This is a genomic window from Luteibacter sp. 22Crub2.1, assembly GCF_900167995.1.
In the GTDB taxonomy this organism is placed as follows: domain Bacteria; phylum Pseudomonadota; class Gammaproteobacteria; order Xanthomonadales; family Rhodanobacteraceae; genus Luteibacter; species Luteibacter mycovicinus.
The window spans coordinates 1-113,103 of sequence record NZ_FUYT01000016.1; the positions used below are offsets into that span (position 1 = coordinate 1).

The following is a 113,103-nucleotide window of genomic DNA, read 5'->3' on the forward strand; positions in this document are numbered from 1 at the left end:
AGGCGTGGCCGCGAGGGTCACCCCCGCCGGCTCTCCAACGCGACACAACACGCCGCGACAAAGCCAAACGCGATGGCGCAAGCCGAGCCCTCACACCATTTGCAAAGGCAAAAAAAAACCCGGCGACCGAAGCCCCCGGGTTTCCGAAGCGGAACGAAGCAGCCTTACGGGCGGCGCGCCAGTTCCGGGTCTTCCTTGCTGACGGGCATCAGGTCCTGCTTCGACACGCCGAGCCAGAGAAGGATCGGGCTGGCGACGAAGATCGAGGACAGCGTGCCGACCACGATACCGATCAGCATGGTGATCGCGAAGGCGTGCACCACGGGACCGCCGATGAAGAACAGCGCCGCCATGGTGATGCCGGTGAACAGCGAGGTGATGATCGTTCGCGACAGCGTGCTGTTGATCGAACGGTTGAGCACTTCTTCCGGCGTGGCGTTACGGCTGGAGCGGAACAGCTCGCGGACACGGTCGAAGACGACGACCTTATCGTTGATCGAGTAACCGACCACCGCCAGCACCGAGGCGAGCACCGTCAGGTCGAACTCTCGCTGGGTCAGCGCGAAGATGCCCAGGGTCACGAGAACGTCGTGGACCTCGGTGGCGAGCGCGGCGATGGCGAAGCGCTTCTCGAAGCGGATCCACAGGTAACCCATGATGCCGATGATGACGAAGGCCACGGCGACGATACCGTCGCTGCGGAGCTCCTCACCCACCTGCGGGCCGACGAAGGACTTGCTCTTCATCGTCACATCGGGGCGGGTGGTCTTCAGGGCGGCGATGATGTCTGAGGAGACCTTGGTCGCCGCCTCTTCACCGACCAGCGTGACCGAGCCCTTGTCGTCTTTGGGCAACATGCGCACGTTGAACTCGCGCGTGCCGCCGACCGACTGCACCAGCGGGTTTTCGATGCCGGCCTTTTCGAGCGTGGCGCGGACCTCGTTGACCTCGATCGGCTGCGCGTAGTCGACGATGACCGAGACGCCGCCCAGGAAGTCCTGGCCGTAGTTGAAACCCTTGGTCAGGATCAGGCCGATCGAGCCCAGCATCAGCAGGACGGCGAGGCCGATGCTGTACTTGCGCAGACCGAGGAAGTTGAAGTTCGAGTTGTGATTGAAGATTTCCATGGCGTCCTCCCGTCAGACCGACAGGGTCTTGAGCTTGCGGCCGCCGTGGATCAGCGCCGTGATGGCATGGGTCACCGTCACCGACGTGAACATCGAGGTCAGGATACCGATGAAGAGCGTGACACCGAAGCCCTTGATCGGACCCGAACCCATGGTCATCAGACCGAGCGCGGCGAGCAGGTGGGTCACGTTGGCGTCGAGAATCGTCGCCCACGCCTTGTCGTAACCGGTGCGGATAGCCGCGAGCGGCGACGAGCCGTTGCGGAGTTCCTCGCGGATACGTTCGCAGATCAGCACGTTGGCATCGATTGCCATACCCAGCGTCAGCACGATACCGGCGATGCCGGGCATCGTCAGCGTCACGTGGATCAGCGACATCACCGCGACGAGCAGGACGAGGTTGAAGAACAGGGCGATGTCCGCGACGATGCCGAACAGCTTGTAGTAGATGGCCGCGGCGATCAGCACGAGGCCGAGGCCGAGCATCACCGCCTTGAAACCGCGGTCGATGTTGTCCGCGCCGAGGCTGGGACCGATGACGCTTTCGCCGACGATGTCGACCGGTGCCGCGAGCGAACCGCCGCGCAGCAGCAGGGCGAGATCGGAGGCTTCGGCGTCGCTGGGCAGGCCGTTGGTCGAGAACTGCTTGCCGAACGGCGAGCTGATGTTCGCGTAGTTGATGACTTCCTCGGTCGTCTTCGGCGTCTTCACTTCCTTGCCGTCGACCATCTTGATGTCGTTGGTACGCGTGATGTACAGCACGGCCATCGGCTTGCCGACGTTACCGTTGGTGAAGTCCTGCATCTTGCGGGCGGCGGCGCTGTTCAGCGTGACGCTGACGTTCGGCGTGCCGTTCTGCTGGTCGCGACCCGAGACGGCCGAGGTCAGCTGATCGCCCGTGGCGATGACGGTCTTGCTGAGCAGGTACGGGCGACGATCGCGGCCGTAATACAGCTTGGCGTCGGGCGGCACGCTGCCACTGCGGGCGGCATCCATGGCCTGCTGCGGGGTGTACAGGCCGGCGCGGTATTCCAGGGTGGCGGTCGCGCCGATCAGACGCTTGGCCTCGGCCGTGTCCTGCACGCCGGCCAGCTCGACGATGATCTGGCTCTGGCCCTGCTGCTGGATCAGCGGCTCGGACACGCCCAGTTCGTTCACACGCTGGCGCAGCGTGGTGACGTTCTGGGTGATGGCGCTCTGAGCGAGCTCGCGCAGCTTGGCCGGCTTGACCACGGCATTGAGCGTGAAGCGGTTGCCCGTGGACGGACCATCGGAAACGGTCAGATCGGTGAACTCGGTAGCGATGAGCGACGCGGCGGCCTGGCGATCGGCGTCGCTGCGCAGGATGATGCCGATGCCCTGACCGCGTGGATTGCGCGCCACCGAGTCGTACGAGATCTTCCTGTCACGCAGCAGCGAGCGGACGTCGTCCGCGTAGCGGGTTTCCTGACCGTCGATCACGGCATTCTGGTCGACTTCCATCAGGAAGTGCACACCGCCCTGCAGATCGAGACCCAGCGGCATCGAGTACGCGTTGATCGAGCGCAGCCACGACGGCACGGTCGAGGCGAGGTTGAGCGCGACCGTGTAGTCGTCACCGAGCGCGCCGCGAAGTGCGTCGGACGCCTTCGCCTGCGCGTCGGCACTGGCGAAGCGCGCCAGCAGGCGGCTGCCTTTCTCGGACGACGTCACGTCGACGCTCGCTGCCGGAACGTGGGCCGTGGCAAGAATGCTCTCGACCTTGGTCTTCAGCGTGGCGTCGACGGCGCTGCCGTGGTTACCCGAGATCTGCACGGCGGGCTGCGGCGTATAGACGTTCGGCAGCGCGTAGACGATGCCGAACAGCAATACGATCACAACCAGCGCGTATTTCCAGCGTGGAAAATCACTCATGCCTTACATTCCGTGGAGGCGGCCGGGTGCCGGCCGCAGCTGACGCGATGAGATGAAGCTCAGGACTTCTTGAGGCTGCCCTTCGGCAGCACCTGGGTGATCGAGCTCTTCTGGACCTGGACGACGGTGCCCGGAGCGATCTCGACACGGACGAAGGCCTCACCCACGTCTTCGATACGGCCGGCCATGCCGCCGCTCATCACGACCTCGTCGCCCTTGCTCAGCGCCGAGAGCAGGTTGCGGTGCTCCTTCTGACGCTTCATCTGCGGGCGGATCATCATGAAATAGAAGATGCCGAACAGCACCGCCATCATGATCAGCGGCGAGAAGCTCAGAGCGCCCTGGGGTGCGGCAGCGGGGGCAGTGGCCTGGGCAATGGCGGCGAACGTCGGAAGGCTCATCGGATATCTCGCAAGTCATGGAACAGCCAAGGAAAAGCGGCTGCTCACGTAAAAAGATCGTGGATTATGCCACGCGCCCCGGTGCTTATGTACCGGACTCGTCAAGGCTTCTGGGGGCGCCGGACAGCGCCCTCAAGCCCGGTCAGCCGTCGACGACGGCCTTTTGGCGGGCCGCATAGAAGGCGGTGACGAAGTCGTCGAGGGTACCCGTCTCGATCGCGCCGCGCAGCCCGGCCATCAAGCGCTGGTAGTGCCGCAGGTTGTGCATCGTCGCCAGCTGGCTGGCCAGGATCTCGTTGCAGCGATCGAGATGTCGCAGGTAGGCGCGCGAGAAGCCGTTGGCGCAGGCGTAGCAGTCGCAACCTTCTTCGATCACGCGGGTATCGGTAGCGAACTTCGCGTTCCGGATGCGCAACGTGCCTTCATACGTGAAGAGGAACCCGTTGCGCGCGTTGCGCGTAGGCATCACGCAATCGAACATGTCGATGCCGCGACGGACGGCCTCGACGATGTCTTCGGGGCGTCCCACCCCCATCAGATAACGGGGGCGATCCTTTGGCAGCATCGGCAGGGTCAGGTCGAGCGTGTGATTGCGCTCCGCCTCCGGCTCGCCGACGGCCAGACCACCCACGGCGTAACCGTCGAAGCCGATCTCCACCAGCCGCTCCGCCGAACGGTGGCGCAGCTTTTCGTACGTACTGCCCTGGACGATGCCGAACAGCGCGTTGGGGTTTTTCAGGTCGTCGAAAGCCTGGCGGGAACGCTCGGCCCAGCGCAGGCTGAGCTCCATCGAGTCAGAGGCGACCTTTTCGGTCGCCGGATACGGCGTGCACTCGTCGAAAATCATCGCGACGTCGGAGTCCAGCACCTTCTGGATCCGCATCGACTCTTCGGGCGAGAGGAACACCTTCGACCCATCCACCGGGGAGGCGAAGGTCACCCCCTCTTCGGTGATCTTGCGCTTGTGCGCCAGCGAGAAGACCTGAAAACCGCCGGAGTCCGTAAGGATCGGCTTGTTCCAGCCGATGAACTTATGCAGCCCGCCGAATTCGCCGACGATCTCGAGGCCAGGCCGCAGAAACAGGTGGAAGGTATTGCCGAGGATGATCTCCGCGCCGGTGTCGAGGACATCGCGCGGGGTCATGGCTTTCACGGAGCCGTAGGTGCCCACCGGCATGAAGGCCGGGGTTTCGACGGTGCCGCGGCCGAATCGGAGACGGCCACGCCGGGCCGCGCCATCGGTGGCGAGGAGTTCGAAGGGAAGCTGGGTCATCCGCGTAGTGTACCGGGAGTCGGCCCTTCGGACCTGCAGGTCGGGCGCCGCGCGGACGGAGAGCATTACCTTGCCGGGGCGGCGGCCCACCGCGCTCGCCGTTTACGCGTACAGGTGTCGGCAAGCGCCAACCTAAAGTTCCGCCCGTTTCCGCCGATTCCTATGCCACAGGAGCGAGCCCAGACCGGGGTCCGCCCAGGCCCTCGGAGGACCTGCCCTTTGATCATCCAGCCGACCAGTATCGCCGCCCAGCTATGGGCCGGCGCGGCAGCGGGCACCACCGCGGCCGTTGATGCCTGGCGGGTGGGTACGCTGCTGACGGCACGCGTCATGGGGCAGAACGACATCGGCAAGCTGCTGCTGGACATCGGCGGTATCACGGTGGAGGCCGACACCACGGGCACCCAGCTTCCCCAGCAGTTTCAGGTGCGCGTCCTGACCCAAGGCGCTCAGCCCCAGCTCGAAGTCCTCATCGCCCACCCCGAGGAAGGCGTCACGATGCAGGGACTGCGCGAACGGCTGCCGCTGCAGAATGGTTACGCGCCGCTGCTCGGCGCACTGGCCTCACTGGCGCGCAGCCCGGTGGCCCGCTCGCTGCCGGCACCCCTGCGAGCCGCACTCGCCACGCTCGAGGCTTCGATCAGCGGACCCGATGATGTCAGCACGCCGATGGGCATGAAGGAAGCCATCGCCAAGAGCGGCAGCTTCCTCGAATCCCATCTCGCCGAGCCGACGAAAGAGACCCCGGCGGCCGACGATTTCAAGGCGGCATTGATGGCGCTCCGCCGCACGCTGGCCGATCTTCCGCCGACGCGAAGCGCATCGGGCGTCAGCACCGGCCCCGGACTTCCGCGCCAGCTTGGTGACACACCCCCGCCGCTCGCCCAGCGCGCACTGATTGCCCAGCCTCGCGTGGCGGAATTCGCCATCACCGAAGACGACGTCGACGCGCTGGTCGGCCAGTTACGGACCGACACACGTGCCGCACTGTCCCGTGTCGAGATCGGTCAGCTGGAATCCCAGCCGCAGGCCGGACTATGGATGATCGAAGTGCCGCTGGCGAACGCGCGCGGTTACGACGTGCTCCAGTTGCGGATCGAGGAAGGCAAGCCAGGCCCTGGCGAGCCGGATGGCCTGTGGACGGTCGGATTCGCCATCGACCCGCTCGCGCTGGGCGCCGTACAGGGTGAGATCCAGCTGCGCATACCGCGCGTGTCGGTGCGCCTGTGGGTACAACAGGCCGACACCGTGTCGCGCCTGGAAACCGAATTCGTCTCGCTGCGGCGCGTGCTCGAGAAAAGCGGCCTGCAGCTCGATCATTTCTCCTGCATGCACGGCCTGCCCGTGCCGACCAGCGCGTATAGCGCGGTCCTCCTCGAAGCCCGCGCATGAATCCGTCCCTGCCCTCCCCGCGCCGCAGTGTCACGCTGCGGCTCGCGACGCCGACCAGCAATGGGAAAACCCAGCGTGTCGACGCCGACAGCGTGAAAAACATGCTGGAGCGCGCGCAGGCGCTGGGGCTCGCACCGCAACTGGATCCGCAGATCGCTACCTTGCTGGCGGCCGTGCGGCTGCGCGACGACGTGCCGCCGGAGCTGTATGCGGCACTGGCGGCGGTGGTGGGGACCTTACTCGGGGCTGTCGAGGCCTGATGCGCCGCGGCTCACGTCAGCCTGTCGGCGACGGCGTCAGCTGACGCCCAGGCCCTGGATACTGGCCGCGCCGGCTTCAAACCCCGCCAGCTCGGCAAAGCGTTTGCCACGCTCCGCATAATCCCTGAACTGGTCGAAGCTCGGCGCACCCGGCGACAGCACGACGACGCCCTCGCCGCTCAGGGCGTTACGCGCGGCACCGACGGCGGCGGCGAGATCCGCTGCCCGATAAACATTCGCGACACCCGCCGCCTCCAGCGCATCCGCAATACGCGAACCGCTGGCACCCTGGCACACGATCGCCTCAGGCGCATCCAGGCGCATCGCTTCCACAAACGGCGTCCAGTCGAGACCGCGATCGTGCCCGCCGACGAGCAGCGCGACACGTTCCACCCCCACGCTTTCGAGCGCGGCAAGACTCGCCAGCGGCGTCGTGCTGATCGAATCGTTGATCCAGCGCAGGCCATGGATCTCGCCCAGCGGCTGCAACCGATGCGGCAGAGGCACAAAGGTGGACAACGCAGGCGCTGCGGCACGCGCATCGAGGCCGGCGATCTCCAGTGCGGCAAGAGCGGCACACGCGTTGACTGCGTTGTGAAGACCCGGCGCGGACACCGCGGATGCCGCGATCACGTTTTCGCTTCCACGCCGAATCCAGCCGTCGGCGACATGCCAGTGCGCCTCGTCGCCAAACGTATGCAGACCGGGATGGTCCGCCGCTCGCGCCATCAGCGCAGGCTGCATCGCATTGACCAGCACCTGCGCGGATGACGCCAGCAACTTCAGTTTGTCGCTGACGTAACGCTCGCGCGAGCCGTGCCAGTCGAGGTGTTCTTCGTAGAGACTGGTGACGACGCCAAGCCCGACACCAAACGCTTCGCCGGTCTGGAAACTCGACAGTTCGATCACCCACAGATCGGCGCTCTCGCCATCGAGCTCGAGCATTGGCAAGCCAATGTTGCCGGCCAGTGCCGTGCGCACACCCAACGAACGCGCAAGATGCGCGATCAAAGCGGATGTGGTGCTTTTGCCCTTGGTACCCGTCACCGCTATGGTCTTCGCCGTCACATGGGCGGCGAACCAGAGCGCGGTGCCCGATGTAAAACGCGTGCCGCGCGCCTGCGCATCGAGCAGTTCGGGCTTGTACGCGGAGATACCGGGGGACTTGATGACGATGTCGTACGACGCGAGCGCATCGGCATCGGGGGCCACGTCATGTACGTGCGCCCATGGAAACGAAGCACGTGCCGCGGCCGCCTCGTCGGACGAACAGTAGACATCGACCAGCTGCCCCGGCAGATGCCGGGCCAGCGCGTCGAGGGCCGCACGCCCTTCGCGACCGAAACCCCAGACGGCGACGCGGCGCCCCTCGAGATCAGCCCAGCGCATCCAGCGCTCCGAGCAGACGCGATGGCACGAGGTGCGACGCACCCGGCTTCAGCCAGGGCTCGAGTGCGAGCTCGGACGAGTCGAGTTGCGGAAGAATCTCGCGACGGAAACGCGACACCAGCGCGTCTTCGCGCCACTCCGGACGCTCCGCCAGCGACGCGAGCGCGGCGCGCGCTTCGGCGCCCTCGCCCACGCACTCGAACGGCTTGTGGTTCTTGTATTCGAGCAACGCGTCGAACGCGTCGGCCAGCGAGTCGTCGTCGAGCAGGTTGCGCCCGAAGATCGATACCAGCCGCGGTTTGGCCATGAACGGCGCGAGCGCGAGAAACACGAAATGGCATTTCGGGCACTGACCGCACCAGCGATCCGCCGGCTTGGGGCCGAGGATACGGAAGTTCCGGTTGCAGCTGGAGAACGCATCGAAATACGCCGCGCCAAGGCGCGCGAATGCGCTGGTCACCGCGAGCTCCGACCACGGTCGCAGGAGCGAGCAGTAGTCGAGATCGGCGGCGACATGCGAATGCAGGTAGTCGTGGAAGGTCTTCTCGAAACCGAAGCCCTTGCTCCACTGGTGATTCACTTCCTGGCCTTCGTATTCCAGCGTGGCGACCGATGCCGAACGTTCATTGGCGAATACGATGGAGTCGTAGCCGTACAACAGAGCCGCCAGCGTCAGAATGGCCGAGTTGATCGCCGTCACGGGGATATGCCCGTTCCACGCGCCCAGGCGGTTCAGTTCGAACAGACCCGGCGCCAGCTCGCGCGAAATGTTCAGCGTCGACAGACCGGTTCGCGCCGCACATTCGGCGATGAGCGGCGAATTGCCGACCCACGCCGCCGTCGCGTCACCACCGGTCGACTTCACGGCCTCGACGGCGACCACGGAATCCTTGCCGCCACCGATCGGCAGCAACGAGCGTGCCGGCAAACCGATCGCGGGGGCCGCGACGCGATCGCGACTTTCGAACGGAAACGCGATACGCCCACGCAGATCCAGCCGGTTGCGATAGGCGAACTCGGCCAGACCATGCAGATACAGCGCATCGGCAAGCGTCGCCGTCTCTTCGTCGAGCGGCTCGCCTTCGATCACGATCGACGGCGGGATGCCCGCCTTGTAGTAGCTGACACCGGCGACGATATGCAGCAGCCGGAGCGCCGACGCGAACGCCGCCTCGCGCTCCGGCGGGACCGTCGGCGCCCCCGGAAACGTAACGCGCTCGATCAGCTCGAGGCCGTCGTCGAAGGCGTAGACCAGCTCGGCGACACCATCGACGAAGGTGTGACGGACGAAGCGGAAGCGCTCGCTTCCGCGTGGATCGGTGAGGTTGGCGGTCACGGCAGCAGCACCTCGTCGGCTTCGTCACGAAGGTTGTAGCGCGACGACATGACGGCACCGTATGCGCCGCCCTGCGCCACGAGGATCACATCGTCCTCTTTCGATTCCGGCAGGCGCCGGTCCGAACCGAGGATGTCACCGGACTCGCAGATAGGGCCGACTACCTGGTACATCGTGGTCGCCGCTTCACCGTGGCGCGTGAGGTTCACGATCTCGTGCCAGGCATCGTAGAGCGCGGGACGGATCAGGCTGTTCATGCCCGTGTCGAGACCGAGGTAACGCACGTTGGCGCCCTTCTCCTTTTCCTGCGTGACACGCGCCAGCAGCACGCCGGCATCGGCCACCAGATAGCGGCCGGGCTCCATCCACAACTGGAACTGCGGATAGGCCTGACGTACCGAGGTCAGCACGCGATCGAGCGCGGGCATGTCGAGCGCGGTCTCGCCCGGATGCGACGGCACGCCCAGGCCTCCGCCGATGTTCAGCACGGTGATGGTCCCGATACGCTCCGCCAGCGCCGCCAGCTGCGAGTAGACCTCGCCCCAGTGTGCGGCATCGAGAATGCCCGAGCCCAGATGCGCGTGCAGGCCGATAACCCGCGCCCCGGCCGCATCGGCCAGACGCAGGAAACGGTCGATCTGCTCGATCGGCACACCGAACTTGCTGCCGGTACCGCCCGTTTTCACCTTGTCGTGGTGCCCCAGCCCGCGACCGAGGTCCACGCGCAGAATGATCTCGCGACCGGCGAACAGATCGCTCCAGTGCTCGATCGGATACAGCGCGTCGATGGTGATGGTCGCGCGCGTCCGCAACGCGGCTTCGAAATCGCGACGCGCGGCGAAGTTCGGAGTGAACAGCAGCGGCGTGCTCTCGGGCACCGCCGCCGACACGGCGGCGAGCTCGCCCGGCGAGACGCACTCGAAGGCAAAGCCTTCTTCCGCCAGCACCTTGAGGATGCCCGGATGCGTATTGGCCTTGACCGCGTAATGCGCGCGGTCCACCGCCTGCAGCGATTTCACCCGGCGTGCCTGCGCACGCACGGTCGGCAGATGATAGACGTAGCGCGGCGTGCGCTCTTTCGCGAGGTCGACGAGCTTCAGGCGCTCGCCCTGCCACCATGCGGCGGCCGGCAGCACCTGTTCGCCCGCACCGTACAAGGCCTGCCACGACGGCCCGAACACCACGCTGTCGTCCGTGCGCAGAGCGCCCGCACCGATCAGTAGTTCGTGCAGACGCGGCAGCATGTCGTCCACCACGTCCTCGTCGACGACGAAGGTCAGGTTGAGGTTGTTGGACGACTGCGAGATCAGGTGGACGCGAAGCTGGCCGAACTCGGCCAGCACACCCGACAGCTTGTGCAGCATCGAGCGCATGCCGCGGCCGACCAGCGTGATCGCCGCGCACGGCGCGATCACCTTCACCCTGCAGACGCGCGCCAGGTCCGCGGCAAGCGCGGCGATGGCGTCGGAATCCAGCAGGTTTTCGGTCGGGTCGAGCGACACCGTGACATTGGTTTCCGCCGAGCCGATCAGATCGACGGAGAGACCATGCCGGCGGAAGGCATCGAACACGTCGGCCAGGAAGCCGACCTGCTGCCACATGCCCACCGACTCCATCGAGACCAGCGTGATGCCCTTGCGCGCACTGATCGCCTTGATGCTGGGTGCGTGTTCGCGGATCTCGGGACCGATGAAGGTGCCTTCCAGCTCGGGCCGGTTGGTGTCCTTGATCAGCAGGGGGACGCGGGGCTCGCGCAGCGGAGACAGGCAGCGCGGGTGCAGCACCTTGGCGCCGGTGGAGGCGATCTCCTGGGCTTCTTCGTAGTCCAGGCGCTGGAGCAGGCGCGCGCCGGCGACCTGGCGCGGGTTGGCACTGAACATGCCCGCCACGTCGGTCCAGATCTCCACGCGGGATGCCGCCAGCAGCGCGCCGAAATAAGCCGCCGACGTATCCGAACCGCCGCGACCGAGCAGCACCGTGCGGCCTTCCTCGTCGCAGGCGATGAAGCCCTGGGTGATGAAGACCTCACCGCGCTCGGCCAGCGAGGCCGTCAGGGCGGCATCGTGATGAGGCTCGACCATCGCCGAGAGCAGGCGGGTCCGCTCGTTCTGGTTTGGCAGGGCCACCGAATGCAGGCACTCGCGCGCGTCGACCCACGTGGTGGGCAGACCGTTCGCGCTGAGGAATGCCGCACCGAGCGCGCTGGACATCAGCTCGCCATGCGCCTGAACACGGGCCTGCCAGGCCAGTTCACCCAGCTCGCCGGCACCGCTGTCGGCAAGACCGGCCAGATCGGCCAGGCGCGCGCCGAGCGTCTCCGGCATGGCGAGCGACATCTCGGCGAGCAGGGCGTGGTGGCGATCGGCCAGGGCGGCGGCCGCGTCCGAGCGGCGTTTCGATTCCGTGTGCGTGCAAAGCTGTTTCAGGCCGTCCGTAATGCCGGACAGGGCCGAGACCACGATCAGCACGCGCGCGCCTTCGGCGCGGCGGCTGGCGGCCAGCTCGAGGATATTGCGCCAGCGTGCGGCGGTGGCCACCGAAGTGCCGCCGAACTTCATGACGATCCAGGGCGCGTTGAGAGGCAACGGCGCGTTTGCGTTTTCGCTCACGGGACTCTTTTGTTGGCTGGGGAAAGAAGCGGTCAGCCAGGGCTGACTATCCCCCGAAGTGTTGCGCCGCAACGGAGAAAACGCAATCTGGGCTATTCTCCGTCCTTTATCCCGATCACGACCCACGTCTCATGGAAAATCCCGGCTACGCACGCCGTCTCACCCTCATGGATGCCGCACTCATCGTCGTCGGCGGCATCATCGGGGGCGGCATCTTTCTCAACCCGGGCATCGTCGCGCAACGCACGTCCTCGGGCTGGGTACTGCTGGCGTTGTGGGTGGGCGGGGGCCTGCTGACCCTGATCGGCTGCCTCTGCTACGCCGAACTCGGCGCCCGGCGCCCGGAAGCGGGCGGCAGCTACGTCTACCTGCGTGAGGCGTTCGGCCGTCTGGCCGGCTTCCTGTTCGGCTGGACGATGCTGCTGGTGATCTACAGCGGAAGCAGCGCCGCGGTGGCGACGATCTTCGGCAGCTACGCCACGTCGGTGTTCGGTCTGTCGCCCGACCTGGTCAAGCCGCTGGCCGTGGGCGCGCTGATTTTCGTGACCGGGCTGAATCTTTTCGGGATCCGCTTCGGCGCCCAGGTACAGAATCTCTTCGCCATCCTGAAACTGCTCGCCATCGCCGCCCTGGTGGTGACCGGCCTGGCCTTCGCCGGCGTCGGCACCACTCATGCACTGGCACCGGGCGTCGCGCCGACGAGCGGCAGCCTCGCCGGCGCCCTGCTGCCGGTGCTGTTCGCCTTTTCCGGCTTCAGCTACCTCAACAATCTCGCGGGCGAAGTACGTGACCCGCAGCGGACGCTGCCACGCGCGCTGGTACTGGGCATGCTGGTGGTCATCGCCGCCTACGTGCTCACCAACTACGCTTATATGGCCGTGCTGGGTCACGATGGCCTCGCCGCCAGCCAGGCACCCGCCGCCGACGTCATGAGCCGTGTGTTCGGTGCGGCCGGCGCCAAGGTCATCGCGATCGGCATCGCCGTTTCCACACTTGGTTTCTGCAACATCACCCTCGTGGCGGGCGCCCGTGTGCTCCAGGTGATGGGCGAGGATGGCCTGTTCTTCTCCAGCGTAGCGCGGCTGCATCCGCGTTACCGCACGCCCAACATCGCCCTGATGGCGCTCGCGGCGTGGGCCATCGTGCTGGTCCTGTCGGCCAATTACGGGCAGTTGCTGGATTTCGCGGCGTTCGGCGACTGGGTCGCGTACGCCGTGACCATCGCCACGCTGTTCTGGTATCGCCGCCACGGCGGCAGCCGGCCGGCGTTCGCCACGCCGGCGTACCCGTTGCTGCCGATGATTTTCCTCGGCACCGTGATCGCGGTGGTCGTCGCCTACGCCTGGGACAAGCCGCTGAGCGCCGGCGTGGTGTGCCTCGTGGTGCTCGCCGGACTGCCTGTGTATGCGGTCTGGCGACATCTGTTCAGTAAAGTGGCTCGCTGATCATGGGCACGGATGCCACAATGAACCGGTTCAGCTGAGGAAAGCAGATGGCACAGCAAGGCCCGACGTCTCCCGTACCCGTTCCGACCCGACAGGACGCCTCGCAACCGGCGCCCAAGCCCGTACGTGAAGGCATCGACCTCATCATCAACGACAAGCGGTACCGGCACTCGGGCGACAAGACCATGCCCCTGCTCTGGTACCTGCGCGACGTCCTGCGCCTGACCGGCGCCAAATACGGCTGCGATCAGGGTGATTGCGGCTTCTGCACGGTCATCGTCGACGGCAAGGCCGTGGCCTCGTGCCAGACGCCGATGGAAAAGCTCACCGGCAAGCGCGTCACCACGGTCGAGGGTCTGGCCGGCGCCGACGGCAAGCTGCATCCCGTACAGCAGGCGTGGATCGACGAGGACGCGATCATGTGCGGCTTCTGCCAGCCCGGCCAGATCATGGCGGCGGTGGAGCTGCTCTCGCGGCAGAAAAATCCGTCGGACGCCGACATCGACAAGATAGGCAACCTCTGCCGCTGCGGAAGCTATGGCCGCATCCGCAAGGCGATCAAACGCGCCGCGGGCAACATGAAGGACGGCAAGGCATGAGTGGCGAAGTCCGACTCTCTCGCCGCCGCTTTCTCAAGTACGCCGCGGGCACCGCGGGGGCGCTGGTCATCGGTATCGGCAGCGCCGAAGCCCTCGACCGACCGCCACCGGTCGGCCTGCTGGGCGACGCCTGGGCCCAGGTCGGCTCGTACCTGCGCGTGGCAGCCGATGGTCGCATCTACATCGGCGTGCGCGATCCGGACAACGGCGAAGGCACCGCGACGTCGCTGGCGCGCATCATCGCCGAAGAACTCGATGCCGACTGGTCGCGCGTCATCGTCGAGCCGCTCGGGCTTGGCATCCAGGCAGGCAACGGCGAACCCAGATTCACCTATGGCCGGCAGCGCAGCGGCGACGCGACGAGCATTCCCGCCGCCTGGGCCGACCTGCGCCAGGCAGGCGCCCTCGGTCGCTGGCTGATCCTGCAGGCGGCCGCGCGTCGCCTCGGCCTGCCTGCCGACCAGCTGCACACGGAGAACGGCGTCGTCATCGCGAGCGATGGGCGTCGTCTTTCTTATGCCGATCTCGCATCGGCCGCTGCCTCGATCGATGCACCGTCGACGGCGCCGCCGCTGAAGGCCACCGACGCCTACCGCCTGATCGGTCAGCCTGCCGGTGACGTGGACGCCCGTGCGGCGGTGACCGGACAGCTTCGTTATGCCGGTGACGACAGTATCGGCGACGCCGTGGTCGCCGTGCTTGCGCGCTGCCCCTACCCGGGCGGCTCACTGGATACCGCCGATCGCGAAGCGGCCGGGAAGATTGCCGGCGTCTACGACGTCATCGACATCACACCCGAACAGGGCCAGCTTGCCGGCACCGCCGTGCAGGTGCCCTCGATAGCCGTGCTCGCCACGGATACCTGGAGCGCCCTCGCCGGTCGTGCCGCATTGAAGGCCACCTGGAAGCAGGGCCCCAGCGTCGAACCTTCCGCCTACACGCTCGAGCAGAAGGCGCTGGAGCTGTTTGGCGACGATGCCGGGGCGGCGGAGCCTTCCACCGTTCGCAACGACGGCGACGTCGCCGCCGCGCGCAAGAAGGCCGCGCGCGCGCTCGAAGCCACCTATTTCCAGCCCTGGATCGCCCATGCCACGGCGGAGACACCGAACTGTGTGGTTCGCCTGGATGCCGATACCAGCATCACGGTGATCGCGGCTACCCAGTCTCCGCGCGCGGCCTACGCCGTCGTGCAGCGCATGACCGGATTCAAGCCGGAACAGATCGATATCCAGGTGCCCCGCGGTGGCGGCGGCTTTGGCCGTCGCCTCGAGCAGGACTATATCGCCGAGGCTGTCGCCGTCGCTCTGGCGAAGAAGGCCGACACCGTTCGCAACCGGCCGATCAAGCTGCTGTGGACCCGTGACGACGATCTCGCACACGACTATTACCGCCCCCTGGCGGTGCATCGACTGAACGCGTCCATCGACCGCAAGAAAGCGATCGTGGGCTGGCACCAGCGCATGGCCAGCCCGTCGATGCTGGTCGGCCGCGCCACGCCGGACAACCGCCTGTGGCAGTCCGAGCTGGTCCCCGACGCGCTTCCCGCCGGACTGGTACCGAACTTCCGCAGCGACTGGTACCCCCTGGAATCGCAGCTGGCACGCGGTGAATGGCGAGGCTCGCCGCATGTCACACCCGCGTTCGCCACGGAAAGCTTCATCGACGAGATCGCCCATTCCCTGAAGCTGAACCCGCTCGATTTCCGGCTCGCCATGCTCGGCGAGGGACGCCAGCTGCCTTACAACGGCCGTGGCGGCCCCCTCGACACGGCCCGCCTCGCCAACGTGCTGAAACTGGCTGCCGAGAAGATCGACTGGAGCCGCTGGCTGCGCAGCGAAAACGGCCTCGGCATCGCCTGCTCGTACGTATTCGGCGCCTACGTGGCGCACGCCATCGAAGTGGCGCCCACGGCGGACGGCATCGATATCCGCCGCGCGGTCTGCGTCGCGGATGTGGGCCGGGCGATCAACCCGCTGGGCCTGGAAGCGCAGTTGCAGGGCGCCACCATGGACGCCCTGTCGACCGCCCTCAACCTCGCCATCACGGTGAAGGACGGCAAGGTGCAGCAGACGGGATTCCGTGACTACCCGGTCTCGGCGACGCAGCCGCTGCCCTATGAGGTCGAAACGGTGATCGTGCCCTCCACGGCCGAACCCACCGGCGCCAGCGTCATCGGTGTACCCTCGGCGGCACCCGCGCTCGCCAACGCCGTGTTCCGCGCCACCGCGGTTCGCGTCCGCCGCCTGCCCCTGTTGCGTGAGCTTTCCCGCCTGCGCTGATGTTCCGTCCCGCCCGAGGTAACGTATGTCCACTGCATCAGTCACCTCGGGCTCGACGGCCTCGCGGACCGACGCCGACCTGATCGGCAGCAATAAGCGTTTCTACGACGCGCTGTGGTCCGAAGCGAAGCTGTTTTCACCGAAGCGCTTCAATACGTGGCCGCTGGTTTCCGAACTGGCGGCCCAGACGTCGCGCCGCCTCGAAGTCGCGCCGGGCCTGCGTCCGCGCCTGCCGCTCGAAGGCACCCAGTTCGTCGATCTCAGCGTTCCCGCGCTGGCGGAGCTCGGCCGCAACGGTGCCAGGGTCGCCAACGCCATGATCGGCGCCCTGCCGTTTCGCGACGCCAGCTTCGATTTCGTCTGCGCTTTCGACATCCTCGAGCACGTGGTGGACGATGAAGGCGCGCTCGGTGAACTCGCGCGTGTCGCCGAGCCGGGTGCCCGCCTGCTGATTTCCGTGCCGCTGCATCCCGACGCATGGACCGCCTTCGACGATTTCGTCGGGCATTACCGCCGCTACGAGCCGGACGCCATCCGCGACCTGCTCGCCCGCCACGGATTCACCATCGAGCGCAGCGCCGTCTACGGCATGCAGCCCAAATCCTCGAAGCTGCTCGACCTCGGCCAGTGGTACCTGACCCACCAGCGCGCCCGCGCCATGTGGTGGTACAACCGCGTGTTCATGCCGCTCGGGGTGCGTTTCCAGAAGGCCCTGGACTTCAGGCCGGGCTTCGAGCCGGGCCCGGGCGTGGACGAGGTCCTGCTGGTCTGCCGCAAGGCCGCCGTTTAAATCGAGCAAAAACAGGGGCTTTACATATGGCGCGGCGCAACTGGTTATGATGCGCCACCCTCCCCGCCCCTTCCGGAACCTGCATGCTCTATCTCATGCACGAATGGCAACGCTCGATGCTCAGCCCTCTGACCTACTGGGCCGAGGCGAGCGCGAAGATGTTTGGCGACGTTGCCAGCCCGTTTGCCCGCATGCCCGGCGCCGATCGCGCCGCGGCGGGGTACGAGCTCATGTTCCGCCTGGGCAAGGCTTACGAAAAGCCTGAATTCGATATCCACAGTGTGCACGCGCACGGGCACGACGTCGCCATCGTCGAGCAGGTGGCGCTGGCCAAGCCGTTCTGCACACTGAAGCGCTTCAAACGCTTTTCCGACGATCAGTCGACCGTCGACAAGATGAAGAACGATCCGGCGGTGCTGGTCGTGGCTCCGTTGTCGGGCCATCACTCGACCCTGCTGCGCGACACCGTGCGCACCCTGCTACGCGACCACAAGGTGTACATCACCGACTGGGTCGACGCACGCATGATCCCGCTGGACGAAGGCTCGTTCTCGCTGGCGGACTACGTCGCATACGTCGAGGAATTCATCCGTCACGTCGGCGTGCACCGCGCGCACGTCGTCTCGGTCTGCCAGCCGACCGTGCCGGTGCTCGCCGCCGTCTCGCTGATGGCTGCGCGGGGTGAGGCGACGCCCGCCACGCTCACCCTCATGGGCGGCCCGATCGACACGCGCAAGAGTCCCACCAGTGTCGACAACCTGGCCACCACGCGACCGCTGTCGTGGTTTCGCAACCAGCTGATCCACAAGGTGCCGTACCAGTATCCCGGCGCCGGCCGCGAGGTCTACCCGGGTTTTCTGCAGCACGCGGGCTTCCTGGCCATGAACCCGAGCCGCCACGTCATGTCGCACTGGGACTTCTACGAGAACCTGCGCAAGGGCGACCTCGACGACGCCGAGCAGCATCGCAAGTTCTACGACGAATACAACGCCGTGCTCGACATGCCGGCCGAGTACTACCTCGACACGATCGAGACGGTGTTCCAGGAGCACCGCCTGCCCAAGGGTACGTGGGAGATCCACGGCGAACTGGTGCAGCCGGCCAAAATCAAGGACACCGCCCTGCTCACCATCGAAGGTGAACTCGACGACATCTCCGGCCCCGGTCAGACCGAGGTCGCGCACAGCCTTTGCAAGGGCATCGCGAAGAAGCGCAAGAAGCACATCACGGTGGAAGGCGCCGGTCATTACGGCATCTTCAGCGGTCGTCGCTGGCGCGACATCGTTTACCCGGACGTGCGCGATTTCATCAAGGCGCATGACAGAGGCAACAGCAACACGGGCGCCAAGGGCAACCGTAAGGTCTGAGGGCGCTCCGCGCGCGACTCCTACAACAACGCCCAGCCGATCAGGCCGACCACCACGAAGAACGGCACCGACCATACGTGGAACGTGCCCCATGCCTTGCGCTCCCCCAGCAGCCGCAACGCGATCAGGTTGGCCAGCGACCCCAGCACGAAACCGAAGCCGCCCACGTTCACCCCGAACGCGATGGTGCGCCAGTCATGCGAATACTCCGCCAGCAGGATCGCCGCCGGCACGTTGCTGACCACCTGCGACGCCAGCGCGCCCGTCGCATAGAGATGCAGCGGCGTGTCCAGCCCCAACCCGCCGATAAACGACCTGATCGCTTCGAGCCCCGCGAGCATGCGCAGGTCGATGAACATGAGTACGAAGGTAAGCAGCAGGCCCCAGTCGATCGCGGCGACGATGCGGCGTCGGTACGCGAGAAACACGACGAGCACGCCCGCCAGGGCCCAGATTTCGTGGTGCAGATCGGCCAGTACCAGAAAGGGAACGTAGAGCGCCGCGGCAACGATGAGCATGCCGCGATCGACACGATCGTCCGTGTCTTCGTGAACTTCCAGCGCCGTGGAGGGGAATGCGACCGCGGTCAGGCCGAGCAGCAGGACCAGTACGATTGCGACCAGAGGCAGCATCGCCCACACGAAGCCACCGAATCCGTTGTTCCACTGCTGCCACAGGAACAGGTTCTGCGGATTGCCGATCGGCGTGAGCATCGAGCCCGCGTTGACCGCAAGCGCCTCGAAGATGACCAGACGCGTCGCGGGCATGCGTGCGATGCGACACATGCTCAGCGTCAGCGGAACCATGACGAACAGCGACACGTCGTTGGTCAGCAGCATCGACAACAGCGCGGTGAGCGCGATCAGCCCCAGCGCGGCAATGCGGCGTGTGGAAGTACGATCGATCAGCCAGCGCCCCGCGACGTTGAGCGCACCGCTGTTCTCGACGGCCTTGGTCAGAACCAGCAACCCGGAGAGGGTCGCGATCGTCGGCCAGTCGACCAGGCAAGGCCACGCCTTCAGATGCGCCGGTTTCGCCACCGCGAAGACCACGGCCACGGCCAGCAGTACGAGAAAAAGTACATCGCGGCGAAGGTTGCGCAACGATTCGGGTAGCCACGCCATCTGAAAAAATCCCGCCGGTGAGGGCGGGATCATATCGTCAGACGATGTCGCCGGAACGTGTGGACTCAGCGGTCCGAATTCGGGACGTCGACCTTGCCGCTCACGCCGTGCTGTTCGATGTCTCCGCTGCCCTTGGTCCGGACGGTGAGGTTGCCTTTCACGCCGTCGACCTCGAGGTCGCCCGAACCGATGGTGCCGACTTCAACGTTGCCGTCGACATCGACCAGTTTGGCGTCGCCCGACCCGACGGTGCCGATGCGAACGTCGCCATGGACATGGCGAGCCTTGAAGTCACCCGAGCCGACGGAGTCGACCTCGATCGGACCGGTGCCGTCGCTGGTGAAGTCACCCGAACCGATGCGTGCCTTGACGGCACCCTTCACGTCGTAGACCTCGATATCGCCGGAACCCGCCGTACTCTCCACCGAAGCGACGCCGCGCACCTTCGCATCGCCCGAGCCACCCTCGACCGTCACCGGCAGCGTCGCGGGGATGCTCGCATTGACCTTGAGATAGCTGTAATTGCTGCCCCAGCCGCCTGACCAGCCCTTGCGCTTGGTGGTGAGTTCGACCACGAGCGTATCGCCGCGCTTTTCCTGGGTCACGACGAGGTTATCGGCCAGTTCCTGGCTCGAACCGCACGCCTTGCCACGGATGGTTCCCTTGCCAGCGGCCGCGCCACCTTCGACCGAGAGGTCGTAAGCGTTCACGATGAAACGTACGGAACGCACGCCCGACAGATCGAGATCGAGGTTGCGGTCCGCGTGAAATTGGCAGGAAGGCACGTCATCGGCAAGAGCGATGGCGGGAAGAAGCAGGAGTGACGCGAAGATCAGGTGCCGCATGGGGAAAACCCTCCGGAGTGATTCGGTGTACCGGTGATGGATGCCGGCCGGACGGAAAAGGTTGCAAGCTGCCTGCACGGAATGCTGACTGGATCACAACGGGTTGGTCAACCGGTCGCGCGGCAGCACGTTTTTCACCGTGCAAGTCCAACCGGGAGATAACCTATGCAACGCAAGACCCTTCTCGCCAGTGCCGCTTCCCTCCTCCTCGCCGGCTCGGCTGCCTTCGCGTATGCGCAGGATGCCGCTCCCAGGACCCCCGCCGCTCCGGCAACCTCGTCCGCCCAGACCGGCGGCCCGCAGCGTGGCCCGGGCCCGCAGGGTCCCGACGGTCCGAAATGGGGCCACGGTGGCGATCATGGGCACGGCCGCGGCGAGCGTGGCGGCTGGGGCCAGCATGGCCATGGCGGTCCGGAAGACGGTGGTGTAATCGGCGACCTTCGTTCGCTCGAGCGCCTTTATGTGACCACCGGTCGCCAGAAGGAACTGCCGGCGCTGTACAACGAGGTACTCGCCAAGTCGCAGAATCCGCGCGTGCGTGACTATGCGTACCGTCACCTGGCACGTGCGCAGATGCAGCCGCAGAACGTCGATGCCGCGATCGCGACACTGCGCAAGAGCCTTGACGAGAACCTCGCGCAGGACCAGAAGCGTCATCAGGACATGGAAGCCTTCAGGCAGCGCATGCAGGCACGGGCCGCTTCGAAGTCGGCTGACGGCAAATAAGACACGACGGGGTCGCAAGGCCCCGTTTCTTGCCTGTAGGAGCGCGCCTTGCGCGCGATGTTCTGGGTTCGCGCGCGAGGCGCGCTCCTACATGGCGGTGTCGCGCTTGACGCGAACCCAGAGCGCTTCCTGCTCCTCCAGCGAATACGACGACAACTTACGCCCTTCGGCCGCGGCCATCGCTTCCATCCCGCGAAAACGTCGCTCGAATTTCGCATTCGCCCCGCGCAACGCGCGCGATACGTCGACCTTCGCATGCCGTGCCAGATTCGCCGCGACAAACAGCACGTCGCCGATCTCATCGGCCAGCCGGTCCTCGTCCGCACCGTTATCGAACTCGTGGCGGACCTCCTCGATCTCTTCCGCCATCTTGTCCAGCACCGGCGTGTGATCCGGCCAGTCGAAGCCGACGTTAGCCGCGCGCTTCTGAAGTTTCACCGCACGCTGCCACTCCGGCAGTCCGGGAGAGATACCGGCCAGCGCACTGGTGTCTTCCACGCCACGCGCCTTACGCTCTTCAGCCTTCAGACGATCCCAGTCACGCGAACGTGCCGTGTCATTCGCGTGCGTCACATCCTCGAACACGTGCGGATGGCGGCGCACCATCTTGTCGCAGATCGCGTCGACCACATCGCCGAATGCGAAGTGCCCGGCCTCTTCCGCCATGCGCGAATGAAAGACCACCTGAAGGAGAAGGTCGCCCAGTTCATCACGAAGATCGCGCATGTCGTTGCGATCGATCGCGTCGACGACTTCGTACGCTTCCTCGATCGTGTACGGCGCGATCGTGGCGAAGTTCTGTTTCACATCCCAGGGGCAACCGTTCTCCGGATCGCGCAAGCGCGCCATGATCGCGATGAGGTCGTCGACCGGTCGTGTCACGCGGGATTCTCCGGGTCGATCAGCCGCGCGGTCCAGTCGACGCCGGTGTCGCCGCAGGCAATGAATTCGGGGTTGATCAACGAGTCGCGCGTGTTGTACCGGAACGGACGACCCGCCAGATCGAGCACCGCGCCGCCCGCTTCTTCGAGCACGCATTGAGCCGCCGCGGTGTCCCACTCGGACGTGGCACCCAGGCGCAGATAGATGTCCGCTTCACCGCGCGCGATCACACAAAACTTGAGCGACGAGCCCAGCGCAAAGGTCTCGTGCTTACCGAGGCGTTCGAGCAAGGTCATCGTGCGACCGCCCGTGCCGTAAGAGCGACTACCTGTGACCATCAGCAGACTGTCGGCGGATCGCGTGCGAATGGCTTCGCGTGGTGCATCGACCGTGCGCTGGCGCCACGCGCCGCCGCCAGCCACCGCGGCGTAGAGATCGCCCGTGACGGGCGCCAGCACGACACCCAGTACCGAGCGATGGTCCTCGATCAGTGCGATGTTCACGGTGAACTCGCCGTTGCGCTTCACGAACTCACGCGTACCGTCGAGTGGGTCGACCAGCCAATAACGGCGCCAGGTGCGACGCTCCGCCCAGGGCGCGGCGAGCGCCTCTTCGGAAATCACCGGCACGCCCGGCGCGAGCTTCCGCAGGCCTTCCGCGATGACACGCTGCGCGGCGAGGTCGGCGGCGGTCACCGGTGAATTGTCATCCTTGCAGACGACTTCGAAATCCTGCGCGTAGATGGCGAGGATGGCCTCGGCCGCGTCGCGCGCGATCGCGCAGACCGGGTCGAGCCATGCGGCGTGCGCGCCGCTCATGCCGGCGTATAGCGCCCGGCGAGGAACTCGCGGGCCATGAAGAGTGCGGCGATGGAACGCCCGTCGGTAACGTCGTCGCGCGCGATGAGCTCGTGGAGGTTATCCATGCGCCATGGCAGGACTTCCAGTTCCTCGGGCTCGTCACCCGCGAGGCGTTCCGGGTACAGATCCTCGGCCAGCACGATGTGGATCTGGTGGGTCATATACGCCGGCGACAGCGACAGCGTGCCGAGGAAGGTGAGCTTGCGCGCACCGAAGCCGACTTCCTCCTTCAGCTCCCGGTTCGCGCCCTCTTCCGCGGTTTCGCCGGCATCCATGCGGCCTTTCGGTGCGCCGAGCTCGTAGCGCTCGACGCCGACGCTGTATTCGCGCACCAGCAGCACGGTGTCCGCATCCCGCATCGGAACGATGAGCACGGCGCCGTGACCGCCGCTCTTCAGCCGTTGGAACGTGCGGCGTTCTCCGTTGGAGAATTCGAGGTCGACTTCTTCCGCATGGCGGAAGTAGCTGCTGGACGCGTCGCGCGTCGCGAGGATCGTCGGGCGTTTGTTCATCGGTCGATTGTAGCCCCGGTAAGCCGGGCGAGCGCCTCGGCGTGGATCGCGGGGGTGCCGGCCAGTACGCTGCGCGTCTCCAGGCCAGGCGCGGCGCCGGACAGGTCGGTGAAGACGCCACCGGCTTCGTTGACGATCACGGCCAGCGCGGCGATATCCAGAATGTTGACGTCGGACTCGACCACCAGATCGAGGCCACCGCGTGCCAGCAGGTGGTAATGGCAGAAATCGCCGTAGCCGCGGATGCGGTTGCTGTCGCGGATCATCGCGCCCAGCGCATCCCAGCGGGCATCGCTCGTCAACGTTTTTACGTTACCGGTGGAGATCGAGGCCTGGGACATGGCCTCGGTGGCGGCCACGCGCACCGGCTCACCGTCGAGGAAGGCCCCGCGTCCGCGTACGGCCCACATCCGCTCGTCATACACGGGGGCGGAGGAGACGCCGAGCACCAGCTCGCCCCGGTGCATCAGCGCGATCTGCGTGGAGAAGAACGGTGTGCGGCGGACGAAGCTCTTCGTGCCGTCCAGCGGATCGACCAGCCACAGGTAGTCGCGCGTCGTGTCGTCGGCGCCGTACTCCTCGCCGTAGATACCGGCCTCCGGCAATGCCTTCGAGAGGATCGCACGGATGGCCAGCTCGGCCTCGCGGTCGGCGACGGTCACGGGCGTGTCGTCGCCCTTGACGATCACGTCGACGCCCGAGCGCCAGTAGTGAAGGATGATCTCCGCGGCGGCGCCGGCGGCGTCACGGGCGGCGGCAAGCGCCTTGTCGAGGGTGTCGGTCATGGCGTGTTCGCGGGCGCTAACCCGGCCTTGCGTTGCAGATTGACGGAGCCGTTGCGCCCGATGGGGCCGAAACGTGCGATGAGGTGCGACAGAGCACTGTCCGCGACCCGCGGGACCAGCTTGCCGTCCAGACGCCAGCCCAGCGGCGACGCGGCGAGCGCGGCGTCGACCGCCAGCGAGCCCTTGCCGTCGTCCGCGAGCGTGGCGCGAAGCACGCCGCCGACGCTGGCCGCCTTCAGGGCGAGACCTCCCAGGGCGACGTCGCCCTCCGGCGTGCGTATGGCCGCGGCGCGCCAGTGGATATCGGCGTCGAGCGCGACAGGCCAGTTACCCTGCAGGTCGGCGCGCGGGATCTGGCCGTCGACGACGCCCATCGGGATCAGTTCGGGTGGCAGAGCCGGGCCGGCCAGCGCTGCGGCGTCAAGCCGGAAGTCGATGCCGGTCCAGTGCATGGCATCGGGATCGGTCCGTTCGAGATGGCCGTCGAAGCGGCCGGCGCGCCCCTCGAGATGAAGATCGAGATGAATGCGGCCGAGGATGGCGTCCCGACCGAGGCGCCACGTGGCGCTGCCCAGTTCGCGGCCGTCACGGCCCGTGACACGCCCTGCCCGCCCATCCCACAAGGTGCCCGAGAGATCGTCCAGCACCAGCCCTTTCGCGCGGGACGCGGCGAACGGCACGGCCAGACTGGCGGGCAGGAACCAGTACAGCAGGCCCGAGACCAGCAGCAGTACGACAACGATCAGGGCGACCCGGCGAAGCCATTTCAAACCATCACCTCAACATCCTCACTTGAGCCACGAAGGACCGGGGGCGATCATGGGCGGATGACCGACACCCTTATCGCACGCGATCTCTCCGTCCTCTGGCACCCGTGCACCCAGATGCACGACCACGAAACCCTGCCCATGGTACCCGTCGTACGCGGCGAAGGGGCATGGCTGGTGGGCGCGGACGGGAAACGCTACCTCGATGCCGTCAGTTCCTGGTGGACCAATCTGTTCGGCCACGCCGAGCCGCGCATCGCCGGGGCACTGAAGGACCAGCTCGACCGGCTGGAGCACGTGATCTTCGCCGGCTTCACCCACGAGCCCGCCGTGGAACTGGCCGAGGAACTGGTCCGGATCACGCCAAAGGGCCTCGACCGGGTGTTCCTCGCCGACAACGGCTCCGCCGCCATCGAAGTCGCCCTGAAGATGAGCTTCCATTACTGGCTGAACCAGGGCCACGGCGAGAAGACCCGCTTCATCGCCCTTACCGGCAGCTACCACGGTGAGACGCTGGGTGCCCTGTCGGTGAGCGACGTGGCGCTTTACCGCAAGACGTATGCGCCCCTGCTGCTCACGCCGGAACTGGCACCCTCCGCGGATACGTTTGAAGGTGAGCCAGGCGAGACTCCCCGGGAGATAGCCACCCGGCGTCTCGGCGAGATGCGCACGATCCTCGAACGCCACGCGCACGAAACCTGTGCCGTGATCGTCGAGCCGCTGGTCCAGTGCGCCGGCGGCATGCGCATGTATGACCCCTCGTATCTCACCGGGTTACGCGCCCTGTGCGACGAGTTCAACGTGCACTTCATCGCAGACGAAATCGCCGTGGGTTTTGGCCGTACCGGCACGTTGTTTGCCTGCGAGCAAGCTGGGGTGTCACCGGATTTCATGTGCCTGTCGAAGGGATTGACCGGCGGGTTCCTGCCGCTGTCCGCCGTGGTCACGACGAACGACGTGTATCAGGCGTTCTATGCGGAATATGCGGCGGGCAAGGCCTTCCTGCATTCGCACAGCTACACCGGCAATCCTTTGGCCTGCCGCGCCGCAACCGCGACGCTCAAGATCTTCCGTGACGATCCGGTGCTGGAGCGCAATCGCGTGCTTGCAGCTCACATGGCTATGCGCATCGCTCCGCTGGTAGATCATCCTCATGTGGCGCAGGTGCGTCAGACCGGCATGATCGCGGCGATCGAACTGGTCGCCGATAAGGCATCGCGGACGCCGTTCCCGGCCGCCGATCGACGCGGTCTGCGCGTGTATCGCCACGGACTGGAGAACGGAGCATTGCTGCGCCCCCTCGGCAACATCGTTTATTTCATGCCGCCGTATTGCATCACGGAAGACGAGATCGACTTCATGGTGGATACGGCGATCGCGGGAATCGAAAAAGCGGTTGCCTAACTGCGCGAAAGCCCGACAGGCAAGTTGCCCAGCCTCGCCATCTCACTGTCATCGAACAGCTCGGGATGGGCGAGGTAATCCATCGCAAACGCATGCGCATCCGCGCCCCAGAACAGCTCGTTGCCGATCGCCAGCGTCGGCACACCGTAGACCTGGTCGCGCATCGCCTGTTCGAAATTCGCCTGCAGGGCGGCTTTGACGTCGGGCGCGGAGAGCGCGGCGCTGACGTCGCCGACGCCCAGCGACGTCGCCAGTGGCTGGATCGTCTCGGGCGTATCCGCCGCACGGCCATGCACCCATATCCACTCGAAGATGGCACCGACGGCCTCGGGCGTCGACCCGGCGGCAACACACAGGCGCAGCGCCGGCAGCGGATTGAACGGATGGGTCGGGGGAAACTTCAGCGGCACGTTCGCCCGCCGTGCCCGCCACAGCGCGTACCGATAGGTGAACTCGCGCTTGCGCGGGATCTCCGCCGGGCCGCGCTGCCCCATCTGCTTCAGCAGGCCGCCGAACAGGATCGGCCGCAGCACGACCTCCCGCTCCTGAGCCAGTTCGCGCACCGCCGGCCATTGCAGCCAGCTGAACATGGAGACGAAATCGAAGTACCAGGCGATCGGCATTACGCGGCTCCTTCGTCGATGGGACGACGATAGCCGTCCGCATCGCTGGCTACAATGCACGTTCCGTGACAGAAGGCCCCACCATGCGCACCATCCGCATCCATGTCGACATGCCGCTGACCAGCGGAGTTGACATCACCCTGCCCGCCCAGGCGGGCGAGCACGTTGCCCGCGTCCTGCGCATGGAGGCCGGCGCGCCGGTCGTGCTGTTTTCGGGCCACGACGACACGGAGTTCGATGCCACGCTGACCAGCGTGGGCAAACGCGAAGTGGTGGCGAGCGTGGGCGAAGGGCGGCAACTCCAGAACGAATCGCCGCTGTCGCTCACCCTGGTACAGGGCGTGGCGCGCGGCGAGAAAATGGATCTGATCGTGCAGAAAGCCACCGAACTGGGCATCGCCCGCATCGTGCCGATCCTGACCGAGCGTTCCGAAGTGAAGCTGGACGCGGCGCGCTCCGAGAAACGCCTGCTCCACTGGCGCGCGGTCGCCGCCAGCGCATGCGAGCAGTCGGGACGCGCCCGGGTGCCGCAGGTGGAAGCCGCCGTACCGATGGCGACCTGGCTCGCCTCGCTGGGCGAAGGCGGCCCGATGCGGCTCGCGCTACTGCCCGAGGGAACGAAGCGCGCCGGCGAACTCGGACTGACGGGTGCGGCGATGTTGGCTATTGGCCCCGAAGGCGGGTTCGGAGACAGGGATCGTGTCGCGCTGGCGGCGCATGGATTTGCGGGACTGAAGCTGGGACCACGGATTCTGCGGACGGAAACAGCGGGTCTGGCGGCGATTGCAGCCTTGCAGGCGCTTTACGGCGACATTTGAGCATTATCGCCGTGACGGGCGCAGCCGCACGTTTGCACAGCACGCGCTGACGAAGGGGTACTGTTGGGTGCCCTTCTCGTCGCTAAGTCCTCCTTCGGCCTCCGCCTACGTGCGGAAGCGCTCCGAGAACGGCACCCAACAGCACCCTCCGGCTCCTGAGGTTGCAGGCAGGAGAGCGAAGAGTGCTCTGCTCGCACCCCACTGCAACGTAACGCTGGAAGGGAGTCGCCGGCTGGCGTTCTTGGAGCGCTTCCGCACGAAGGCGAAGGCCGTAGGAGGACCTAGCGACAAGAATGTCAGCCGGCGACTCCCTCGCCTCAGCGCGAGAGCGCCGCTTCGATGCGCCCCATAACCGCATCGTCGAGCAGCCTTGCCGCATCGAGAGCCTTCAGGTTTTCTTCGAGCTGCGAGGTTCGGCTGGCACCGAGGATGACCGTCGAAACGTTCGGGTTTTTCAGACACCAGGCGAGCGACAACCGCGCCAGCGGAATGCCGAGATCAGCCGCAATCGGGGCGAGCGAACGCACCGTTTCAAGTCGCGCGCCGTCGTTACCGAGCAGCGACTCACGCAGCCATGCGTAGTCGGCGTGGCCCATGCGTGAGTTGTCAGGGATACCGTCGTTGTACTTGCCCGTGAGCAGCCCCGACGCCAGTGGCGACCAGATCGTGGTGCCCATGCCGTAGCGCTCGTATAGCGCTGCGTACTCCTGCTCGAAGCGCTCGCGATGCAACAGGTTGTACTGCGGCTGCTCCATCGACGGCGCGATGAGATGATGTTCGCGCGCAAGCCGGTGCGCTTCCTCGATCTCGCTGGCGGCCCATTCGCTGGTACCCCAGTACATGACCTTGCCCTGGCGGACCAGCGTGTCCATCGCCAGCACCGTCTCGAGGATCGGCGTATCCGGATCGGCGCGGTGGCAGAAATACAGGTCGAGGTAATCGACGCGCAGACGATCGAGCGCCTGATGACAGGCGTCGAACACGTGCTTGCGCGAGAGGCCGCGCTGCGTCGGCTTCGGATCTTTCACCGCACCGAAGAACACCTTGCTCGACACCGTGTACGCGTCGCGCGGCAGACGCAGGTCGGCGATCACGTCGCCCATCAGGCGCTCGGCATCGCCCGCGTTGTACGTCTCGGCGTTATCGAAGAAATTCACGCCATGGTCGTAGGCCAGCGCGATCAGCTCACGCGCTTCCGACCGGCCGACCTGGCGACCGAACGTGACCCACGCGCCGTACGACAGCGCCGAAACCTTGAGACCGGTCGAACCGAGGCGACGGTATTCCATGGCGAGTTCCTAACGAACGAAGTGAAGGATCGACAACAGCACGATACCGGCGAAGATACCGGCGATAACGTCATCGAGCATGACACCGAAGCCGCCTTTCACGCGGCGGTCGAACCAGGCGATCGGCCATGGCTTCCACACGTCGAACAGACGGAACAGGAGGAATCCGGCAGCCACGGCCCACCACGGTGCAAGCAGCGCAGGCAGCAAGGCGATCCATTGCCCGACGAATTCATCCCAGACGAGGCTGCGATGATCGGCCACGCCAAGGAGGCGCCCGGCGACTTCGCAGGCCCATACGCCCAGCGCGAACGACAGGGCGATGATGACGAGCCAGGCCGGCACGGACAGCTCCCGCAGCAACAGCCACGGAACGATCGCCGCCAGCGAACCGAACGTCCCCTGCGCCTTCGGTGCCAGCCCTGAGCCGAAACCGCAGGCGATCCAGCCCCACGGCGAGGCCAGCAGGCGACGACGATCGGCAGGATCGAGGACGTACTTCGTGCTCATGCCGCGAAGTGATTCCAGCCGCTGCGAGCGGGCATGAGGGTTTCACCTGCCGCATCGACCACGCGCACGCCGGCACCTTCGACGATGCGGCCGATGCGTGTCGCGCCACAACCCAGCCGCGACAGCACGGCGCCGACTTCGGCCGCCTTGTCGGCTGGTACGGTGAAACACAGCTCGTAGTCGTCGCCACCGCTCAGAGCGAAATCCTGTGCGTCGGCCTCGGCGAAGTGCGTCAGCAACGCCGACGATCGGGGCAGCAGCGCGGCATCGATGGACGCGCCCACGTTGCTCGCCGTGCAGATGTGGCCAAGGTCGGCGACCAGGCCGTCCGAGACGTCGATGCACGCCGTTGCCACGCCACGCAGCGCCTGCCCTGCCGCAACACGCGGCACAGGGCGATTCAGTCGCTCGATCATGGCGGCGTAAGGCGTCGTGTCGGCTTCATCGAGGCAACGCAGACCCGCGGCCGCGTCACCGAGCGTCCCGGTAACCATCACCACGTCGCCGACGCGCGCACCCGACCGGAGCAGCGCCTCGCCCGGTGCGGTAAAGCCATGCGCGGCAACGGTGACGGTAAGCGGGCCGCGCGTGGTGTCGCCACCGATCAGGGCGAGCCGATAAGGCGTCGCCAGTTCGGCGAAGCCCTGCGCGAGGCCGTCGAAAAAGGCTTCATCGCCATCGGGCGTCGTCAGCGCGAGCAACGCCCACGCGGGCGTGGCGCCCATGGCCGCCAGATCCGACAGATTGACGGCCAGCGCTTTCCAGCCGATATCGGAAGCGGACGTGCCGACGGGAAAGTGGACACCCTCGACGAGGGTGTCCACGGCGATCGCGAGCTCACGTCCGGCTGGTACCGCCACCACGGCGGCATCGTCACCGATGCCGGTCACCACATCGTCGCGATGGACGCTCGTGTGACGACGGATACGATCGATCAGGTCGAATTCCATGCAGGTTCCTTGTCCCGCGAGGATTCGCGGTCCGCTCAGGATCGCTTCTCGGCCGTACGCCAGTGCGTCGCGAGTTTGTCGAGAACACCGTTCACATAGCTGTGGCCGTGATCGGCGCCGAACCGCTTGGTGGCTTCAACCGCTTCGTTGATCACCACGCGATACGGCACGTCCGGACGGTATTTCAGCTCGTAGGCGCCCATGCGCAGGGCCGACAGTTCGATGGGATCGATCTGCGACACCTCACGGTCGACGAACGGCTTGATGCCGTCGTCCAGTTCCTTCACGTGCTTCTCGACGCCGCGCAGGATGTCCTCGAAGTACTCGAGATCGGCGACGACCATGTCCTGCTCGTGGCGGAACTGCTCGATCACGCTGCCCATTTTCGAGCCACCCACCTGCCAGGCATACAGCGCCTGCAGCGCGCGGCGACGTGCGCGCGAACGCGCGGCGAGGTCGATACCGTGAGGAGGAGTGTTCATTTACCCAGCTTCGTGTAGAGGTTGGCCATTTCGATCGCAACCATGGCCGCGTCGCTGCCCTTGTTTCCGGCCTTGGTGCCGGCGCGTTCGATGGCCTGCTCGATGCTGTCGGTGGTCAGCACGCCGAACGACACCGGTACGCCGGACGCATAGGCGGCCTGACCGAGACCCTTGGCGGCTTCGCCGGCCACGTAGTCGAAGTGCGGCGTGGAACCGCGGATGACCGCGCCCAGGCCGATCACCGCGGCGTAGTTGCCGGCGCCGGCCACCTTATAGGCAGCCTGAGCGATTTCCCAGGCGCCAGGAACGCGGATGAGGTCGATCGCGTCGTCGTTCACGCCATGACGGACGAGGGTGTCACGCGCGCCCTGGATCAGCGGCTCGACGACGAAGCTGTTGAAACGGCCCGCGACGATGGCGAAACGGCCCTTGGGGGTGGCGAAATCGCCTTCGATGATCTTCATGTTCGGTTGTCCTGTGGCGGATCGGCCGCCGCGCGGCCGGGTATTTTACGGGGTTTTCGGCCGGGGGTGGCCGGTAAACGTGAGAGCGGCCTCACCGGCGGCGACGCGAAGCCGTGCCGGGGCGCCGAAAGGCAGGGTGAACTTGCTCGGCCCATGGCCGAAAGGCAGGCCGCGCACCACTGGTATGCCGCTGGCAGCGGCGATCCGGTCGAAGGCGACATCGACGTCATAGCCGTTGTCGTATTCGGTCACGCGGTAGTTGATGAAGTCGCCCATGACCAGGGCGGCCTGTCGACGCAGGACACCGGCATGGAGCAGCTGATAAAGCATGCGCTCCACGCGATAAGGCGGCTCGGCCAGATCCTCGACCACCAGGATGCCGCCTTCGATGGCGGGGAAGTAAGGCGTACCCACCAGGCTGGCGAGCATCGCCAGGTTGCCGCCCCAGACCGGACCTTCGACGGCGAGGTCGACGGTTGCCGGCGCGGCCCACGTCGCCGAGCCCTCCGCCGAGGAGAGCGTCTGCCAGAAGCTTTTCCAGGTCAGTTCGTCGAGATGCAACGCCCCGAAATCGCCGCCGAGCATGGGGCCCCCGAGCGTGATCAGGCCGGACTTCGCATAGAGAGCGCATTGCACGGCGGTGAAATCGCTCTGCCCCACCAGGGCGATGGGTGCGTCGCGCAGCCGCCTTGCCAGGCCGTCGTAGTCGAGCAGGGGAAGGATGGGATGCGCACCGTAGCCGCCACGGATGGCAAGCGCGATATCCGGCAGCTCCCGCGACGGATCGGCGAGCGCGTTGATGTCCGCGGCGCGCTGGGCGTCGCTGCCCGCGAACCGGAGTTCGCGTCGCGAGAGGACCTCCAGACCACTCACCCGATGACCTGCGGCCTCGAGGCGGGCGATGCCTCGCTGCATGGCTTCAGCGGATTGCGGGTAGCCGGACGGGGCGATGAGACGGATGTCGTAGGTCTGGGGCATGGAGTCTGCGTGGTCTGCCAGGGACTGCCTAGCAATAAGGGGTAGGCGGCGGGATGGCAACCCGCCGGGCTCAGCCTGCCTGTTCCACCACCTCGAGCCCGAAACCCGCGATGCCGACGAAGCGACGCGGGGTCCCCATGACACGCAGTTGTCTGACCCCCAGGTCCGCCAGGATCTGCGCACCGAGGCCCAGCTGTCGCCATTCCTGATCGTCCCCAGGGGCGGGCGTCGGCGCGACGTCCCGCTTGAGCCGGCCGAGCAAGGACTCGGCCGTGTCGCCACCGGAAAGGACCACGAGGACGCCACGGTCCGCCTCGTCGATGCGACGCAAGGCATCGGTGACCGTCTGGCCGAGGTCGTCCCGCTTCAGGTGAAGCACATCCGACAAGGTGTTGCGGACATGGACCCGGGTCAGCACCGGCTCGCCATCGGCGACGTCGCCGCGCACCAGCGCGAAGTGCAGACCGTCACGAATCGCATCGCGGAAAGCAACCAGGCGGAAAGCACCGAACTCCGTGTCGACATCTTCTTCGTGCACACGCTCGACCGTCTTCTCGGTTTCCAGGCGGTAGCGGATGAGGTCGGCGATGGTGCCGATCTTCAGCCCGTGCTTCGCGGCGAAGATCTCCAGTTCGGGACGGCGCGCCATCGAACCGTCGTCGTGGAGGATCTCGATCAGCACCGACGATGGCTCGAGTCCGGCCAGCGCGGCGAGATCGCAACCCGCTTCGGTGTGGCCGGCGCGGCTCAGGACACCACCGGCCTGTGCCGTGAGCGGAAAGATGTGGCCGGGCATGGTGATGTCCGCCGGTTTGGCATCCTTCGCGGCGGCCACGCGGATCGTGTGCGCGCGGTCCTGGGCCGAGATGCCGGTGGTGACGCCTTCCGCGGCCTCGATCGAGACGGTGAAGTTGGTGTGGTAGGGCGACGTGTTGTCGCTGACCATCGGCTTCAGGCCCAGCTGGCGGGTATGCCGCTCCGTGAGGGTGAGGCAGAGCAGCCCACGGGCCTCGCGGACCATGAAGTTGACGTCCTCGGGACGGACCTTCTCGGCGGCCATCACGATATCGCCTTCGTTCTCACGGTCTTCGTCGTCGAGGATGACGACCATGCGCCCCTGACGAAGATCCTCGAGGATCTCGGGAATGGTATGGAAAGACATGCCGGGATTCCTCAGGCGAAACCGTGCTGTTTCAGAAAGGCCTCGTCGAGGCGCGGGGCATCGCCACTGGCGAGCAGGCGCTCGACGTAACGGGCGACCACGTCGACCTCGATGTTCACGGCGTCGCCGGGACGGCGATCCGAGAACGCCGTATGTTCGACGGTATGGGGGATGAGGTTCACCCCGAAACGGTGACCGCTCACTTCATTCACCGTGAGGCTGGTGCCGTCGATGCAAACCGAACCCTTGTGCGCGATGTAGCGAGCGAGGTCGGCCGGCACTTCGAAGGTCCAGCGCTGAGAACGCCCGTCCGGGACGACGGAGACGACCTTGCCGGCGCCATCCACGTGACCGGAGACCAGGTGACCGCCGAGGCGGTCGGCCAGGCGCAGCGCCTTCTCGAGGTTCACCGGGTCGCCGGCCTTGTGCTGGCCCAGCGTGGTGTGTGCGAGGGTCTCGTTGGAGACGTCGGCGGCAAAGTGCTTCGCGTCGAACTCGATCACGGTGAGGCACACGCCGGACACGGCGATGCTGTCGCCGAGGGCGACATCGGACATGTCGAGGGAAGCGGTATCGACGACGAGACGGACGTCACCGCCACGCGGCTCCAGCCGCGCGATGCGGCCGACGGCCTGGATGATGCCGGTGAACATGTCAGCGACCTCCGTGGATGGAGGCGGCGATGGAGAGTCGGTTTTTCATGAAACGTTTCCCGCGGTGGTGAGCGAAAAACGCCCCAAGGCGCATGGCGCCGCTCGCTCCCTGGGGAACGTGCGACCGCCGTCTTCTTTCATCCGGACTGTAACCGTCGGCTCCGGCATCGAACCGGATCTGCTGACCTCCCGGCATGACACCGGGAGCGCTCGCGGGCTCGTTTCCTTACGGAAACCTACCGCCGGTGGGGAGTTTCGCCCCGCCCTGAAGACGCTGTGGAGGCGAGAGAATAGCATGCCGCCATCCCTCGCCCTGAGCGAGATGGGCATCGAACGCAGCGAATACAAGCTTCCGCCGGGCCGGATCAGCCGCGAGCGGGTCGGAGCACCTGATCCATGACCCAGCTGGTGCGCGCGCCGCTCTCCGCGGTGGACGGGCAGACGCCCTTCCCCGTCAGCTCCGCCACGATCGATGCGATCAGTGGCTGCTGGATGTGTTCGGGATTGTCGATGTGGATGTCTTCGCGGCGCCCGTCCGACTCGAGCACGACCGGCCCGTCGCCGAAGGTGGCGAAGATCAGGCGACCGCGGTCACCGACGATCTCGACGCGGTCCTCGCGGCGATCGGCACAGAAATTCCACACGCCCGTGCCGAGCACCCCGCTGTCGAAACGGAACGCCATCGCGACGGTGTCTTCCGCGGCATAAGCGTTCGCCTGATTCGTGGCCATGCCCCGCGCGTCGACGATGGGACCGAGCAGGAAGTCGAGGATGTCCAGCGTATGGCAGCCGATATCGACGAACACGCCACCCCCGGAAATTTCAGGACGCACTGTCCACGGCAGATTCTCCGGATCGCGGTAGCGCGCTTCGAGCGGATGGTGCAGGACCACGTTGACCAGCCGAGGCGTGCCGATGGCGCCTTCACGCAGCAGCCCGGCGATACGCCGGAAGCGCGGAAGGGCGCGGCGGTAGTAGGCCACGAACACCGGTACGCCGGCCGCCCTGCCCGCGTCGATGATCGCGTCGCATTCGGTGCGATCGATCGCCATCGGCTTCTCGACGTACACCGGCTTGCCCGCCGCGATCGCCATCAACGCATAGTCGCGATGACTCGACGGCGGTGTCGCCACGTAAACCGCGTCGACGTCGGGATCGGCGACGAGCGCCGCGGCGTCGTCATACCAGCGAGGAACAGCGTGGCGCTGCGCATAATCGCGCGCCTTGTCGCCATCACGGCGCATCACCGCGACCAGCGAGGAATCGGGGACTTTCTGGAACGCGGGGCCGCTCTTCACCTCGGTCACCGCGCCGCAGCCGATGATGCCCCAGCGAACACGCGCGTACGTCATGACGTCGGGCGCAACTGCAGTCGCGTGTCGTCACCGACCTGGCGACGATCCACCATGGTCAGGCGCCAGCGCGACGCCATGTCGTCGAGCGGCGGAAGGTGGAGCATCGGTCGCCCGGTGTGACCCAGCAGGATCGGCGCGACGTAAACGAGCAGTTCGTCGGCAAGCCCGGCGGCGAACAAGGCACCGCAAAGCACCGGCCCCGCCTCCACATGAACCTCGTTGACGTCACGCAGCGCCAGCCAGTGGAGCACGGTGCGCAGGTCGAGGCCTCCCGACGCTTCGCGACGCAGTGGCGCGCGCTGCACGTCGGCGAGATGCGCGGGAATCGCCGCATCCGCGGCATGGAACAGAACCGTCGGCGCCGACCCGTCGAGCACGCGCGCACCGGCGGGCGTACGCAATGAGGTATCGATGATGGCCCGCAGCGGAGGCACGAAGGGCTGGCCTTCCGGCAGGCGGACGGTGAGTTGCGGGTCGTCGGCGAGGACGGTGCCGCTGGCGGACAGAATCGCCGAGGAGCGCGCGCGCCAGCGCTGCACATCCGCGCGCGCCGCTTCGCCCGTGATCCATTTCGACGAGCCGTCGGCGAGCGCCGTGCGACCGTCGAGGCTCATGGCGAGTTTGACGCGCACCCACGGCCGACCGCGCTGAATCCGGCTGAAAAACCCGATGTTGAGTTCGTGCGCGGCGTCACGCATCAGACCGACCTGCACGCCGATGCCCGCCGCACGCAGTTTTTCGATGCCTTCGCCGTCGACCTTGTCGAAGGGATCCTCGTGCGCGATGACCACACGACCGACACCCGCGGCGATCAGCGCGTCGGCGCACGGTGGCGTGCGGCCGTGATGTGCGCACGGCTCGAGGGTCACGTAAGCCGTCGCGCCACGTGCCGACTCACCGGCTTCGTGCAGGGCGAAGATTTCCGCATGCGGCTCGCCGGCACGCGGGTGCCAGCCCGTGCCGAGCACGGTGTCGCCACGTGCGATGACGCAGCCCACGCGAGGATTCGGCTGGGTGGTGGCAAGCCCGTGCCCGGCGAGCCGAAGCGCGTGCGCCATGTGGACGTGATCCACGGCGGGGAAGAACGGCCGCGACATCCTCAGCTCTTGCGCCCGCGCCTGGCCGCATCCAGCAGCGGCAATTGCAGGCCTTCGACCGAGGGCAGATCGCGCTCGAGCTTTTCGATTTCCTCGCGGAACGCGTGGACGTCCTCGAACCGACGATAGACCGACGCGAAGCGCACGTAGGCCACCTGATCGAGGGGTTTGAGCTCACGCATCACGAGTTCGCCGACCTGGCGCGACGGGACTTCGCGCTCGCCGAGCCGACGCAGATCGTTGATGACCGCGCGCACCGCGGTATCCACCGCATCGCTGGCGACAGGCCGCTTCTGCAGCGCCCTCTCGAAGCTGACGCGCAGCTTGTGTTCGTCGAACGGCTCGCGACGATCGCCGGATTTGACGATCGCCGGGAGCTTCAGTTCCGCCGTTTCGAACGTATTGAACCGCTCGCCGCACTGAGGACACTCGCGCCGGCGACGCACCGTGCTCCCGTCTTCGGTGAGGCGGGAGTCGATGACGCGGGTGTCTTCATGCTGGCAGAACGGACAATGCATCGATCAGCCGTAAACCGGGAACCTGGCGCACTGCGCCGTGACCTTCTCGCGGACCGAGGCGATGACCGCCTCGTCGCCAGGCGCGTCCAGCACGTCGCAGATCCACTGGGTCAGCTCGATGGTGTCCGCTTCCAGATAGCCGCGGGTGGTGATCGCCGGCGTACCGACGCGCAGGCCCGAGGTGACGAACGGCGAGCGCGGGTCGTTAGGTACGGCATTCTTGTTGACCGTGATGTGCGCCTTGCCGAGGGCCGCTTCCGCGTCCTTGCCGGTGACATCGCGGCCGATCAGGTCGACCAGCATCAGGTGGTTCTCGGTACCGCCGGAGACCACCTTGTAGCCGCGTTCGATCAGCGTCTTCGCCATGGCCTTGGCGTTCTTCACGACCTGGCCCTGGTACGCCTTGAACTCGGGCTCGAGCGCTTCCTTGAAGGCCACGGCCTTGGCCGCGATGACGTGCATCAGCGGACCGCCCTGAATACCCGGGAAGACGATCGACTGGAGCTTCTTCTCGAGCTCCTCGCCGAGACCCTTCGCCACGATGATGCCGCCGCGCGGACCGCGAAGCGTCTTGTGCGTGGTGGACGTCACGACGTGGGCATGGTCGATCGGGCTCGGATAGTGCCCCGTGGCGACGAGGCCGGCGATGTGCGCCATGTCGACGAACAGGTACGCACCGACCTTGTCGGCGATCGCGCGGAAACGCGCCCAGTCCATGATCTGCGAATAGGCCGAGAAACCGGCGACGATCATCTTCGGCTTATGCTCGACGGCGAGCTTCTCGATCTCGTCGTAGTCGACCAGGCCCGACTCCGGGTCGATGCCGTACTGCACGGCGTTGAAGATCTTGCCGGAGAAATTGACCTTGGCACCGTGGGTCAGGTGACCGCCGTGGGCGAGGCTCATGCCGAGAATCGTGTCACCCGGCTGCAGCAGCGCGAAGTACACGGCCTGGTTGGCCTGCGAGCCGGAATGCGGCTGCACGTTGGCGTAGTCCGCCCCGAAGAGCTCCTTCAGACGCTCGATGGCCAGCTTCTCGGCGATGTCCACGTATTCGCAGCCGCCGTAGTAGCGCTTACCGGGATACCCCTCGGCATACTTGTTGGTCAGCGACGAGCCCTGGGCCTCCATGACGCGCGGGCTGGCATAGTTCTCGGAGGCGATCAGCTCGACGTGATCTTCCTGGCGACGGGTCTCGTCGGCGATGGCCCTGGCGAGTTCGTCGTCATAGCCAGCGATCGTTGCATCCTTCGGGAACATCTCGACCTCATGGGGCAGGTGGGGAAACAAGACCGAAAGTGTAGCGGTAGCGGCGATTTGCGGCCACTGCCGCCCCGTCTCAAGGCAATTGGGACCCGCACCTACGTATCGCCGGGGCCACGCCCTGCCCGACTCCGGGGCGGGCGCCGACTCTGTGCGCCTTCGCTCGCAAAGTAAGGTTTGTCCGCGCTATGTGCGCATTTCCCCACACAGAATGGATTCTGCATCGATGCACCTGCCTTGCTCCGGCCGACTCGCCGTCAGCCTGATTCTCTTCGCCACCGCGTGGCACGCGGGCGCCACAACCGCCGATGCCCGGGTCACCACCTTCGACAAGCACGTGTCGGCCGGCCTCCCGCAGGCGTTCTCCCTCCCGGTCGAAGACGGCCAGACCGCCCGCCGGGTGCTGGTGGCCCGGCGCCTCAACACCGACGTGGTGCTCCCGGACGGCAATCACGCCACGTTGTATACGGGTAACGTCGCCGGCCAGGACGCCGTGTTCTCCCGGACTGGCGAGACGCTGAATATTTCCGTCGACGAGCCCGCGGAAGGCAAGCTGGCGCGTTCCCGGCGAGCCGCCGCCCTTGCGAACCGCTCGCCGACGCCGCCGGAGAACGACGACCCGGCGGGGCCCGATGCGTTGCGCTTCTGGATCTTCCTGCACGACCGCGCGGGTGAGCCCGACTATGCGAAGTTCCATCACTGGTACCTGGGCTGGTGGATCAAGGATATGGAAACGGCGGTGCGGCCCGGCGTCGCGATCAAGGTCATCCTGCAGGCCAACGTACCGGGTATCACCGATCTCGATTACATGAATGCAAAGCCGGAGGCGCTCTATCGGGAGCTACTGGTCAACGCGCGGAAGTACGCGGAGGCGCGGGGCGAACGACCCGATCGACTGACCAAATACATGCTTTTCGTCGGTGACAGACCGACCCGATGGAGGCAGGAAGGCACGTACGGGGAGTCCGAAGCCATGCGAGGGGTGGCCATGGCCACAGGCTGGGGGCCGCGTCACATCGTGGCTCATGAATTCGGTCACCTGCTGGATGCGCGCCACGAATACGCCGAGACCCGCTGGTGCGTGACCAACATGAAGGACTACACCATCGGCTTCGTCAGCTGCCGCTACTACTCCGGGCGCAACGACGACCAGATTCGCGCCTACGTGAGGCGCGCCCTGGAACCCTGACCGGCTCAGTTCAGGATCATGGAGAAGCTGCGTTCGGCCAGCACCTCCGGGTCGGGACCGTGCCGGAGATATGAACGGATGCGCCGGGCGTTGTCGTACGAAAAGCGGTGGCAGTCGCCGATGAGATCGTCGGTACCTGTCGCCATGTTGGTCACGCACCACCACCAGCCTTCGTAACGTCGCTCGGCCAGTCCGTGCTCGGCGCCCAGGGTGTGACCGAACTCGTGGGCCACGATGTTGACCCGGCCTTCGGTGGACGCCATGGCCTCGTTGCCACCCTCGAAGGCCACCCCGAACGCATCCGTCATCGGGCGGTCGCGGCTCATGAGCAGGTATTTGTGTTTGTAGGTCTTGCCATGGGCCAGGCCGTAAAGTTCGGCGTAGGCCTTGACGGTCTCGTGCCAGTTGTCCAGCGCCTCGGGGTAGCCGTAAGGCATGTCGGTGACGCCGGGTATCCGATAGCGGTAGGACATGCGGATGTTCTCCGCCGGCAGAATCTTGCGCGCGAGTTCCGTAAGCCACCAGGCGGCGAACACGGAATGGATATGCAGCGGTCTGGCGTCGAGATCGTCGTGAATCAGAACGAAGAAATGAGGGGAATAGGCCAGCGGATCCTCGATGGCGCGGACGCCGCGCCCCAGCGATGCCGGCTCGGACGATAACGGCGGGTCCATGTCGAACGGCCACCCCGGCATGACGTGCGACTCGTCACGCGGCCGGGGGACGGGACGGCGTCCGGCCGCGGGAGCGTCGGGGTTCCGTACACGCTCCCGCAGCACATCCGGACTCCCTGCGGTATAGCCCGTGACATCGACGCCGTCCCGGACGGGCACGCTGATATCGACCTGAGTGCCGATCCGGGTGATCGCCGCCTCCCGCCCGCCGAACAGACCGCGATACATGCGCCCGGCCGGCATCCCCGGAATGTCTACCTCGATATTCAGAGCATCCTGCACGACGAGCTGCGCCGCCGCGACGTCGCGGCGCGGGCGGTGGACGTCGCCCGGCACGGCGATGTCGGCGGGCAGCCCGGCAGCCACCGCCTTATCGAACGCCTCGACGAAGCCACTCACCGGCTCGTCGGCGGGCGCGGCGGGCGGGAGCGGGTGTTCCGGCCCGTGCGCGAAAGCACACGGCGTGGCGAGGAGGAGAGCCGCCAGCAGGCACGGGCCGGGGCGAAAGACGGGGAGGAACATGCATTCAGTCCTTGAATGAGGGCGGAAGACCCGCCGGGGAGCGGAAGGTTACCGGCCTCGGACCGCCGCGGTGGGTCCACGGACAACCGCCGGGCGTCTGGCCTACGGGAATATCCGCCCTGCTCCCGGAACCGGTCGCAGACCCGCCCCGGGGCGTCACTGGCACCTCCCGCGACCCGCTATAATGGGAGTTTGTACCCGCGCGTCGACGCCCCCCTCCAGCTCGGAGGGCAGGCGGCCGCGCCTTCCGGAGGCCGCATGCAATACATCTACACCATGAATGGGGTGAGCAAGATCGTCCCCCCGAAACGCCACATCATCAAGGACATTTCCCTGTCCTTCTTCCCTGGCGCCAAGATCGGCCTGCTTGGTATCAACGGCTCGGGCAAGTCGACGGTGCTGCGGATCATGGCCGGCGTCGACAAGGACTTCCAGGGCGAAGCACGCGCCAACCCGGGTACGAAAATCGGCTATCTCGCGCAGGAGCCGGACCTCGACCCGAACAAGACCGTACGCGAAGTGGTCGAGGAAGGCGTCTCCGAGGTCCTGGACGCCCAGAAGCGCCTCGAAGAGGTCTACGCGGCCTACGCGGAAGAAGGCGCCGACTTCGACAAGCTCGCCAAGGAGCAGGAGGCCCTCGAAGGCATCCTCGCCGCCAACGATGCGCATGCGCTCGAGCGCCAGCTCGAAGTGGCTGCCGACGCGCTGCGCCTGCCGCCCTGGGATGCCCTCGTCGGCCCCCTCTCCGGCGGTGAGAAGCGCCGCGTCGCCCTGTGCCGCCTGCTTCTGTCCAAGCCGGACATGCTTCTGCTCGACGAGCCCACCAACCATCTCGACGCCGAGTCGGTCGACTGGCTCGAAACCTTCCTGCACGATTACCCGGGCACCGTGGTCGCGGTCACCCATGACCGCTACTTCCTCGACAACGCCGCCGAGTGGATCCTCGAACTCGATCGCGGTCGCGGCATCCCCTGGAAGGGCAACTACACCGAATGGCTCGAGCAGAAGGGCGAGCGCCTGAAGCAGGAAGCCAATCAGGAGAAGTCGCGCCAGAAGGCCCTGCAGAAGGAACTCGACTGGATCCGCACGGCAGCCAAGGGACGTCAGTCCAAGGGCAAGGCGCGTATCAACCGCTTCGAGGAACTGAACTCGGTCGAGTACCAGCGCCGTAACGAGACGAACGAAATCTTCATTCCGCCGGGTGAGCGCCTGGGTCAGGAGGTCATCGAGTTCAAGAACGTCACCAAGTCGTTCGGCGACCGCATGCTCATCGAAGACCTGTCGTTCAAGATCCCGCCGGGCGCCATCGTCGGCATCATCGGCCCGAACGGCGCCGGTAAGTCCACGCTCATGAAGATGATCATGAACCTGGAAAAGCCGGACTCGGGCGAGGTCAAGCATGGCCATACGGTCAAGCTCGCCTACGTCGACCAGTCGCGCGACGCCCTGGATCCGAAAAACAACGTGTGGCAGGAAGTGTCGGGCGGCTCGGACATCCTCACCATCGGCAACTTCGAAATCCAGTCACGCTCGTACATCGGTCGCTTCAACTTCAAGGGCACCGACCAGCAGAAGATCGTCGGTCAGCTGTCGGGTGGTGAGCGTGGCCGCCTGCACATGGCCAAGACGCTGCTCCAGGGTGGCAACGTGCTGCTGCTCGATGAGCCGTCCAACGATCTCGACGTGGAAACCCTGCGCGCGCTCGAAGACGCCCTGCTCGAATTCCCGGGCTGCGCCGTGGTCATCTCGCATGACCGCTGGTTCCTCGATCGCATCGCCACACACATCATCGCGTTCGAAGGCGACTCGCACGTCGAGTTCTTCCCGGGCAACTACAACGAATACGAAGCCGACAAGAAGCGTCGCTTCGGTGATGACGCCGGCCCGAAGCGCGTCAAATACAAGAAACTGGTCTGACGAAGTCGTCACCCTGTGTAGGAGCGCGCCCTGCGCGCGAAAGGCCCGTCGCGAGAGTGCCTTTCGCGCGCAGGGCGCGCTCCTGCCGGAACCTGTTACAAAAAATTACTTAAGTAATCTCTTGTAACACCCCCAAATTCAGCGAGCGAAGCCATCCATGAACTTCATGACCGCACTGAAGGACGCCTGGCGTCGCAACGATTCATTGCTCTGCGTGGGCCTCGACCCGGAGCCGGGTCGCCTGCCGGCCGGGCTGTCCGGCAACGAAGGCATTTTCGAATTCTGCCGCGCCATCGTCGATGCGACGGCAGGCCTGGTCTGCGCCTATAAGCCGCAGATCGCTCATTTCGCCGCGCAGCGCGCGGAGGATGCGCTGGAGCGCGTCATCGCGCATATCCACGCGACCCAGCCAGGCATCCCCGTCATTCTCGACGCCAAGCGTGGCGACATCGGATCGACGGCGAAACACTATGCCGCCGAGGCTTTCGACCGTTACGACGCCGATGCGGTAACGCTCAATCCATACCTCGGTCACGACTCGATCGCCCCGTTCCTCGAACGCGCGGACAAGGGCGTGATCCTGCTTTGCCGTACGTCCAATCCGGGTGGGAAAGATTTTCAGGCACTCGATTGCGGCGGACAGCCGCTTTACATACGCGTCGCCGAAACGATCGCCCGCGAGTGGAACACAAACGGCAATTGTGCACTCGTGACCGGTGCGACGTGGCCGGAAGAGCTTGGCAGGGTGCGTTTGGCGGTGGGTGACATGCCGCTCCTCGTTCCGGGCATCGGAGCACAGGGCGGTGACGTGGAAGCGGTTCTCAGGCAAGGAAAGACCGCCGATGGCACGGGACTGATGATTTCTTCCTCGCGCGCCATCCTTTACGCTAGCGGCGGTCCGGACTTTGCGGACGTAGCACATCGCGCCGCTGATGACTTGAGAAAGTTGGTCAACTTGCACCGCGAGCACTAAGCAAAACAAAATGCAGTCGCAAATTGCACGACTTGGCAACTGCAAAAGGCTTACGCTCGCGCTGCACGCTATCCAACAATACCGGGCTCAAGGCGCCACCGCGTTCTACCGGAGTTGTCATGCCACCTATGAACCGAGGTTTTTCCCAACGCCTGCATGTCGCGCTGGACATGGCTGGCGTGAAGAAAGGCCGCGGCCGCATCACGCAGCTGGCCGATCTTTTCGATGTCAGCCGTGAGACGGCACGCAAGTGGCTGAGCGATCTTGGCCTTCCCGAACTCGAGCGCCAGATCGATATGGCGACCCGATTTGGCGTGAACTTTGAATGGCTTGCGACAGGTCGCGGCTCCCCCAATGGCGCCACCGGCGTGCGCGAGAGCCCGGCTCTCTACCGCGCGGATTCGCGTGAGCAGCTACGCCTTGTCGGTCTTGTAAGCCGGCTTCCGAAGGAGCGTCGCAAGGCGTTGCTGGTGATAGTCGAGGCGCTCGCGGAAGCGGAATAAGCGCCGCAGCTTCGCCAGCCGTGCCATGTCCTGCCAGGCCTGAAACGTATCACGCGAGATTCCGGCAAGAAATTACTTAAGTAATTTCGCCGTATAGGCGTCTATACGGCGAATCTCAAAGCAGAACGCCTTCAGTCGTCGCCGACGTCCATGCCGGGGAAAAGCACCTCGGTAAAGCCGAATTTCGTAAAGTCGGTGATCCGCGACGGATACAGCCGACCGATGAGATGATCACACTCATGCTGCACCACGCGGGCATGAAAGCCTTCGGCGGTACGATCGATCGGCGCACCACCGGGGTCCACGCCCTGATAGCGAATCAGCGAATAGCGATTCACCGCCCCGCGCAGGCCGGGAACCGAAAGGCAGCCTTCCCAGCCCTCTTCCATATCCTGGGACAAGGGCGTGATCACCGGATTGAGAAGGATCGTCTGCGGAACCGGCGGCGCGTCCGGATAGCGCTCGCTCGAATCGAAGCCGAAGATCACCAGCTGCAGGTCCACGCCGATCTGCGGCGCGGCAAGGCCAACGCCGCCTGCGTCATGCATCGTGTCGAACATGTCCTGGATCAGCAAGTCCAGTTCGGGCGAACCGATCATCGCATCGGGCACGGGCGGTGCCACGCGCAGCAGGCGCTCGTCACCCATCTTGAGAATGTCGCGGATCATGGTCGTGCCCGGGGAGTGGGATTGCCTCAAGCATGGCGGCGGACGGCGCCGGGCTCAAGCCTCCCGTCGCCGCACCGCAGCACGCGCCCGGGTACGGAGCCATACGACCAATGGCTAATGCGTGAACCGCTCCTGGGACATTGACCCCCATCCCGGGCAGGACGACCCTTGTCACATCCGCAAGGGGAGCACCCAAACGATGCAAAGCGCCATTCCCAAACCCAGTCCCGCGGGGAAAATCCTGTGGGCCGCCATCGCCATCGTCGGCGCATGGTGCCTCGGCGTCGTCGCCCTGCGACGCGGCGAGCCTATCAACGCGATCTGGCTGGTAACGGCTTCCATCGCCGTTTTCCTGATCGGCTACCGTTTTTACAGCCGCCTGATCGCCGACAAGGTGCTTCAGCTCGACCCGAGCCGCGCGACACCGTCCGTGCTGCGCAATGACGGGCTGGACTATGTCCCCACCGACAAGTGGGTGGTCTTCGGACACCACTTCGCCGCCATTGCCGGTGCCGGTCCCCTCGTCGGTCCCGTTCTGGCGGCTCAGATGGGCTATCTGCCGGGCACGCTCTGGATTCTGGTCGGCGTCGTCTTCGCCGGTGCCGTCCAGGATTTCATGATCCTCGGACTGTCCCTGCGTCGCGATGGCCGCTCCCTCGGCCACATGCTTCGTGCCGAGTTGGGTGAAGTGCCCGGCGTCATCGCCATGGTCGGCGTACTGGTCCTGATGATGATCGTGCTGGCGGTGCTCGCACTGGTCGTGGTCAAGGCACTGACGCACAGCCCCTGGGGCACGTTCACCGTCGCGGCAACCATCCCCATCGCCCTGCTGATGGGTCTCTATCTGAGGTACGTCCGACCCGGACGCATTCTCGAGGTATCGATCATCGGCCTCGTTCTGCTGCTGGCGTCCATCTGGTACGGCAAGACGGTGGCCGATACGCCGGCCCTGGCGAACCTGTTCGACTACGACGCCAGGGCGCTGGCCTGGTGGCTGATCGGGTACGGCTTCTTCGCCTCCGTCCTGCCCGTCTGGCTGCTGCTGGCACCGCGCGACTACCTGTCGACCTTCCTCAAGATCGGCACGATCGCCCTGCTCGCCCTCGCGATCTTCCTGGCCGCACCGACCCTGCAGATGCCGGCGGTCACCAAGTTCATCGACGGCTCCGGGCCCGTCTTCGCCGGCAACCTGTTCCCATTCCTGTTCATCACGATCGCCTGTGGAGCGGTATCGGGCTGGCACTCGATCATCGCGTCGGGTACCACGCCCAAGCTGCTGGCCAATGAGGGCGAGGCCCGTATGGTCGGCTACGGCGGCATGCTGATGGAGGCCTTCGTCGCCATCATGGCCCTGATCGCCGCGTCGTCGCTGCACCCGGGGGTGTACTTCGCCATGAACTCCCCCGGTGCCCTGGTCGGCACCACCGCTGAAGCGGCCGCTCAGGCCATCAGCGGCTGGGGCTTCACGGTGACTCCCGCCGAGCTGACGGACACGGCACGCAACATCGGTGAAAGCACCATCCTCGGCCGCGCTGGCGGCGCGCCAACCCTAGCCGTAGGCATGGCCCAGCTGCTGCACGGAATCATGCCCGGCGAAGGCATGATGGCGCTCTGGTACCACTACGCGATTCTGTTCGAAGCGCTGTTCATCCTCACCACCGTCGATGCCGGCACGCGTGTAGGCCGCTTCATGATCCAGGAACTGGCCGGCATGGCCTGGGCGCCGCTCAAGCGGACCGATTCCTGGCTGGGCAATGTCGTCGCCACCGTGATCTGCGTCGGCCTCTGGGGTTACTTCCTCTATCAGGGCGCCGTGGACCCCCTCGGCGGTATCAATACGCTGTGGCCGCTGTTCGGCATCGCCAACCAGATGCTGGCCGCGATCGCGCTGATGCTCGCAACGGTGGTGACGGTGAAGCTGAAGCGCGAGCGCTATGTGCTGGTGCCCGCGGTTCCCGCCGCCTGGCTGGTGATCTGCACGCTCACCGCCGGCTGGCAGAAGCTGTTCGACGCGAAGATCAGCTTCACGGCTGCCATGCAGAAGTACGCCGACGCCGCCGCGTCCGGCAAGCTGCTCGCACCCGCGAAGACCGCTGATGAAATGCAGCGCATCATCACCAATAACCGCGTGGACATGATCCTCACCGCGCTGTTCATGCTGCTGGTGCTGACCATGCTGTTCTTCTCGCTGCGTGCGATCGTCCGCGCGTGGAAGGCCAACCGCCCGACCGCGCAGGAAGAACCCTATGTCGCGCTGTCGAGCGTGGCGAACTGAGGAGGCCGCCATGGACACGAATACACCGACCGCGCCGCGCTCGCTATGGAAGTGGGCGGTCCAGACCGCCCGCCTCTGCTGCGGCGTGCCGGATTACGACGTGTATGTGAAACACCTGCGCGAGCATCACCCCGAACGCGATATTCCTACTTACTCGCAGTTTTTCCGTGAGAGGCAGGAAGCGCGGTATCGAGGGACGGGTGGGCGTTGTTGCTGACGCCCACGTCACCAGCAGCAAATTCTCCCTCTCTCCGGACGAAGCGCCGGATGGTGAGCCGGGCGTCGTCGCCAGCACACCTTTCGGTCGTTCCGACTTCGACGCCACCCACCGTCACGCTTCGTTTGCCCGGATCTCTCCACAGCCCCCAGTTCATTGAAGACGAGAAGGACTCCCTGTCGAAGATCATGGACTCACCAAGAAAGCTGCCGGACCCAGCGTCAAAGAGACGGAAGAACACCGGAGAATCCCACGTGGGACCAAAGAAGGCGTAGGGAAATACAGATTGTGATTCGGCGCCGGGGTCGGGCGCATTGTGGAACATCGACGGAAGAATCCAGTAAGGCGTAAATCCCTCCAGTCTCAGGCAGCCATCCGGACTCAATGCCGAGTAGTCATGCGTTGCGAACGCCCGCTCCCACCACTGCGATACTCCGTGAAGAGAAAGAAGCGATATCGAAACGATCCTTCCTGTACGGAGGAACCACCTCACCTCAAATGCGCCTTTGACCGAAAGTTAAAAGCCAGGCCGGTCTCAAATTCTGTCCCCGTGGATCGTCAAGGAGGAATGGCAGCGAACTCGCCCACCCTTTGATCAAAACGGGAAATGGTCAGACGAGCTTCCTCACTTGCGCACCGGTCCGTGGTCGCGACTGTAAAGCCATCCACCGACACAGTTCTCATACCAGGCACACGCCAGTCGCCCCAACTCATCCAGGGCGTAAGGCGCTCCTTCTCGAAAACAACGGACTCTCCGAGCAAACGGTTAGACGACATCTCGTAGAGTCGAAAGAACACCGGAGACCTCCACGGCAGCAGGAAAGGAACCTCTGACTCGGGATCGGGATGAGGCTGTCGATGAAGGTTTCCCGGTAGCACCCAGTACGGAGAATATGCTTCCAGTCGTAGGCAAGTATCCGGACTCGTCGCCGAGTAGAGAGGGGTAGCCAACGCGACCTGCCACCACTCCGATACTTGATAGAGCGAGAGTGAGCCGAGTGCTGCCGTTGACACAAAGGCTAGAGCGGTCTTCACGTCGGATCACTGAGGTCGATTGCGTAGCTATAGCTGATCCAGAGCACATCGGAATAGATCACAAAGTCGCCCCCTCTGCCGTACCGCTTGCGGTATTCGGCAAAGTCGCTATTAAAAACTGTCCCGATGCCATCGCCCTGCCAAGCGTAGACCTGTGCATCCATAAACGCATTCGCGAGCATCTGCCCCTTTGATAGGACGCCGCTCTCAGTCCACGTCCCAAGAAACTGAAAGCCATTGAAATCGTAGTAGTCGCGAATGTATATCCCGACCTTCTGCACCGTGAAAATCTGGCGGCCGGTTATGGTATCCAGCATCGCCTCGCCAACAACTCCAATCTTTACCGTCGCAACGCCGAGAGCACCATACATGTCGTCGAGTGTGTCGCCCATTGTCCCCAGGGTCACCATGTTGACCTGGCAGGTCTCATCTATCTCTCTTGCATCGTAATCAACCCGACCCAATGAAAACCGGCTAACACCGTCCCACCGAGCATCCTTGAGCACTCGCCGAAGACGATTTACTGCGGCTGGGTTGCTCACCTTTTCGAGCAACTGCCTGCAAGCTGCCTGGCATCTTGGAAACGTCATCGCCCAATCCATCGTGACGATGCGGTTATCTACGTGTGCCGCTGGGATCTGGGTCGCTCGAGGTAGCGCGATATTCCCCGGCGGCTGGCTGCCGGGATCTTTCCAGTACGAAGGCATCTCCCATGCCGGAGAAGCAAACCAACGATCCATAAGCGAGGCCGCCACCTCCCATCCCATCTTTCGCATCGCGCCCGGGATGGCCGTTAACTTCATCGTAGGGATCACAATGTCCACGGGCGAGGTGTCGGTGGCCGGCTTGAGCCGAAGATCCAGGTGCTGGGGACTCACCAGCGCATCTTGAGGGGCACCATCGAGGGCGTCGGAGAAACTGTTGAGGGACATATCAGGCGACCTCGACCAATGGAATGGAGTGGGCCACGTCGATGACAGCGGGGCCTCCATACGTGACCCGCCGTGAGACGCCCGCGGTGTCCACGGCAGCTGACAAGGCGCGATCTCCGGCTATCTGCTTCAGGCATCGCGGCAAAGCGTGGGGGCGTCCTTCGGTGTCGCAAAAACGGACTACGAGGGAATACGCTTCATCTAAGACGCCCGATCGACCGCCAGGCAGGGGTGATCCGACGGGAGCGTGGCCCTTCCCCCGAGTTTTCGACTCTTCTGCGCTGAGCCTGAGAGGGAGAGGGAGAGGACGGATCGTCATTGTTTTCGAGCCAATGATCTGAGAACACGCCATGAGGTTCTCGGACGACGATCAGATGCCCGCATGCCAGCCTGTCGCCATCGCGGGCCAGTCGGTTGTCACCGCCAGTAATTCTGGCCGTCGCTTCCGCGATCACGGTCATGCCATGAACATCGCATCGCACAGCCGCGCCGAGACAGGCGGCGAGGACACCTCCGCGCAGGAACGCGCAAGGGGTCCCCTGGAGGACTTCCCCGCCGCCGGTGGTCGTGTCGCCCTTGGCGGCTACGGGTAGCGAGCTCATGGCGACACCTCGCGAAACCCGACTGAAAAACGAGATTCATACATTTCTGCCTCCTTGCACCGACGGGCGAACCGAATGAGGCAGACTAAGCAGGTCAAGCGTCCATGGATATGGAACTATTCTGAAAATCGAAGACGATTGCCGCCGGGCACGCGGCGCGAAGCGGCCACCCTTACTTCTTCCGCCCCTTACGCATGTTCGCCCGCGAATCGGCGATCAGGGCACGCACGGCCACGGCGGCCTCATTCGGACGACGTCGACGAATGGCTTCGTACACCGCCCGATGCTGCGGCAGCGAGTATTTGAAATGCTTCGCTGTGCGCGCGGACATCACGAAGAAGGTCGCCAGCGCCGTCTCGATCACCGAAAACAAGGCGCTCAGCAGTTCGTTATTCGTCGCGGCCAGCACCGCCTCGTGGAAGCGCAGGTCCGCCGCGGCCCAGGCATCGAGATCGGCGGCATCCTCCATACCCTTCAGTGCCGCGGCGATGACGGCAAGCTGCTCCGGCTCGCGTCGCCGCGCCGCGGCCATGACGGCGGCGGGCTCGATGATCTCGCGCATCTCGACCAGCTTCTCGACAAAGTCTTCCGTCGGCATGGACGCGCAGCGCCAGCCCAGCACGTCGGCATCGAGGTGCTTCCAGAATTTCGGCTCGCGCACGCGCATACCGGTCTTCTGGCGTGTCTCGATCAGGCCTTTCGAGGCCAGGACCTTCAGCGCCTCGCGCAGCACGGTCCGGCTGACCGCCATCTGCTCGGCGAGCACGGCTTCCCCGGGCAAGGCATCGCCCGGCGCGAAGACGCCGCTGACGATGGATTCGCCGATGTCCTCGGTCACTCTCGCATGCAGATTCTTCGCCCCGCCCGCCTTCCCAGCCATCACACCATGCCTTTTCCGCAACGACCCGCCCATCCTAGCGACGTAACGGCGTTACGCGATGATGCAGCGCAACTTGTCACTTGTCGGACAAATATGATCTGGTCGCAGGACTACCCACCCAAAGGAGTCGAGTTGTGATGAAACCGGTAAGCGCACTGGTCTCGGCGATCCTCCTGGCAACTTCCGCCGCGGCAACCGCCGGCGAAGCTTCCAGGGCCTCTTTCGGCACGACGCCGGATGGCAAGGACGTCACCGTGGTCACCCTCACCAACGGCAAGGGGATGACCGCGAAAGTCTTGTCGCTCGGGGCCGCGCTCTATGCACTCGATGTGCCGGATCGCAACGGTAAACCGGGTGACATCGTCCTCGGCTACCCCGACCTGAAGGGCACTTTCGACAATCCGCAGTACTTCGGCAACACCGTTGGCCGGTATGCCAACCGTATCGCCAGGGGCAAGTTCACGCTCGATGGAAAGCAGTACTCGGTGCCGGTGAACAATGGCCCGAACTCCCTCCACGGCGGCAAGGTCGGCTTCGACAAGGTCATCTGGACCGTCGACAAGGTCGAATCCGGCGCCACCCCCAGCGTCACGCTGACCTACGTCAGTCCCGATGGCGACCAGGGTTACCCCGGCAAGCTCACCGCCACGGCGAAGTACTCGCTGGATGACAAGAACGAGCTGACCATCGAATACACCGCGACGACGGACGCGCCGACCATCGTCAACATCACCAACCACACCTACTGGAACCTCAGCGGTGAAGGCAGCGGCAGCGTCATGGACCAGGTACTGATGATCGCGGGCGATGCCTATCTGCCCACCGACGCGACGGCGATTCCGCTGGGCGAAGTGCGCAACGTGGCGGGAACCGATTTCGATTTCCGCAAGGCCAAGCCGATCGGCAAGGACATCCGCGACTCGAAAGAACAGCAGCTGGTCTTTGGCCGGGGCTACGACCACAACTGGGTGATCTCACGGAAGGAAGCCGCGCAGCCGCGCGAGGTGGCGCGGGTGACGGATCCGAAGAGCGGACGCGTGCTGTCGCTGTGGTCCGCACAGCCGGGCCTGCAGTTCTATTCGGGTAATTTCCTCGACGCGACGTCGTCGGGCAAATCGGGCGGTATCTATCGTCAGGGCGATGCCTTCGCGCTCGAGCCGCAGATCTTCCCCGATACCCCGAACCATCCTGACTTCGGCTCCGCGCGCCTGGAGCCGGGCAAGACCTACAAGAACACGATGACCTACAAGTTCACGACCACGAAGTAACCGCTATCCGACGTCGTGATGCAACGCTTCCGCCGGCCGACGCCGGCGGAAGCGTGGCGCCAGCTCCACCAGATACATCGCGGCAAGCACCATCGTTCCGCCAGCGACCATGCGCGTCGTAAGCGCGTCGACGCCAAGCAGCACGGCGAATCCCGCCGCGAACACCGGCTCGGTCGTCATCACGATCGCGGCGCGGGTCGCCGGCATGTGCGCCTGTGCCCAGGTCTGGACCAGCATCGCAAAGGCGCCCGCGACCAGCGCCATGTACAGCACGGCAATCCAGGCCTTGCCGTCCGGCGGCAACGACGGGCCATGGTGGGGCAACGTCGCAAGCAGACACACGGCGGCGATACCGACCATCTGGACGGCCGACATGCCGAAGGCATCGCCCGGTTTCGACCAATGGCCCAGTCCAACGATGTGCAGCGCGTACAGGGCCGCGGACGCGAGGGTCAGCAGCACACCGATATCGATCTGGAAGCCGTTCAGGGCCAGAACCCCGAGGCCCGCGGTCGCCAGCACGACGGCCAGCCATGTACTCAGCGGCATACGTTGGCGGAACAGCACGAGCGCCAGAATCGGTGTAAGCACGACATACATGCCGGTAACGAAGCCACTGACACTGGGCGAGGTCAGCGCGAGGCCTTCCGTCTGCAGCCACTGCGCGAACCCATAGAGCACGCCGAGTGCGAGGCCACGCCTGCGCTCCGCACGACCAAGACGCCAGACCGGCCGCGCGAAGAGCACGAGCATCACGATGGCGGCGAGAAGGAAGCGCACGGCAAGAAAATCGACCACGGCCATACGACCGACGACGTCCTTGATGAGGACGAAGGTGGATCCCCAGATCGCCGTGACCGATAGCAGCCCGATAGTGGCGAGACCACCGCCTTTCTGCGCGCTCATCGCGGCTTGCGCATCAGCTGGCCGGGGATCTTCAAAAGGAAATGGCTCCAGATGCCGAGCCAGACCGCCCAGCGCACGAAGGGGTTACGGGCGGAGGGATCGTGCCGGCGAAACCAGAGATACATGCTGCGATGCTTGTGGCGGCTGACGAAAACGGGACGGTGACGGCTGGATCCGCCCTTCCCGTGCAGGACACGCACGTCGCCGGAGAGGACGACCCGGTATCCGGCGTCGCGCGCACGACGACAGAGATCCATGTCCTCGCAGTGGAGGAAGTAGGTTTCGTCGAAACCCGCCAGGCGGTCGAACACCTGACGCGGAATGAGCATGATGGCGCCAGAGACGATCTCGACCTCTTCCGCGCCACTGGGAATGGGCCCCTGAATATCGATACCCGCGTCACCGGCCAGTCCCAGCTTGGTACGCAGCGCGCGAGCCAGCAACGGATCGCGGCGGCGCGATGCCGGGTCGGGATGACCCTCGTTGTCGCATACGACCGCGCCGACGATGCCGGTGTGGACATCGATGTGTGCGGACATCCGCGCGATGGTGTCCGGCTCGACGAGGCAGTCGGGATTGAGGATGAGCAGACGTTCCCCGCGCGCCTGCGCCGCACCGCGGTTGACGGCGGGGCCGAAGCCGAGATTGGCACGGTTGTAAACGACCCGAACCCGGTCGTCGCCCGCATAGGCGCGATCCAGCGACTCGGGTACGCCATCGGCCGAGCCGTTATCGACGACGATGACTTCGACGGGCACGTCACTGGCGAGCGCGTGATCCACGCACTCGCGCGTGAACGGGCCGCTGTCCGCAAGGACGACGACAACGCTCGTGAGGCCGGGTGTATTCACCGTCGTCTCCGGAGAATCAGCCGACCCAGGCCCGCGCATTGCGGAACATGCGCATCCACGGGGAGTCTTCGCCCCAGTTTTCCGGATGCCAGCTCAGCTGCGCGCTACGGAACACACGCTCCGGGTGCGGCATCATGATCGTGACGCGACCGTCGGCGGCGGTGAAGGCGGCGAGACCACCCGGCGACCCGTTGGGATTGAGCGGGTAGCTCTCGGTCGGCCTGCCGCGGTTGTCGACGAAGCGTGCGGCACCGTGGCTCTTCGAGGGGCTGCAGACGTTCGGGAAGTACACACGGCCTTCGCCGTGCGCGACCGCGACCGGAATGCGCGAACCCGCCATGCCACGGAAGAAGACGCTCGACGTATCGAGGATCTCGAGCGTGGCCACGCGGGCTTCGTACTGCTCCGACTGATTGCGCAGGAACTGCGGCCAGTGCTTCGCGTCGGGAATGATGTCCTTCAGCTGCGACAGCATCTGGCAGCCATTGCAGACGCCCAGCGCGAACTTGCTGCCGTCTTCGAAGAACCGGGCGAACTGCTCGCGCAGCGCGTCGTTGTAGAGGATCGAGGTAGCCCAGCCGCGGCCGGCTCCCAGGACGTCACCGTAGGAGAACCCACCGCAGGCCGCGAGGCCCACGAAGTCCTTCAGATGATGACGACCGGAAACGAGGTCGGTCATGTGCACATCGACCGCGTCGAAGCCGGCACGATCGAACGCGGCGGCCATCTCCACCTGGCCGTTCACGCCCTGCTCGCGCAGGATCGCCACGCGCGGGCGCTTGCCGGACTGAATGTACGGCGCGGCGATGTCGTCGGCAGGGTCGAACGTGAGCTTCGGCGAGATGCCCGGATCGGCATCGTCGAGGCGCCACTCGCTTTCCTGGTCGGCGCTGTGCGGGTTGTCGCGCAGACGCTGCATGGCGTGACTGGTTTCGTTCCAGGCACGGAACAGCTCGGTCCAGTTCCACTTGAACGCGGTTTCCCCGTTCAGGTGCAGCTTGATGCCAAGCTTTTCCTTCGGCCGGCCGACCATGTGGGTCATGCTCGCGAGGCCGTACTTCACCAGCAAGGCTTCGAAGGCTTCGCGATTGGCCGAAGCCACCTGCACCACGGCACCGAGCTCTTCGTTGAAGAGTGCGCGAAGCGTGGCTTCGGCCCAGCCGTCGAGACGGATTTCGAGGCCGCAATGACCCGCGAACGCCATTTCGAGGAGCGTGACGATGGCACCGCCGTCCGCGCGATCGTGATACGCGAGCAGCAGGCCGGAGCGATTGGCTTCCTGGATGAGCTCGAACATCGCGCGCAGGCGCTTCGGGTCATCCAGATCCGGCGGCACACCGCCGCCACGATTGAATACCTGGGTGAGTGCTGAGCCGCCGAGGCGATCGCGACCGGCTCCCAGATCGATCAGCCAGAGCTCCGTATCGCCACGATCGAGTTTGAGCTGCGGCGTGAGCGTGCGGCGCACGTCGTCGACGCGGGCGAAGCCGGTAATGACGAGCGAGACGGGCGAGACGGTCTTCTGCGCCTTGCCGGCCTCGTCGGTCCACACGGTCTGCATGGACAGGGAGTCCTTGCCAACCGGCACCGAGATATCCAGCGCCGGGCACAGTTCCATGCCGACCGCCTTGACCGCGTCGAACAACGCGGCGTCTTCGCCAGGGTGATTGACCGCGGCCATCCAGTTGGCGGACAGGCGCACTTCGTCCAGCTTCATGGAGGCGGCGGCGAGATTGGTGATCGCTTCACCCACGGCCATGCGCGCGGCATCGGCGCTGGACAACAGCGCGATGGGAGCACGCTCCGCCATGGCCATCGCTTCACCCGTGTAGCCGTCGAAGTCCGTCATGGTGACGGCCACATCGGCCACCGGCACCTGCCACGGGCCGACCATCGGGTCGCGCGCGTTGAGGCCGCCGACGGTGCGATCGCCGATGGTGATGAGGAAGCTCTTGCTCCCGACGGCGGGCAGACGAAGCACGCGCAGCAGCGCTTCATCCATGCCCATGCCGGAGAGGTCGGCGACCAGGTCGACGCGCGGTTTTACCGTCACGGCATCGCGGTGCATGCGCGGCGGCTTGCCGAACAGCACATCCATGCCGAGATCGATCACGGTGATGTCGCGACGCGTGTCGCGAACGATCAGACGGGCTTCTTCCGTCGCATCGCCGACGACCGCGTACGGGCAGCGCTCGCGCGCGCAGTACGCTTCGAACTCGGGGAGTTCGTCCGGCCCGATGGCGAGGACGTAGCGCTCCTGCGATTCGTTGCTCCACACCTGCATCGGCGAGAGCGTCGGGTCGTCGCAAGGCAGCTTCGACAGGTCGATGATGCCACCGACGCCGGCGTCGTTGAGGATTTCGGGGATGGCGTTGGACACACCGCCCGCGCCGACGTCGTGGATGCTGACGATGGGGTTGTGTTCGCCGCGCGCCCAGCAGGCGTCGATGACCTGCTGGCAGCGACGCTCCATTTCCGGGTTATCGCGCTGCACGGAGGCGAAATCGAGCTCCGCGCTGGAGGTACCCGACGAGACCGACGAGGCGGCACCGCCGCCCAGGCCGATCAGCATCGCGGGACCACCGAGCACGATGACCTTGTCGCCCGGACGGACGGCACGCTTCTGCACGTGGTCGGGACGGATGGCGGCAAGACCGCCGGCGATCATGATCGGCTTGTCGTAACCACGACGAACGCCCTTCTCGCCGGTTTCCTGCTCGAAGGTGCGGAAGTAACCGCCCAGCGCGGGACGACCGAATTCGTTGTTGAACGCGGCGGCGCCGAGCGGACCGTCACGCATGATTTCAAACGCCGAGGCCATGCGCGGCGGCAGCGGACGATCTTTTTCCCACGGGCGCGGCAAGCCCGGGATACGCAGGTGCGACACCGAGAACCCGGTGAGGCCGGCCTTCGGCTTGCCACCGCGGCCCGTGGCACCCTCGTCGCGGATCTCGCCACCGGCACCGGTGGCTGCGCCCGGCCAGGGTGCGATCGCCGTCGGATGGTTGTGCGTCTCAACCTTGATCGCGTACGGCGCGGATTCCGCCACCGTGCGGAACACGCCGTCGGCGGGATCGACGAACAGGCGCTGGCCTTCATAGCCTTCGATCACCGCCGCGTTGTCGTGGTACGCGGACAAGGTGTGCGCCGGCGACTTCTGGTGCGTGTTCTTGATCATGCCGAACAGCGAGATGTCCTGCGGCTTGCCGTCCAGCGTCCAGCTGGCGTTGAACACCTTGTGCCGGCAGTGCTCGGAGTTCGCCTGGGCGAACATCATCAGCTCGGCGTCGGTCGGCGGACGCCCCATCTCGGCGTAACGATCCGCCAGATACGCGATTTCGTCGTCGGCCAGGGCCAGACCCAGTTCCTTGTTGGCGGCGGCCAGCGCCGCGCTGGCGTCGCTGCCCAGTTCCACATGACCCAGAGGACCCGGCTCGCCCGCCAGGAACAGGCCGGCGGCGTCATCCAGACGGGTCAGCGGCGACTGCACCATCGGGTCGCAGAACGCGGCCATCACCGAGGCGTAGGCCGGATCGCCGGCCGCCGGCATGCCGGTGACCTGCCAGGCGGTGCCACGCTCCACACGGCGCACGTCGAAACCCGCGCCGTGAAGGATGTCGGTGGCCTTGCTCGACCAGGGGGAAATGGTGCCCAGCCGCGGCACGACCCAGAACGTCGCGTTTTCGGGGGCCGTGGTCTTCGCCTCGAGCACGGCGAGCAGACGCGCACGCGCCTCACCCTCCGGCGCGGCGGAGCCGTCCACGAAGTACGTGAACCAGGCGGCCTGAACCCGCGTCCCGTGATGCAGGGCATCCAGGTGGGCGTTCAGTCGTTCGAGGCGAAATGGAGAGAGGGCGCTCTGCCCGTCGAGTGCGATCATGCGGGGAGGTATAGGCGCTGAAGGAAAACGCCCATTCTACATGATGTTGCGCGGCAACATCGGGGCGGGCCCGATGTTGCCGGCGACCGGCCGGATCAGCCGCCGCGAATGGTGCCGGCCGGAGCCTGAAGGGCCTTCAGCAGCTGAGCCGGGGTGACATAGCCACCTACGACGTCGCCGTTCTCGGTAACGATGGTCGGGGTGCCGTTCACGCCCAGACGCTCGCCCAGCTCGAACTCGTCCTTCACCGGATTGGCGCAGGTGGCGGCCTTGGGGGTCGCGCCGCTCATCGCCGCGTTGAAGGCGCTCTTGCGGTCGGCGGCGCACCAGACCGAGACGGCCTTGGTATACGAGGGGGTGTCGTTGCCCGCCGTGGTCTTCACGCCCTCGCGCGGCCAGAACACGTATTCCACCGCGATACCCTGCTTGTTGTACTCGGCGATCTGCGAGTGCAGCTGGCGGCAGAAACCGCAGTCGACGTCGGTGAAGACGGTGACGGTGTGCCTGGGATTGGCGGGCGCGTAGATGAGGCGCTGCGAGGCCGGCACCTTGGCGAGCTCGACCTTGCGTGTGGCGGCCCAGCTGGCGGCGCTGAGATCGGTTTTCGACTTCAGGTCGATCAGGTTGCCGTTGATCATGTAACGGCCATCGGCGCTGACATAAACCATGCGGCCCGAGGCCACGACCTGATAGAAACCCGGCATCGGCGCGGCGGAGATGCTATCCACCGTAATGCCCGGGCCGAGCGCCTCGACCGCGTCGCGGACGGCTTTCGTATCGTCGGCGGCGTGGGCGCCCATGGCGAAAGCGCCAGCCACCAGCGCCGGGAGGATTTTTTTCAACATCGGTACGACTCCATCTGTCACCGGGGGGATGCGGGAGAGCGTTGGAACACGTTCGCCGCTTTCGGTTCCCCCGATTGTGGCATGGGCGTCAGCCGCGCGGGTGGTGCTGGGCGTGAAGGCGCTTGAGACCTTCCTTAGCCACCAGGGTATAGATCTGTGTGGTGCTCAGCGAGCTGTGACCGAGCAGCATCTGCAGGGCACGCAGGTCGGCGCCGTGATTGAGAAGATGCGTAGCGAAGGAGTGACGCAGGACGTGCGGGGATACCCGTTTCGATGGAATGCCCACTTGCACGGCATAACGTTTGACGAGGGTCCAGAACATCTGCCGGGTCATCGCTCCGCCCCGCTTCGAAAGGAACAACGCCGCCGGCTGGCCGTGCCCTTTCGCCAGCAGGGGACGCGCCTCGCGCAGGTAGGTTTCCACATGCGCCAGCGCCTCCTCTCCCACGGGCACGAGCCGGTCCTTGCCCCCCTTGCCGGTGACCCGCAGTACGCCCTGCCGCGTGTTCAGACCCGCCAGTGGCAGATCGACCAGTTCCGACACCCGCAAGCCGGAGGAGTACATCAATTCGAGCATTGCGCGGTCACGCTGGCCCAGCGGAGTGCCGATGTCCGGCGCGACAATCAGCGACTCGATCTCCCGCTCGGCAAGCGCCTTGGGCAGTCCACGCGGCATGCGCGGGCGCTGCATCAGCAAGGTCGGATCCTCTCGCGCACCGTCGTCGCGCGCCAGCTGCGCGTAAAACCGGCGAAAGGCCGACTGTCGCCGCGCCATGCTGCGCACGGCGACGGGCTGGCTGCCGTGATACGCGGACAGATCGTCGCGACCGGCCGTGGCCAGTCCCTTTCCCCGCGTGCCGAGCCAGCGCGCCAGCCCCTCAAGGTCACGTTTGTAGGCTTCGAGCGTGCGCTCTGCGAGACCGTCTTCCGACCAGACGCGCTCGATGAAGCGGGCGATCAGGCGCGTATCGTCGGCGGCGAGTTCGGCGGCCGTCTGAGGCTGGGTATCCGTGGGCATGCGCAAATCTTCGCATGCCTGGACCCGTCTACAATGCCGCGTCGCCAACGCCGTGGAATCGCATGACTCCGACTTCGCCCGCTCCCGCATGGCGCCGCTTCGCGGCGATCGTCTACGACGCGCTCGCGGTCGTCGCCATCGTCATGGTGGTGGGCCTGCTCGCGCAGATGGTCACCGGCGGGAAGCTCTTCGACGAACACGGGCGGATGCTGACCTGGTGGTATCAGCCGCTACAGGGCCTCGTGGTGGGCGCTTATTTTCTGCTGTCGTGGGTTTCCGGCGGCCAGACGCTCGGCATGCGGCCGTGGCGCATCCGTGTCACGGACGCCAGCGGCGAGCCAGCGAGCTGGAAGCGCGGATCCGTGCGCCTCGTCATCGCGGCGCTTCCGCTCGCGCTCGTGCTGATTTTTCCGCTGACGTCGCTGAAGGCGGCCCTGTGGGCGCCGGTCATCGGGTGGGCGATCCTGCTGAGTCCCGCCTGGTTCGATCATCGGCGCCGCGCGATCCACGACATGGTCGCGGGCACCGAGATTCGCCGTCTGCCTACTTGAACTGATCGCTCGCGGGTACCCACGAGCCGGAATTCGCCGACGGCGCGGGCACGTTGATCTTGATCGACCCCTCGCAACCGGGTGGCAAGGGCCCGCCGGTGATGCGCGCCGTCGTGCAGAGCGCGGTGTTATCCAGTGCGACCGGTGCGGCGGCGACGGTGGAGCTGTTCGCGGGCGGCAGGTTCTCCGCCAGCGGCTTCGCCGGCGCCATGGTCTGCGTCTTCGCCACGGCGTCCTGACTGGCCGGCTTGGGCGGACCGTCGCCACCGCTGCAGCCCAGCGTCAGCAGGGAGATCGCATTCATTCCCGGATTGCCAGCCGCCTTGCTGCCGGCGTTACCCGGACCCGCCGTGCAATTGAGGCGGATGCCGCGAGGGAGCGGCACCGCGAACTTCACCGTCGTCGCCTCGACACCATGACGCACGGCCGTATCGACGGACGATTCGCCCTTGGGCGTCCAGGCGCCGTCGAAACGGGTCGCCTTGTAATCGATATGCACGCGCGCGCCGTTCTGCGGCAGGACGTTTCCGCGTGGCCTCAGCTCGGTGTACGCGCCGACCTGCCCCGCTTTTACGCCCTGCCCGCCAGCGACCCCGTCGCTGCGATCCGACGTGCCGTTGGCGCCGGTGACGCGGTCGCCTTCGTCCGCGCCCCTGGCCGCGCCCGGCTTGCCGGACTCCTGGTTCGCGCCAGGAGTGTTCGAGCCGGCGACGTTGGCGTCGCCGGGGGATGCCTTACCCGCCGACTGGCCTTGCACGGGCTCGGCCGCCTTGTTGTCACCCTGCTTGCCCTGGCTGGCGGCCGCCTGTGCCGTCGATTCACCGGCGGCCGTGTCGCCCGGGGCCTGACCAGGCGCCGATGGCGCCGTCTCGGCGCCGGCGACCGGACGCTGCATCTCACCCGGCGACACCGCCGGTGCCTGCACCGCCGGGCGGTCCACCGTAGCGACGGGTGCCGACACCGTCGGTCTGGCCGCCGCGTCCGGGAGCGGTACGGCCTCGAGATCGGCATCGGCCTCGACCGGCGGCGCGGTCACGGGCTGCACGGATACCTTCGGCGGAACGGGGCGCGTATCCATCGCCAGGTCGGGCTTCGGCGGCGCCACCGGCTCGGGAGCGACCTCGGGCAAGGGCACGTGCTGTGGCGTCGGCGGTGCGGCGCTTTCCTCCACGTCCGGACGAGGCACCGTCGCCAGCGTCATCGACGTTTTGGGAACGGGCGCCGTCCTTTCGGAGGTGATCGTGGGCGGCGTCGGCGTAACGGTCATCTGCGACGCTGGCGTCGGCGGAATCGCCAGCGAGGCCGGGGGAGGCATCGGCGCGAGGCCTTCCGCCTGCGGCGGACGCACGGGTTCCGGCTGGAATGTCGGGGGCACGACCTGGGGCCTGGGCGTATCCATCGCGAGATCCGGCGGTGCCTGAGCAGGAACCGGGACCTTCTCCAGTTCGGGCTGCGGTGGCGGCGCCTTGGGCTGAACCAAAGGGCGATCCGCGACTGCCGCCATGCTCGGCGGTGGCGCCGCCGGCTTTGGCGCGGCCTTCAACCTGGGGGCTTGTGCGGCCGGCACCGCCACGGCGGGGCGCGATGGCGTTTTCGCCGCCGCCACGGCCGCCGCGTGCGAACCCTGGGCCGCGCGGCTGGCTGCGGTGGACCACTTCGTGGTGTATTTGACCTTGGCCACGGCGGCCGTCGACGGCGTGCCGCGCACGGGTGGCTTCGGCGGTGGCGGCTTGTCGATGAGGCGTACCTGCAGGGCGTCCGGGTGCTCCGGTTCGGGCGGTGGCGGGAGAACGTCATACGCCGGCCCCAGGATCATCCCGAACAGAAACAACAGATGGATGACCAGCGTGCCGACCCAGCCTGCGATCCGGCGGCCGCTCGCCCGCGGCTTCTCACGCAGCAGACGACGGTAGACAAGCGCGTGCATCGCCGCCTCGCGCGGCGAGACGGGCAGCGATGTGGCGGCGTCGGGTCGCTCGCTGTCCGGGGGCAGAGTGTTCGGCATCGGGCGCTAGTGTCCACGCTGACGCCGCGCCGCACAATCGTGACGTGCGTTGCAGGCGTCAGTTACCGGTTCGGCGTGCGCGCTCGGCGTTTTCCTGATCCATCGCCTTCAGCGGCGTGTCGGTCGGGCAGCCCTCCTTGACCCGCTCGTCGGCACGGTACGCGGCGATGCATTCGGCTTCCGTGCGCTGAGGCGGCGCGCCCGGCAGATCCTTTACCAGCGGTGCATTCGCCATGTTCAGGCGTGTGTCGCCGTCCTTATGCGCGGCCTTCGAGGGGTCCTCGCCACCGCAGCCCACCGGCAGCACGAACAAGACGGTGGAGCAGTTCACCCGCGTGCCGTGACCGAGGTCGATGGTCTTCTTCACCGTGGTCTTCTCGATGACGCGGCGCATGCCCTGACTGACCACGTTCTCGTCGCGCGGTGCCCAGTCCTTCTCGAAGCGGGTCTGCGTGTAGGTGACCGTGGTCTTGTGCGACATCACGCTTGTGTTATCCGTCGGCCGGGGGGGCGTGTAGTCCGAGCCCGCCGGGTTCGCACCGCTCTTCGGCAGGGCAATCGAGCCGTCGGTGCCGAACAGGTCGGGCGCGGGCCGCGCATCGGAAGGCGTCGCGGCGGGCGCAGTGTCGGGCGACGGCGGTGCCTCCGGCTTCTTTTTCGGCGGCGGCTCGGGACGGGTAGCCTCCGGAGAGCGGACTTTCGGCGGCGGTTCGTTTACCGGCGGCGGCGGAGGTGCCTCCACCGCGGGCGCCGGCGCGGTCGGCTCGATGAAGCGCACCTCGAGTACGTCAGCCTTGTCCTGGGGGACGAAGAAGCCGACCTGGACCCGCGGCTCCATCTCGTAGCGGATGACCAGAATCAGCAGGACGTGGAAGACCAGGACCGCGGCAAGCGCCAGGATGAAACGCACCCGGTTCCGCGGCGGCGGCTGCCGTCGCATAGCCCTGAGGACGGCGAGCGTCTCCGGGTCCAGCGGCACCAGCCCATGCAGGCGCGACGACGCCTCCGGCTCCAGCCGGTGGGTGTCGACGAACGGCGGTGGCGCCTTGCCGGGGTATTGCACGCGGGGAAATATCCCTTGGGCTCGATGAAAAGTCGCAAATGTTAGCGGGGTACTGCTGAGTGCAACGTAAGCCCGGGCTTCAGACCGCGCGGCGCCCGGAAGATTCCCCTTGATTCTTCATCCCGGGAGGAGAAGGCTAGCGGTCTGGGGGGATCCTTCGTGTCACTGAAGGAGGGTCGCATCGTGTCGCCATCCACGGAACGCATCCGCAGCCTCGCCCTCGCCGGACACGCCGGCGCCGGCAAGACCACCCTGTTCGAAGCCATGCTCCACGCCGGCGGCGCATTGACCGCTATGGGCAGCGTGGAGCGAGGCAGTACCGTTTCCGATACCGATCCGATGGAGAAAGCGCGCGGGCATTCGATCGATGCCTCGATCGCCTCCATCGAGCGCAACGGCTATCGCATCCATCTGCTGGACACCCCCGGCTACGCCGACTTTCGAGGCCCGGCACTCGCGGCGCTCGCCGCCGCCGACACGGTAGCGATCGTCGTCAACGCGGCCAACGGCATCGAACACGGCACGCGCGCCATGATGACTTACGCGAAGGAGCGCCGGCTCGCACGCATCATCGTGGTCAATCGCATCGACGCCGAGGGCGCGGACCTCGCTCTGCTGGTGGACGATCTGCGTAACGAATTCGGGAACGAATGCCTTCCCCTCAACCTCCCCGCATCGCAGGGACACACCGTGTGCGACGCCTTTTTCCAGGCGACGGGAGAGACGGATTTCTCGTCCCCCGGAGAGGCACACCAGCGCATCATCGATCAGGTGGTCGAGATCGACGACGACGTGATGGCGCATTATCTCGACGAGGGCGAGTCGGCGTTGAGCACTACGGAAATGCGCAACGCGTTCGAGCACTGTCTCCGCGACGGTCATCTGGTGCCCATCGTCTTCACCGGCGCGCGCGACGGTATCGGCGTGAGTGAACTGCTGGAGATCGTGGAGCGTATTCTGCCCTGTCCCGGTGAAACGAATCCTCCCCCCTTCCATGACGACGCCGGCACGCGTTTCGAGGTGGCCGCCGATGCCGGAGGCCATGTGGTCGCCGACGTGTTCAAGATCATCAACGACCCCTTCGTCGGCAAGCTCGGCGTTTTTCGCGTCTGGCAGGGAACGGTGCGCCGGGATTCGCAACTGCTCGTCGACGACGGACGCAAGCCGTTCAAGGTGGCGCATCTGTTCCGCCTGAAGGGGCGTGAACATGTCGAAGTGGACGAAGCCCTGCCCGGTGACATTGCCGCGGTGGCGAAGGTCGAGGACATCCACTTCGACGCCGTGTTGCATGATGCCGCGGACGAAGCGGGCATCCATCTCGATTCGGCGCCGTTCCCGTCACCCATGTTCGGACTGGCGATCGAACCGGCACATAAGGGGCAGGAACAGAAACTGTCGCAGGCACTGGCGAGGCTCGCGGAAGAAGACCCCTGCTTCCGCGTCGAACATCACAAGGAGCTGAATGAGACCGTGGTGCGAGGTCTGTCAGACCTGCACCTGAAACTCATGATCGAACGGATGAAGTCGCGATATGACATCGACGTCGTTACGCACCCGCCGCGCATCGCCTACCGCGAGACCATCGGCGTGCGTGCCGAGGGCCATCATCGGCACAAAAAACAGACGGGCGGCGCGGGACAGTTCGCTGAAGTATTCCTGCGCGTGGAGCCAATGGAGCGCGGCATGGGCTTCATTTTCGCGGATGAGACCAGGGGCGGCGTCATCCCGAACCAGTTCATCCCCGCGATCGAGAAAGGTGTGCGCCAGGCACTGGAACTTGGAGCGTTGGCGGGATACCCGATGCAGGACCTGCGTGTGACCGTCTATGACGGCAAGCATCACCCGGTAGACTCGAAGGAAGTCGCCTTCATCAGCGCGGGGCGCAAGGCTTTTCTCGATGCCGCCTCACGAGCACGGCCACAGGTTCTGGAACCGGTGATGGACCTGGAGGTATCGATTCCGGATCGCTACGTCGGCGACGTGACAGGTGGGCTCGCCGCCAAGCGTGCACAGATCATCGGTACCGACGCGTCACGTGGCGGCGAGACGCTCATTCGTGCGCGCGTGCCCCTGGCGGAGCTCACCGACTATCCCACGCAGTTGAAGTCGACGACCGGGGGACTTGGGCGGTACGCCGTGGCGTTCAGTCACTACGACACGGCACCACTGGCCATCCAGCGGAAACTGGCGGAGCGGTGGAAGCCGCGGGAGGACGAGGATTGACCCGGAAGACCTCAGGCCAAGGCAGGTCGATCGCCGGCGGCGTCGGCTCCCGCCAGGGCTGGCTGCGAAAGCCAGCCCTGGCGGTGCTCACAGGTCAGGCAGCCACAGCCTTGATCAAGGCATCCGTAAACGCCGGAATATCATCCGGCTTGCGGCTGGTGATCAGGTTGCCGTCCTGGACGACCTGACTGTCTTCCCAGTTCGCACCCGCATTGACCAGATCCTGCTTCAGCGAAGGCCATGAAGTCAGCTTCTTGCCCTTTACCAGCCCGGCGTTGATCAGCGTCCACGGTCCATGACAAATCGCGGCGACGGGCTTGCCTGCGCCAGCGATCGCCTTGACCAGAGCCAGCACCTTCTCGTCCGTGCGCAGGTTGTCCGGATTGATCACGCCACCTGGAAGCACCAGTGCGTCGTACTTGCCGGCATCGGCGTCGTCGAGCCGTACGTCGACGTCGACGCTCTTGCCCCAGTCCTTCTTGTCCCAGCCTTTGATCTGCGTGGCATCGCCGGGCGATATGACGTCCACCGTCGCGCCGGCGGCTTCGAGAAGGCGCTTCGGCTCGGTCAGTTCGGACTGTTCGAAGCCGTCGGTGGCGATCACTGCGATACGACGACCGTCGAGAGATTGGCTTGCCATGATGATGATTCCTCGGAAAGGGTGTATTCCGAGGATCGATGGCGGAGCATGACCGGGGCGTCGCGCAGGCGTCGGCGCCCCGTGAGCAAACGTGAAGAGAAGGATCAGGCGGCCTTGCGCTTCGGCTTGAGCATCGTACCGATGCAGTTCGGCGAGCCGCACAGGCAGGCCCAGATCTTCTTCAGGCGCGCCGTATGCGGCATGTCCAGCGTGATGCCGTAGTCGTAGGTCAGCTCTTCGCCGGGCGCGATATCGCGGATGGCTTCGATCAGCACGCGGTCCTTCTTCGACGGCTTGCCTTCCACGGCTTCCTCAACCACGGCCTGGCAGTTGGGATCGCAGCCATGGTTGATCCAGCGCGCCGTATTGCCGTTGCTGTTGCCGTCGACGATGAACTTCTCGTTCAGCGTGAAGAGGAAGGTGTGTCCTGTCTCGCCACCGTCGCCGTACTTCTTGTCGGCCTGGGCGTGGGTGATGATGTCGCCCTTGTATTCGACGATCTCGTCGCCGGCCTTGATGGGCGCGGTGGCGAAGACGCCGTTTCCGTGGATGGGCGAACGTCGTGCGGCGATGCGTCGGGTCATAGGGAGAATCGATGGTCTTGGATGATGATCGCTGATGATGCCTGCTCGCTCGCCGCTTGGGAACCGCGTTTCAAACGCACGTCTCGCGCGCATGCATGCCCGGCGCTACCATCCGACACCTGTTCGACGCACCCATGCCGGAAGCCCAGGGAATGATCTCGACCGTCCGCAACTCGTTCGTACGCATCGCGCTGCTTCTCGGCGTGGCCACGCTCGCCGCCTGCGGCCCCGCGAAAAAGAGTGTTTTTCCGCCGTCGGTGACCTTGCAGGAAGTCACCGCCAGGCCGGGCGGCGTCTGGCACCTGACCCTGCGCGTCCGCAACAACAGTTACGGCGGCATGTCGTTCGAGGCGTTCCAGGGCACCCTGCAGGTGGGCAACCTCGCCGGGGTGTTGCTCGATGCGAAGGTCGATCAGGACATCCCGTCGTTCGCCGCCGACGTGGCGAAAATCGATCTTTTGCCGACACCGGACATGTCGAAAGCGCTGGCCGAACTGGCCGCTAAAGGCAGCTCCGGCTCGTTGCCCTATGCCATCGAAGGAACGATCACCGCCCTCCCGGAGCAGGAAAAGAAGCCCCGCACCTTCGAGGTGCACGGACGCAACTGGCTGTCGCCGGTACCCGGCATCCCCGATACCTATCGCTCTCCCTGACCTCACCCAGCCGCGCCCGCCGCGACGCCAGGATTCGCCATGACGATCTACAAAGCCCCCCTCGACGACATGCGCTTCGCGCTTTACGACGTACTCGGCGCCGAAGCCGTGCTCGCCCGGCTGGAAGGCGGCGAGGGCCACACGCGCGACTTGCTCGATGCCGTGCTCGATGAGGCCGCCCGCTTCAACGAGCAGGTGCTCGCACCCCTGAACGCGAGCGGCGACCAGGAAGGCTGCCATTACGACAAGGCCACCGCGTCGGTCACCACGCCCAAAGGCTTCAAGGAAGCCTACCGCCAGTACGCGGAAGGCGGCTGGGCTGGTCTCACCGCGCACGAGAAGTTCGGCGGCCAGGGCCTGCCCGCCGTGCTGGGCGCAATGACCAAGGAAATGATCGACTCGGCCAACCTGGCCTGGGGCATCTACCCCCTGCTCTCGCACGGCGCCACCGACGCCCTCGAGCACCACGGTGACGCATGGCAGCAGGAAACCTTCCTGAAGCCGCTGATCGAAGGTCGCTGGACCGGCACCATGTGTCTCACCGAGCCGCAGGCCGGGTCGGATCTGGGCCTGCTGAAGACCCGCGCCGAGCCGAACGAGGACGGCAGCTACCGCGTTACCGGGACCAAGATCTTCATCAGCGCGGGCGAACACGATTTCGCCGAGAACATCATCCACCTCGTGCTCGCGCGGCTTCCCGACGCGCCGGCCGGCAGCCGGGGCATCTCGATGCTGGTCGTGCCGAAGTTCAAGGTAGGCAAAGACGGCAGCCTCGGCGAGCGCAACGCCGTCGCCGCCGGCGCCATCGAACACAAGATGGGCATCCGGGGCTCGGCCACCTGCGTGATGAACTTCGACGAGGCCGAAGGCTGGCTGATCGGTCCCGCCCACAAGGGTCTGGTGGCGATGTTCACCATGATGAATGCCGCGCGGCTCGCCGTCGGCATCCAGGGTCTTGCAGTGTCCGAGCGCGCCCTGCAGAACAGCCTCAACTACGCCCGTGAGCGCCTGCAGATGCGTGCGCTGTCCGGTGCGAAACTGCCCGACAAGCCGGCCGATCCGCTCACCGTGCATCCCGACGTGCGCCGCATGCTGCTGACCCAGCGTGCCTTCGTCGAAGGTGGCCGCGTGCTCGCCGCCTACGCCGCGCTGCAGAGCGACATCGAGTCGCGCGATGCGGATCCGCAGGCGCGCAAGGAAGCCGGTGAACTGCTGTCCTTCCTGATTCCGATCGCCAAGGGCCTGCTCACCGAAGCCGCGCAGGAATGCACCAAGGAAGCCCTGCAGATCTTCGGCGGTCACGGCTATATCGCCGAGCACGGCATGGAGCAGTTCGTCCGCGATGCGCGCATCATCACCTTGTACGAAGGCACCACGCAGATCCAGGCGCTGGACCTGCTCGGCCGCAAGGTCATGCAGCTGCAGGGCGCCGGTCTGAAGCATTTCCTCGGTGAGATTTCGGCGTTCTGCCAGGCGCACCAGACCACGGAAAGCGTCAAGGCTTTCATCGGGCCTCTCGCCGTGGCGACCAAGACCTGGGGCGATCTGACCCAGGCGATCGCCCAGAGCGCACAGGCCAACCCGGAGGAGCTGGGCGCGGCCGCGGTGGATTATCTCTATCTGTCGGGCTATGTGACCCTGGCTTACTGCTGGGCACGCAGCGTACTCGCCGCCGAGGGGTCACACCTCTCCGCGGATGCGAAGCAGGCCAAGCGCGACACGGCCACGTTCTATTTCAGCCGCATCCTGCCGCGTATCCACGTGCACAAGGCGGCGATCGAGGCAGGCGTGGCGACGTTGCCGGAACTGCTGTAACCCGCTGGAGGGTGGCGGGGGTTTCCCCGCCACCCCCGAAGGTGTAGAAAAGGCTCTGGCCAGCCTTCCCACCGCGACGGTGCCCGACCCGATGAGCGACTCTCCGTTTCTGATCCGTCTCGCCGAGAGCGACGATGACGAGTTCATCCTTGGCCTGCTCCACCGTTTCGTCGACTTCCCGCTGCCCAACGGGCGCAGCAAGACCGATTGCCTCAAGGGCATCGAGTCGGACCTGGTCAGACACCTCGACGAACAACCGTCCAACAGCTACATCTTCGTCGCCGAGAACGAAGACGGTGACCCTGTGGGCTTCGTGCATCTTCAGAAAACCAAGGACTTCTTCACGCATCGCGACAACTGCCATATCTCCGATATCGCGGTGGCGAAAGAACACGAGGGCGAAGGCGTCGGTACCTTCCTGCTCGACCACGCCTACGCCTGGGCCAAGGACCATCGCTGCCAGTTTGTAACGCTGGCCGTGTTCCCCGGCAACGAGCGGGCCCGCGACATGTATGTGAAGCATGGCTTCGATACGGACCTGATACGGCTGGCGAAGCCGGTTCGCTGATCGAGGCGGTGGAACGAAAAAGGCCACCCTCGCGGGTGGCCTTTTTTTGATGGAGCCAGACAATCAGACCGTGGGGGTCGTGACTTCTTTCTGCTCGCGCGTGTCGAGACGCGCGGCCATGCGGTCGATGTTGGCCAGCGACACCAGGTGCGCGTAGATCCAGCCGAAGGCGCCTTCGCGGAGGAATTCACCGGCGACCTTCTCGTCGAGGCCGCGCAGCTTCTCTTCGTTGATGACGAACAGGCCGTTGAGGTTGATGCCCTTGCCTTCCTTCTGCAAGGTGATGGTGCGCGGCTCGAGCAGGTCGTGCTCGCGGAGCTTGCCCATGAACCACTGCGTACGGGCGACGTGGTCCTGGAACTCGCCGAGGAAATTCACGGCATTGGTCAGCGCCGGCGCGTCGGTGCCGTCTTCGTTGAACAGACGCTCACCTTCGGTTTCGTTGAAGCCTTCGTAGGCCTCGTCGAGGAAAACGGTGAAGTCGTCGCCTTCGGCACCGGCCGGCTTCTCGGCCAGCACGAACGGATAGCGGCGGACGAACGCCGGGATGTACATGCCCTGTTCCCAGAAGCCGTTCTCACCGACCAGCAGGTTCTCGCCCTGACGCAGGCCGAGGAGGGCCATCGGGCCGGCCTCTTCCATGGTGTTGCCAGCGAAGAGGATCGGGAAGTCACGCGCGGCGGGCGCGAACTCGACGCCGGTCAGGGGCACGGAGTGCGCCGTGGCCGCGAAACGGATGTTGTTCACCGCCTTGAGACGGAGATCGCGATGCGCCGTGCGATTCAGGGGAACCGGACGCTCGTAGAAAAGCACTTCTGCCACTGAGAAACCCTCATGGACCCGCCGGACCTGGGAAGCCACCCCGGCCCCCCTTCCAAACCCGCGCAGGCGTTAACGAACCCCCACTATATCAGCGCTTCATGACCGCTACAGCCCCGCAAGAACCGTACCGGGCGTGCGCGATTCCGTCGCAATAATGGGCTATGCTCGGGCGAACGCCTCCCAGGAGGCGGGATCGGCCCCCCGATCCGCACGGAGTTCGGCTTGCTGGAACGCTCTTTCGCTTTAGTGAAGGACGAGACCCGATGACGATGGAAGTGCTCCAAGAGGACCTGCCGAGGGTAAGCGCGCTGCATACGACGCGCGTGCTGTCGCTCGACGCGGCGGGCCGCATCCTGGACTGGATCAGCTGGCAGGACGCCGTCTGCCTGTATGTCCGCGGCGTGGTGGCCTGGACACTGGGCGACGCCTGCCTCACCGTCCACGGCGGGATGAACCGGGCGCTCGGCATGCAGAGCAGCCTCGAGCTTCACCCCATCGTGGCCAGCACCGGCCACTGCCGAGAACACGCCGTCGATCCGGCGCCGGCGCTGACCAACACGGCCCTCTTCGCCCGCGACCGGCACATCTGTCTCTACTGCGGTCACCACTACACCCGCCACGAACTCACCCGCGACCACGTGCTGCCCTTGTCCAAGAAGGGCGCAGACGAGTGGGAGAACGTGGTCAGCGCCTGCCTGGCCTGCAATCTGCGCAAGAGCAACCGTACCCCGCAGCAGGCCCGCATGCCGCTTCTGGCCGTGCCCTACCGGCCCAGCTGGGTGGAGCACCTGATCCTTTCCAACCGCAATATCCTGGCCGACCAGATGGAATTTCTGGTCAGCCATCTGCCACGGGATCGACGCCCCGCCTGAATCCCGCCCGCCTTTGCCCGCAAGGTTTCACACGTCGTCCCTTGCCCCCGCCCCTCCGTAGGCGAACAATAGGCGGATGAACGACCTCTCCCGCTACCCTTATCTGGCGCAGATCGACTCGCCGGAGGATCTCCGGCGTTTCCCGGAAGATGAACTTCCGGCGATCGCCGACGAACTGCGCCGGTACCTGATCGAGGCCGTCGCCTCGTCGGGCGGTCACTTCGGCGCGGGACTGGGCGTCGTCGAGCTCACGGTCGCCCTGCACCACGTGCTCGATACCCCGCGAGACCGCCTCGTCTGGGATGTGGGTCACCAGTGTTACCCGCACAAGATCCTGACCGGCCGCCGCGACCGCATCACCACGATCAAGAAGAAGGACGGCCTGGCTCCCTTCCCCCGCCGCGAGGAAAGCGAGTACGACACCTTCGGCGTCGGGCATTCGTCCACGTCCATTTCGGCCGCGCTGGGTATGGCGATCGCTCTGCAGCGCCGAGGCGACCACCGCAAGGTCGTCGCCGTCATCGGCGACGGCGCGATGACCGCCGGCATGGCCTTCGAGGCCCTGAACCACGGCGGCGACGTCGAGCCGAACATGCTGGTGATCCTCAACGACAACGGCATGTCGATCAGCGAAAACGTCGGCGCGATGACCAAGATGATGGCCCGCGCCATGTCCAGCCGCACGCTCAACGCCTGGCGGGAGCGGGCCAAGAAGGCCATGCCGAGGGAGTCGTTCTTCGGCCGTTTCTTCAAGCGCTGGGAAGAACACGCCAAGGGCATGTTCGTGCCGTCGACGCTGTTCGAGGAACTGGGCTTCCACTACACGGGTCCCATCGACGGGCACAACATGGCGCAGCTGGTCCAGGCCCTGGAGACCGCCAAGGACCTCCCCGGCCCGCAGCTCGTCCACGTGATGACGACCAAGGGCAAGGGCTACGAGCCTGCCGAAAAAGGTCCGATCGAATACCACGCCGTAGGTCCGTTCGACCCGGTGGCCGGTCTTGTCAAGAAGAGCGCGCCCGCCAAACCGACCTATACCGATATCTTCGGCGACTGGCTGTGCGACATGGCGGCCGCCGACGAGCGCTTGCTCGGCATCACCCCGGCGATGCGCGAAGGCTCCGGCCTGGTGCGTTTCTCGAAGGAATACCCGCAGCGTTATTTCGACGTGGCCATCGCCGAGCAGCATGCGGTCACGCTTGCCGCGGGCATGGCGGTCGAGGGTGCGAAGCCCGTCGTGGCGATCTATTCCTCGTTCCTGCAGCGCGCCTACGATCAGGCCATCCACGACGTCGCCCTGCAGAACCTCGATGTCACCTTCGCGGTCGACCGCGCGGGTGTGGTCGGTCCGGACGGCGCCACGCACGCGGGCAGTTTCGATCTGTCTTTCATGCGCTGCCTGCCGAACATGGTGATCATGGCGCCGGCCGACGAGAACGAATGCCGCATCATGCTGAGCACGGGCTATCAGTACCACGGCCCAGCCGCCATTCGCTATCCGCGCGGTACCGGTCCGGGCGCGAAGATGGTCGAGGCGCTGGAGACGTATCCGATCGGCAAGGCCGAAGTGCGCCGTCGCGGGCACCACGGTCTGGCGATTCTTTCCTTCGGCACGATGCTGGCACCTGCCGCTGTTATCGCCGCGGAGACTGATGCCACGTTGGTGAACATGCGCTTCGTGAAACCACTGGATGAGGAACTCATCCTCGAGATGGCGCGGACGCACAAAGCATTCGTCACCATCGAGGACAATGCCATCGCCGGTGGTGCCGGTGCGGGCGTGGCCGAATTGCTGGCAGCCAATGGCGTGACGTTGCCGATCCTGCATCTGGGGCTGCCGGACGCTTATCTCGAACACGGTAGCCGCGAGGAAGTCCTCACGATGGCCGGACTCGACCTGCCGCAGATCCGCAGCGCGATCGTTGCGCGGTTTCCGCAGTTCGTGGCGACGGAAGTGGCCAGCGCGGGCTGAGGCTGGCCGGACTTATCGGGCGACCGACTTCGCCCCGCTCACACGGTCCCGCGCCTCCAGATCCTGGGCGGTGAAGACGTCCGCCAGACCCTCGCGTTCAAGCACGGCGCGCGCGGCGTCGCCCTGGTTCCATCCGTGTTCCATCAGCAGCCAGCCACCGTCGACAAGATGCGCGGATGCGCCGGAGGCGATGCGCCGGATGTCGTCGAGACCGTCCTCCCCTGAAGCGAGCGCGCTTGACGGCTCGAAACGCAGGTCGCCCTGCCCGAGATGCGCGTCGCTTGACTCGATATACGGAGGATTGCTGACGATGACGTCGAAACGCTCGTCAACCACCGCGGAATACCAGTTGCTGGCAGCGAAGCGTACGCGCTGCAGACCGTGGCGCTCCGCGTTTCGCCGGGCGACAACCAGCGCCGGCTCGCTGAAGTCGACGGCCGTGACCGAAGCATCGGGACGTTCCTTCGCCACGGCGAGGGCGATCGCCCCGCTGCCCGTACCGAGGTCGAGCACGCGTCCTCCCGCAGGCAGTCGCTCCAGAACGAGCTCCACCAGAAGCTCGGTTTCCGGCCTCGGTATCAACGTGGCGGGCCCTACCTCCAGGGTCATCGACCAGAAGTCCCGCGTGCCCGTGATGTAAGCGACCGGCTCGCCTTCCGCACGTCGGCGCACGAGCCCTCCGAAAGCCGCAGTGGCGTCGGTGCCGAGTTCGTCATCGGCATGCGCAAAGAACCACGCGCGATTCACCCCCAGCACATGGGCTAGCAGCAGCTCGGCCTCGAGTCGGTCGCCAAGGGCCTCGGCGGCCTGGCGCAGGATCGTGCGGACATCGGTCATGTCCGGATTCTAGCCGCTGGACCGCAGGAAGGCCTATGCAAGGCGCCCACGGCTACAATCCCGCTCATGTCCCTTCGCGCCTTCATCCTTCTGTTCGTTGTGCTCCTCGGCGGCTGCAAGTCGGCGTTCTTCGGCGCGATGAATGCTCGCCAGTCCACCGATGGCGTCGTGGCACATCGCGATCTCGTTTACGACCGCGCACTGAATATCGCACTGGACGTCTACGCTCCGGCGCAGGCGACCCACGCGCCCGTCGTCGTTTACTTCTACGGCGGCAGCTGGATGAGCGGGAAGCGCCAGTGGTTCCGCTGGGTGGGCGAGGCACTGGCCGCTCGCGGCATCGTGACAATCGTTGCCGACGTCCGGCTCTGGCCGGCCGCGCGACAGGATGGCTTTCTGCATGATGGTGCGGAAGCCGTGCGCTGGGCACACGACCACGCCGGGGAATTCGGTGGCGATCCGCACGACGAGTTCGTGATGGGTCATTCGTCGGGCGGACAGGTTGCCGCGATGCTCGCTGTCGACAAGCAGTGGCTTGGTGCGGTCGGTATGCGCCCGCGCGACCTCGCCGGGTTCATCGGCGTCGCCGGCACCTATGACTTCATTCCTTTCGACGAACCCGAGTTCGCGGACATCTTCGGACACACGCCTGCCGAGCAGGCGCGTTCGCAGCCGATCAACTTCGTGGATGGTGACGAGCCGCCCGCGCTTCTGCTGCAGGGGGAGAAGGATACGATCGTCTCGCCGGCGGAGGCCGTCGCGTTCGAGGGGCGTTACCGGCAGCAGGGGGAGCCCGTCGAACTGAAGCTCTATCCCGCCGTGGGCCATGAGGGGCTCTTGCTGGCACTCGGGCCGCGGCAGCGGTCGGCTTCGGTGCTGGCGGACACCGTGGATTTTATCCGGCGGCATCCGGCGGCGCACTGAGGGCATCGCCAGCCGGGCTGGCTCCCACCGGGTATGGAATCACTGGGGTATGGAATCACCGGGGTTCTGAATCACAGCGGTGTGGAAGCACGGCGGACGTGGCGCTGCATCCGTTTTCACGGGCGGTCCGTAGAGTGCTTACATGACCCGACTCTTCCTCGTTTCTCTCGGCGCCCTGCTCCTTTCCGGCTGCCAGTCCGCTCTGTTCGGTGTGATCAATGCACGCCAGTCGTCCACCGGCGTCGTTGCGCACCACGACATCGTCTACGACCCGTCGGACGGGCTGGCGCTGGATGTGTACGGCCCCGTCGATGCGAAGAACGCGCCCGTGGTGGTGTTCCTCTACGGCGGCAGCTGGAAGAGCGGCAAGCGGCAGTGGTACCGCTGGGTGGGCGAGGCGCTGGCGTCGCGGGGCATCGTCACCGTGGTACCCGACTATCGCCTGTGGCCGAAGGTAAAACTGGACGGGTTCGTCGGCGATGCGGCAAAGGCCGTCCGCTGGACGCACGATCGCATCGGCACCTATGGCGGTGACACCGGGCGCGTCTTCGTGATGGGCCATTCCGCAGGCGGGCACATCGCCGCGCTGCTGGCCGCGGATGCGCGCTGGCTTGGCGCGGTCGGCATGAAGCCGCGGGATCTGTCCGGCTTTATCGGGCTGGCCGGGCCGTACGACTTCCTGCCGCTGAAGGACGACGACTTCATCGACATGTTCGGCCATACACCGGCCGAACAGGCGCGCTCGCAACCGGTGAATTTCGTCGATGGCGACGAGCCCCCCGCCTTGCTTCTGCAAGGTCAGGACGATTCGACCGTGCGGCCGTCAAATGCGCTTTCCCTGCAGCGGCGTTACGAGGCCCAGGGTGAATCGGTAGTGGTGAAGCTCTACCCCGACATGGGGCACATGGGCATTCTGTTCGCGCTGCGCGGCGGGAAGAAAGCCCCGCCGGTGCTGGATGATGTCGTGCATTTCGTCGGGAGCCCGTCGCCAGCGACGCCGGTTGCCGCCAGCGTGCGGACGCCGCATCACGCGAAGTGACGTCGATCGGAGCGGCTCGGATGGGAACCATCCCGACGGCGATACAGGCCGCAACGACGCCGCTATCAGCGCGCCTTCATTACATCCCGCCCTTCGGCATTTCCACCGCGCGCCGCGTCGAGCACTTCCGGGTACGGATAATTCAGTCCCAGTAGCTGCCTGACGTCCGCGCTGGCGTTCTTTACGAACTCGGCAGGCAAGGCTGCGGGGATGTCCTCCATCGGCTTGATGAACTTCGGCAGGTACTGCGTGATGATCGCCGTACGGTCGATAGTGCTCCGGTTGGGCATCGCGCAATGCCACACCGCGCCGAAGAAGATCACCGTATCGCCCGGCTCGCCGAGCATGCGTTCGCACCGGTCGAAGAAACGATCGCTCTCATCCGGGTAATGCAGCTGACGCTGCGAACCCGGTACATAGGCGGTCGCTCCGGTCTCCTCGGTGAACGGATCGAGCATGATCGTCGCCTGCGCGTTCAGCGGAAACGTCGAGTTGAGACGCACGGGATGCGTCTGCGGCGAGTGGTAATCCCAGTACGGATAATCGATATGGGGCTCCTGCCCGGGGCCGCCGGGAAGAATGCGATTGGCCGCGATCGAGCCCATGATGAACTCGCTGCCGATGAAGGCGCGCATGACCTTCATGATCGCCGGATGCGCCGCCATCCGCGAGAAGATCTCGCCCTTCGCGAGCAGATTCCATACGCGACGCTGCAGATTGATCCGCCCCGCCCGCTCGGCATCGCCCTGAAAATGCGTGACCTTTCCGCCACGGTCATCCGCGTTCGATTCGCGCATGACGATAGCGCGGGCCTCGGCGATCTCGTCAGCGCTGAACAGCCCCCGCAAGGTCACTGCGCCGATGCCGTCGAGCAGTTCGTTGACGATGAGGCCCGTATCCAGCGTGTCTTCGGTGAAGACGCGCGGAACGATGGACGGTCGGCGATCGGTCTGGAAGGAGGCATTCATGCGGACTCCTGCGCGGTGCGCGTTGTGGGAGGACCGGCGAGGTACCGGCTCGGTACTACGCTAGGCCGATTTGCAAGCGCTTGCAAACTGCATTGCAGCATCCGTAGAGTCGGTCTCTCCCAACCCCGGAAGACCATGCCATGAGCGAGCTGAGGATCGGATTGATCGGCGCCGGTTACATGGGTAAAGCGCACACGCTGGCGTTCCACAGCGTGGCGGCGACTTTCGAACCGACGCTGCGACCGATCTGCGAGATGCTGGCGACCTCGACCGCCGCGGGGGCCGCCGAACACGCCGCCCGCTGGGGGTGGAGGCGATCCACCGGCGACTGGCGGGAACTCGTTGACGATCCGGCGGTGGATGCCGTGGTGATCGCCACGCCACCGCGCACCCATCTCGACATGGTGATGGCCTGTGTCGCGGCGGGAAAACCGATCTTCTGCGAGAAACCACTCGGTGCCAGTGCGGAGCAATCCCTCGCCATGACCGAAGCGGTCGAGAAGGCCGGCCTGGCGAACATGGTCGGTTTCAACTACATCCGCACGCCGGCCAGTCAGCTCGCCCGGCAGATCGTCGCTTCGGGCGAGATCGGCGATGTCATTCAGATCAGTGCCGAGCATGTTGAGGACTATCTGCACGATCCCTCGCTGCCAGCCTCATGGCGCACGCGCATCGCCACGGGAACCGAAGCCGGCGCCCTGGGCGATGTCGCCACGCATATCGTCAACGCCTGCCTGCGCCTCGTCGGTCCGATCGCCAGCCTGGTGGCGGACACACGCATCGTCCAGCCGACCCGGGCCGGAGCACATGGTCCCGAAGCCGTGGAGAACGATGACCTTGGCCAGATGCTGTTGCGCTTCGCCAACGGAGCCACCGGCAGCATCAGCTTCAGTCGCATGGCCGCGGGACGAAAGATGGGCTACACGTATCGCATCACCGGTACCCGCGGTGCGATCGCCTTCGATCAGGAAGACCAGAACGCGTTGTGGCTGTATGACGCCTCGCGTGACCCGGCTCGCCGAGGCTTTCAGAAGCTGCTGATGGGACCGGCGCACCCGGATTACCTGGCTTTCAATCAGGGCGTCGGCCACGGCACCGGATACAACGAACAGATCGTGATCGAGGCGCGGGATTTTCTGCAGGCGGTGGCGACGGGCGATGCCGTGTGGCCGACGTTTCGCGATGGGTATGAGGTGGATAAGGTGATCGCGGCGGCGCTGGTGTCGAACCGTGAGAGGCGGTGGGTCGATGTGGGGTGAGTTCTCGGCTGCCGGGGTCGCGCGCAGGCGCGCTTCTACAGCTTGGCGGCCTTGCGGAGGCTGTTCCGTTGGACGAGCTCGCAGGAAAATAGTTTGCTGCGCGGGATCGTCTCGGGGTTTTCCATCCAGGCGACGATGCGTTCGATGGCGTGCAGCACCATGTCGCGAATGGGCTGTCGAACCGTGGTCAACGAATAGGACGCCCACGCCGCCAGCGGCATGTCGTCGAACCCGACGATGCTGATGTCCTCCGGCACGCTCAAGCCACGCTCACGACACGCGTCGATGGCACCAAGCGCCAGCACGTCGTCCGCACAGAAAACCCCATCGATGGCCGCACCTCCATCGAGCAACGCGTGCATCGCCTTGCGGCCGTGCTCGTGGCTGTAGTCGCCCGCATGGATGCTCTCCAGCAGAAGACCTCCCGCCGCGGACGCGAAACCGTTACCGCGATCCAGCGTCGACGCATCGTGCGCGGAGCCGCCGATAAACGCCAGCCGGACCAGGCCGCGTTCGCGCATCGTCTCCGCTACCATCCGCCCGCCCGCCTCGTTGTCCACCGTCACCACCGGCACGGGCGACGAACGCCCTGGCCGGCCGAAGACATGCAGCACGGGCAGCCCCGCCTCGCGACACGAGGCGGCGAAGCCCGCCGGCGGTGCCGAGGTCGCAATCAGCACGGCATCCACGTTGTACTGACGCACCATGTCGATGGCTGCCCTGCCATCTTCGTCCTCACCGAGGTTCGCCAGCAGCGGGCGAAGGCCCCTCGCCTGCAGCTCACGGGTGAACAGGTCGAAGACCTCCATGAACGTCGGGTTGGCGAAATGATTTGAGACGAGCCCTATCAGCTCGGTGCGGCCGGTCATGAGGCTGCGCGCTAAATGATTGGGGCGATACCCCAGACGCGTCGCCGCCTCGGTCACACGTTCGCGCGTCCTGGCGGAGACACTGGCACCTGGGGTGAACGTCCGGGAGACGGCGGAAATCGACACGCCGGCGGCTTCGGCGACATCGCGAGCGGTGGCCGAGATGGGACGTGGCGATGGGATGGTCCGCTGTGACATGGTGCAAGATTAGCGCATGACGCGGCCAGCACGCCGACGTAGATCACACCGTCACGGAGATGCGCGCCGACGCCTGTTCCATCAGGCTCATGCGGGCTGCGAGCCCTTCATAGAAAACCGCAGCCGTATCGTAGCCGTTATGACGGTCGAAGCTGGCGATGCCTTCGATCGTCCCTTTAAGATCGATGGGCGAATCGGCCCGCTCGGTATACCACTCCCCAGGGATCGAACTTCCCAGTGCGGAGGCATCGCCAATATCGATCGTGCCATTCTTAAGGTTTTCGTCGAGGTAGGCCTGAAGCTGCCGCGGCGTGATGCGTGAGAAATCGATGCGCGCGACGTTGCCGGGCGCCGATGGCGACTCAACGGTCCGAGGTGAACATCTTGCGGGCACCGCTATGGACTGGGTGGCCGAAGGATACGAATTCGTTACTGGCGCTGAGACGTGCATGCCGATGTCCTCTTTTGAGAGAGGACCAAGCAAAGCAAAACCGTGGGAATGCTGCCAGTCATCAACAGCCAAGCGAGACGAAACCTTTCGCACGATCGATCTGTTCGCTTACGAAGAAGACGAAGACAGGAAAAGACGAAGACGATCGAGACTCACCCTACGAAAGAATCCTTAGTCCCTGATGTGTGATGCGCGGCGTCGTTCATAACAATGAGGACCCTGAAACTGGTATTCGTGGAGATCCTCGATGAAAGCAGACGTGCTCGCTGCAGCAGCCTTTTTTATGCTATCGACGCAAGCCTTCGCACAAGGAAACAATCTCTCCCGCGCTTTCGTATCATCCGTCACCTCGAGTAAGGGAGGCTTCGAAGACACGTCGGGGAGATCGTCGACCACCCGTGATCACGGAGGAACGTCGATGCTCATCAGAACGGATGACATAGGTTACGGGAAACACGCTCAAGCGCGATTGCTGGGCAGTCCCTTGCGTGAGGTTCAGACGCATGCGTTGTGCAAGGTCAACGGACGAACGGCGCCCTGCAACGGCCGCGGCACCGTCATTGGCTACCGTCGTACCTGGGAGGCGAGTGGCCGGGAAGGCGGGAACTTCGAGTACATGGTGATACCGAACGGCGTCGGCGCGCCTGTGCGCGTGAGCTTCCAGATTCGCTGAGGCATCCCGGACAACAAAAAAAGCCGGGCGATCGCTCGCCCGGCCTTCGATACATCACCGACAAAGATCGATCAGCGCGTGATCGTCTTCGGGTCCTGCTTGGCCTTCAACGCCGCGCAGAGCAGCGTCTGCTCGCTGGTCTGCGCCAGACCACGCTCCGCGCCGCTGACCTGACCCAGACGCGGCTTGAAGAACGCGTCCAGACGGTCGGCTTCCTCCTTCGAGCAGCTGCCACCGGCTGCCATCTCCGGCAGCCTGCCGCCGGCGAAGCTGCCCGTGCGGGCGACGATCTTGTCGTAGTTCGCGGTGAACCACTTCCACAGATCGTTACGGGTCGCTTCCGTGGCGCGACCGCCACGAAGGATGGACGCCATCTCACCGACCTTCACGTCCTTGCCGAGCGAGAAGTCACGTGCCTTGTTGGCCAGCACGGGATCCTTGGTCGACGCGAGTGCGGACAGCATCGCATTGCGCTTGGCCGGGTCCGACGTCTTCGGGATCTCGGCGATCAGCGCGTCGATCGCGGGAGCGCCGCGCTCCTGCACCGCCACGCCGAGGGCATCGGCCAGCAGGTCGGGATCGGCCGCTTCGAGATCGAGATGACCGTCCTTGCTCTTCAGAGCCGCATCGCCCTGCTTGAGCAGTTCGGCGCGCACCGACTTCTCGGCGATGTCGTCGTCGCCCAGGAAGCCGACCAACGCGGAACGGGTGAGTGTGTCGTTGTCGGGCTCGCCGGCCTTCTTGCGGAAGCCGAGGCTCTGCACCTTCGGCAGGTAGGCGTTGATCGCCCACTTGCGCAGATGCGCACGCTGCGCGTCCGTCGACGCTTCGTTGTTGAAGATCCAGCTGAACGTCATCAGCGGTGCGGTGAACACCTCGCGGGTCTTCGACGCGGTCAGCGGCTTCATGGCGGCAAGGACGTCACCGGCATCGAGATCGCCGTGCTGGAACGCCGCACGGACGGCATCCGCATAGGCCAGCTGCTCGGCGTCGCTCAACGTACCGACTACCTTGGTCAGCGCGGCGAGATCGGCCTTGCTCTGGGCGAAGCGGTAATAGCCGCGACCGTCGGCATTGGGCAGCACCCACGTGTTCTTCGTCGCGCCATCGAGCACCATCGTGCCGGTGGCCTGGTCGAGCAGTTCGCACTTGACCTTGTTCGCACCACCCGTGGTGCCGTAACGGACGCACATCGGCACGCCCCAGACGCGGCTCGCGTCGCCGGTGCTGCCGAGCGGCAGGTAGCGGCTCTGCGCCAGATGCAACACGGTCTTGCCGCCTTCGACCTTCACTTCCGTCGTGACATACGGCACGCCGGACTGGTCGAGGAAGCTACGGAAGGCCTTCTTGAACGCATCGCCCTGACCGGCCGCCTCGGCGATGGCATCGATCAGATCGTCGGCCGTGGCGTTGGCGAACTTGTGCTTCTGGATATAGGCACGCATGCCCTTCTGGAAGACCGGGTCGGTGACATAACCCTCGAACATGCCGAGTACGGCCGCACCCTTCTGGTAGGTGATACCGTCGAACGCGGTCTCGATGTCGCCATTGCCCGTGATCGGCTGACGGATCTTGCGCGCGCTGACCAGGCTGTCGTTGTTCATCGCGCCCTCGGCACCGCGCACGCGATCGAGATCGGCGCGGTATTCCGGGTGCACCTTGGTCGTGACCTTCTGCTGCATCCAGGTGGCGAAGGCCTCGTTGAGCCAGAGGTCGTCCCACCAGGCCATGGTCACGGTGTCGCCGGTCCACTGATGGGCCAGCTCGTGCGCGTTGACGTTGAACGAACCGCGCACGTACTGAGCGGCGGAATCCGGATCGATCAGCAGCAGCCAGTCGCGGAACGTGACCAGGCCCGCGTTCTCCATCGCACCCGCACTGAAGTCCGGTGCGGCGAGCAGGTCGAGCTTGTCGTACGGATAGCCGAAACCGTAGTAGTCCTCGAGCGTGTGAATGATCGAGCTGGTCTCGCCCAGCACGTGCTCCATGCGGTGGCCCTCGCCCTTGGCGGCGATGCCGCGCAGCGGGGTGGCGGTGGTGCGGTACTGGGTGGGCGAGATGTCCGGACCCTTGACCACGTCCCACGGACCGACGGCGAACGCGACGAGGTACGTCGGCAGCGGCTTGGTGGTGGAGAAGGTCAGCGTCTTCCAGCCGGTGCTGGCTTTCTCTTCCTTGATCTGGGCGGTATTGGCGACGCCCTGTTCGTCGGAGGGGATGGTCAGGCTGATGTCGAACGGCACCTTGAACGAGGGCTCGTCGAAACCGGGGAACGCGTAACGCGCGGAGACCGGCTCCATCTGCGTCATCGCATAGGGCACACCTTCGTGCGAGACCTTGTACAGACCCTGCAACTGCTTGTTGAGCGGCGCGGTGAATTCGATGGCGAGGGTGATCTCGCCTTCGAGCTTCGCACCGAGATCCACACGGGCGACACCTTCCTTCTCCGCGGCCACGGTGTATTTGCCCGTGTGCTTCTTGCCGGCGGCATCGGTGACGGTGACCCTGGAGACCTTCAGCTCCTTGCCGTGCAGCCAGACGAAGTCCGACGGCTGCGACAGCTTGATCCTGATGGTGGACGAACCGGCATAGTCTTCCTGCCTGGGGTCGACCTTGAAGGAGAGCTTGTAGCTTTCAGGCTGGGCCCAGGTGGGAAGATGGCCGGTGGGCGGCGCGGCGTCCGTGCCGGCGGCGAGCGCGGCGCCACAGCAGGCGGCGAGCGCGGTGAGAACGAGAGGACGGACGAGACGACGCATGGTGGGTGGGACTCCCCTGTGGGTAATCCCCCATCCTGGGAACAGGGGTGACCTTCGACACAGTGCCAGAAGGCACCCCCCGCTCGCTGCGGCGCGTCAGAAACCGGCGCCGGGCCCTCGTGGCGAAAAGAAAAGGCCGCGTTAAGCGGCCTTTCGGGGTCACAGTCGTCCGCCTCGGATCAGCCGGCGGCTTCCGCCTGCTCGAGCACCACGCCCACGGCGTGAATCACCGACGCGATACGCACCGCGCTCTGAATCGCCTGAACGGAAACGCCACCGTCGCGCAGCACCTTGTCGTGCGAATCGATGCACATGCCGCAGCCGTTGACGGCCGAGACCGCCAGCGAGACGAGTTCGAAGTCGTTCTTCGCATCGCCCTTGTACGCACCGATGACGTTCATGCGCAGCTTCGCCGGGATGGTCGCGTATTCCGGGTGGCTGACCAGATGCTGGAAGCGGTAATAGATGTTGTTCATGCCCATGATCGCGGCCGAACCCTTGGCGGCGTTCAGCTGCTCGGCCGACGCGTGCTCGGCGGCGAACGACGCGACGGCTTCGGTCAGCGGCTTGTAGCGCGTCGAGAACGCGGCGCCGAGTGCGACCATGGAGATCTGGGCGAGATTGAGGCCCGGGGCGCCCGCTTCGCTCAACACGGAGTCGAGATTGAGCTTGAGGTCCTTGGCGTACTCGGGAAGCTGGCTGCGAAGATCGGCAATGCTCATCGGTGTGCTCCTGATCGTAATGAAAGACGTGCGGATAGGTCGCGGAATGGCTCGGAGCGCGGGCACCGGTTCACGCGGGGCGCGCCGAAGGCACGCCGCAAAGAATTCGGGAAGTAACGAAAAGAGCGTGTAGGAGCGCGCCCTGCGCGCGACCCGAGGTCATCGCGAGCACGCATCGCACAAGGTGCGCTCCTACACAGGGTGCCCGCGCCGCGCGGGGGAGGGAGGGAAGCGGCGCGGGACTTTCAACGCTTGGTGCTTCAGGCGACCTTGAGGGTCTCGTCGCCGGACTTCCAGTTGCAGGCGCACAGTTCGTCGGTCTGCAGGGCGTCGAGGACGCGCAGCACTTCGTCCGGGTTACGGCCGACCGAGCCGGCGGTGACGTAGGCGAACTGGATTTCGTTGTTCGGATCGACGAGGAACGTGGCGCGCTGGGCAACGCCGTCGGCCGTCAGGATGCCGAGGGCCGAAGTCAGGTCCTTCTTGATGTCCGCCAGCATCGGGAACGTCAGGTCCTTCAGGTCGGCGTGGTCCATGCGCCAGGCGCGGTGGACGAACTCGGAGTCGGTCGACACGGCCAGGATCTGGCAGTCACGGTCGGCGAACTTCTCGTTCAGGTCGCTGAAACCCTTGATTTCGGTCGGGCAGACGAAGGTGAAGTCCTTCGGGTAGAAGAACACGAGCTTCCACTTGCCCTCGTACGACTTGTCCGAGATGGTCGTGAACGCGTCTTCGATCTTGTTGGCAAGCGGGCCGCCGTCGACTGCCAGCAGGTTGAACTCGGGGAACTTATCGCCAATGGTCAGCATGTTACGACTCTCCGTTGAGGGTGGTTGAAGTCATTGCGCGCTTGGTGACGCGACTGAACACTAAGGTTAGCGGGGCCGAACAGATATCTCAAATCGATTGTAGGCATCAATGTGATAGGCTGCGGCTATTAAGAACGTCCTGAGCCCGCCGCTATGAATCTGCGAGACCTTCAGTATCTCGTCGCCCTCGCCGAGTACCGCCACTTTGGCCGGGCCGCGGAGGCTAGCTTTGTCAGCCAGCCCACGCTATCCACTCAGATCCGCAAGCTCGAAGACGAACTGGGCGTCGCGCTGGTCGAGCGCACCCCCCGAAAAGTGCTGCTTACGGAGACCGGCGGTGAGATCGCCCGTCGCGCGCGCGGCGTGCTGTCGCAGATCGATGAGATCAAGTCCATCGCTCAGCGAACCCGCGACCCGGAGTCGGGCACGATCCGCCTGGGCATCTTCCCCACCCTCGGTCCTTATCTGCTTCCGCACGTGATTCCTCAGCTACGGGCGCGTTTCCCGCGGCTCGAACTTCTCCTGCGCGAGGAAAAGACCGAGCAGGTGCTGCACATGCTGCGCGAGGGTACCCTCGACGCCGGGATCCTCGCCCTGCCCGTTCACGACGACTCCCTGCACGTCGAGTTCCTCTTCGAGGAACCCTTCGTGCTTGCCGTGCCCAGCGGGCATGCGCTGGCCGGGCGCGGCGCCCTGCGCATGGACGATCTCTCCGATCAGAACCTGCTGCTGCTGGAGGACGGGCATTGCCTGCGCGATCAGGCGCTGGAGGTATGCCACCTCGCGGGCGCGGGCGAGAAAACCGGCTTCCGCGCGACCAGTCTGGAAACGCTTCGCCAGATGGTGTCCGCCAACGTCGGCATCACGTTGCTCCCGGCGCTGGCCGTCCAGGCGCCCGTCGCCCAGTCGCCGAACGTCGACCTGATCGCCTTCGAGGCGCCCGCGCCGAGCCGCCGGATCGCCATGCTGTGGCGCAAGAGTTCGGCCATGACGCCGTTTTTCGAAGCGCTGGCGGGGATCGTCCGCGACTTGCCCGCCGATCTCTTCCATCCGCGAGGGACGGGGGCGCGTCAACCGGACGGCCGCCCGGCCGTTGCCTCTCCATCTCTCTGACGGTTTCGTCGCATGCGTGTCTGGCTCGTCCTTCTGCTGATCATCTGTGGCTGGGGCGGCTATGCCTGGTGGCGGCATCGTCCCGTGCATGACGCCCCTGGCATCGTCGCGGGCGACATTCCCGACCAGGAAGCGCTGGGCTCGGGCACCCTGCTCAAGCGCGGACGCTTCACGCTCACGCCGCGCGCGAAATTCTCGATGAGCGGACGCGTCCTGTCGCGCGAGGATTACCAGCTGGACGATCTCGCGCCCATCGCGCCGACGGACCTCGCCCTGGGCTGGGGGCGCATGTCGGACAATGCCGTACTGGACAAGATCCGCATCTCGCAGTCCAACCGGTTTTACTTCTGGTACACCGACCACTTCCCGATCCCGCGCCGCGAGATCGAGGATTCCAGCGCCAACATGCACATGATCCCGGCTAACGACAATGCCGCCCGGGAACTGCGCGATGTACGCCCCGGCGAGGTGGTCCACTTCGAAGGCTTCCTCGTCGACGTCGATCGCGACGACGGGTGGCACTGGAATACTTCACTGACCCGCGAGGACACCGGCGCGGGTGGTTGCGAAATCGTGCTCGTCGAAGACCTGCGCGAAGAGAAGCCGGCGAGCCGCTGATCGCGGCCGTCAGGACCCGATCAGGGCATGCAAAGGGGCGTCGCTTACCCATCTGGCCCGACCGTTCAGGCCTGCCAGTTCGATGACGACGCTGGCGCCCCGCACTTCGGCGCCGAGCCGCTCGACCAGCCGACGCGCGGCCTCGAGGGTGCCACCCGTCGCCAGCACGTCGTCCACCACGATGACTCTCTCGCCCGGCGATAAGGCCTGCGTACCGATTTCCAGGCGATCCAGTCCGTATTCGAGGCCGTAGTCGAGACCCACCACCGGCGGCGGCAGCTTGCCGGCCTTGCGGATGGGGACGAAGCCGGCATCCAGTGCGCGGGCCATGGCGGCGCCGAAAATGAAGCCGCGCGATTCGATGCCGCAGACAGCGCCGATGCCCTGGCCACGCCAGGGTTCACAGAGCGCGTCGATGCACGCGGCGAAGGCGGTGGCGTCGGCCAGCAGCGGCGTGATGTCCTTGAACATGATGCCGGGACGCGGAAAATCCGGGACGTCCCGGACGAGGTGGGAAATGAACGACATGGAGCTTTCCTGAAGAAGGGGGGCGGCGGCTCAGGCCGGCAGGATAACGCTGTCGTCGAGATCGTCGTCGGCGGCCACGCTGGCGCGAGCTTCCACGAGCTGCCTGTCGATCGCGCGAACGATGCTCCCGGCGGCCTCGGTCGCCGCGTCGGGCACCATGACGGCGACGAAATCGCGCGCCGGGAGCTGACCCACCGCCCCGGTGAGGAACTCGCCCGCGATGAACGCCGGTATACCCGCGTGCTCGAGCGCGTCCTTCACGAGGTGGGCGTCGATCAGGGTCTCGGCGTGGTAAGCGATGCGCATGGGCCCAAGCTACCCCGCGCCGTGCCTCGACGGCAAGCGTCGCGGGCCCAACAAAGGTAAACTCGGACGTTTGCCGCGCCCTTCTTTCCGAGCCTAAGCGATGTCGACCGAAACGCCCGTCCTGCAGCAGAACTTCATCCGCCAGATCGTCCGCGACGACCTGGCATCCGGCAAGCACGCGGCTATCCGCACGCGCTTCCCGCCGGAGCCCAATGGCTATCTGCACCTGGGTCACGCGAAGTCGATCTGCCTGAACTTCGGTCTCGCCACCGACTACACGGGCGTCTGCAACCTGCGCTTCGACGACACCAACCCCTCCAAGGAGGACGTCGAGTACGTCGAGGCCATCCAGCGCGACGTCAGGTGGCTGGGCTTCGAGTGGGCCGAACTGCGTCACGCCTCGGACTACTTCGAGGTGTTCTACCGTTCGGCGCTGAAGCTGATTCGCAAGGGAGTCGCCTATGTCGACGACCTTTCCGCGGACGAAGTGCGCGAATACCGCGGCACCCTCACCGAGCCCGGGCGCAACTCGCCGTTCCGCGACCGCTCCATCGAGGAAAACCTCGATCTGTTCCAGCGCATGCGCGCCGGTGAATTCGCCGATGGCAGCAAGACGCTGCGCGCGAAGATCGACATGGCCTCGGGCAACATCAACCTGCGCGACCCGGCGCTCTACCGCGTGCGCAAGGTACACCATCAGAATACCGGCGACGCCTGGCCGATCTACCCGATGTACGACTTCGCGCATTCCTTGTCGGACGCGCTCGAAGGCATCACGCATTCGCTGTGCACGCTGGAATTCGAAGACCATCGTCCGCTTTACGACTGGTGTGTCGACCACGTCGATCTGGCCAACGATGCGGCGCTCTGGCAGCCGCTGGTCGACGCCGGCCTGCCGACGAGCCCGAGCAAGCCGCGCCAGATCGAGTTCTCCCGTGGCAATCTGAATTACACGGTGATGAGCAAGCGTAAGCTGATCACGCTGGTAACCGAAAATCTGGTGGACGGCTGGGACGATCCACGCCTGCCGACCATCGCGGGCGTGCGTCGCCGCGGCTTTACGCCCGCCGGCATCCGCCTGTTCTGGGAACGCATCGGCGTGAGCAAGCAGAACAGCACGATCGACATGAGCGTGCTCGAAGGCGCCGTGCGTGAAGACCTCGACGTGACCGCGGCGCGTCGCCTGGCCGTGGTCGATCCGGTCAAGCTCGTCATCACCAACCTCGATGCCGCGCATGCGGAATCGCTGACCTTCCCGAATCATCCGAAGGACGAATCGTTCGGCAGCCGCAGCGTGCCGTTTTCGCGCGAGCTGTGGATCGAGCGCGAGGATTTCGCTGAAGTCCCGCCCAAGGGATTCCATCGTCTGAAGCCCGACGGCGAAGTGCGCCTGCGCGGCGTCGGTATCGTCCGTTGCGACGAGATGATCAAGGACGCGGACGGCACCATCACCGAACTGCGCTGCACGCTCGATCTCGAGTCGCGCACCGGCATGCCGGGCGCGGATCGCAAGGTCAAGGGCACGATCCACTGGGTGAGCGCGCGCGATGCCGTCCCGGCCGTGGTGCGCCTGTACGACCGCCTGTTCGATGTCACCGATCCGGACGACGACAGCGACGGCAAGACATACAAGGACCACATCAACCCGAACTCGCGACGGATCGTGCATGCCTATGTCGAACCCGCCGCGGCCGCTGCCGCGCGGGAGGACCGCGTGCAGTTCGAACGGCTGGGTTTCTTCGTGGCCGATATGCACGACCACACGCACGACGCGCCGGTCTTCAACCGCATCGTCACCCTGCGCGATTCCTGGGCGAAGCAGGCCTGATGCTGTACGCACAGGTCCATCTCACCCTGCCCGCCTGGGTCCACGAAGCGGTCGACACGTCGGTGACGTACGCCGGTGACGAAGCCAAGGTCGGCCTCGCCATCGAGCTGTCGTCGCGTAACGTCGATCTCGCCACCGGCGGCCCGTTCGGTGCCGCTGTGTTCGATGGCAACGACCGGATCGTCTCCATCGGCGTCAACCGGGTCGTACCGCATAGCTGCTCCGTCGCGCACGCGGAAATGATGGCGTACATGACGGCTCAGCAGCGCATGCAGCGTTTCCGCCTCAACGAGGACGGCTCACGCTTCGTGCTCGCCACCAGTTCGCAGCCCTGCTGCCAGTGCTACGGCGCTACCGTGTGGGCGGGCGTCGATGCCTTGCTGATCGGCGCGCGATCCGCGGACGTCGAGGAACTCACGCCGTTCGACGAAGGCCCCCTGCCCGCCGACTGGATCGGTGAACTCGAGCGTCGCGGCATCGCCGTGCGCCGGGACATCCGCCGCGACGACGCTCGCGACGTGCTGCGCCGTTATGGCGAATCCGGCGTCGCCTACTGATCCGGATGCTCACCCGGTGAAACGCTGGCGCGCCGCCCTGCCTCTCGCCCTGATGGTGCTGGCGGGCGTCATCGCGCTCGCCAGTGGCGCACTGGACCGCCTTCACCCCAGTCACCTGCTGGCGGAGGAAGGCATGCTACGCGCGAGCATCGCCGTCCATCCCGTGCTCTCCCGTGTGTCGTATGCCGTGCTGCTGACGCTGGCCATCGCGACCGGCGTGCCCGGTACGATCGTCATCGTTCTGGCCGGCGGACTGCTCTTCGGCATCGCCGAGGGCAGTGCCCTGTCTTCGCTGGCCCTGGTGGCCGGCTCCCTGCTTCTCTATGCCGCCAGCCGGCATGCCTTCGGTCACGGAGGGCGCCAGCCGCCCGATCTGGCGCGGCGCGTTCGCGAGGGCTATGCGCGGCGTCCGGTCAGTTACACGTTCGCCCTGCGCTTCGTTCCCGTCGTGCCGCTGGGCGCCATGACCGTCGTGCTGGCGTGGCTTCGCTGCCCCCTCTGGCTGTTCATCGCCGCCACCTGGCTGGGCGGCACCGTGTCCCTCGTGATCGAGAGCGCGATCGGTGCCGGCTTGGCCTCCACCCTGGGCGGGGATGCGCCTTTCAGTCTGATCGACCCCCGCATCCTGGTGCCGCTGTGCGCCTTTCTGGTCGTCAGCCTGCTGCCGCTGGCGGCTCGCTCCGTCCGGACACGCCTTCGCCGCGACTGAGCCGGCGGAACTGCGCTAGGCTGTAGCCTCGCGGCGCCTGGGAGAGGCCCGCCGGGGGAGTTCATGCGCGACGTGTCGACTTCGTCATGGCTGGAAAAGGTGTGGCGTCGCACGTCGCTCGTGCAGCGCCTGACCTGCGTCGCGCTCGTACCCACGGCGATCAGCGCCCTGCTGCTGGTGACGCTGCTGACCCGGCATCAGATGGATACCCTGCACGAGATGGGCCGCTCGACGGCGGACGCCATCGCCCAGCAATCCGCCACGGTATCCGGGGATGCCCTGCGCACCGGTGAGCGCCGCGAAATCGCCCGCATCGCCCAGTCCATCGTCCAGCTCCCGCAGGTATCGCGTGTCAGGATCAGTGACCGTGACGGCGAAATCCTCGCCGACCGCGTCAACGGCACGATCGGCGATGACGACAGCCTGACCGTGGCGCGCGAGGTGCTCGATCCCCTGACCCATCGGGTGGTCGGGTCGGTAACGGTGGACGTCAGCGTCGAGGACGCCATCGCCGCGCAGCGCGCCAGCATGCAAAACGCCTTGCTCTGGCTGGCGCTCAGCCTGTTCATCGCCGTCATGATCGGCTGGTCGACCGCACGCTGGCTGAGCGCGCCGCTGCGCAATCTGGCGATCGCCGTGCGACAGCTCGGGCTGGGCGACCGCACCGTCGTCGTGCCGGTCACCGACGACACCGAAATCGGCGATCTCCAGCGCGGCTTCAATGGCGCCGCGTCGAAGCTGCTGCACGCCCAGATCGGTATGGAGCGGGAAATCGCGGCCGCCACCGAAGAGCTGGCCCGAAAAAATGCGGCGCTGGAAGCTGCCAGCGTGGCGAAGGCCCGCTTTCTGGCCGCCGCCTCCCACGACCTTCGCCAGCCCCTGTACGCCCTCACCCTGTTTTCCTCGGGCCTCGCGGTGGATGAATACGATCCGCTGAGACTCAACCGCATCGCGCACATCCAGGAGTGCGTGGATGCGCTGGATCATCTGTTCAGCGAACTGCTGGACCTGTCCCGCCTCGAGACCGGTGCCATGCCCGCGGTGATCCGCGATGTCGCGCTCGATGACGTCTTCGAAGAGGTCAGCGTGAATTTCCGCATGGTCGCCGAGCAGCACGATCTGCGACTCGTCGTCCGTACGACGGGCCTGTGGGTGCGATGCGACCGCACGATGCTTGCGCGAATTCTCAACAACCTCGTCAGTAACGCCTTGCGCTACACCCGCTGTGGCGGAGTGCTGGTCGGCGCCCGCAAGCGGCTGGACGGCAGGGTGAGGGTCGACGTCTGGGATACCGGACTCGGCATCGGCGAGGAGCATCTGCGGCACATCTTCGACGAGTTCTATCGTGTGGAGAGCGGCCCCGAAACCGGCCGGCCGGAAGGAACGCGACGGGGCCTCGGTCTGGGGCTTTCGACGGTACAGCGCCTTGCGGGACTGCTTGGCAGCGAGGCATCCGTGCGCTCCCAGCCAGGCAAGGGCAGCGTGTTCTCGATCACCCTGCCCGAGACTCAGGCCGGAACCCTGGAGCCTCGCCAGACGCCCGCGCAGGCGCCCGCCGCCACACGCGACGTCGCCGGCATGCGGGTCCTCGTGATCGACGACGAGCCCAGCATCCTGGCAGGCATCAGCTATCTGCTCGGCAGCTGGGGCTGCGAGGTCATGACGGCGGAGGATGCTCAGCAGGCCATGGAAGCGGTGCACCAGTGGATGCAGCCGCCGGACATCGTCATCTCGGACCTGCGCCTGCGCGAGGGTACCGGGCTGGACGTCATCGCCCTGCTCGACCGCTACTACCGGCGACGTCCCGGCGATGCGCCTCCCTTCGCGCGCGTGCTGATCACCGGCGAGACACGGGGCGACTTCCTGCGCAACGTCGATGCGAGCACGACGCAGGTGCTGTTCAAGCCGGTTTCGCCTGAACGCCTCCACGAAGTAATGGTTTCCGCGTGGGCTGTCCATCATGCACCCGTCTGAGCCGGATGGCCTGCTTGCCGACGACCGGCCGGAGGGCTATGGTCCGGGGAACGGGGATGCCTGTGGCAGTGCGGGCGGAGGAGTGGCATGCGTGTCTTGATCGCGGATGATCATCGTCTGATCATCGAAGGGGTGAAGCTGAAGCTTCGCGAGCTGGGTGACCACGTCGAGTTCGTCGAGGCCGAAAGCGTGGCACAGCTCCGGGCGCAACTCGCTCGTGAACCGCTGCCCGATCTCGCCTTGATCGATATGGCCATGCCCGGCGCCAATGGCGTCGAGCACATCAAGGAGGCGCTCGAAACGCTTGCCGATGCCGACGACCGGGTCACCGCCGGCGACCGGGCGAGCAGCGACCTCACGGAAGACGAACGGCGGCATGCCGCTGACCTCATCGGCACCCATACCGCGCAGAAGCGCGCCGTGATCGTGCTGTCCGGCACGGAAGATTCCGCCGCGATCCGTCACGTGCTGGATCTGGGCGTCCAGGGTTACATCCTGAAATCCTCACCCCCCGACGTCATCCTCAGCGCGGTCCGGCTCGTCGTGGGAGGGGGAATCTACATACCGCCGGAGGCGATGAAGGCGGCCGCTTCGACGCCTGTGCCCGCCTTCGCGTTTCAGGGCACCGGCAGCGACGGACTGACCACCAAGGAGCGTCTGGCTACCGTCCTTACGGACCGTCAGATCGACGTCCTCAAGCTGCTCGCGAAGGGACGGCCGAACAAGCTGATCGCCCGCGAGCTGGGCATCAGCGAGGGCACGGTAAAAATCCATCTGGCCGCCATCTTCCGTGCACTGCACGTGCGCAACCGGCTGGAGGCCCTCGTGGCCGCCCAGCATCTGGGCGACTGACGGCCGGCACATTTTTCGACCGGGGTCCGGCGTAGGCTCGGCTCCAGGGTGGGACGCGGGGCAGGCGCGATGCAGGCAGGCGTGAGGAACGCGGCAGGACGTTGGGCTCGCGGGTGGCTGACCGCGTCGCTTCTGTGCGCCCTGTGGATCGCCCCTTCGCCTGCGTCGCCTCGCGACAGGAACGATATCGACCCCGATGCGCCGCTGACCTTCGGCATCCTGCCCATCGGCGGCCCCGCCGAGTCACTGGAAGCCTGGCGGCCCGTTCTCGACGACCTTCATAAAGCCCTGGGACGGCCCGTTCGCGCCGTCTCCGTAACGACGTACGAAGGCATCGCTCAGGCCATCAGCGAGCAGCGCGTGGACATCGCCTTTCTGTCGGGGCGGCTGGCCCTCGACGCGGTGACCCGGCAGAACATGCAGGTGATCGGCCGGCTCACCCGCGGCGACGGATCGAAGGGCTATTACGGCGAACTGATCGTGGCATCCGATTCGCGCATCGGCAATCTGGAGCAGCTGTTCTCACGACCGGGCAAGTGGCGGTTCGCGCGCGGTGAGGCCTTATCGACCTCGGGTTACCTCGTTCCGGAAACGCAGCTTTTCGCCGCGCGGGGCGTCGATTCCGACACGTTCTTCGCCAGCGTGCATATCGACAACCACCAGAACAACGCGCTGGCCGTGGCCAACGGCGAGGCCGACGTCGCGACCAACAACACGGCCGATCTGGAACGTTTCCAGCAACATTTTCCCGATCAGTACGCGCGGCTGCGCATCATCTGGAAATCCTCCCTGATACCGCATGCCGTCATCGTCATCCGCAACGATCTGCCGGCATCGCTGCGCGACCGTGTGGCGAGTTTCATCACGGCGTATGGCAAAGGAAAAGACGGCACGCGTGAGGAAGGCAACCTGAAGCTGATCCACGATATCAGCGGCTTCGCGCCGGCGACAAACGCTGACCTCGTACCGTTCGCCGACATCGAATACGCGCTGGAAAAACGCCGGGCCACCAGCGCGCAGTGGGTAAGCGAGGGCGCGCGCGAGACGCGTTTCCATAAGATCGAATCCGATCATGGCGCGCTCGTGGCCAGGTTGCGCGGCAAGTGATAGACCGTAAGGCCTAGGCCGCAAGCACTAAGCCCCCTTGTCTATCGCGTCGCGAACACGCGTTTCATAGATTCGTCATGGAATCCGGTGCCACAAGGCAACCCATGAACGCGTCGCTGCACCTGCCAGGAAGGATCGTGTCGTTGCGCCGCCAGCTCGTCCTCAAAGGGCTGCTGCCGATGACGGTCGTCGCGCTGGCCATGACGGCGACTCTCGCGGTGATGCAATTTCGAGCGCTGGGATCGGAGGCACACGCCGTTGCGCGGATCCAGGCGGTCAGGCTCGCGGGCTCGGTCAACGGTGTCATGGGCGACGACGCCCTTCGCGATGCGCTCACCCGAGCGCTGTCGCGCAGCGCGCCGACGCAGCGCGCGATCCTCTATCGCGACGACGCACCCGATCTGATCGTCACAAGCGGACGCGATGCGCCGCATCGCCATGGGCTTCACGTTCGCCTCAGCACCGCCGCGGGGCAGCTGGAAACGGTGTCCGATGCATCCGCATTGCGCGAAAGGCGCACCGCCGCGACCCTGATGTGTCTCCTGCTCGGCGCAGGTGTCTGCGGCGTGTTCTTCCTGGCGCGACGCGCTGTGGAACACGATGTCGCTCAGCCGGTCGATCGGCTGCGCGCACGCCTGGTACAGGCGCTTCATCCGCGAGGCACCCACGCCGGCACACCGGACGACCCCGTGCGGGCCATCGATACTTTACTGGACGAACTGGTCCAGCTTCGCGCACGGCACGAGGCCGCCATGGCGGACGCGCTTCGCCAGCGGCTGCAGGACATCGCCCGACACACACGTTTCGTCGAGCAGATCGGCGACCACTTCCGACAGCCGTTACAGGCGCTGTCCCTGTTTGTCGCGGGTATGCAACCGGGAGAGGACCTGCGCCAGCGTGCGGTGCTCGGTCAGATGCGCACCAGCCTGACGCGACTCACCGAGCTGCTCGACGGGCTGCTCGAGATGGCGCGCTTCGACGCCGGCGCCGTGGAGCCGGCGCCGACGGCCGTGCTGGCAGCCGACCTCTTCGTCCGGGTCCGCTCCCATGTCGAAGCGGATGCCATGCGACTTGGCGTCGACGTGCGCTGGCGTGGCGGACGGGTGCCTTTCCACGCCGACGGGGCCCTGCTGGTCGAGCTGCTCAACCGCCTGGTGTCGTGCGCGGTACTCAGCACACCGCATGGTCGCGTACTGGTGGCGATACGACGTCGTGGTGACGCCATTCGCCTGGAGGTACGGGATAACGGCATGGGCGTCGAGCCGGCGGAACAGGCGCGCCTGTTCGAGGAGTTCACGCGCCTCCCCGGCCAGCCGGGCTATGGACTCGCCCTCGCCGTGGCGCGCCGCATCGCCGATACCCTCGGCGGCCACATCGGCGTGCGATCCAGCCCGGGACGCGGCACCTTGTTCTGGGTGGAGCTGGACCACGCAGCCATCGGACCCGCATCTCGCGGTGTCGTGTCCGCCCTGATCCGTCACGCCGCGTCCTGAGCCACGCTACCTGTCCGCGGACGCCCGACCGGCGTATCGTTGCGTGAGCATCAGGACCTTTTTCGAGGGTGGCGGGCGTGGCGAGCATCAACTGGTCGGACACAGCGCCAACGGTCGCTTTTCTCGGCGTATTCGCGGGCGCCATCGGGCTGCCCGTACCGGCGATGCCGACGCTCATCGTCGTCGGCAGCACCCTCGTGGCCTCGCGCGATCCGCTACTCATCATGGCGACGTTCGCCGCCGCGCTGGCCGGTGCCTTCCTGGGTGACGCGGCGTGGTTTCTGACCGGACGCCGGTTGGGCTACCGCGTGCTCGATGGCCTCTGCCGCATTTCCCTCTCGCCCGACACCTGCGTGCGGCGCGCTAGCGGATTCTTCGAAAAGCGGGGCGTCAAGCTGCTGCTGGTCGCCCGGTTCATCCCGGGGCTGTCGCTCGTGGCGATTCCTATCGCGGGTGCGGGCGATACCCGGTTCGTACGCTTCACGCTCTACGACCTGCTCGGCGCCTCCCTGTGGATCGCCGTCGGCCTCTCGGCAGGCATGCTTTTCTACCGGCAGATCGACGCCGTTCTGGCACTCCTCCGCGAGTTCGGACTGGGCATGGCGGCCGTTGCCGCGATCGGTATCGTCTTGTGGATCGGCTTTCGCTACGCGCGACGCTCCCTGTTGCTGCAACAGCTGCGCAAGTCCCGGATTTCGGTCGACGAACTGTCGCTGCTGCTGGCCAGCGAACCCGGCGCCCTGATCGTCGACGTGCGCTCGGCCATCAGCCGACGCGACGACCCGTTCGTGATCCCGGGCTCCCGCCTGTTCGATTTCGCGACCGCGGACGCGGATATCGCCACCCTGCCGCGGCACAGCGCGGTCGTCATTTACTGCTCGTGCCCCAACGAGGTCTCCGCCGCGAAGGTGGCCGAACGGCTCAGCAAGCTCGGCTTCCGCAACGTCCGGCCACTGACCGGCGGCCTGGGCGCATGGCGTGACGCGGGCCGCGACGTGGAAGCGATCGTCGCCACGACCTGAACCAGCCCACGAGGCGGGTTGTGCGCTGCCCTGCCCGCCGACTAAACTAGGCGGCTTCGCGCGTATGGGTCGTTAGCTCAGTTGGTAGAGCAGCGGACTTTTAATCCGTAGGTCGCCGGTTCGAATCCGGCACGACCCACCATTCGCGGCGAAAACCCCGCACTCAGACGTAGTGCGTAGGATCCGGCACGCCAGCCTTGGCGAAGCCCTCGGCACGCAGCCGGCATGCATCGCAGTGACCACACGCCCTGCCCTCGGCGTCGGCCTGATAGCAGCTGACCGTGGCCGAGAAATCCACACCCAGACGCATGCCTTCGCGGACGATGTCGCCCTTGCCCATCTGCATCAGCGGCGCATGGATGCGGATGCCCGCCCCTTCGACGCCAGCCTTGGTCGCGACGTTCGCCAGAGCCTCGAACGACTCGATGAACGCCGGGCGGCAGTCCGGATAACCGGAATAGTCGACGGCGTTGACGCCGCAGAAAATGTCCGTCGAGCCGAGCACTTCGGCCCAGCCCAGCGCGATCGACAACATGATGGTGTTGCGGGCGGGCACATAGGTGACGGGGATACCTTCACCGCCATCTTCGGGCACGTCGATATCGGCCGTCAGCGCCGACCCGCCGATGCTGCGCAAGTCCACGTGGACCGTCTTGTGCGTAACCGCGCCGAGCATCTTCGAGACCCGCTCCGACGCCTCGAGCTCGGAGCTATGACGCTGACCATAGGCGACGCTGAGCGCATACACGTCGAATCCCTGCTCGCGCGCCATCGCGATGGTCACCGCGGAGTCCATGCCGCCGGAGACGAGGATCACGGCTTTGCGGGAGGGGTTCGACGCGTTCATGGCGGTACCTTTTTAAAGACGTTTCAGTGGCCGGCCGCATCGTTCCAGAGCAGCTTGTGCAACTGCAGCTGGAAACGCACCGGCAGGCGTTCGGCGATGATCCACTCGGCCAGCTCGCGCGGCTCCACCTTGCCCCACACTGGCGAGAACAGGCACATCGCCCGGCTATCGAGGTGGTGTTCCCGGACCGCGTCACGCGACCACTCGAAGTCGCCGCGGCTGGCGATCACGAACTTGATCTGGTCGTGCGGCAACAGGTGATCGAGGTTGGACCAGAGATTGCGTGCGCTCTCGCCCGAGTCAGGGGCCTTCAGGTCCATGACTTTACGGACGCGCGGATCGACCGCGGAGACATCGAGCGCACCGGAGGTCTCGAGCGACACGTCGTGCCCGGCGTCGCAGAGCTTGCGCAAGAGGATTTGGCAGCGCTTCTGCGCCAGCGGCTCGCCCCCGGTCACGCAGACGTGGCGGGCCCCGTAGCTGGCGACTTCGGCGACGATGGCATCGATGTCGTGCCACTGGCCGCCGTGGAACGAATACTCGGTATCGCACCAGACGCAGCGCAACGGGCAGCCGGTCAGGCGCACGAATACCGTGGGCCAGCCAATCGCATCGGCTTCACCCTGGACGGAGTGGAAGATCTCGGTGATCCGCAGCCGCTCCGCGACGGGCGCGACCGGCGAGACGTCCGCCGGGATTGCGGTGCTGCCGTTCATGGGATCAGTTGGCCGTCTGGCGCTGCAGACGACGCAGGCGTTCCTGTGCGAGGCCGGCGGCCTTGGAACCGGGATACTTCGCCGTGACCTGCTTGAGCGTGGCGATGGCGGCGTCCTGCTGCTTCAGCTCGATCTGGCAATAGCCGACCTTGAGCAGGCCGTCGGAGACCTTGTCGCTCTGCGGGTACTGCTTGACCAGACGCTGGAACGCCTCGATCGCCACCGGGTAGTTCATCGTGACGTAGTACGACTCACCCAGCCAGTAGTAGGCGTTGGGCGCGAGCGGGCTGTCCGGATACTTGATCAGGAAGTCGCGAAAACCACGCGATGCGGTGACGTAATCGCCACCACGAAGTGACTTGAACGCCGCGTCGTACGCGGCTTGCTGGTCGCCGCTGGCGGGAGCGGACGCGGCGCCCGCCGCCGTCGGCGCCGCGGACGCGGCAGCGGCTTGGGCGGCCGGACCCTGCTGCGAGGCGGCAGGCGGCGCGGCGGAGGCCTGCGGTGCGGCGGGTGCGGCGGGCTGCTGGCCCTGAGGCGCGGCGCCACCCTTTTCAATACGACCCAGACGCGAATCGACATCCGCGTACTGCGCCTTCTGGGAATCCTGGAGTTGCTGGTTCTGGTGCTGCAGTTCTTCGATCTGACCCTGCAGCTGGGCCACCTGCTGCTGGAGATCGTTGACCTGATTGACCAGTGTGGTCGAACCGGCCTGGGCCTGCGACTGCTGCTCGAGCCGCGCGACGCGATCGGCGAGACTGAGGCGCGTGTCCTGTGCGGTGGCGGGCAGACCAAAAAGCATGGCGGACGCAAGAGCGCCCGCCATGCCAAGCCTGGCCGTAAAGCTGGTAGCCAGAGTCTTCTTCATTACTTACTTCGCGGTGTAGACGATCTCAACGCGACGGTTCTTGGCCCAGCAGTCATCGTTGTGCTCACGGCAGGTCGGCTTCTCTTTGCCGTAGCTCGTGACGTTGACCTGACCAGCCGAACCACCAGCCGCCTGCAGAGCGCTGGAGACGGCATTGCCGCGACGCTCGCCGAGGCCGAGGTTGTATTCGCGGGTGCCGCGCTCGTCGGTGTTACCCTCGAGGGTCATGGCCGACTGCGGACGATCCTGCAGGTACTTGGCGTGGCAAGCGATGATCTGCTGGAACTCCGGCTTGACGTCGTTCTTGTCGAAGTCGAAGTACACAACGCGCTGACGCAGGCAAGCGTCGGTGTCGAGGTCGGACGGCTGGTACTTGCCGTCGTTGGTCGGAGCCTGGGTCTGCGTGACCGGCTGCGATTCGGTCGGAGCGACCGGCTTGACCTGCTTCTTGGAGCAAGCGGCCGCGCCCACGCAGAGCAGGGCAGCCAGGGTGACGGTAACAGTCTTATTCATGGGACGTTCCTTCAAACAGTTGAGTTCCGACAGTCGGTTTTCGGTTTCGGGACAGGCACCGCCGGTTGTCCGGCTGTTTTTCTACTTACATCTACGCCGACGGGGCGCTGTCCCGCACCCTGCGTCTTCGTTCCGATAACCGCCGCGAAGCGGCTACCGGTTAATTGTCGTCCGCAGAAAAGGCGCGGAATATCCGCGCCCTTCCCTGGACGTTGCCGACGCCGCGCCCCCGAAGGGTCGCCGCATCAGCGCTGTCGATAGGGTCCCCACGACGGTTCGCGCACGTCGCCGTCCGAGAGGACGAGGCGCTGACGCACGGCACCATCTGCCGAAACCGCATACAGGACGCCGCGCGTACCCTGCGATGCGGCGTAAAGCAGCATGCTGGCGTTGGGCGCGAAGCTGGGCGAATCGTCCACGTTACCCGGGGATACGAAGCGCACCTGCCCGCCCAGACTGCGGTCCATGATGGCGATACGATACACGTTCCCGTTGCCCTGCACCATCGCAATCTGCTTACCGTCATAGCTGACGGAAGCGCTGGCGTTGAAGCCACCCTGGAAGGTCACGCGGGTGGCCGCGCCGCCGGCGGCGGACATCTGGTAGATCTGGGGCTTACCCGAGCGATCCGAGGTGAAGAGGATGCTCTGGCCGTCCGGGGTGAAGGTCGGCTCGGTGTCGATCGCGAAGTTGTTGGTCACCCGCGTTTCGGTGCGGCTGGCCACGTCGATAACGAAGATCTCGGGGTTACCCACGTAGGACAGGCTCACCGCCAGCTTGCTGCCATCGGGCGACCAGGCGGGAGCGCTGTTGATGCCGCGCGGGTGCGAGGCGATCAGGCTGCGCGAGCCCGTATTGATGTTCTGGATATAGACCGCCGAATTGCCACTCTCGAAGGAGACGTAGGCGATCTTGCTGCCGTCCGGCGACCAGGCCGGCGAGAGCAGCGACTCACGCGAACGGGCGACGACCTGCGGATTGAAACCGTCCGAGTCGGCTACGATCAGCGAGTAGGTCGCGTTGTTACCCACGCCCACGGCGGTGATGTAGGCGATGCGGGTCCAGAAGGCGCCTCGGACACCGGTGATCTTTTCATAGATCTGGTCGGCGATCTGGTGGGCGACGCCACGCAGGTCACCCGCCGGCGCGGTGAACGACTGGGCCAGCAGGCTCTGCTGCTTGTTCACGTCCCACAGCTCGTAATCGATCTTCAGGTTGCCGCCGCCGGCGTCGCTGATGCGGCCGATCGTGAGGAAATCCTGCTTGAGCAGACGCCAGGTGGCGAACTTGATGTCCGAGCCCTGAGACGGCGTCTCGACGATGTCGGCCTTGTCCAGCGAGCGGAACTTGCCGGAGCGGTTGAAATCCGCGCGAATGACGTCGGCGACGTCGGTCGGAAGCGGCGCACCGCCAGCCTGGGCGAACGGCACCACGGCAATCGGGGTAGCCGTCTTCAGGCCGCCGACGATGTCCACATTGAGGGACTGGGCAGCGGCCGGACCGGCCACGAAGGCGGTCAGGGCAACCAGGAGGATGGCGAGGCGGGAAAGCATTCTGCGCATGGGCGGATTCATTGCGACCTGGGGTTGGGGGACGGCGACGGCATGTTAGCGCGCTGGAAGCGGCCAGCGTGACCCGAATATGAACCGCCCCGCCCGGCGCAGCCGGGTCGGGGCGCGACACATCATTGCGGCCTGAACGTGAAGGTGAGGTTGCGCTGGAAGACGTCCTCGAAGCCCTGATAGGGCAACGGCTGGGCGCGCAGCACCGCGTTCTCGATCGAGGCCTTGCCCGCCGCGTCGTAAGGACAGCTGGCATCGGCCTTCGCGCTGAGCACCTGCCCACCCGGAATCTGGGTGATATGCACCGCGCAAGGCGCGTCCGGCATATTGTCCGGGCGCAGCCAGTTCGGCGTCACCGCGTTCTGGATGGCGGCGATGTACAGAGCCTGCTTGCTGTTGTCCTTGCCGTTCTGGCCGGTCTGAACCTTGTCGGCAGGGGGAAGATTCTCCCGGCCGTCGTCCTTGGCGTTGGCCAGATCCTTCAGCTGCTGCTCGGCTTGCTTCTTCTTGCTGTCGGCCTGCTTGGTCTGCGACTTGGCGGCATCGAGCTGCTTGAAGATCTCGTCGATCTGCTTCTGCTTTTCTTTCTTCTTCTCTTCCTGCTGCGCATCCAGCTCGGCCTGACGCTGACGCTGCTGCTCTTCCTGCAGGCGCTTCGCATCCTCGGCCTTCTGCACGGCGTCGTCGACTACCTTCTCCTGGTCTTTCAGGGCCGGCGTCTTGGGCGGAGGCGGCAGCGTCTCGACCTTGGGCTTCTCCGGCTGCGGCGGCGTCGGCGTGGGCTGCGCGGGCGGTGGCGGCACGGTGTTGGGCACCGGCTTCTGCGTGTGCTTGGGAGGCGGCGCGCCCGTCGGACCGATCAGGGTCGCTTCGATGATCTGACCCGGCAACTGGATGGGCGCCGGACACTTCAGCGGATTCCAGTCGGCGGGCAAGCCGATGGCGTCGGCCCACTTTTCGTAGTCCGAGCACGGGATGATCGCGAGGCCAAGGAAGGCCACGATACCGATGTGCAGGAGCGCGGCGAGGACGACCGCGCGCGGCGTACCGTTACGGTTTTCCATTCTGCGCGCCCGACTCCGGCTGGCTCATCAGGCCGATCTTGGAGACGCCCGCTTCCTGGAGGATCGGGAGGATCTGGTAAACCTTGCCGTAGCCCACGCGCTGATCGCCGGCGACGAGCACCTGAAGCTCGGGATTGGCATCGTGGAACGCCGTGATCTTGCTCTTGAACTCGTCGGCGCTGACCGGCTCACGCTTGGTGCCGTTCGCGGTGAGGTAGATCTGCCCACCCTCGTCCACCGAAACGACGATCGGGTCTTTCTTGTCCTGCAGGGACTTGGCGTTGGTCTGCGGTAGCTGGATGTCGACGCCGAGGTTCATCATCGGCGTGGTGACCATGAAGATGATCAGCAGCACGAGCATGACGTCGATGTACGGCACGACGTTGATCTCGGACTTCAGCTTGCGCTTGTGACGGCGATGTACGTTACGCGTGGCCATGGGGCGGCGGGCTCAGGCGACGTCGTCGGCGTGGATCTGGCGCTGCAGCACCGAGGAGAATTCCTCCTGGAAGACCTCGTAACGCGACGCGACGCGCTCCACCTTGGTGGCGAAGCGGTTGTAGGCCCAGACGGCCGGGATGGCGGCGAACAGGCCCATGGCGGTGGCGATCAGAGCCTCGGAGATGTGCGGGGCGACGACCGAGATGGTCACGTCCTTCATCTCACCCAGACCCTGGAAGGCACCCATGATGCCCCAGACGGTACCGAACAAGCCGATGTAGGGGCTGATAGAGCCAACGTTGGCGAGGAATTCGAGGTTCTGCTCGAGCTTGCCGATCTCGCGGGTGCCGGCCACGCGCATGGCGCGCTCGGAGCCTTCCATGATGCGGTCGGCATCGGTCACGCGGCGCTGGCGCTGACGCGCGAACTCGCGGAAACCCGCCTCGAAGACGTTCTCGATGCCGTGCTGCCCCTCGCGGTTGCCCACCTCGCGGAACAGGGCGGCCAGGTCGGCGCCGGACCAGAAACGGTCCTCGAAGGTCTCGGCGTTGTCGTGGGCGGTCTTCAGCTGGCTGTACTTGCGGATGATGATGACCCACGACAGGAACGAGAAGACGAGCAGAAGCAGCATCACCAGCTGCACCGGCAGGCTCGCTTCCGCGACCAGCTTGAAAATGTTCAGTCCACCGTTCATCGCTTGAAGGCTCTCCGCCGGGTATCTGGGGCTTAGGTAATAGGGAAGGTCTGGGGGAACAGCCCGGCCGGAATCTGGGCCGGACGCATCGTGTCGAGGTTGACGCAGGCTGCTCGCACCGTGGCTCGCAACAACGTCGTGCCCCCACACACGATCTCCTGACCGAACAGCATACTGGCTGAACGCCTCTCTTTGACGGCGACCGTGACCTGGAGTTCATCATCCAGACGGGCCGGACGCAGGAAGTCCAGGTGCATCTCGCGGACCACGAAGCCGAGCGAGGTGGATTCCCTCAGGGCCAGCTGGTCGATGCCCTGGGCGCGCAGCCATTCGGTACGGGCCCGCTCCATGAAGCGCACGTAGTTGGCGTGATACACGACACCACCGGCGTCGGTGTCTTCCCAGTAGATGCGGACAGGAAAGCTGAAATCGCTCATGCGTCGTCCGAAAACAGGTCCGGCATGGCCGTCTGGCGCGGGGGCGGATTGAGCCCGAGGTGGCGCCAGGCCTTGGCCGACGCCATGCGGCCGCGCGCGCTGCGGATCAGATAACCCTGCTGGATCAGGTAGGGCTCGACCACGTCCTCCAGGGTGCCGCGATCTTCGCTCAGGGCCGCCGCGAGCGACTCGACACCGACCGGACCACCCTCGAAGTTCTCGATAATCGTACGTAGCAGGCGGCGATCGAGGTCGTCGAAACCTTCCGCGTCGACCTTGAGCATGTCCGTCGCCGCCCGGGCCAGGGCATGGGTGATCTTGCCGTCGCCCCGCACTTCGGCGTAATCGCGCACCCGGCGCAGCAGCCGGTTGGCGATACGCGGGGTACCGCGCGAGCGCCGGGCGATCTCGATCGCGCCATCCATATCGCAGTCGATGCCGAAAATTTTCGCGGCACGCCGGACGATCGCGGTCAGCTCGTCCACGCTGTAGAACTCCAGCCGCTGGATGATGCCGAAGCGGTCGCGCAGGGGGCCGGTGAGCAGGCCCGCGCGTGTGGTGGCGCCAATCAGGGTGAAGGGAGGCAGATCGAGCTTGATCGACCGGGCGGCAGGGCCCTCGCCGATCATGATGTCGATCTGGAAGTCTTCCATCGCCGGATAGAGGACCTCCTCGACCACGGGCGACAGCCGGTGGATCTCGTCCACGAAGAGGACGTCATTGGCTTCGAGGTTGGTCAGCAGCGCGGCGAGATCGCCGGCGCGCTCGAGAACCGGCCCCGAGGTGGAGCGCACATTGACGCCCAGCTCGTTGGCGATGACGTGGGACAGCGTCGTCTTGCCCAGCCCCGGGGGCCCGAAGATCAGGACGTGATCGAGTGCACCCTGACGACGACGCGCCGCTTCGATGTAGATCGACATCTGCTCGCGCACCGTCTCCTGGCCGAGGTATTCGGCCAGGCGCTTCGGCCGGATGCTCGCCTCCAGGGCGTCGTCATCCATGGCGGCGGTGGCGGAAATAATGCGGTGCTCGGACATGCCCGCATTATGGCATGCCGCCTCAGATCTCGACCTGCGCGCCCAGCTCGATCAACCGGTTGCCCGGAATCTGAAAGAACGCCGTGGCCGGCATCGCGTTACGCGCCAGGAAGGCGAACAGCTTGTCGCGCCACAACGCCATACCCGGACGGCGGGCATCCGCGACGATCGTTTCGCGGGACAGGAAGAACGTCGTGTCCATCATGTCGAAGTCGAGTCCTCGCGAGCTGGCACGAGACAGCGACAGCGGAATGTTGGGATCCTCGGCGAAGCCATAGCGCAGCTGCAGCCCGAAGAAGCCGCCACCGTACTCGATGACTTCCATCCGCTCGTCGAAGTCCGCCACCGGTGTCTCCAGCATTTCGACGGTAAGCAGGACGTTGCGCTCGTGCAGCACCTTGTTGTGCTTGAGGTTATGCAGCATGGCGTGCGGCACGGCGTTCTGGTTGGCCGTGAGGAACACGGCCGTCCCCGGCACGATCAGCGGCGGGTGATCGGCGATATTCGCGACGAAGGGTTCGAGGGCCAGGCCGGACTGCTTGATCTCGCGAACCACCAGCTCCCTGCCCCGCCGCCACGTCGTCATCATGGTGAAGATCACCACACCGAGCACCAGCGGGAACCAGCCGCCATGAGCGATCTTGAGCGCGTTGGCACCGAAGAACGCGAGATCGGTGATGAGGAAGATGACGCCGACGGTGATGACCGCCGACCAGTGCCAGTTCCAGCGACGGCGCGCGACCACCAGGGCGAGCAGCGTCGTCATCGTCATCGTACCGGTCACGGCGATGCCGTAGGCCGCGCCCAGATTGTTCGACGAGCGGAAGCCGATGACGGCGAGGAACACCAGCACCATCAGCAGGCGATTCACCCAGGGCACGAAAATCTGGCCGGACATCTCGTGCGAGGTGTGCACGACGGCCATGCGCGGCGAGTAGCCCAGCGACATGGCCTCGCGGGTCATCGAGAACGCGCCCGAGATGACGGCCTGCGAAGCGATCACGGCGGACGCCGTCGCCAGCGCGATCATCGGATACAGGAGGTCCTCCGGGACCATCTTGTAGAACGGGTTCTCGATGGCGGTCTGATCGTGCAGCAGCAGCGCGCCCTGCCCGAAATAGTTGATCAGGAGCGCCGGCAGGACGAAGAAGAACCAGGCCAGGCGAATCGGCTTCTTGCCGAAGTGCCCCATGTCGGCATACAGCGCCTCACCACCGGTGAGTGCCAGCACGACACCACCAAGCGCGATGAAGGCGGAGCGGCCGTGCTCCGTGAAGAACTTCACGGCGTAGTACGGATTCAAGGCCCAGAGCACCTGCGGATGCTGGATCAGCTGGCGCAGCCCCAGCCACGCTAGCACCAGGAACCACAGCGTCATGACCGGCGCGAACGCCTTGCCGACGATCTCGGTGCCGTGCCGCTGGATCGCGAAGAGCACCACCAGGATGACCAGGCAGATCGGCACCACGTAGGTGTCCAGCGATGGCGCGGCGACCTCCAGGCCCTCCACCGCCGAAAGCACGGACATCGCCGGCGTGATCACGCCATCGCCATAGAACAGCGAGGCGCCGAAGATGCCGATCGCGGCCAGAACCCAGCGCGCCCTCGGCGAACCGCTGACGCTGCGCTGCGCCAGCGCCATGAGCGCCATGATGCCGCCCTCGCCCTTGTTGTCGGCGCGCATCACGAAGGTGACGTACTTGAGCGAGATCACCATCAGCAGCGACCAGAAGATCAGCGAGAGCACGCCGAGCACCGCGGCGGGCTGCGGCGTCATGCCGTGCGTGCCGAGCGTTTCCTTCATCGTGTACAGCGGGCTGGTGCCGATGTCGCCGAAGACGATACCGATGGCGCCCAGAGCCAGCGCGGCCAGTTTCTTGCCGCGCGCGTTCTGGAGTTCTTCGGCGGGATTATGATGGCCCATGGCTCAGCCCCCCAGGGCGGCGCGGAGCGCCTTGCGGATGATGGCTTCGGCGGTGTCGCCGTCGGCGGCCGCCTTCTGGACCAGACGCGACGCTTCGACCGGCTTGTAGCCCAACTGCTGAAGGGCCACCGTGGCTTCACTCACGGGGTCGACCGGCGCGGACACGCCCGCCCCCATCGCCGCCGGCAGGCGCACGCCCACCGCGTCGACGCGGTCACGGAGTTCCACGACCATCCGCTCGGCGGTCTTCTTGCCGATGCCCGGAATCTTGGTCAGGGCCACGACGTCGCCCGCATGAACCAGGCGCGACAGCTCATCGGTCGACACGCCCGAAAGCACGGCCAGCGCGATCTTCGCGCCGATACCGCTCACCTTGAGCAGGTTGCGGAACATCGCCCGCTCGGCTTCGTGCATAAAGCCGTAAAGCGACACGCCATCCTCTTTCACCGCGTAATGCGTGAGAAGGATGACCTCCTTGCCGGTCGCCGGAAGGTCGTAAATGGTCGACATGGGAGCGTCGACCTCGTAACCCACGCCACCCACCTCGATGAGGAGGGAGGGCGGCTGCTTGCTGATAAGAGTGCCTCGCAGGCGGCCGATCATCGGCGACGTCTCCATGCCGTGCGCGGGATACCCACGCGTTCAATGCTGGAACGGGTATGCGCGTGGGCGATCGCGATCGCCAACGCGTCGGCGGCGTCCGCCTGGAGCGGACCCTTGATACCGAGGATCATCCCGATCATGTGCTGGACCTGGGTCTTGTCGGCGCGGCCGGTACCGACCACCGCCTGTTTGACCTCGGTCGCCGCGTACTCATGCACGACGATTCCCTGGCTGACAACGGCACACACGGCCGCGCCACGCGCCTGACCCAGCTTCAGGGCCGAGTCGGCGTTGCGCGCCATGAACACACGCTCGATCGCGGCTTCCGCGGGAGCATGCGTACCGATGATGGCGCAGAGTTCGTCAAAGATGCGTTTCAGCCGGAGGGGAAAGGTCGCTTCCCCGCCGACGACGAGCGCGCCATGCCAGACATGGGTGAGCGCGCCATTGTCGGCGACGTCGATGAGACCGACGCCCGTACGCTGGCTACCCGGATCGATACCGAGGATGCGGGTCATGACAGCGAATTAATACGCAAGACGATAAGGGGGCGGAGGCGTCACGCCTCGTCCGCATCCTGCGTCGGGAGAACGGCGTTGTGGTAGACCTCGTCGACATCGTCCAGCGCGTTGAGCCGGTCGAGAAGCTTCTCGAAATGCTCCAGCGCCTCGCCGGTCGGCGTGACCAGGGGGCCGTTGGGCCGCATGACCACGTCGGAGCTTTCGACCTCGAAGCCCGCCGCCACCAGCGCCTTGCGCATGGCCTCCACGGCGATCGGGTCGGCGGCGAGCAGCACCGTACCGACACCATTCTCGATGACGATGTCTTCCGCGTTGTTTTCGATCGCGGCCTCTTCGAGCTTGCCCTCGATGTCCGCGTCGCCGCCGGTATGGATCAGCACCTGACCCACACGGGTGAACTGGAACGCGACCGAGTTGGTCGTCCCGAGGTTGCCGCCGAGCTTGGTCAGCGACGCGCGGACGTCGGCCACGGTGCGGGTCTGGTTGTCGGTGACGCAGTCGATGATCAGCGCGGTGCCCGCCGGACCGTAGCCCTCGTAGCGAACCTCGTGCATGTCCGCCCCGCCCTCGGCACCCGAACCGCGCTTGATCGCGCGATCGATGGTGTCCTTGGTCATGTTGGCGCCCAGCGCCTTGTCGACAGCCGCGCGCAGGCGCGGGTTGCCGTTGGGATCGGGCACGCCGCCACGGGTGGCGATGGTGATTTCGCGGATCAGCTTGGTGAACACCTTGGCGCGCTTGGCGTCTTCGGCATTCTTGCGACCTTCGATGGAAGGGCCTCTACCCATGTTCGATTCCTGGACTTACCGGACGGACGAGGGCGCGATTCTATCCGCAATCACGTCGGGGGGCTAAGGGGGGTATCGAAACGCCCCTCCCTCAGGAAGACACCGACCTGCCTGGCGACGTCCGCCGACACCAGCATGCCGGTGTGGCTGGTCTCCAGAACGCAGTGCGCGCAAAGCCCCGGCAGGCGGGTTTCTTCCACGCCGACGGAACCATCGTGCTCGGCACCGAGTTCGCCGACGAACGCCCCCAGACCGACCGGCATGCGGCCGGCGATCATGCCGACCTCGCGGGGACCGTCCCAGCGGTCCAGACCGTGCTCGAGCAGGCCCCGGGCGCGTCCGAGCAGCATGTCGCCGCCCCAGCGGTGGGTCAGCCCACGGGCCGCGCCACTGCCATTGAGCGGCGAACCGAGACATACGATACGACCCTGGGGCAGGTCCTCGTCGCGGCAGGCCAGCAAGGCAAGGATGCCGCCCAGGCTGTGCCCCACCACGTGGACGGGCCCGGGCCCCAGATGGCGGATGCGCTTGCGCAGCCGCGCGATCGCCTGCTCCGGCGGCGCGGCCACACTCATGTATTCGAACTGGTGAACCCGGAAACCTTCCTCGCGCAGCCGCCGGCTGAGCATCGCCATGGCGAAGCCCCGCATCCACAAGCCATGGAGGAGCAGGACATCGGCAGGCGAGTCACTCATGGACACGAGGCTCCGAGGGTCAGGCTTTCAGCGCCTCCGCGGCGGCGACGCGGACGTGCAGTTCTTTCAGCTGCGGCTCGGAGACCGGCGACGGCGCATCGGTCATAAGATCCTGGGCGCTGGTGGTCTTCGGGAAGGCGATGACGTCACGGATGGATTCCGTACCCGCCATGAGCGCGGCGATGCGGTCGATGCCGAAGGCCAGGCCGCCATGGGGCGGCGCGCCCATGCGCAGCGCCTTGAGGAGGAAGCCGAACTTGGCCTCCGCCTCGTCCGCGCCGATGCCGAGCAGGTCGAATACGGTGCTCTGCATCTCGGGACGGTGGATACGGATGGAGCCTCCACCGATCTCGTTGCCGTTGAGGACCATGTCGTAGCCGCGGCTCACGGCGTCAGCGGCATGGGCGCGAAGATCGGCTATGTCGTCGACCTTCGGGGCGGTGAACGGGTGATGGAGCGCGACGAAGCGTTTTTCCTCGTCGTCGTACTCGAACATCGGAAAGTCGGTGACCCACAGCGGTTTCCAGCTGTTTTCGACCAGACCGCGATCGCGACCGACACGGATACGCAGGGCGCCCATGAAGTCGGTAACCGTCTTCCATGCGCCTGCACCGAAGAACACGATGTCGCCGTTGCCGGCGCCCGTGAGCGACAGCACCTGCTCGAGCGCGGCGTCGTCGAGGAACTTGGCCACCGGCGAGTTGATGCCTTCGCGACCCTTGGCGAGGTCGTCGACCTTCAGCCAGGCAAGGCCCTTCGCGCCGTAGCGACCCGCGTATTCGGTCAGACCGTCGATGTCCTTACGCGACAGATCCGCCGCGCCAGGCACGCGCAGGGCCGCCACGCGACCGGCCGGATCGTTGGCGGGGCCGGAGAAAACCTTGAACTCGACGTGCTTCACGGCCTCGGCGATGTCCGTCAGCTCGAGCGCGATGCGCAGGTCGGGCTTGTCGGACCCGAAGCGGCGCATGGCCTCGGCATAGGTCATACGCGGGAACGACGCATCGAGCTCGACCTTGCGCACTTCGCGGAAGACGTGGCGGATGAGGTTCTCGACGAAGTCCTGGACGTCACGCTCCTCGACGAAGGCGAACTCCAGGTCGAGCTGGGTGAATTCCGGCTGGCGGTCGGCGCGAAGGTCTTCGTCGCGGAAGCAGCGGGCGATCTGATAGTAGCGATCGAACCCGGCCATCATCAGGATCTGTTTGAACAGCTGCGGCGACTGCGGCAGCGCATAGAACTGGCCAGGGTGCACGCGGCTGGGGACCAGATAGTCGCGCGCGCCTTCCGGCGTGGCCTTGGTCAGGATCGGGGTTTCGATGTCCTGGAAACCGGCGGTATCGAGATAACGACGCAGTTCGCGGACCAGTGCGGTACGCGTGCGCATCATCTGCTGCATCTCGGGACGGCGCAGGTCGAGGTAGCGGTAGGTCATCCGCATGTCCTCGTTCGGCGTCTCGTGCTGCGCGAACGGCAGGTCGCGGGCTTCGTTGAGGATCTCGACGGAATCCGCCAGGAGCTCGACGGTGCCGGTCCTGAGCTTGTCGTTAGGCGACAGACGCTGGCGAATCTGGCCCGTGACGCGGATGACGAACTCGTTTCCCAGATCGCCGGCGACGGTGAAGGCGACGGCATTCTCGCGCTCGATCACGACCTGGGCGATGCCCTCGTGGTCACGAAGGTCGACGAAGGCCACGTGGCTCTGCAGGCGAAGGGTGTTGACCCAGCCGCACAGGGTGACTTCCTGACCGATCAGCGACTCGTCGATGAGTCCGCAAAAATGAGTGCGCATGCGCTTGAAGCTTCGTGGGAAAAGACCCCGGATCGTAACACGACCGGGGTCCCCAGACGCCGACGGGAGCCGCTCAGCGGCCGATATCGAACTTCGCGCGGCAACCGTGATCGGCCCAGATGCCGTCCCGGGTGAAGCCGTAGCTGTAGCCCTCGCGACAGGAGGCATTGGAGTTCTGTTCAACCAGGCGAGCACCTCGACCGAGTGGCCAGCGGCAGAACACGCGCTTGTTGTCTTCGCTGTCGCAGGAGACGATCTGGCCGCTGTTGCCGCCATACCCCGGACGACCGCCACCGGGACGACCATCGTCACCCCAGCCCGGCCGACCGCCATCGCCCCAACCCGGACGGCCGCCGCCGCCCCAGCCACCGGCCTCCTGGAAGATGCCGCGGCAACCGTCGTCGACCCACAGGCCGTTGCGGTCCATGTCCCAGGTGCGACCCCGTATGCAGGCGGTCTTCGAATCCTGGCGGATCAGGCGGGCGTCACGCCACGGCACCCGGCAGTAGGACCGGCGGCCGTTGTCGCTGAAGCAGTTGACCGTGTCGCCGCCGCGCTGGGCATGGGCGACGTGCGGCGTAGCGAACAGGCCCGCGCCCAGCGCCAGCATGCCGACCAACCCAAGAATGCGTTTCATACCCCTGACCTCCGATGTGTGTGGCGCAAAAACTATCGGAAGGATCCGCAACGCTGTTTGAACGGATCGCAGGAAAACGTTGCCGCCACGGCAGGCCGTCAGTCGCCCGTGGACTTCGAACCCGCGGCGGGAGCCGGCGCGGGCGCGGGCGCCGGGGACGGAGCCGGCGCAGCGGCCGGCGCGGGCGCCCCGGACGAGCCTTCCGCAAGATTTCGCTTCTTGTCGCCGTCTTTCTTGAAATCCGTCTCATACCAGCCACCGCCGGCAAGGCGGAACTGCGGCGCGCTCAGCATCCGGCCGACCTGCGGTTCGCCGCAGCTGGGGCACACCGATGGATCGGCGTCCGACATCTTCTGCAGCCGCTCGAAACGATGACCACAGGCCTTGCACTGGAATTCGTAGATGGGCATGACGCGGGAGCCTTGGGATTCAGCCCGGCATTATCTGGCCGGCGCGGGGATTTTCAATGATCCGCCCGGCGGCACGAACGCGGAACCGGGCACAGGATTTTGCATTGCACCAACATGGTCTTACGAGCCAGTTTCGTGCCAGACCCTTAAAAAAAGGGCTCTTCATGCCTTCGTTTCACCATTATGGCGCATTTGTTACGAGCGTGTTGACGCACCGCAAGGTGCGTGCATAGCGTGAATCCAACGCGGCACTTTCGTCCGCGTCCGCGGGGTGTCCCGCCTCGCGTACCGTAGCTCGCCCTGGGGACCCATCAATGACGACAGGCAAGACCCTACGACGCAAACCGTCGGCCAGCTTCTGGCTACCCGCGCTTGGCCTCATGATCGTGACGCCCGGCTATGCACAGGACGCCACACCGCCCCCCGATACGAAGGAGGCACGCCAGCTCGATCAGGTGGTGGTCACGGGTACACGCAGCACGACACGGACGGAAGCGAATTCGCTTTCCCCCATCGACGTACTTTCGCCCAAGGATCTTACCTCAACCGGCAGTACCGACCTCGCCACGGCGCTCGGACGCCTGCTGCCCTCCCTGGACTTTCCACGTCCCGCGATCAACGACGGTAACGACGCGATCCGCCCAGCCAGCCTGCGCGGCCTGTCCCCTGACGCCACGCTGGTCCTCGTCGACGGCAAGCGCTATCACACGTCGGCACTGGTCAATTACAACAACTCGGTGGGACGCGGCGCCGCACCGGCCGACCTGAACTCCATTCCGATCTCCGCGATCG

General features: G+C 65.7%; 109 protein-coding genes, 1 tRNA gene and 1 riboswitch (1 of these 111 only partly in view). Of the genes, 41 read left to right on the forward strand and 69 right to left on the reverse strand.

The features are described 5' to 3' along the window. Positions 1-164: 164 nt before the first annotated feature. The 4 genes from secF to tgt all read right to left on the reverse strand — a co-directional run bounded on the left by secF (position 165) and on the right by tgt (position 4,694). On the reverse strand, positions 165-1,127 hold the full coding sequence (gene secF, locus B5X73_RS16440) for a protein translocase subunit SecF (RefSeq protein ID WP_036110852.1): 963 nt from the start codon (positions 1,125-1,127) through the stop codon (positions 165-167). 12 nt (positions 1,128-1,139) lie between these two features. Beyond that, positions 1,140-3,020, reverse strand: coding sequence for a protein translocase subunit SecD (secD, locus tag B5X73_RS16445; RefSeq protein ID WP_079522588.1), 1,881 nt, complete (start codon positions 3,018-3,020; stop codon positions 1,140-1,142). A gap of 59 nt (positions 3,021-3,079) precedes the next feature. Next, complete coding sequence (gene yajC / locus B5X73_RS16450) at positions 3,080-3,421, reverse strand: preprotein translocase subunit YajC (RefSeq protein ID WP_036110847.1); 342 nt, start codon at positions 3,419-3,421, stop codon at positions 3,080-3,082. Positions 3,422-3,563: 142 nt separating this feature from the next. Continuing rightward, entirely contained in the window at positions 3,564-4,694 is a 1,131-nt protein-coding gene (gene tgt, locus B5X73_RS16455) for a tRNA guanosine(34) transglycosylase Tgt (RefSeq protein WP_036110844.1), read from the reverse strand. Between the two features lie 219 nt (positions 4,695-4,913). Here tgt and B5X73_RS16460 point away from each other — a divergent pair, with 219 nt between their 5' ends. Beyond that, entirely contained in the window at positions 4,914-6,086 is a 1,173-nt protein-coding gene (locus tag B5X73_RS16460; RefSeq protein WP_079522589.1) for a flagellar hook-length control protein FliK, read from the forward strand. Next, a complete protein-coding gene (locus B5X73_RS16465) occupies positions 6,083-6,346 on the forward strand; it encodes a hypothetical protein (RefSeq protein ID WP_036110839.1) in 264 nt (87 codons plus the stop codon). Before B5X73_RS16460 ends, B5X73_RS16465 begins: the two co-directional genes overlap by 4 nt. A 36-nt stretch (positions 6,347-6,382) precedes the next feature. On the opposite strand, the gene murD is transcribed toward B5X73_RS16465, so the two are convergent. The 3 genes from murD to B5X73_RS16480 are packed head-to-tail and all read right to left on the reverse strand — an operon-like array spanning position 6,383 to position 11,680. Next, positions 6,383-7,735: a UDP-N-acetylmuramoyl-L-alanine--D-glutamate ligase gene (gene murD, locus B5X73_RS16470; protein ID WP_079522590.1), complete on the reverse strand. Its 1,353-nt coding sequence runs from the start codon at positions 7,733-7,735 to the stop codon at positions 6,383-6,385. Continuing rightward, positions 7,722-9,071 (reverse strand): UDP-N-acetyl-alpha-D-muramoyl-L-alanyl-L-glutamate epimerase, encoded by a 1,350-nt coding sequence (gene murL / locus B5X73_RS16475; RefSeq protein WP_079522591.1) that lies wholly within the window; start codon positions 9,069-9,071, stop codon positions 7,722-7,724. Before murL ends, murD begins: the two co-directional genes overlap by 14 nt. Then, positions 9,068-11,680, reverse strand: a complete 2,613-nt coding sequence (locus B5X73_RS16480) for a bifunctional aspartate kinase/diaminopimelate decarboxylase (protein ID WP_303048772.1) — start codon at positions 11,678-11,680, stop codon at positions 9,068-9,070. The genes murL and B5X73_RS16480 overlap by 4 nt, the downstream gene beginning before the upstream one ends. 131 nt (positions 11,681-11,811) lie before the next feature. Here B5X73_RS16480 and B5X73_RS16485 point away from each other — a divergent pair, with 131 nt between their 5' ends. From B5X73_RS16485 to phaZ, 5 genes are all read left to right on the forward strand, one after another. Then, positions 11,812-13,125 carry an amino acid permease gene (locus B5X73_RS16485; RefSeq protein WP_036110831.1) on the forward strand — a complete coding sequence of 438 codons (1,314 nt, stop codon included), beginning with the start codon at positions 11,812-11,814 and terminating at the stop codon, positions 13,123-13,125. A gap of 47 nt (positions 13,126-13,172) precedes the next feature. Beyond that, complete coding sequence (locus B5X73_RS16490; protein WP_079522592.1) at positions 13,173-13,724, forward strand: (2Fe-2S)-binding protein; 552 nt, start codon at positions 13,173-13,175, stop codon at positions 13,722-13,724. Next, positions 13,721-16,003, forward strand: a complete 2,283-nt coding sequence (locus B5X73_RS16495) for a xanthine dehydrogenase family protein molybdopterin-binding subunit (protein WP_079522593.1) — start codon at positions 13,721-13,723, stop codon at positions 16,001-16,003. The genes B5X73_RS16490 and B5X73_RS16495 overlap by 4 nt, the downstream gene beginning before the upstream one ends. A gap of 25 nt (positions 16,004-16,028) precedes the next feature. Beyond that, positions 16,029-16,793, forward strand: coding sequence for a class I SAM-dependent methyltransferase (locus B5X73_RS16500; RefSeq protein WP_036110825.1), 765 nt, complete (start codon positions 16,029-16,031; stop codon positions 16,791-16,793). An 83-nt stretch (positions 16,794-16,876) separates the two neighbouring features. Beyond that, the gene (phaZ, locus tag B5X73_RS16505) at positions 16,877-18,160 is read left to right on the forward strand and encodes a polyhydroxyalkanoate depolymerase (RefSeq protein WP_051943347.1); all 1,284 of its coding nucleotides are present in this window, start codon (positions 16,877-16,879) and stop codon (positions 18,158-18,160) included. Positions 18,161-18,180: 20 nt separating this feature from the next. Here the strand turns inward: phaZ and B5X73_RS16510 are convergent, their stop codons facing one another. Beyond that, the gene (locus tag B5X73_RS16510) at positions 18,181-19,284 is read right to left on the reverse strand and encodes an SLC13 family permease (protein ID WP_079522594.1); all 1,104 of its coding nucleotides are present in this window, start codon (positions 19,282-19,284) and stop codon (positions 18,181-18,183) included. A 65-nt stretch (positions 19,285-19,349) separates the two neighbouring features. Next, positions 19,350-20,129: a DUF4097 family beta strand repeat-containing protein gene (locus B5X73_RS16515; protein WP_079522595.1), complete on the reverse strand. Its 780-nt coding sequence runs from the start codon at positions 20,127-20,129 to the stop codon at positions 19,350-19,352. A gap of 165 nt (positions 20,130-20,294) precedes the next feature. On the opposite strand from B5X73_RS16515, the gene B5X73_RS16520 reads away from it, so the two are divergent. Continuing rightward, positions 20,295-20,855, forward strand: a complete 561-nt coding sequence (locus B5X73_RS16520) for a hypothetical protein (protein ID WP_079522596.1) — start codon at positions 20,295-20,297, stop codon at positions 20,853-20,855. An 87-nt stretch (positions 20,856-20,942) separates the two neighbouring features. On the opposite strand, the gene mazG is transcribed toward B5X73_RS16520, so the two are convergent. Genes mazG through gspN form a run of 5 tightly spaced genes read right to left on the reverse strand, consistent with a single transcriptional unit; the run spans position 20,943 to position 24,664 of the window. Further along, on the reverse strand, positions 20,943-21,737 hold the full coding sequence (mazG, locus tag B5X73_RS16525; RefSeq protein WP_079522597.1) for a nucleoside triphosphate pyrophosphohydrolase: 795 nt from the start codon (positions 21,735-21,737) through the stop codon (positions 20,943-20,945). After that, positions 21,734-22,555: a 3'(2'),5'-bisphosphate nucleotidase CysQ gene (cysQ, locus tag B5X73_RS16530; RefSeq protein ID WP_079522598.1), complete on the reverse strand. Its 822-nt coding sequence runs from the start codon at positions 22,553-22,555 to the stop codon at positions 21,734-21,736. The genes mazG and cysQ overlap by 4 nt, the downstream gene beginning before the upstream one ends. Further along, positions 22,552-23,109 carry an ADP compounds hydrolase NudE gene (gene nudE, locus B5X73_RS16535; RefSeq protein WP_043695564.1) on the reverse strand — a complete coding sequence of 186 codons (558 nt, stop codon included), beginning with the start codon at positions 23,107-23,109 and terminating at the stop codon, positions 22,552-22,554. Before nudE ends, cysQ begins: the two co-directional genes overlap by 4 nt. After that, positions 23,106-23,894 (reverse strand): inositol monophosphatase family protein, encoded by a 789-nt coding sequence (locus B5X73_RS16540; RefSeq protein ID WP_036110807.1) that lies wholly within the window; start codon positions 23,892-23,894, stop codon positions 23,106-23,108. Before B5X73_RS16540 ends, nudE begins: the two co-directional genes overlap by 4 nt. Then, positions 23,891-24,664, reverse strand: coding sequence for a type II secretion system protein N (gene gspN, locus B5X73_RS16545; RefSeq protein ID WP_079522599.1), 774 nt, complete (start codon positions 24,662-24,664; stop codon positions 23,891-23,893). The genes B5X73_RS16540 and gspN overlap by 4 nt, the downstream gene beginning before the upstream one ends. Positions 24,665-24,721: 57 nt before the next feature. Here gspN and B5X73_RS16550 point away from each other — a divergent pair, with 57 nt between their 5' ends. Continuing rightward, the gene (locus tag B5X73_RS16550; RefSeq protein ID WP_079522600.1) at positions 24,722-26,065 is read left to right on the forward strand and encodes an adenosylmethionine--8-amino-7-oxononanoate transaminase; all 1,344 of its coding nucleotides are present in this window, start codon (positions 24,722-24,724) and stop codon (positions 26,063-26,065) included. On the opposite strand, the gene B5X73_RS16555 is transcribed toward B5X73_RS16550, so the two are convergent. Further along, the gene (locus tag B5X73_RS16555) at positions 26,062-26,688 is read right to left on the reverse strand and encodes a 2-hydroxychromene-2-carboxylate isomerase (RefSeq protein ID WP_079522601.1); all 627 of its coding nucleotides are present in this window, start codon (positions 26,686-26,688) and stop codon (positions 26,062-26,064) included. The two genes, B5X73_RS16550 and B5X73_RS16555, sit on opposite strands and share 4 nt — an antisense overlap. Before the next feature lie 83 nt (positions 26,689-26,771). Between B5X73_RS16555 and B5X73_RS16560 the strand changes: the two genes are divergently transcribed. Next, positions 26,772-27,506 carry a 16S rRNA (uracil(1498)-N(3))-methyltransferase gene (locus tag B5X73_RS16560; RefSeq protein WP_036110795.1) on the forward strand — a complete coding sequence of 245 codons (735 nt, stop codon included), beginning with the start codon at positions 26,772-26,774 and terminating at the stop codon, positions 27,504-27,506. A 317-nt stretch (positions 27,507-27,823) separates the two neighbouring features. On the opposite strand, the gene B5X73_RS16565 is transcribed toward B5X73_RS16560, so the two are convergent. From B5X73_RS16565 to glyA, 12 genes are all read right to left on the reverse strand, one after another. Next, positions 27,824-28,795, reverse strand: a complete 972-nt coding sequence (locus B5X73_RS16565) for a potassium channel beta subunit family protein (RefSeq protein WP_079522602.1) — start codon at positions 28,793-28,795, stop codon at positions 27,824-27,826. 9 nt (positions 28,796-28,804) lie between these two features. Continuing rightward, positions 28,805-29,305 carry a phosphatidylglycerophosphatase A family protein gene (locus B5X73_RS16570; RefSeq protein WP_079522603.1) on the reverse strand — a complete coding sequence of 167 codons (501 nt, stop codon included), beginning with the start codon at positions 29,303-29,305 and terminating at the stop codon, positions 28,805-28,807. Further along, a complete protein-coding gene (thiL, locus tag B5X73_RS16575; RefSeq protein WP_079522604.1) occupies positions 29,302-30,255 on the reverse strand; it encodes a thiamine-phosphate kinase in 954 nt (317 codons plus the stop codon). The genes B5X73_RS16570 and thiL overlap by 4 nt, the downstream gene beginning before the upstream one ends. 35 nt (positions 30,256-30,290) lie before the next feature. Beyond that, positions 30,291-30,737, reverse strand: coding sequence for a transcription antitermination factor NusB (gene nusB / locus B5X73_RS16580; RefSeq protein ID WP_036110783.1), 447 nt, complete (start codon positions 30,735-30,737; stop codon positions 30,291-30,293). Then, on the reverse strand, positions 30,734-31,201 hold the full coding sequence (gene ribE, locus B5X73_RS16585) for a 6,7-dimethyl-8-ribityllumazine synthase (RefSeq protein WP_036110782.1): 468 nt from the start codon (positions 31,199-31,201) through the stop codon (positions 30,734-30,736). Before ribE ends, nusB begins: the two co-directional genes overlap by 4 nt. Positions 31,202-31,246: 45 nt before the next feature. Continuing rightward, positions 31,247-32,179 carry a muramoyltetrapeptide carboxypeptidase gene (ldcA, locus tag B5X73_RS16590; RefSeq protein ID WP_079522605.1) on the reverse strand — a complete coding sequence of 311 codons (933 nt, stop codon included), beginning with the start codon at positions 32,177-32,179 and terminating at the stop codon, positions 31,247-31,249. 70 nt (positions 32,180-32,249) lie between these two features. After that, positions 32,250-33,341 carry a 3,4-dihydroxy-2-butanone-4-phosphate synthase gene (ribB, locus tag B5X73_RS16595; protein WP_079522606.1) on the reverse strand — a complete coding sequence of 364 codons (1,092 nt, stop codon included), beginning with the start codon at positions 33,339-33,341 and terminating at the stop codon, positions 32,250-32,252. Between the two features lie 11 nt (positions 33,342-33,352). Beyond that, entirely contained in the window at positions 33,353-33,994 is a 642-nt protein-coding gene (locus B5X73_RS16600; RefSeq protein ID WP_036110775.1) for a riboflavin synthase, read from the reverse strand. Between the two features lie 125 nt (positions 33,995-34,119). After that, a riboswitch (FMN riboswitch) is annotated at positions 34,120-34,271 on the reverse strand. A gap of 88 nt (positions 34,272-34,359) precedes the next feature. After that, a complete protein-coding gene (locus B5X73_RS16605) occupies positions 34,360-35,346 on the reverse strand; it encodes a Gfo/Idh/MocA family protein (RefSeq protein WP_036110773.1) in 987 nt (328 codons plus the stop codon). After that, positions 35,343-36,407 (reverse strand): bifunctional diaminohydroxyphosphoribosylaminopyrimidine deaminase/5-amino-6-(5-phosphoribosylamino)uracil reductase RibD, encoded by a 1,065-nt coding sequence (gene ribD / locus B5X73_RS16610; protein ID WP_079522662.1) that lies wholly within the window; start codon positions 36,405-36,407, stop codon positions 35,343-35,345. Before ribD ends, B5X73_RS16605 begins: the two co-directional genes overlap by 4 nt. A 41-nt stretch (positions 36,408-36,448) precedes the next feature. Then, a complete protein-coding gene (gene nrdR, locus B5X73_RS16615) occupies positions 36,449-36,964 on the reverse strand; it encodes a transcriptional regulator NrdR (RefSeq protein WP_079522607.1) in 516 nt (171 codons plus the stop codon). A 3-nt stretch (positions 36,965-36,967) separates the two neighbouring features. Further along, a complete protein-coding gene (glyA, locus tag B5X73_RS16620; protein ID WP_079522608.1) occupies positions 36,968-38,224 on the reverse strand; it encodes a serine hydroxymethyltransferase in 1,257 nt (418 codons plus the stop codon). 229 nt (positions 38,225-38,453) lie between these two features. Between glyA and B5X73_RS16625 the strand changes: the two genes are divergently transcribed. After that, entirely contained in the window at positions 38,454-39,416 is a 963-nt protein-coding gene (locus tag B5X73_RS16625; RefSeq protein ID WP_079522609.1) for a hypothetical protein, read from the forward strand. 5 nt (positions 39,417-39,421) lie between these two features. Here B5X73_RS16625 and B5X73_RS16630 read toward each other — a convergent pair whose 3' ends face one another. After that, positions 39,422-40,612 carry a hypothetical protein gene (locus tag B5X73_RS16630; RefSeq protein WP_079522610.1) on the reverse strand — a complete coding sequence of 397 codons (1,191 nt, stop codon included), beginning with the start codon at positions 40,610-40,612 and terminating at the stop codon, positions 39,422-39,424. Between the two features lie 258 nt (positions 40,613-40,870). Here B5X73_RS16630 and ettA point away from each other — a divergent pair, with 258 nt between their 5' ends. From ettA to B5X73_RS16645, 3 genes are all read left to right on the forward strand, one after another. Continuing rightward, positions 40,871-42,529: an energy-dependent translational throttle protein EttA gene (gene ettA, locus B5X73_RS16635; RefSeq protein ID WP_036110767.1), complete on the forward strand. Its 1,659-nt coding sequence runs from the start codon at positions 40,871-40,873 to the stop codon at positions 42,527-42,529. A 157-nt stretch (positions 42,530-42,686) separates the two neighbouring features. Further along, positions 42,687-43,502 (forward strand): orotidine-5'-phosphate decarboxylase, encoded by an 816-nt coding sequence (pyrF, locus tag B5X73_RS16640; RefSeq protein WP_036110764.1) that lies wholly within the window; start codon positions 42,687-42,689, stop codon positions 43,500-43,502. A 119-nt stretch (positions 43,503-43,621) separates the two neighbouring features. Beyond that, positions 43,622-44,005 carry a hypothetical protein gene (locus B5X73_RS16645; RefSeq protein ID WP_036110760.1) on the forward strand — a complete coding sequence of 128 codons (384 nt, stop codon included), beginning with the start codon at positions 43,622-43,624 and terminating at the stop codon, positions 44,003-44,005. 131 nt (positions 44,006-44,136) lie between these two features. Here the strand turns inward: B5X73_RS16645 and def are convergent, their stop codons facing one another. Next, the gene (def, locus tag B5X73_RS16650; protein ID WP_079522611.1) at positions 44,137-44,673 is read right to left on the reverse strand and encodes a peptide deformylase; all 537 of its coding nucleotides are present in this window, start codon (positions 44,671-44,673) and stop codon (positions 44,137-44,139) included. 199 nt (positions 44,674-44,872) lie between these two features. Between def and B5X73_RS16655 the strand changes: the two genes are divergently transcribed. Together B5X73_RS16655 and B5X73_RS16660 are read left to right on the forward strand one after the other, a co-directional pair. Next, complete coding sequence (locus tag B5X73_RS16655) at positions 44,873-46,948, forward strand: carbon starvation CstA family protein (protein ID WP_036110758.1); 2,076 nt, start codon at positions 44,873-44,875, stop codon at positions 46,946-46,948. A gap of 10 nt (positions 46,949-46,958) precedes the next feature. Continuing rightward, positions 46,959-47,165, forward strand: coding sequence for a YbdD/YjiX family protein (locus B5X73_RS16660; RefSeq protein WP_079522612.1), 207 nt, complete (start codon positions 46,959-46,961; stop codon positions 47,163-47,165). Here the strand turns inward: B5X73_RS16660 and B5X73_RS21060 are convergent. Together B5X73_RS21060 and B5X73_RS16665 are read right to left on the reverse strand one after the other, a co-directional pair. Continuing rightward, entirely contained in the window at positions 47,095-47,490 is a 396-nt protein-coding gene (locus tag B5X73_RS21060; protein WP_176167872.1) for a hypothetical protein, read from the reverse strand. The two genes, B5X73_RS16660 and B5X73_RS21060, sit on opposite strands and share 71 nt — an antisense overlap. A gap of 706 nt (positions 47,491-48,196) precedes the next feature. Further along, complete coding sequence (locus B5X73_RS16665) at positions 48,197-49,132, reverse strand: DUF6402 family protein (protein WP_079522613.1); 936 nt, start codon at positions 49,130-49,132, stop codon at positions 48,197-48,199. 350 nt (positions 49,133-49,482) lie between these two features. Between B5X73_RS16665 and B5X73_RS21385 the strand changes: the two genes are divergently transcribed. Continuing rightward, complete coding sequence (locus B5X73_RS21385; protein ID WP_254857319.1) at positions 49,483-49,725, forward strand: hypothetical protein; 243 nt, start codon at positions 49,483-49,485, stop codon at positions 49,723-49,725. A 181-nt stretch (positions 49,726-49,906) separates the two neighbouring features. On the opposite strand, the gene B5X73_RS16675 is transcribed toward B5X73_RS21385, so the two are convergent. Beyond that, positions 49,907-50,614, reverse strand: coding sequence for a FadR/GntR family transcriptional regulator (locus B5X73_RS16675; protein WP_079522615.1), 708 nt, complete (start codon positions 50,612-50,614; stop codon positions 49,907-49,909). Between the two features lie 137 nt (positions 50,615-50,751). Between B5X73_RS16675 and B5X73_RS16680 the strand changes: the two genes are divergently transcribed. Further along, on the forward strand, positions 50,752-51,882 hold the full coding sequence (locus tag B5X73_RS16680) for an aldose epimerase family protein (RefSeq protein WP_079522616.1): 1,131 nt from the start codon (positions 50,752-50,754) through the stop codon (positions 51,880-51,882). A gap of 3 nt (positions 51,883-51,885) precedes the next feature. Here B5X73_RS16680 and B5X73_RS16685 read toward each other — a convergent pair whose 3' ends face one another. The 5 genes from B5X73_RS16685 to xerD all read right to left on the reverse strand — a co-directional run bounded on the left by B5X73_RS16685 (position 51,886) and on the right by xerD (position 59,382). Beyond that, complete coding sequence (locus B5X73_RS16685; RefSeq protein WP_079522617.1) at positions 51,886-52,788, reverse strand: DMT family transporter; 903 nt, start codon at positions 52,786-52,788, stop codon at positions 51,886-51,888. Further along, positions 52,785-53,639: a glycosyltransferase family 2 protein gene (locus tag B5X73_RS16690; protein WP_090352613.1), complete on the reverse strand. Its 855-nt coding sequence runs from the start codon at positions 53,637-53,639 to the stop codon at positions 52,785-52,787. The genes B5X73_RS16685 and B5X73_RS16690 overlap by 4 nt, the downstream gene beginning before the upstream one ends. A gap of 16 nt (positions 53,640-53,655) precedes the next feature. After that, entirely contained in the window at positions 53,656-57,519 is a 3,864-nt protein-coding gene (gene purL, locus B5X73_RS16695) for a phosphoribosylformylglycinamidine synthase (RefSeq protein ID WP_079522619.1), read from the reverse strand. A gap of 95 nt (positions 57,520-57,614) precedes the next feature. Beyond that, a complete protein-coding gene (locus tag B5X73_RS16700) occupies positions 57,615-58,364 on the reverse strand; it encodes a DsbC family protein (protein ID WP_079522620.1) in 750 nt (249 codons plus the stop codon). A gap of 88 nt (positions 58,365-58,452) precedes the next feature. After that, positions 58,453-59,382 carry a site-specific tyrosine recombinase XerD gene (xerD, locus tag B5X73_RS16705; RefSeq protein ID WP_079522621.1) on the reverse strand — a complete coding sequence of 310 codons (930 nt, stop codon included), beginning with the start codon at positions 59,380-59,382 and terminating at the stop codon, positions 58,453-58,455. Positions 59,383-59,444: 62 nt separating this feature from the next. Here xerD and B5X73_RS16710 point away from each other — a divergent pair, with 62 nt between their 5' ends. After that, positions 59,445-59,933 (forward strand): RDD family protein, encoded by a 489-nt coding sequence (locus B5X73_RS16710; RefSeq protein WP_079522622.1) that lies wholly within the window; start codon positions 59,445-59,447, stop codon positions 59,931-59,933. Here B5X73_RS16710 and B5X73_RS20715 read toward each other — a convergent pair. Both B5X73_RS20715 and B5X73_RS16730 read right to left on the reverse strand, forming a co-directional pair. After that, on the reverse strand, positions 59,926-61,938 hold the full coding sequence (locus B5X73_RS20715) for a hypothetical protein (RefSeq protein ID WP_139382816.1): 2,013 nt from the start codon (positions 61,936-61,938) through the stop codon (positions 59,926-59,928). The genes B5X73_RS16710 and B5X73_RS20715 overlap by 8 nt on opposite strands. A 58-nt stretch (positions 61,939-61,996) precedes the next feature. Then, positions 61,997-63,001 (reverse strand): hypothetical protein, encoded by a 1,005-nt coding sequence (locus B5X73_RS16730; RefSeq protein WP_079522626.1) that lies wholly within the window; start codon positions 62,999-63,001, stop codon positions 61,997-61,999. A gap of 183 nt (positions 63,002-63,184) precedes the next feature. On the opposite strand from B5X73_RS16730, the gene fusA reads away from it, so the two are divergent. Beyond that, positions 63,185-65,224 (forward strand): elongation factor G, encoded by a 2,040-nt coding sequence (gene fusA / locus B5X73_RS16735; RefSeq protein WP_079522663.1) that lies wholly within the window; start codon positions 63,185-63,187, stop codon positions 65,222-65,224. Positions 65,225-65,318: 94 nt separating this feature from the next. Here fusA and B5X73_RS16740 read toward each other — a convergent pair whose 3' ends face one another. Continuing rightward, positions 65,319-65,864: a type 1 glutamine amidotransferase domain-containing protein gene (locus B5X73_RS16740; RefSeq protein ID WP_036110731.1), complete on the reverse strand. Its 546-nt coding sequence runs from the start codon at positions 65,862-65,864 to the stop codon at positions 65,319-65,321. Positions 65,865-65,968: 104 nt separating this feature from the next. Beyond that, complete coding sequence (locus B5X73_RS16745; RefSeq protein WP_036110728.1) at positions 65,969-66,448, reverse strand: SET domain-containing protein; 480 nt, start codon at positions 66,446-66,448, stop codon at positions 65,969-65,971. Positions 66,449-66,600: 152 nt separating this feature from the next. On the opposite strand from B5X73_RS16745, the gene B5X73_RS16750 reads away from it, so the two are divergent. The 3 genes from B5X73_RS16750 to B5X73_RS16760 all read left to right on the forward strand — a co-directional run bounded on the left by B5X73_RS16750 (position 66,601) and on the right by B5X73_RS16760 (position 69,484). Next, on the forward strand, positions 66,601-67,101 hold the full coding sequence (locus B5X73_RS16750; protein WP_079522627.1) for a hypothetical protein: 501 nt from the start codon (positions 66,601-66,603) through the stop codon (positions 67,099-67,101). 39 nt (positions 67,102-67,140) lie between these two features. Next, positions 67,141-68,916 (forward strand): acyl-CoA dehydrogenase C-terminal domain-containing protein, encoded by a 1,776-nt coding sequence (locus tag B5X73_RS16755; RefSeq protein WP_079522628.1) that lies wholly within the window; start codon positions 67,141-67,143, stop codon positions 68,914-68,916. 91 nt (positions 68,917-69,007) lie between these two features. Further along, complete coding sequence (locus B5X73_RS16760) at positions 69,008-69,484, forward strand: GNAT family N-acetyltransferase (protein ID WP_036110721.1); 477 nt, start codon at positions 69,008-69,010, stop codon at positions 69,482-69,484. A 63-nt stretch (positions 69,485-69,547) separates the two neighbouring features. Here B5X73_RS16760 and B5X73_RS16765 read toward each other — a convergent pair whose 3' ends face one another. Further along, positions 69,548-70,306 (reverse strand): SapC family protein, encoded by a 759-nt coding sequence (locus B5X73_RS16765; protein WP_079522629.1) that lies wholly within the window; start codon positions 70,304-70,306, stop codon positions 69,548-69,550. A 269-nt stretch (positions 70,307-70,575) separates the two neighbouring features. Between B5X73_RS16765 and B5X73_RS16770 the strand changes: the two genes are divergently transcribed. Together B5X73_RS16770 and dxs are read left to right on the forward strand one after the other, a co-directional pair. After that, positions 70,576-71,178, forward strand: coding sequence for an HNH endonuclease (locus tag B5X73_RS16770; RefSeq protein ID WP_139382817.1), 603 nt, complete (start codon positions 70,576-70,578; stop codon positions 71,176-71,178). Between the two features lie 76 nt (positions 71,179-71,254). Further along, on the forward strand, positions 71,255-73,150 hold the full coding sequence (gene dxs / locus B5X73_RS16775) for a 1-deoxy-D-xylulose-5-phosphate synthase (protein WP_036110713.1): 1,896 nt from the start codon (positions 71,255-71,257) through the stop codon (positions 73,148-73,150). A 12-nt stretch (positions 73,151-73,162) separates the two neighbouring features. Here dxs and prmC read toward each other — a convergent pair whose 3' ends face one another. Then, positions 73,163-73,987, reverse strand: coding sequence for a peptide chain release factor N(5)-glutamine methyltransferase (prmC, locus tag B5X73_RS16780; RefSeq protein ID WP_079522630.1), 825 nt, complete (start codon positions 73,985-73,987; stop codon positions 73,163-73,165). Between the two features lie 66 nt (positions 73,988-74,053). Here prmC and B5X73_RS16785 point away from each other — a divergent pair, with 66 nt between their 5' ends. Together B5X73_RS16785 and B5X73_RS16790 are read left to right on the forward strand one after the other, a co-directional pair. Continuing rightward, positions 74,054-74,911, forward strand: a complete 858-nt coding sequence (locus B5X73_RS16785) for an alpha/beta hydrolase (RefSeq protein ID WP_079522631.1) — start codon at positions 74,054-74,056, stop codon at positions 74,909-74,911. 142 nt (positions 74,912-75,053) lie between these two features. Next, on the forward strand, positions 75,054-75,950 hold the full coding sequence (locus B5X73_RS16790; RefSeq protein WP_079522632.1) for an alpha/beta hydrolase: 897 nt from the start codon (positions 75,054-75,056) through the stop codon (positions 75,948-75,950). Between the two features lie 65 nt (positions 75,951-76,015). Here the strand turns inward: B5X73_RS16790 and B5X73_RS16795 are convergent, their stop codons facing one another. Next, positions 76,016-76,918 carry a phytanoyl-CoA dioxygenase family protein gene (locus B5X73_RS16795; protein ID WP_079522633.1) on the reverse strand — a complete coding sequence of 301 codons (903 nt, stop codon included), beginning with the start codon at positions 76,916-76,918 and terminating at the stop codon, positions 76,016-76,018. 140 nt (positions 76,919-77,058) lie between these two features. Here B5X73_RS16795 and B5X73_RS16800 point away from each other — a divergent pair, with 140 nt between their 5' ends. Beyond that, positions 77,059-78,177 carry a Gfo/Idh/MocA family protein gene (locus B5X73_RS16800; protein WP_079522634.1) on the forward strand — a complete coding sequence of 373 codons (1,119 nt, stop codon included), beginning with the start codon at positions 77,059-77,061 and terminating at the stop codon, positions 78,175-78,177. Between the two features lie 35 nt (positions 78,178-78,212). Here the strand turns inward: B5X73_RS16800 and B5X73_RS16805 are convergent, their stop codons facing one another. Beyond that, positions 78,213-79,244, reverse strand: a complete 1,032-nt coding sequence (locus tag B5X73_RS16805) for a LacI family DNA-binding transcriptional regulator (protein ID WP_217699787.1) — start codon at positions 79,242-79,244, stop codon at positions 78,213-78,215. A 43-nt stretch (positions 79,245-79,287) separates the two neighbouring features. Next, positions 79,288-79,767, reverse strand: coding sequence for a hypothetical protein (locus B5X73_RS16810; RefSeq protein WP_139382818.1), 480 nt, complete (start codon positions 79,765-79,767; stop codon positions 79,288-79,290). Between the two features lie 175 nt (positions 79,768-79,942). On the opposite strand from B5X73_RS16810, the gene B5X73_RS16815 reads away from it, so the two are divergent. Continuing rightward, complete coding sequence (locus tag B5X73_RS16815; protein ID WP_079522636.1) at positions 79,943-80,368, forward strand: DUF4879 domain-containing protein; 426 nt, start codon at positions 79,943-79,945, stop codon at positions 80,366-80,368. A 71-nt stretch (positions 80,369-80,439) separates the two neighbouring features. Here the strand turns inward: B5X73_RS16815 and B5X73_RS16820 are convergent, their stop codons facing one another. From B5X73_RS16820 to B5X73_RS16830, 3 genes are all read right to left on the reverse strand, one after another. Beyond that, a complete protein-coding gene (locus tag B5X73_RS16820; RefSeq protein ID WP_079522637.1) occupies positions 80,440-83,124 on the reverse strand; it encodes a M1 family metallopeptidase in 2,685 nt (894 codons plus the stop codon). A gap of 179 nt (positions 83,125-83,303) precedes the next feature. After that, the gene (locus tag B5X73_RS16825; RefSeq protein WP_079522638.1) at positions 83,304-83,846 is read right to left on the reverse strand and encodes a carboxymuconolactone decarboxylase family protein; all 543 of its coding nucleotides are present in this window, start codon (positions 83,844-83,846) and stop codon (positions 83,304-83,306) included. 260 nt (positions 83,847-84,106) lie between these two features. Continuing rightward, positions 84,107-84,655, reverse strand: coding sequence for a peroxiredoxin (locus B5X73_RS16830; protein WP_079522639.1), 549 nt, complete (start codon positions 84,653-84,655; stop codon positions 84,107-84,109). Positions 84,656-84,808: 153 nt separating this feature from the next. Between B5X73_RS16830 and oxyR the strand changes: the two genes are divergently transcribed. Then, positions 84,809-85,768 (forward strand): DNA-binding transcriptional regulator OxyR, encoded by a 960-nt coding sequence (oxyR, locus tag B5X73_RS16835; RefSeq protein WP_079522640.1) that lies wholly within the window; start codon positions 84,809-84,811, stop codon positions 85,766-85,768. 12 nt (positions 85,769-85,780) lie between these two features. Further along, complete coding sequence (locus B5X73_RS16840; protein WP_043695652.1) at positions 85,781-86,386, forward strand: hypothetical protein; 606 nt, start codon at positions 85,781-85,783, stop codon at positions 86,384-86,386. 9 nt (positions 86,387-86,395) lie between these two features. On the opposite strand, the gene B5X73_RS16845 is transcribed toward B5X73_RS16840, so the two are convergent. After that, the gene (locus B5X73_RS16845; protein WP_079522641.1) at positions 86,396-86,914 is read right to left on the reverse strand and encodes an adenine phosphoribosyltransferase; all 519 of its coding nucleotides are present in this window, start codon (positions 86,912-86,914) and stop codon (positions 86,396-86,398) included. A gap of 30 nt (positions 86,915-86,944) precedes the next feature. Further along, positions 86,945-87,220, reverse strand: coding sequence for a putative signal transducing protein (locus tag B5X73_RS16850; RefSeq protein ID WP_036110680.1), 276 nt, complete (start codon positions 87,218-87,220; stop codon positions 86,945-86,947). 100 nt (positions 87,221-87,320) lie between these two features. Here B5X73_RS16850 and B5X73_RS16855 point away from each other — a divergent pair, with 100 nt between their 5' ends. The 9 genes from B5X73_RS16855 to B5X73_RS16895 all read left to right on the forward strand — a co-directional run bounded on the left by B5X73_RS16855 (position 87,321) and on the right by B5X73_RS16895 (position 96,904). Further along, positions 87,321-89,048: a glutamine--tRNA ligase/YqeY domain fusion protein gene (locus B5X73_RS16855; protein WP_079522642.1), complete on the forward strand. Its 1,728-nt coding sequence runs from the start codon at positions 87,321-87,323 to the stop codon at positions 89,046-89,048. Further along, positions 89,048-89,605: a nucleoside deaminase gene (locus tag B5X73_RS16860; protein WP_079522643.1), complete on the forward strand. Its 558-nt coding sequence runs from the start codon at positions 89,048-89,050 to the stop codon at positions 89,603-89,605. The genes B5X73_RS16855 and B5X73_RS16860 overlap by 1 nt, the downstream gene beginning before the upstream one ends. A gap of 16 nt (positions 89,606-89,621) precedes the next feature. Further along, positions 89,622-90,314, forward strand: a complete 693-nt coding sequence (locus tag B5X73_RS16865; RefSeq protein ID WP_079522644.1) for a TVP38/TMEM64 family protein — start codon at positions 89,622-89,624, stop codon at positions 90,312-90,314. A gap of 63 nt (positions 90,315-90,377) precedes the next feature. Next, the gene (locus B5X73_RS16870; RefSeq protein WP_079522645.1) at positions 90,378-92,288 is read left to right on the forward strand and encodes an ATP-binding response regulator; all 1,911 of its coding nucleotides are present in this window, start codon (positions 90,378-90,380) and stop codon (positions 92,286-92,288) included. Positions 92,289-92,375: 87 nt separating this feature from the next. Further along, positions 92,376-93,140 (forward strand): LuxR C-terminal-related transcriptional regulator, encoded by a 765-nt coding sequence (locus tag B5X73_RS16875; protein ID WP_079522646.1) that lies wholly within the window; start codon positions 92,376-92,378, stop codon positions 93,138-93,140. Between the two features lie 81 nt (positions 93,141-93,221). Next, a complete protein-coding gene (gene phnD, locus B5X73_RS16880) occupies positions 93,222-94,247 on the forward strand; it encodes a phosphate/phosphite/phosphonate ABC transporter substrate-binding protein (protein ID WP_254857320.1) in 1,026 nt (341 codons plus the stop codon). Positions 94,248-94,384: 137 nt separating this feature from the next. Beyond that, positions 94,385-95,740 (forward strand): sensor histidine kinase, encoded by a 1,356-nt coding sequence (locus B5X73_RS16885; protein ID WP_176167873.1) that lies wholly within the window; start codon positions 94,385-94,387, stop codon positions 95,738-95,740. 77 nt (positions 95,741-95,817) lie between these two features. Continuing rightward, entirely contained in the window at positions 95,818-96,762 is a 945-nt protein-coding gene (locus tag B5X73_RS16890) for a DedA family protein/thiosulfate sulfurtransferase GlpE (RefSeq protein ID WP_139382820.1), read from the forward strand. 66 nt (positions 96,763-96,828) lie between these two features. Further along, a tRNA-Lys gene (locus B5X73_RS16895) sits at positions 96,829-96,904 on the forward strand. Between the two features lie 21 nt (positions 96,905-96,925). On the opposite strand, the gene queC is transcribed toward B5X73_RS16895, so the two are convergent. From queC to B5X73_RS16985, 18 genes are all read right to left on the reverse strand, one after another. Next, complete coding sequence (gene queC, locus B5X73_RS16900) at positions 96,926-97,609, reverse strand: 7-cyano-7-deazaguanine synthase QueC (protein WP_079522649.1); 684 nt, start codon at positions 97,607-97,609, stop codon at positions 96,926-96,928. Between the two features lie 23 nt (positions 97,610-97,632). Further along, positions 97,633-98,325: a 7-carboxy-7-deazaguanine synthase QueE gene (queE, locus tag B5X73_RS16905; RefSeq protein WP_079522650.1), complete on the reverse strand. Its 693-nt coding sequence runs from the start codon at positions 98,323-98,325 to the stop codon at positions 97,633-97,635. A 4-nt stretch (positions 98,326-98,329) separates the two neighbouring features. Continuing rightward, on the reverse strand, positions 98,330-99,193 hold the full coding sequence (gene ybgF / locus B5X73_RS16910) for a tol-pal system protein YbgF (RefSeq protein WP_176167874.1): 864 nt from the start codon (positions 99,191-99,193) through the stop codon (positions 98,330-98,332). A gap of 3 nt (positions 99,194-99,196) precedes the next feature. Then, positions 99,197-99,706 carry a peptidoglycan-associated lipoprotein Pal gene (gene pal / locus B5X73_RS16915; protein ID WP_036110655.1) on the reverse strand — a complete coding sequence of 170 codons (510 nt, stop codon included), beginning with the start codon at positions 99,704-99,706 and terminating at the stop codon, positions 99,197-99,199. A 245-nt stretch (positions 99,707-99,951) separates the two neighbouring features. Then, on the reverse strand, positions 99,952-101,280 hold the full coding sequence (gene tolB, locus B5X73_RS16920) for a Tol-Pal system beta propeller repeat protein TolB (protein ID WP_090352634.1): 1,329 nt from the start codon (positions 101,278-101,280) through the stop codon (positions 99,952-99,954). 110 nt (positions 101,281-101,390) lie between these two features. Further along, positions 101,391-102,332, reverse strand: coding sequence for a cell envelope integrity TolA family protein (locus tag B5X73_RS16925; protein WP_036110649.1), 942 nt, complete (start codon positions 102,330-102,332; stop codon positions 101,391-101,393). Continuing rightward, positions 102,319-102,771, reverse strand: a complete 453-nt coding sequence (gene tolR / locus B5X73_RS16930) for a protein TolR (RefSeq protein WP_043695681.1) — start codon at positions 102,769-102,771, stop codon at positions 102,319-102,321. The genes B5X73_RS16925 and tolR overlap by 14 nt, the downstream gene beginning before the upstream one ends. Positions 102,772-102,783: 12 nt before the next feature. Continuing rightward, entirely contained in the window at positions 102,784-103,467 is a 684-nt protein-coding gene (tolQ, locus tag B5X73_RS16935; RefSeq protein WP_036110643.1) for a protein TolQ, read from the reverse strand. Between the two features lie 32 nt (positions 103,468-103,499). Further along, a complete protein-coding gene (gene ybgC / locus B5X73_RS16940; RefSeq protein WP_036110640.1) occupies positions 103,500-103,904 on the reverse strand; it encodes a tol-pal system-associated acyl-CoA thioesterase in 405 nt (134 codons plus the stop codon). Beyond that, positions 103,901-104,941, reverse strand: a complete 1,041-nt coding sequence (ruvB, locus tag B5X73_RS16945; protein WP_036110638.1) for a Holliday junction branch migration DNA helicase RuvB — start codon at positions 104,939-104,941, stop codon at positions 103,901-103,903. Before ruvB ends, ybgC begins: the two co-directional genes overlap by 4 nt. A 22-nt stretch (positions 104,942-104,963) precedes the next feature. Further along, on the reverse strand, positions 104,964-106,865 hold the full coding sequence (locus tag B5X73_RS16950; RefSeq protein ID WP_079522652.1) for a potassium transporter Kup: 1,902 nt from the start codon (positions 106,863-106,865) through the stop codon (positions 104,964-104,966). Between the two features lie 3 nt (positions 106,866-106,868). Beyond that, the gene (ruvA, locus tag B5X73_RS16955) at positions 106,869-107,468 is read right to left on the reverse strand and encodes a Holliday junction branch migration protein RuvA (RefSeq protein WP_036110633.1); all 600 of its coding nucleotides are present in this window, start codon (positions 107,466-107,468) and stop codon (positions 106,869-106,871) included. Further along, the gene (gene ruvC / locus B5X73_RS16960; RefSeq protein WP_036110629.1) at positions 107,465-107,986 is read right to left on the reverse strand and encodes a crossover junction endodeoxyribonuclease RuvC; all 522 of its coding nucleotides are present in this window, start codon (positions 107,984-107,986) and stop codon (positions 107,465-107,467) included. Before ruvC ends, ruvA begins: the two co-directional genes overlap by 4 nt. 41 nt (positions 107,987-108,027) lie before the next feature. After that, positions 108,028-108,777: a YebC/PmpR family DNA-binding transcriptional regulator gene (locus tag B5X73_RS16965; protein ID WP_079522653.1), complete on the reverse strand. Its 750-nt coding sequence runs from the start codon at positions 108,775-108,777 to the stop codon at positions 108,028-108,030. Between the two features lie 50 nt (positions 108,778-108,827). After that, positions 108,828-109,472 carry an esterase/lipase family protein gene (locus B5X73_RS16970; protein ID WP_079522654.1) on the reverse strand — a complete coding sequence of 215 codons (645 nt, stop codon included), beginning with the start codon at positions 109,470-109,472 and terminating at the stop codon, positions 108,828-108,830. Between the two features lie 19 nt (positions 109,473-109,491). Next, a complete protein-coding gene (gene aspS, locus B5X73_RS16975; protein WP_079522655.1) occupies positions 109,492-111,264 on the reverse strand; it encodes an aspartate--tRNA ligase in 1,773 nt (590 codons plus the stop codon). Positions 111,265-111,337: 73 nt separating this feature from the next. Then, positions 111,338-111,901, reverse strand: a complete 564-nt coding sequence (locus tag B5X73_RS16980; RefSeq protein ID WP_254857321.1) for a DUF3011 domain-containing protein — start codon at positions 111,899-111,901, stop codon at positions 111,338-111,340. Between the two features lie 98 nt (positions 111,902-111,999). Further along, positions 112,000-112,311, reverse strand: a complete 312-nt coding sequence (locus tag B5X73_RS16985; RefSeq protein ID WP_036110620.1) for an FmdB family zinc ribbon protein — start codon at positions 112,309-112,311, stop codon at positions 112,000-112,002. Positions 112,312-112,691: 380 nt separating this feature from the next. On the opposite strand from B5X73_RS16985, the gene B5X73_RS16990 reads away from it, so the two are divergent. Beyond that, a protein-coding gene (locus B5X73_RS16990; protein ID WP_079522667.1) for a TonB-dependent receptor domain-containing protein crosses the window boundary here: on the forward strand, positions 112,692-113,103 show its 5' end (the start). Its footprint extends 2,015 nt past the window's final position; only the first 412 of its 2,427 coding nucleotides appear in the window; it begins with the start codon at positions 112,692-112,694; its stop codon lies beyond the right edge, outside the window.

Excerpts from the sequence above, each read along its gene's own strand:
- prmC (WP_079522630.1), bottom strand. The coding sequence starts at position 73,987 with ATGACCGATGTCCGCACGATCCTGCGCCAGGCCGCCGAGGCCCTTGGC.
- oxyR (WP_079522640.1), top strand. The coding sequence starts at position 84,809 with ATGAATCTGCGAGACCTTCAGTATCTCGTCGCCCTCGCCGAGTACCGC.
- pal (WP_036110655.1), bottom strand. The coding sequence starts at position 99,706 with ATGAATAAGACTGTTACCGTCACCCTGGCTGCCCTGCTCTGCGTGGGC.
- queE (WP_079522650.1), bottom strand. The coding sequence starts at position 98,325 with ATGAACGGCAGCACCGCAATCCCGGCGGACGTCTCGCCGGTCGCGCCC.
- queC (WP_079522649.1), bottom strand. The coding sequence starts at position 97,609 with ATGAACGCGTCGAACCCCTCCCGCAAAGCCGTGATCCTCGTCTCCGGC.
- tolB (WP_090352634.1), bottom strand. The coding sequence starts at position 101,280 with ATGAATCCGCCCATGCGCAGAATGCTTTCCCGCCTCGCCATCCTCCTG.
- B5X73_RS16495 (WP_079522593.1), top strand. The coding sequence starts at position 13,721 with ATGAGTGGCGAAGTCCGACTCTCTCGCCGCCGCTTTCTCAAGTACGCC.
- ruvB (WP_036110638.1), bottom strand. The coding sequence starts at position 104,941 with ATGTCCGAGCACCGCATTATTTCCGCCACCGCCGCCATGGATGACGAC.
- dxs (WP_036110713.1), top strand. The coding sequence starts at position 71,255 with ATGAACGACCTCTCCCGCTACCCTTATCTGGCGCAGATCGACTCGCCG.
- B5X73_RS16675 (WP_079522615.1), bottom strand. The coding sequence starts at position 50,614 with ATGGCTGGGAAGGCGGGCGGGGCGAAGAATCTGCATGCGAGAGTGACC.
- B5X73_RS16785 (WP_079522631.1), top strand. The coding sequence starts at position 74,054 with ATGTCCCTTCGCGCCTTCATCCTTCTGTTCGTTGTGCTCCTCGGCGGC.
- B5X73_RS21060 (WP_176167872.1), bottom strand. The coding sequence starts at position 47,490 with ATGTTCCACAATGCGCCCGACCCCGGCGCCGAATCACAATCTGTATTT.
- phaZ (WP_051943347.1), top strand. The coding sequence starts at position 16,877 with ATGCTCTATCTCATGCACGAATGGCAACGCTCGATGCTCAGCCCTCTG.
- nusB (WP_036110783.1), bottom strand. The coding sequence starts at position 30,737 with ATGAACACTCCTCCTCACGGTATCGACCTCGCCGCGCGTTCGCGCGCA.
- B5X73_RS16755 (WP_079522628.1), top strand. The coding sequence starts at position 67,141 with ATGACGATCTACAAAGCCCCCCTCGACGACATGCGCTTCGCGCTTTAC.
- B5X73_RS16815 (WP_079522636.1), top strand. The coding sequence starts at position 79,943 with ATGAAAGCAGACGTGCTCGCTGCAGCAGCCTTTTTTATGCTATCGACG.
- def (WP_079522611.1), bottom strand. The coding sequence starts at position 44,673 with ATGATCCGCGACATTCTCAAGATGGGTGACGAGCGCCTGCTGCGCGTG.
- ruvC (WP_036110629.1), bottom strand. The coding sequence starts at position 107,986 with ATGACCCGCATCCTCGGTATCGATCCGGGTAGCCAGCGTACGGGCGTC.
- B5X73_RS16750 (WP_079522627.1), top strand. The coding sequence starts at position 66,601 with ATGATCTCGACCGTCCGCAACTCGTTCGTACGCATCGCGCTGCTTCTC.
- thiL (WP_079522604.1), bottom strand. The coding sequence starts at position 30,255 with ATGGAATTCGACCTGATCGATCGTATCCGTCGTCACACGAGCGTCCAT.
- B5X73_RS16800 (WP_079522634.1), top strand. The coding sequence starts at position 77,059 with ATGAGCGAGCTGAGGATCGGATTGATCGGCGCCGGTTACATGGGTAAA.
- B5X73_RS16870 (WP_079522645.1), top strand. The coding sequence starts at position 90,378 with ATGCGCGACGTGTCGACTTCGTCATGGCTGGAAAAGGTGTGGCGTCGC.
- secD (WP_079522588.1), bottom strand. The coding sequence starts at position 3,020 with ATGAGTGATTTTCCACGCTGGAAATACGCGCTGGTTGTGATCGTATTG.
- B5X73_RS16485 (WP_036110831.1), top strand. The coding sequence starts at position 11,812 with ATGGAAAATCCCGGCTACGCACGCCGTCTCACCCTCATGGATGCCGCA.
- B5X73_RS16540 (WP_036110807.1), bottom strand. The coding sequence starts at position 23,894 with ATGACCGACACCCTCGACAAGGCGCTTGCCGCCGCCCGTGACGCCGCC.
- B5X73_RS16760 (WP_036110721.1), top strand. The coding sequence starts at position 69,008 with ATGAGCGACTCTCCGTTTCTGATCCGTCTCGCCGAGAGCGACGATGAC.
- murD (WP_079522590.1), bottom strand. The coding sequence starts at position 7,735 with ATGCGCTGGGCTGATCTCGAGGGGCGCCGCGTCGCCGTCTGGGGTTTC.
- pyrF (WP_036110764.1), top strand. The coding sequence starts at position 42,687 with ATGAACTTCATGACCGCACTGAAGGACGCCTGGCGTCGCAACGATTCA.
- glyA (WP_079522608.1), bottom strand. The coding sequence starts at position 38,224 with ATGTTCCCGAAGGATGCAACGATCGCTGGCTATGACGACGAACTCGCC.
- B5X73_RS16550 (WP_079522600.1), top strand. The coding sequence starts at position 24,722 with ATGACCGACACCCTTATCGCACGCGATCTCTCCGTCCTCTGGCACCCG.
- B5X73_RS16680 (WP_079522616.1), top strand. The coding sequence starts at position 50,752 with ATGAAACCGGTAAGCGCACTGGTCTCGGCGATCCTCCTGGCAACTTCC.
- ribB (WP_079522606.1), bottom strand. The coding sequence starts at position 33,341 with ATGTCTTTCCATACCATTCCCGAGATCCTCGAGGATCTTCGTCAGGGG.
- B5X73_RS16555 (WP_079522601.1), bottom strand. The coding sequence starts at position 26,688 with ATGCCGATCGCCTGGTACTTCGATTTCGTCTCCATGTTCAGCTGGCTG.
- B5X73_RS16710 (WP_079522622.1), top strand. The coding sequence starts at position 59,445 with ATGACTCCGACTTCGCCCGCTCCCGCATGGCGCCGCTTCGCGGCGATC.
- ribE (WP_036110782.1), bottom strand. The coding sequence starts at position 31,201 with ATGAAGATCATCGAAGGCGATTTCGCCACCCCCAAGGGCCGTTTCGCC.
- B5X73_RS16820 (WP_079522637.1), bottom strand. The coding sequence starts at position 83,124 with ATGCGTCGTCTCGTCCGTCCTCTCGTTCTCACCGCGCTCGCCGCCTGC.
- B5X73_RS16700 (WP_079522620.1), bottom strand. The coding sequence starts at position 58,364 with ATGTTGAAAAAAATCCTCCCGGCGCTGGTGGCTGGCGCTTTCGCCATG.
- B5X73_RS16625 (WP_079522609.1), top strand. The coding sequence starts at position 38,454 with ATGCACCTGCCTTGCTCCGGCCGACTCGCCGTCAGCCTGATTCTCTTC.
- B5X73_RS16850 (WP_036110680.1), bottom strand. The coding sequence starts at position 87,220 with ATGCGCATCGCTTACCACGCCGAGACCCTGATCGACGCCCACCTCGTG.
- B5X73_RS16600 (WP_036110775.1), bottom strand. The coding sequence starts at position 33,994 with ATGTTCACCGGCATCATCCAGGCCGTCGGCCGCATCGCGCGGCTGGAG.
- B5X73_RS16795 (WP_079522633.1), bottom strand. The coding sequence starts at position 76,918 with ATGAATGCCTCCTTCCAGACCGATCGCCGACCGTCCATCGTTCCGCGC.
- nrdR (WP_079522607.1), bottom strand. The coding sequence starts at position 36,964 with ATGCATTGTCCGTTCTGCCAGCATGAAGACACCCGCGTCATCGACTCC.
- B5X73_RS16875 (WP_079522646.1), top strand. The coding sequence starts at position 92,376 with ATGCGTGTCTTGATCGCGGATGATCATCGTCTGATCATCGAAGGGGTG.
- tolQ (WP_036110643.1), bottom strand. The coding sequence starts at position 103,467 with ATGAACGGTGGACTGAACATTTTCAAGCTGGTCGCGGAAGCGAGCCTG.
- aspS (WP_079522655.1), bottom strand. The coding sequence starts at position 111,264 with ATGCGCACTCATTTTTGCGGACTCATCGACGAGTCGCTGATCGGTCAG.
- B5X73_RS16490 (WP_079522592.1), top strand. The coding sequence starts at position 13,173 with ATGGCACAGCAAGGCCCGACGTCTCCCGTACCCGTTCCGACCCGACAG.
- tolR (WP_043695681.1), bottom strand. The coding sequence starts at position 102,771 with ATGGCCACGCGTAACGTACATCGCCGTCACAAGCGCAAGCTGAAGTCC.
- B5X73_RS16805 (WP_217699787.1), bottom strand. The coding sequence starts at position 79,244 with ATGTCACAGCGGACCATCCCATCGCCACGTCCCATCTCGGCCACCGCT.
- ruvA (WP_036110633.1), bottom strand. The coding sequence starts at position 107,468 with ATGATCGGCCGCCTGCGAGGCACTCTTATCAGCAAGCAGCCGCCCTCC.
- B5X73_RS16565 (WP_079522602.1), bottom strand. The coding sequence starts at position 28,795 with ATGGAATACCGTCGCCTCGGTTCGACCGGTCTCAAGGTTTCGGCGCTG.
- B5X73_RS16980 (WP_254857321.1), bottom strand. The coding sequence starts at position 111,901 with ATGAAACGCATTCTTGGGTTGGTCGGCATGCTGGCGCTGGGCGCGGGC.
- B5X73_RS16510 (WP_079522594.1), bottom strand. The coding sequence starts at position 19,284 with ATGGCGTGGCTACCCGAATCGTTGCGCAACCTTCGCCGCGATGTACTT.
- secF (WP_036110852.1), bottom strand. The coding sequence starts at position 1,127 with ATGGAAATCTTCAATCACAACTCGAACTTCAACTTCCTCGGTCTGCGC.
- B5X73_RS16855 (WP_079522642.1), top strand. The coding sequence starts at position 87,321 with ATGTCGACCGAAACGCCCGTCCTGCAGCAGAACTTCATCCGCCAGATC.
- B5X73_RS16950 (WP_079522652.1), bottom strand. The coding sequence starts at position 106,865 with ATGGGCCATCATAATCCCGCCGAAGAACTCCAGAACGCGCGCGGCAAG.
- tgt (WP_036110844.1), bottom strand. The coding sequence starts at position 4,694 with ATGACCCAGCTTCCCTTCGAACTCCTCGCCACCGATGGCGCGGCCCGG.
- ybgC (WP_036110640.1), bottom strand. The coding sequence starts at position 103,904 with ATGAGCGATTTCAGCTTTCCTGTCCGCATCTACTGGGAAGACACCGAC.
- B5X73_RS16500 (WP_036110825.1), top strand. The coding sequence starts at position 16,029 with ATGTCCACTGCATCAGTCACCTCGGGCTCGACGGCCTCGCGGACCGAC.
- B5X73_RS16825 (WP_079522638.1), bottom strand. The coding sequence starts at position 83,846 with ATGAGCATTGCCGATCTTCGCAGCCAGCTTCCCGAGTACGCCAAGGAC.
- ldcA (WP_079522605.1), bottom strand. The coding sequence starts at position 32,179 with ATGCCCCAGACCTACGACATCCGTCTCATCGCCCCGTCCGGCTACCCG.
- B5X73_RS16740 (WP_036110731.1), bottom strand. The coding sequence starts at position 65,864 with ATGGCAAGCCAATCTCTCGACGGTCGTCGTATCGCAGTGATCGCCACC.
- B5X73_RS16570 (WP_079522603.1), bottom strand. The coding sequence starts at position 29,305 with ATGAGCACGAAGTACGTCCTCGATCCTGCCGATCGTCGTCGCCTGCTG.
- B5X73_RS16830 (WP_079522639.1), bottom strand. The coding sequence starts at position 84,655 with ATGCTGACCATTGGCGATAAGTTCCCCGAGTTCAACCTGCTGGCAGTC.
- xerD (WP_079522621.1), bottom strand. The coding sequence starts at position 59,382 with ATGCCCACGGATACCCAGCCTCAGACGGCCGCCGAACTCGCCGCCGAC.
- B5X73_RS16645 (WP_036110760.1), top strand. The coding sequence starts at position 43,622 with ATGCCACCTATGAACCGAGGTTTTTCCCAACGCCTGCATGTCGCGCTG.
- B5X73_RS16685 (WP_079522617.1), bottom strand. The coding sequence starts at position 52,788 with ATGAGCGCGCAGAAAGGCGGTGGTCTCGCCACTATCGGGCTGCTATCG.
- B5X73_RS16845 (WP_079522641.1), bottom strand. The coding sequence starts at position 86,914 with ATGTCGTTCATTTCCCACCTCGTCCGGGACGTCCCGGATTTTCCGCGT.
- B5X73_RS16560 (WP_036110795.1), top strand. The coding sequence starts at position 26,772 with ATGCGCACCATCCGCATCCATGTCGACATGCCGCTGACCAGCGGAGTT.
- B5X73_RS16515 (WP_079522595.1), bottom strand. The coding sequence starts at position 20,129 with ATGCGGCACCTGATCTTCGCGTCACTCCTGCTTCTTCCCGCCATCGCT.
- B5X73_RS16655 (WP_036110758.1), top strand. The coding sequence starts at position 44,873 with ATGCAAAGCGCCATTCCCAAACCCAGTCCCGCGGGGAAAATCCTGTGG.
- yajC (WP_036110847.1), bottom strand. The coding sequence starts at position 3,421 with ATGAGCCTTCCGACGTTCGCCGCCATTGCCCAGGCCACTGCCCCCGCT.
- B5X73_RS16745 (WP_036110728.1), bottom strand. The coding sequence starts at position 66,448 with ATGACCCGACGCATCGCCGCACGACGTTCGCCCATCCACGGAAACGGC.
- B5X73_RS16970 (WP_079522654.1), bottom strand. The coding sequence starts at position 109,472 with ATGAGTGACTCGCCTGCCGATGTCCTGCTCCTCCATGGCTTGTGGATG.
- B5X73_RS16660 (WP_079522612.1), top strand. The coding sequence starts at position 46,959 with ATGGACACGAATACACCGACCGCGCCGCGCTCGCTATGGAAGTGGGCG.
- B5X73_RS20715 (WP_139382816.1), bottom strand. The coding sequence starts at position 61,938 with ATGCCGAACACTCTGCCCCCGGACAGCGAGCGACCCGACGCCGCCACA.
- nudE (WP_043695564.1), bottom strand. The coding sequence starts at position 23,109 with ATGAACAAACGCCCGACGATCCTCGCGACGCGCGACGCGTCCAGCAGC.
- B5X73_RS16925 (WP_036110649.1), bottom strand. The coding sequence starts at position 102,332 with ATGGAAAACCGTAACGGTACGCCGCGCGCGGTCGTCCTCGCCGCGCTC.
- B5X73_RS16840 (WP_043695652.1), top strand. The coding sequence starts at position 85,781 with ATGCGTGTCTGGCTCGTCCTTCTGCTGATCATCTGTGGCTGGGGCGGC.
- B5X73_RS16520 (WP_079522596.1), top strand. The coding sequence starts at position 20,295 with ATGCAACGCAAGACCCTTCTCGCCAGTGCCGCTTCCCTCCTCCTCGCC.
- B5X73_RS16605 (WP_036110773.1), bottom strand. The coding sequence starts at position 35,346 with ATGACGTACGCGCGTGTTCGCTGGGGCATCATCGGCTGCGGCGCGGTG.
- B5X73_RS16965 (WP_079522653.1), bottom strand. The coding sequence starts at position 108,777 with ATGGGTAGAGGCCCTTCCATCGAAGGTCGCAAGAATGCCGAAGACGCC.
- B5X73_RS16770 (WP_139382817.1), top strand. The coding sequence starts at position 70,576 with ATGGAAGTGCTCCAAGAGGACCTGCCGAGGGTAAGCGCGCTGCATACG.
- B5X73_RS16860 (WP_079522643.1), top strand. The coding sequence starts at position 89,048 with ATGCTGTACGCACAGGTCCATCTCACCCTGCCCGCCTGGGTCCACGAA.
- purL (WP_079522619.1), bottom strand. The coding sequence starts at position 57,519 with ATGATCGCACTCGACGGGCAGAGCGCCCTCTCTCCATTTCGCCTCGAA.
- ribD (WP_079522662.1), bottom strand. The coding sequence starts at position 36,407 with ATGGCGCACGCGCTTCGGCTCGCCGGGCACGGGCTTGCCACCACCCAG.
- B5X73_RS16630 (WP_079522610.1), bottom strand. The coding sequence starts at position 40,612 with ATGTTCCTCCCCGTCTTTCGCCCCGGCCCGTGCCTGCTGGCGGCTCTC.
- cysQ (WP_079522598.1), bottom strand. The coding sequence starts at position 22,555 with ATGAGCGGCGCGCACGCCGCATGGCTCGACCCGGTCTGCGCGATCGCG.
- B5X73_RS16665 (WP_079522613.1), bottom strand. The coding sequence starts at position 49,132 with ATGTCCCTCAACAGTTTCTCCGACGCCCTCGATGGTGCCCCTCAAGAT.
- B5X73_RS16790 (WP_079522632.1), top strand. The coding sequence starts at position 75,054 with ATGACCCGACTCTTCCTCGTTTCTCTCGGCGCCCTGCTCCTTTCCGGC.
- B5X73_RS16465 (WP_036110839.1), top strand. The coding sequence starts at position 6,083 with ATGAATCCGTCCCTGCCCTCCCCGCGCCGCAGTGTCACGCTGCGGCTC.
- B5X73_RS21385 (WP_254857319.1), top strand. The coding sequence starts at position 49,483 with ATGAGGTTCTCGGACGACGATCAGATGCCCGCATGCCAGCCTGTCGCC.
- B5X73_RS16985 (WP_036110620.1), bottom strand. The coding sequence starts at position 112,311 with ATGCCCATCTACGAATTCCAGTGCAAGGCCTGTGGTCATCGTTTCGAG.
- ybgF (WP_176167874.1), bottom strand. The coding sequence starts at position 99,193 with ATGAAGAAGACTCTGGCTACCAGCTTTACGGCCAGGCTTGGCATGGCG.
- ettA (WP_036110767.1), top strand. The coding sequence starts at position 40,871 with ATGCAATACATCTACACCATGAATGGGGTGAGCAAGATCGTCCCCCCG.